This window comes from Duganella zoogloeoides, from assembly GCF_034479515.1.
In the GTDB taxonomy this organism is placed as follows: Bacteria; Pseudomonadota; Gammaproteobacteria; order Burkholderiales; family Burkholderiaceae_D; genus Rugamonas; species Rugamonas zoogloeoides.
In genome coordinates, this window is record NZ_CP140152.1 from 3,150,367 (window position 1) to 3,265,709 (window position 115,343).

General features: G+C 61.8%; 103 protein-coding genes and 2 pseudogenes (2 of these 105 only partly in view). 31 read left to right on the forward strand and 74 right to left on the reverse strand.

Annotation, left to right across the window (positions count from 1 at the left end):
• Positions 1–235, reverse strand: partial view of a TauD/TfdA family dioxygenase gene (locus tag SR858_RS13860; RefSeq protein ID WP_019924282.1) — the 5' portion only. The gene continues 752 nt to the left of window position 1, outside the view; 235 of the gene's 987 nt are visible here — the first part of the coding sequence; its start codon is at positions 233–235; the stop codon falls past the left edge of the window.
• Positions 236–597: 362 nt separating this feature from the next.
• Between SR858_RS13860 and SR858_RS13865 the strand changes: the two genes are divergently transcribed.
• Entirely contained in the window at positions 598–2,262 is a 1,665-nt protein-coding gene (locus SR858_RS13865; RefSeq protein WP_026637735.1) for a methyl-accepting chemotaxis protein, read from the forward strand.
• Positions 2,263–2,322: 60 nt separating this feature from the next.
• Here SR858_RS13865 and SR858_RS13870 read toward each other — a convergent pair whose 3' ends face one another.
• The gene (locus SR858_RS13870) at positions 2,323–2,505 is read right to left on the reverse strand and encodes a hypothetical protein (RefSeq protein WP_019924280.1); all 183 of its coding nucleotides are present in this window, start codon (positions 2,503–2,505) and stop codon (positions 2,323–2,325) included.
• Positions 2,502–2,693: a hypothetical protein gene (locus SR858_RS13875; RefSeq protein ID WP_154820117.1), complete on the reverse strand. Its 192-nt coding sequence runs from the start codon at positions 2,691–2,693 to the stop codon at positions 2,502–2,504. The genes SR858_RS13870 and SR858_RS13875 overlap by 4 nt, the downstream gene beginning before the upstream one ends.
• Positions 2,694–2,812: 119 nt before the next feature.
• Here SR858_RS13875 and SR858_RS13880 point away from each other — a divergent pair, with 119 nt between their 5' ends.
• On the forward strand, positions 2,813–4,129 hold the full coding sequence (locus SR858_RS13880) for a DUF1593 domain-containing protein (protein WP_019924278.1): 1,317 nt from the start codon (positions 2,813–2,815) through the stop codon (positions 4,127–4,129).
• A 109-nt stretch (positions 4,130–4,238) separates the two neighbouring features.
• Here SR858_RS13880 and SR858_RS13885 read toward each other — a convergent pair whose 3' ends face one another.
• The 4 genes from SR858_RS13885 to SR858_RS13900 are packed head-to-tail and all read right to left on the reverse strand — an operon-like array spanning position 4,239 to position 10,939.
• Entirely contained in the window at positions 4,239–4,976 is a 738-nt protein-coding gene (locus tag SR858_RS13885; protein ID WP_019924277.1) for an ABC transporter substrate-binding protein, read from the reverse strand.
• 23 nt (positions 4,977–4,999) lie between these two features.
• Entirely contained in the window at positions 5,000–5,905 is a 906-nt protein-coding gene (locus SR858_RS13890) for a GntR family transcriptional regulator (protein WP_019924276.1), read from the reverse strand.
• Between the two features lie 31 nt (positions 5,906–5,936).
• Positions 5,937–8,594 carry an aconitate hydratase AcnA gene (gene acnA, locus SR858_RS13895; protein WP_019924275.1) on the reverse strand — a complete coding sequence of 886 codons (2,658 nt, stop codon included), beginning with the start codon at positions 8,592–8,594 and terminating at the stop codon, positions 5,937–5,939.
• 50 nt (positions 8,595–8,644) lie between these two features.
• Positions 8,645–10,939, reverse strand: a complete 2,295-nt coding sequence (locus SR858_RS13900) for a TonB-dependent receptor (RefSeq protein WP_019924274.1) — start codon at positions 10,937–10,939, stop codon at positions 8,645–8,647.
• A 263-nt stretch (positions 10,940–11,202) separates the two neighbouring features.
• Here SR858_RS13900 and SR858_RS13905 point away from each other — a divergent pair, with 263 nt between their 5' ends.
• The 4 genes from SR858_RS13905 (at position 11,203) to SR858_RS13920 (ending at position 15,391) form a co-directional block, all read left to right on the forward strand.
• Entirely contained in the window at positions 11,203–11,592 is a 390-nt protein-coding gene (locus tag SR858_RS13905) for a hypothetical protein (protein WP_019924273.1), read from the forward strand.
• Complete coding sequence (locus SR858_RS13910) at positions 11,589–12,932, forward strand: sensor domain-containing diguanylate cyclase (RefSeq protein ID WP_019924272.1); 1,344 nt, start codon at positions 11,589–11,591, stop codon at positions 12,930–12,932. The genes SR858_RS13905 and SR858_RS13910 overlap by 4 nt, the downstream gene beginning before the upstream one ends.
• On the forward strand, positions 12,929–14,674 hold the full coding sequence (locus tag SR858_RS13915) for a putative bifunctional diguanylate cyclase/phosphodiesterase (protein WP_019924271.1): 1,746 nt from the start codon (positions 12,929–12,931) through the stop codon (positions 14,672–14,674). Before SR858_RS13910 ends, SR858_RS13915 begins: the two co-directional genes overlap by 4 nt.
• 72 nt (positions 14,675–14,746) lie before the next feature.
• Positions 14,747–15,391, forward strand: a complete 645-nt coding sequence (locus SR858_RS13920) for a hypothetical protein (RefSeq protein ID WP_019924270.1) — start codon at positions 14,747–14,749, stop codon at positions 15,389–15,391.
• Here the strand turns inward: SR858_RS13920 and SR858_RS13925 are convergent, their stop codons facing one another.
• The 3 genes from SR858_RS13925 to SR858_RS13935 form a co-directional block, all read right to left on the reverse strand.
• On the reverse strand, positions 15,392–16,411 hold the full coding sequence (locus SR858_RS13925) for an NADP-dependent oxidoreductase (RefSeq protein WP_019924269.1): 1,020 nt from the start codon (positions 16,409–16,411) through the stop codon (positions 15,392–15,394).
• A 180-nt stretch (positions 16,412–16,591) separates the two neighbouring features.
• Positions 16,592–18,583: a hypothetical protein gene (locus SR858_RS13930; protein WP_154820116.1), complete on the reverse strand. Its 1,992-nt coding sequence runs from the start codon at positions 18,581–18,583 to the stop codon at positions 16,592–16,594.
• 231 nt (positions 18,584–18,814) lie between these two features.
• The gene (locus SR858_RS13935) at positions 18,815–19,039 is read right to left on the reverse strand and encodes a hypothetical protein (RefSeq protein ID WP_154820114.1); all 225 of its coding nucleotides are present in this window, start codon (positions 19,037–19,039) and stop codon (positions 18,815–18,817) included.
• Between the two features lie 230 nt (positions 19,040–19,269).
• Here SR858_RS13935 and SR858_RS13940 point away from each other — a divergent pair, with 230 nt between their 5' ends.
• Complete coding sequence (locus SR858_RS13940; RefSeq protein WP_019924266.1) at positions 19,270–20,496, forward strand: alpha-hydroxy-acid oxidizing protein; 1,227 nt, start codon at positions 19,270–19,272, stop codon at positions 20,494–20,496.
• Positions 20,497–20,523: 27 nt separating this feature from the next.
• Here the strand turns inward: SR858_RS13940 and SR858_RS13945 are convergent, their stop codons facing one another.
• Complete coding sequence (locus SR858_RS13945; RefSeq protein ID WP_154820113.1) at positions 20,524–21,684, reverse strand: endo-1,4-beta-xylanase; 1,161 nt, start codon at positions 21,682–21,684, stop codon at positions 20,524–20,526.
• Between the two features lie 131 nt (positions 21,685–21,815).
• On the opposite strand from SR858_RS13945, the gene SR858_RS13950 reads away from it, so the two are divergent.
• From SR858_RS13950 to SR858_RS13960, 3 genes are all read left to right on the forward strand, one after another.
• Entirely contained in the window at positions 21,816–22,142 is a 327-nt protein-coding gene (locus SR858_RS13950) for an NIPSNAP family protein (protein WP_019924264.1), read from the forward strand.
• Positions 22,143–22,553: 411 nt separating this feature from the next.
• On the forward strand, positions 22,554–23,033 hold the full coding sequence (locus SR858_RS13955) for a response regulator (RefSeq protein ID WP_154820111.1): 480 nt from the start codon (positions 22,554–22,556) through the stop codon (positions 23,031–23,033).
• 80 nt (positions 23,034–23,113) lie between these two features.
• Positions 23,114–23,794 (forward strand): Fe2+-dependent dioxygenase, encoded by a 681-nt coding sequence (locus tag SR858_RS13960; RefSeq protein ID WP_019924262.1) that lies wholly within the window; start codon positions 23,114–23,116, stop codon positions 23,792–23,794.
• 108 nt (positions 23,795–23,902) lie between these two features.
• Here the strand turns inward: SR858_RS13960 and SR858_RS13965 are convergent, their stop codons facing one another.
• Positions 23,903–26,029 carry a TonB-dependent siderophore receptor gene (locus tag SR858_RS13965; protein ID WP_026637731.1) on the reverse strand — a complete coding sequence of 709 codons (2,127 nt, stop codon included), beginning with the start codon at positions 26,027–26,029 and terminating at the stop codon, positions 23,903–23,905.
• A 186-nt stretch (positions 26,030–26,215) separates the two neighbouring features.
• Here SR858_RS13965 and SR858_RS13970 point away from each other — a divergent pair, with 186 nt between their 5' ends.
• The gene (locus SR858_RS13970; protein ID WP_019924260.1) at positions 26,216–28,396 is read left to right on the forward strand and encodes a TonB-dependent receptor; all 2,181 of its coding nucleotides are present in this window, start codon (positions 26,216–26,218) and stop codon (positions 28,394–28,396) included.
• 98 nt (positions 28,397–28,494) lie between these two features.
• On the opposite strand, the gene SR858_RS13975 is transcribed toward SR858_RS13970, so the two are convergent.
• On the reverse strand, positions 28,495–30,177 hold the full coding sequence (locus tag SR858_RS13975; RefSeq protein WP_019924259.1) for an ATP-binding protein: 1,683 nt from the start codon (positions 30,175–30,177) through the stop codon (positions 28,495–28,497).
• A 289-nt stretch (positions 30,178–30,466) separates the two neighbouring features.
• Between SR858_RS13975 and SR858_RS13980 the strand changes: the two genes are divergently transcribed.
• The gene (locus tag SR858_RS13980) at positions 30,467–32,206 is read left to right on the forward strand and encodes an ABC transporter ATP-binding protein/permease (protein WP_157094844.1); all 1,740 of its coding nucleotides are present in this window, start codon (positions 30,467–30,469) and stop codon (positions 32,204–32,206) included.
• 47 nt (positions 32,207–32,253) lie between these two features.
• On the opposite strand, the gene SR858_RS13985 is transcribed toward SR858_RS13980, so the two are convergent.
• The 4 genes from SR858_RS13985 to SR858_RS14000 all read right to left on the reverse strand — a co-directional run bounded on the left by SR858_RS13985 (position 32,254) and on the right by SR858_RS14000 (position 38,573).
• The gene (locus tag SR858_RS13985) at positions 32,254–33,219 is read right to left on the reverse strand and encodes a glycoside hydrolase family 6 protein (protein ID WP_019924257.1); all 966 of its coding nucleotides are present in this window, start codon (positions 33,217–33,219) and stop codon (positions 32,254–32,256) included.
• Between the two features lie 47 nt (positions 33,220–33,266).
• Positions 33,267–34,523, reverse strand: coding sequence for a sugar MFS transporter (locus SR858_RS13990; RefSeq protein WP_019924256.1), 1,257 nt, complete (start codon positions 34,521–34,523; stop codon positions 33,267–33,269).
• Positions 34,524–34,546: 23 nt separating this feature from the next.
• A complete protein-coding gene (locus tag SR858_RS13995) occupies positions 34,547–35,470 on the reverse strand; it encodes a glycoside hydrolase family 6 protein (protein WP_026637729.1) in 924 nt (307 codons plus the stop codon).
• 70 nt (positions 35,471–35,540) lie between these two features.
• Positions 35,541–38,573, reverse strand: a complete 3,033-nt coding sequence (locus SR858_RS14000) for a TonB-dependent receptor (RefSeq protein WP_019924254.1) — start codon at positions 38,571–38,573, stop codon at positions 35,541–35,543.
• A gap of 447 nt (positions 38,574–39,020) precedes the next feature.
• Here SR858_RS14000 and SR858_RS14005 point away from each other — a divergent pair, with 447 nt between their 5' ends.
• On the forward strand, positions 39,021–41,198 hold the full coding sequence (locus SR858_RS14005; protein ID WP_019924253.1) for a beta-glucosidase: 2,178 nt from the start codon (positions 39,021–39,023) through the stop codon (positions 41,196–41,198).
• 312 nt (positions 41,199–41,510) lie between these two features.
• On the opposite strand, the gene SR858_RS14010 is transcribed toward SR858_RS14005, so the two are convergent.
• From SR858_RS14010 to SR858_RS14025, 4 genes are all read right to left on the reverse strand, one after another.
• Positions 41,511–43,142, reverse strand: a complete 1,632-nt coding sequence (locus tag SR858_RS14010; protein WP_322533633.1) for a hypothetical protein — start codon at positions 43,140–43,142, stop codon at positions 41,511–41,513.
• Positions 43,143–43,460: 318 nt separating this feature from the next.
• Complete coding sequence (locus SR858_RS14015) at positions 43,461–45,356, reverse strand: hypothetical protein (protein ID WP_322533634.1); 1,896 nt, start codon at positions 45,354–45,356, stop codon at positions 43,461–43,463.
• Positions 45,357–45,598: 242 nt separating this feature from the next.
• Complete coding sequence (locus SR858_RS14020) at positions 45,599–47,137, reverse strand: M28 family metallopeptidase (RefSeq protein ID WP_019924250.1); 1,539 nt, start codon at positions 47,135–47,137, stop codon at positions 45,599–45,601.
• Between the two features lie 143 nt (positions 47,138–47,280).
• Positions 47,281–47,841 (reverse strand): DUF4142 domain-containing protein, encoded by a 561-nt coding sequence (locus tag SR858_RS14025; RefSeq protein ID WP_019924249.1) that lies wholly within the window; start codon positions 47,839–47,841, stop codon positions 47,281–47,283.
• Positions 47,842–48,173: 332 nt separating this feature from the next.
• Between SR858_RS14025 and SR858_RS14030 the strand changes: the two genes are divergently transcribed.
• Positions 48,174–51,053, forward strand: a complete 2,880-nt coding sequence (locus SR858_RS14030) for a TonB-dependent receptor (RefSeq protein WP_019924247.1) — start codon at positions 48,174–48,176, stop codon at positions 51,051–51,053.
• A 137-nt stretch (positions 51,054–51,190) separates the two neighbouring features.
• Here SR858_RS14030 and SR858_RS14035 read toward each other — a convergent pair whose 3' ends face one another.
• Positions 51,191–52,276, reverse strand: coding sequence for a GGDEF domain-containing protein (locus SR858_RS14035; protein ID WP_019924246.1), 1,086 nt, complete (start codon positions 52,274–52,276; stop codon positions 51,191–51,193).
• A gap of 306 nt (positions 52,277–52,582) precedes the next feature.
• On the opposite strand from SR858_RS14035, the gene SR858_RS14040 reads away from it, so the two are divergent.
• Positions 52,583–53,683, forward strand: coding sequence for an acyl-CoA dehydrogenase family protein (locus SR858_RS14040; protein WP_019924245.1), 1,101 nt, complete (start codon positions 52,583–52,585; stop codon positions 53,681–53,683).
• 1,007 nt (positions 53,684–54,690) lie between these two features.
• Here the strand turns inward: SR858_RS14040 and SR858_RS14050 are convergent.
• Complete coding sequence (locus SR858_RS14050; RefSeq protein WP_154820108.1) at positions 54,691–55,098, reverse strand: hypothetical protein; 408 nt, start codon at positions 55,096–55,098, stop codon at positions 54,691–54,693.
• Between the two features lie 126 nt (positions 55,099–55,224).
• Here SR858_RS14050 and SR858_RS27825 point away from each other — a divergent pair.
• From SR858_RS27825 to SR858_RS14060, 3 genes and pseudogenes are all read left to right on the forward strand, one after another.
• A pseudogene (locus SR858_RS27825) lies at positions 55,225–55,305 on the forward strand (IS6 family transposase); the annotation flags it as partial.
• A 168-nt stretch (positions 55,306–55,473) separates the two neighbouring features.
• Positions 55,474–56,670 (forward strand): IS256 family transposase, encoded by a 1,197-nt coding sequence (locus SR858_RS14055; RefSeq protein WP_154820175.1) that lies wholly within the window; start codon positions 55,474–55,476, stop codon positions 56,668–56,670.
• Between the two features lie 58 nt (positions 56,671–56,728).
• A pseudogene (locus SR858_RS14060) lies at positions 56,729–56,833 on the forward strand (DDE-type integrase/transposase/recombinase); the annotation flags it as partial.
• A gap of 101 nt (positions 56,834–56,934) precedes the next feature.
• On the opposite strand, the gene SR858_RS14065 reads toward SR858_RS14060, so the two are convergent.
• The 3 genes from SR858_RS14065 to guaB all read right to left on the reverse strand — a co-directional run bounded on the left by SR858_RS14065 (position 56,935) and on the right by guaB (position 61,694).
• Positions 56,935–58,146, reverse strand: coding sequence for a tyrosine-type recombinase/integrase (locus tag SR858_RS14065; protein ID WP_019919633.1), 1,212 nt, complete (start codon positions 58,144–58,146; stop codon positions 56,935–56,937).
• A gap of 406 nt (positions 58,147–58,552) precedes the next feature.
• A complete protein-coding gene (gene guaA, locus SR858_RS14070; protein WP_019919634.1) occupies positions 58,553–60,163 on the reverse strand; it encodes a glutamine-hydrolyzing GMP synthase in 1,611 nt (536 codons plus the stop codon).
• Positions 60,164–60,230: 67 nt separating this feature from the next.
• Positions 60,231–61,694, reverse strand: coding sequence for an IMP dehydrogenase (gene guaB / locus SR858_RS14075; protein ID WP_019919635.1), 1,464 nt, complete (start codon positions 61,692–61,694; stop codon positions 60,231–60,233).
• 135 nt (positions 61,695–61,829) lie between these two features.
• On the opposite strand from guaB, the gene gntR reads away from it, so the two are divergent.
• On the forward strand, positions 61,830–62,858 hold the full coding sequence (gene gntR / locus SR858_RS14080) for an HTH-type transcriptional regulator GntR (RefSeq protein WP_019919636.1): 1,029 nt from the start codon (positions 61,830–61,832) through the stop codon (positions 62,856–62,858).
• A gap of 218 nt (positions 62,859–63,076) precedes the next feature.
• Here the strand turns inward: gntR and SR858_RS14085 are convergent, their stop codons facing one another.
• Both SR858_RS14085 and SR858_RS14090 read right to left on the reverse strand, forming a co-directional pair.
• On the reverse strand, positions 63,077–63,550 hold the full coding sequence (locus SR858_RS14085; RefSeq protein ID WP_019919637.1) for an RES family NAD+ phosphorylase: 474 nt from the start codon (positions 63,548–63,550) through the stop codon (positions 63,077–63,079).
• Complete coding sequence (locus SR858_RS14090; RefSeq protein WP_322533635.1) at positions 63,547–64,158, reverse strand: antitoxin Xre/MbcA/ParS toxin-binding domain-containing protein; 612 nt, start codon at positions 64,156–64,158, stop codon at positions 63,547–63,549. The genes SR858_RS14085 and SR858_RS14090 overlap by 4 nt, the downstream gene beginning before the upstream one ends.
• 258 nt (positions 64,159–64,416) lie before the next feature.
• On the opposite strand from SR858_RS14090, the gene SR858_RS14095 reads away from it, so the two are divergent.
• The 3 genes from SR858_RS14095 to SR858_RS14105 all read left to right on the forward strand — a co-directional run bounded on the left by SR858_RS14095 (position 64,417) and on the right by SR858_RS14105 (position 70,464).
• On the forward strand, positions 64,417–65,769 hold the full coding sequence (locus tag SR858_RS14095; protein WP_019919639.1) for an MFS transporter: 1,353 nt from the start codon (positions 64,417–64,419) through the stop codon (positions 65,767–65,769).
• A gap of 15 nt (positions 65,770–65,784) precedes the next feature.
• Positions 65,785–68,169, forward strand: coding sequence for a GH36-type glycosyl hydrolase domain-containing protein (locus tag SR858_RS14100; RefSeq protein WP_322533636.1), 2,385 nt, complete (start codon positions 65,785–65,787; stop codon positions 68,167–68,169).
• Positions 68,170–68,259: 90 nt separating this feature from the next.
• Complete coding sequence (locus SR858_RS14105) at positions 68,260–70,464, forward strand: glycoside hydrolase family 3 C-terminal domain-containing protein (protein WP_051120262.1); 2,205 nt, start codon at positions 68,260–68,262, stop codon at positions 70,462–70,464.
• 51 nt (positions 70,465–70,515) lie between these two features.
• Here the strand turns inward: SR858_RS14105 and SR858_RS14110 are convergent, their stop codons facing one another.
• Genes SR858_RS14110 through SR858_RS14125 form a run of 4 tightly spaced genes read right to left on the reverse strand, consistent with a single transcriptional unit; the run spans position 70,516 to position 72,807 of the window.
• The gene (locus tag SR858_RS14110; RefSeq protein WP_019919642.1) at positions 70,516–71,382 is read right to left on the reverse strand and encodes a hypothetical protein; all 867 of its coding nucleotides are present in this window, start codon (positions 71,380–71,382) and stop codon (positions 70,516–70,518) included.
• A 3-nt stretch (positions 71,383–71,385) separates the two neighbouring features.
• Positions 71,386–72,060 (reverse strand): hypothetical protein, encoded by a 675-nt coding sequence (locus SR858_RS14115; protein WP_019919643.1) that lies wholly within the window; start codon positions 72,058–72,060, stop codon positions 71,386–71,388.
• Positions 72,060–72,383, reverse strand: coding sequence for an RnfH family protein (locus SR858_RS14120; protein WP_051120244.1), 324 nt, complete (start codon positions 72,381–72,383; stop codon positions 72,060–72,062). Before SR858_RS14120 ends, SR858_RS14115 begins: the two co-directional genes overlap by 1 nt.
• Positions 72,358–72,807, reverse strand: a complete 450-nt coding sequence (locus SR858_RS14125; protein WP_019919645.1) for a type II toxin-antitoxin system RatA family toxin — start codon at positions 72,805–72,807, stop codon at positions 72,358–72,360. The genes SR858_RS14120 and SR858_RS14125 overlap by 26 nt, the downstream gene beginning before the upstream one ends.
• A 111-nt stretch (positions 72,808–72,918) precedes the next feature.
• Between SR858_RS14125 and smpB the strand changes: the two genes are divergently transcribed.
• Positions 72,919–73,368, forward strand: a complete 450-nt coding sequence (smpB, locus tag SR858_RS14130; protein ID WP_019919646.1) for an SsrA-binding protein SmpB — start codon at positions 72,919–72,921, stop codon at positions 73,366–73,368.
• Here smpB and SR858_RS14135 read toward each other — a convergent pair.
• Positions 73,365–73,502 carry a hypothetical protein gene (locus SR858_RS14135; protein ID WP_157094820.1) on the reverse strand — a complete coding sequence of 46 codons (138 nt, stop codon included), beginning with the start codon at positions 73,500–73,502 and terminating at the stop codon, positions 73,365–73,367. The two genes, smpB and SR858_RS14135, sit on opposite strands and share 4 nt — an antisense overlap.
• Positions 73,503–73,581: 79 nt before the next feature.
• Between SR858_RS14135 and SR858_RS14140 the strand changes: the two genes are divergently transcribed.
• Both SR858_RS14140 and SR858_RS14145 read left to right on the forward strand, forming a co-directional pair.
• A complete protein-coding gene (locus SR858_RS14140; RefSeq protein WP_154819739.1) occupies positions 73,582–74,235 on the forward strand; it encodes a hypothetical protein in 654 nt (217 codons plus the stop codon).
• Positions 74,236–74,790 (forward strand): FlgO family outer membrane protein, encoded by a 555-nt coding sequence (locus SR858_RS14145; RefSeq protein ID WP_019919648.1) that lies wholly within the window; start codon positions 74,236–74,238, stop codon positions 74,788–74,790. It begins immediately after the preceding gene.
• Positions 74,791–74,830: 40 nt separating this feature from the next.
• On the opposite strand, the gene SR858_RS14150 is transcribed toward SR858_RS14145, so the two are convergent.
• From SR858_RS14150 to SR858_RS14220, 15 genes are all read right to left on the reverse strand, one after another.
• Positions 74,831–75,685 (reverse strand): NAD-dependent protein deacetylase, encoded by an 855-nt coding sequence (locus tag SR858_RS14150; RefSeq protein ID WP_019919649.1) that lies wholly within the window; start codon positions 75,683–75,685, stop codon positions 74,831–74,833.
• A 184-nt stretch (positions 75,686–75,869) separates the two neighbouring features.
• Positions 75,870–76,313 (reverse strand): hypothetical protein, encoded by a 444-nt coding sequence (locus SR858_RS14155; protein ID WP_019919650.1) that lies wholly within the window; start codon positions 76,311–76,313, stop codon positions 75,870–75,872.
• 201 nt (positions 76,314–76,514) lie between these two features.
• Positions 76,515–77,027 carry a hypothetical protein gene (locus SR858_RS14160; RefSeq protein ID WP_154819687.1) on the reverse strand — a complete coding sequence of 171 codons (513 nt, stop codon included), beginning with the start codon at positions 77,025–77,027 and terminating at the stop codon, positions 76,515–76,517.
• A gap of 42 nt (positions 77,028–77,069) precedes the next feature.
• Positions 77,070–77,597: a hypothetical protein gene (locus tag SR858_RS14165; RefSeq protein ID WP_154819688.1), complete on the reverse strand. Its 528-nt coding sequence runs from the start codon at positions 77,595–77,597 to the stop codon at positions 77,070–77,072.
• Positions 77,598–77,746: 149 nt separating this feature from the next.
• Entirely contained in the window at positions 77,747–78,211 is a 465-nt protein-coding gene (locus SR858_RS14170) for a hypothetical protein (protein WP_019919652.1), read from the reverse strand.
• A gap of 118 nt (positions 78,212–78,329) precedes the next feature.
• On the reverse strand, positions 78,330–78,566 hold the full coding sequence (locus SR858_RS14175; protein ID WP_019919653.1) for a hypothetical protein: 237 nt from the start codon (positions 78,564–78,566) through the stop codon (positions 78,330–78,332).
• A gap of 137 nt (positions 78,567–78,703) precedes the next feature.
• Positions 78,704–79,126, reverse strand: a complete 423-nt coding sequence (locus SR858_RS14180) for a GNAT family N-acetyltransferase (protein ID WP_019919654.1) — start codon at positions 79,124–79,126, stop codon at positions 78,704–78,706.
• 464 nt (positions 79,127–79,590) lie between these two features.
• Positions 79,591–80,082: a D-Ala-D-Ala carboxypeptidase family metallohydrolase gene (locus SR858_RS14185; protein WP_154819689.1), complete on the reverse strand. Its 492-nt coding sequence runs from the start codon at positions 80,080–80,082 to the stop codon at positions 79,591–79,593.
• Positions 80,083–80,370: 288 nt separating this feature from the next.
• The gene (locus tag SR858_RS14190) at positions 80,371–80,769 is read right to left on the reverse strand and encodes a DUF7668 domain-containing protein (protein WP_084669809.1); all 399 of its coding nucleotides are present in this window, start codon (positions 80,767–80,769) and stop codon (positions 80,371–80,373) included.
• A 55-nt stretch (positions 80,770–80,824) separates the two neighbouring features.
• Positions 80,825–81,361 carry a DUF4304 domain-containing protein gene (locus SR858_RS14195; protein ID WP_084669767.1) on the reverse strand — a complete coding sequence of 179 codons (537 nt, stop codon included), beginning with the start codon at positions 81,359–81,361 and terminating at the stop codon, positions 80,825–80,827.
• 495 nt (positions 81,362–81,856) lie between these two features.
• On the reverse strand, positions 81,857–82,120 hold the full coding sequence (locus SR858_RS14200; protein WP_322533640.1) for a GNAT family N-acetyltransferase: 264 nt from the start codon (positions 82,118–82,120) through the stop codon (positions 81,857–81,859).
• On the reverse strand, positions 82,045–82,617 hold the full coding sequence (locus SR858_RS14205; RefSeq protein ID WP_322533641.1) for a hypothetical protein: 573 nt from the start codon (positions 82,615–82,617) through the stop codon (positions 82,045–82,047). The genes SR858_RS14200 and SR858_RS14205 overlap by 76 nt, the downstream gene beginning before the upstream one ends.
• Positions 82,614–83,135 carry a DUF695 domain-containing protein gene (locus SR858_RS14210; protein ID WP_084669768.1) on the reverse strand — a complete coding sequence of 174 codons (522 nt, stop codon included), beginning with the start codon at positions 83,133–83,135 and terminating at the stop codon, positions 82,614–82,616. The genes SR858_RS14205 and SR858_RS14210 overlap by 4 nt, the downstream gene beginning before the upstream one ends.
• Before the next feature lie 42 nt (positions 83,136–83,177).
• Complete coding sequence (locus tag SR858_RS14215; RefSeq protein WP_026636883.1) at positions 83,178–83,582, reverse strand: hypothetical protein; 405 nt, start codon at positions 83,580–83,582, stop codon at positions 83,178–83,180.
• A gap of 70 nt (positions 83,583–83,652) precedes the next feature.
• Positions 83,653–84,471: an alpha/beta fold hydrolase gene (locus SR858_RS14220; RefSeq protein WP_019919659.1), complete on the reverse strand. Its 819-nt coding sequence runs from the start codon at positions 84,469–84,471 to the stop codon at positions 83,653–83,655.
• Between the two features lie 129 nt (positions 84,472–84,600).
• On the opposite strand from SR858_RS14220, the gene SR858_RS14225 reads away from it, so the two are divergent.
• Genes SR858_RS14225 through SR858_RS14245 form a run of 5 tightly spaced genes read left to right on the forward strand, consistent with a single transcriptional unit; the run spans position 84,601 to position 88,472 of the window.
• Positions 84,601–85,185, forward strand: coding sequence for an RNA polymerase sigma factor (locus tag SR858_RS14225; RefSeq protein ID WP_019919660.1), 585 nt, complete (start codon positions 84,601–84,603; stop codon positions 85,183–85,185).
• On the forward strand, positions 85,158–85,916 hold the full coding sequence (locus tag SR858_RS14230; protein ID WP_322533642.1) for a zf-HC2 domain-containing protein: 759 nt from the start codon (positions 85,158–85,160) through the stop codon (positions 85,914–85,916). Before SR858_RS14225 ends, SR858_RS14230 begins: the two co-directional genes overlap by 28 nt.
• Positions 85,913–87,439 (forward strand): S8 family peptidase, encoded by a 1,527-nt coding sequence (locus SR858_RS14235; protein WP_322533643.1) that lies wholly within the window; start codon positions 85,913–85,915, stop codon positions 87,437–87,439. The genes SR858_RS14230 and SR858_RS14235 overlap by 4 nt, the downstream gene beginning before the upstream one ends.
• Positions 87,436–88,131, forward strand: coding sequence for a TorF family putative porin (locus SR858_RS14240; RefSeq protein WP_040377324.1), 696 nt, complete (start codon positions 87,436–87,438; stop codon positions 88,129–88,131). The genes SR858_RS14235 and SR858_RS14240 overlap by 4 nt, the downstream gene beginning before the upstream one ends.
• An 8-nt stretch (positions 88,132–88,139) precedes the next feature.
• Entirely contained in the window at positions 88,140–88,472 is a 333-nt protein-coding gene (locus SR858_RS14245; protein ID WP_019919664.1) for a hypothetical protein, read from the forward strand.
• 30 nt (positions 88,473–88,502) lie between these two features.
• Here SR858_RS14245 and SR858_RS14250 read toward each other — a convergent pair whose 3' ends face one another.
• The 8 genes from SR858_RS14250 to ppsA all read right to left on the reverse strand — a co-directional run bounded on the left by SR858_RS14250 (position 88,503) and on the right by ppsA (position 95,251).
• The gene (locus SR858_RS14250; RefSeq protein ID WP_019919665.1) at positions 88,503–88,709 is read right to left on the reverse strand and encodes a hypothetical protein; all 207 of its coding nucleotides are present in this window, start codon (positions 88,707–88,709) and stop codon (positions 88,503–88,505) included.
• Positions 88,696–89,637 (reverse strand): ExbD/TolR family protein, encoded by a 942-nt coding sequence (locus tag SR858_RS14255; RefSeq protein ID WP_322533644.1) that lies wholly within the window; start codon positions 89,635–89,637, stop codon positions 88,696–88,698. The genes SR858_RS14250 and SR858_RS14255 overlap by 14 nt, the downstream gene beginning before the upstream one ends.
• 94 nt (positions 89,638–89,731) lie before the next feature.
• Complete coding sequence (locus SR858_RS14260; protein WP_019919667.1) at positions 89,732–90,325, reverse strand: hypothetical protein; 594 nt, start codon at positions 90,323–90,325, stop codon at positions 89,732–89,734.
• Between the two features lie 18 nt (positions 90,326–90,343).
• Positions 90,344–90,790, reverse strand: coding sequence for a TFIIB-type zinc ribbon-containing protein (locus SR858_RS14265; protein ID WP_019919668.1), 447 nt, complete (start codon positions 90,788–90,790; stop codon positions 90,344–90,346).
• Positions 90,791–90,801: 11 nt separating this feature from the next.
• A complete protein-coding gene (locus tag SR858_RS14270; protein WP_019919669.1) occupies positions 90,802–91,233 on the reverse strand; it encodes a DUF4259 domain-containing protein in 432 nt (143 codons plus the stop codon).
• A gap of 17 nt (positions 91,234–91,250) precedes the next feature.
• Complete coding sequence (locus SR858_RS14275) at positions 91,251–92,201, reverse strand: SPFH domain-containing protein (protein WP_019919670.1); 951 nt, start codon at positions 92,199–92,201, stop codon at positions 91,251–91,253.
• Positions 92,202–92,226: 25 nt separating this feature from the next.
• Positions 92,227–92,661 carry an NfeD family protein gene (locus SR858_RS14280; protein WP_019919671.1) on the reverse strand — a complete coding sequence of 145 codons (435 nt, stop codon included), beginning with the start codon at positions 92,659–92,661 and terminating at the stop codon, positions 92,227–92,229.
• A 157-nt stretch (positions 92,662–92,818) separates the two neighbouring features.
• Positions 92,819–95,251 (reverse strand): phosphoenolpyruvate synthase, encoded by a 2,433-nt coding sequence (gene ppsA, locus SR858_RS14285; RefSeq protein WP_040377258.1) that lies wholly within the window; start codon positions 95,249–95,251, stop codon positions 92,819–92,821.
• A 167-nt stretch (positions 95,252–95,418) separates the two neighbouring features.
• On the opposite strand from ppsA, the gene ppsR reads away from it, so the two are divergent.
• Positions 95,419–96,267, forward strand: coding sequence for a posphoenolpyruvate synthetase regulatory kinase/phosphorylase PpsR (gene ppsR / locus SR858_RS14290; protein ID WP_026636884.1), 849 nt, complete (start codon positions 95,419–95,421; stop codon positions 96,265–96,267).
• A gap of 110 nt (positions 96,268–96,377) precedes the next feature.
• Here ppsR and SR858_RS14295 read toward each other — a convergent pair whose 3' ends face one another.
• The 18 genes from SR858_RS14295 to rpsB form a co-directional block, all read right to left on the reverse strand.
• Entirely contained in the window at positions 96,378–98,792 is a 2,415-nt protein-coding gene (locus tag SR858_RS14295; RefSeq protein WP_019919675.1) for a catalase, read from the reverse strand.
• Positions 98,793–98,914: 122 nt separating this feature from the next.
• On the reverse strand, positions 98,915–100,108 hold the full coding sequence (locus SR858_RS14300; RefSeq protein ID WP_019919676.1) for an EAL domain-containing response regulator: 1,194 nt from the start codon (positions 100,106–100,108) through the stop codon (positions 98,915–98,917).
• Positions 100,109–100,129: 21 nt separating this feature from the next.
• Positions 100,130–100,915: a TrmH family RNA methyltransferase gene (locus SR858_RS14305; RefSeq protein WP_019919677.1), complete on the reverse strand. Its 786-nt coding sequence runs from the start codon at positions 100,913–100,915 to the stop codon at positions 100,130–100,132.
• On the reverse strand, positions 100,912–101,601 hold the full coding sequence (gene rnhB / locus SR858_RS14310; protein ID WP_019919678.1) for a ribonuclease HII: 690 nt from the start codon (positions 101,599–101,601) through the stop codon (positions 100,912–100,914). Before rnhB ends, SR858_RS14305 begins: the two co-directional genes overlap by 4 nt.
• A gap of 28 nt (positions 101,602–101,629) precedes the next feature.
• Positions 101,630–102,790, reverse strand: a complete 1,161-nt coding sequence (gene lpxB, locus SR858_RS14315) for a lipid-A-disaccharide synthase (RefSeq protein WP_019919679.1) — start codon at positions 102,788–102,790, stop codon at positions 101,630–101,632.
• Positions 102,774–103,562, reverse strand: coding sequence for an acyl-ACP--UDP-N-acetylglucosamine O-acyltransferase (lpxA, locus tag SR858_RS14320; protein WP_019919680.1), 789 nt, complete (start codon positions 103,560–103,562; stop codon positions 102,774–102,776). The genes lpxB and lpxA overlap by 17 nt, the downstream gene beginning before the upstream one ends.
• Positions 103,563–103,564: 2 nt before the next feature.
• On the reverse strand, positions 103,565–104,059 hold the full coding sequence (gene fabZ, locus SR858_RS14325; protein WP_026636885.1) for a 3-hydroxyacyl-ACP dehydratase FabZ: 495 nt from the start codon (positions 104,057–104,059) through the stop codon (positions 103,565–103,567).
• Entirely contained in the window at positions 104,056–105,111 is a 1,056-nt protein-coding gene (gene lpxD / locus SR858_RS14330; protein ID WP_026636886.1) for a UDP-3-O-(3-hydroxymyristoyl)glucosamine N-acyltransferase, read from the reverse strand. Before lpxD ends, fabZ begins: the two co-directional genes overlap by 4 nt.
• A 12-nt stretch (positions 105,112–105,123) precedes the next feature.
• Entirely contained in the window at positions 105,124–105,651 is a 528-nt protein-coding gene (locus SR858_RS14335) for an OmpH family outer membrane protein (RefSeq protein WP_040377325.1), read from the reverse strand.
• 63 nt (positions 105,652–105,714) lie between these two features.
• On the reverse strand, positions 105,715–108,051 hold the full coding sequence (gene bamA, locus SR858_RS14340; protein ID WP_026636887.1) for an outer membrane protein assembly factor BamA: 2,337 nt from the start codon (positions 108,049–108,051) through the stop codon (positions 105,715–105,717).
• Between the two features lie 78 nt (positions 108,052–108,129).
• Positions 108,130–109,524: an RIP metalloprotease RseP gene (rseP, locus tag SR858_RS14345; protein ID WP_019919685.1), complete on the reverse strand. Its 1,395-nt coding sequence runs from the start codon at positions 109,522–109,524 to the stop codon at positions 108,130–108,132.
• Positions 109,521–110,714 carry a 1-deoxy-D-xylulose-5-phosphate reductoisomerase gene (ispC, locus tag SR858_RS14350; RefSeq protein WP_019919686.1) on the reverse strand — a complete coding sequence of 398 codons (1,194 nt, stop codon included), beginning with the start codon at positions 110,712–110,714 and terminating at the stop codon, positions 109,521–109,523. Before ispC ends, rseP begins: the two co-directional genes overlap by 4 nt.
• Before the next feature lie 11 nt (positions 110,715–110,725).
• On the reverse strand, positions 110,726–111,562 hold the full coding sequence (locus tag SR858_RS14355; protein WP_019919687.1) for a phosphatidate cytidylyltransferase: 837 nt from the start codon (positions 111,560–111,562) through the stop codon (positions 110,726–110,728).
• Positions 111,562–112,314 (reverse strand): polyprenyl diphosphate synthase, encoded by a 753-nt coding sequence (gene uppS, locus SR858_RS14360; protein ID WP_019919688.1) that lies wholly within the window; start codon positions 112,312–112,314, stop codon positions 111,562–111,564. Before uppS ends, SR858_RS14355 begins: the two co-directional genes overlap by 1 nt.
• 119 nt (positions 112,315–112,433) lie before the next feature.
• Entirely contained in the window at positions 112,434–112,994 is a 561-nt protein-coding gene (gene frr / locus SR858_RS14365) for a ribosome recycling factor (RefSeq protein ID WP_019919689.1), read from the reverse strand.
• 32 nt (positions 112,995–113,026) lie between these two features.
• Positions 113,027–113,743 (reverse strand): UMP kinase, encoded by a 717-nt coding sequence (gene pyrH / locus SR858_RS14370; protein WP_019919690.1) that lies wholly within the window; start codon positions 113,741–113,743, stop codon positions 113,027–113,029.
• Between the two features lie 156 nt (positions 113,744–113,899).
• On the reverse strand, positions 113,900–114,811 hold the full coding sequence (tsf, locus tag SR858_RS14375) for a translation elongation factor Ts (RefSeq protein WP_026636888.1): 912 nt from the start codon (positions 114,809–114,811) through the stop codon (positions 113,900–113,902).
• Between the two features lie 130 nt (positions 114,812–114,941).
• On the reverse strand, positions 114,942–115,343 hold the 3' portion of the coding sequence (gene rpsB / locus SR858_RS14380; RefSeq protein ID WP_019919692.1) for a 30S ribosomal protein S2. 348 nt of this gene lie beyond the right edge of the window; the window shows 402 of its 750 coding nt (coding positions 349–750); its start codon lies off the right edge, out of view — the gene reads right to left on this strand; it ends in the stop codon at positions 114,942–114,944.

Genomic DNA, 115,343 nt, shown 5'->3' on the forward strand with positions numbered 1-115,343 from the left:
TCGCCAGGCCACGCGCTTCGGCGCCCGCGATGTAGCGCTGCAAGCACCGCAGCGATGGCACGGCCAGCAGTTCGCGCTGCAAAGCCACTTCATCCGGGTGGGGATAGAAGCCATTACCGTTGAAGTCGCTGAAATAGCGGCCGACCAGCGCGATGATCGCGGCCTGGTCCTGGCCCCAGTCGAAGTTGCGCTGGTTGACGAAAACCTGCGGGGATTGCTGAAGTGCTATGCCCATCTGAACCTCCTGAAAGAAATGCCGTATGGAAATGTTCTGCAAATACTAAGACGCACGATTCCGCAATGCAACATATAAAGCTGACATCATTTTCAGGAGGTTTGTTGCTCCAGCACGGCAGAATGCGGCTGACGGGGCGATTGCCGGCATTTTTCAGCACTAAATAATCTATAAATGTTGTTTTCCAGCACAATTGTGTCTATAGGGAAACTACGTAGTGCGCACTGCAACAGATGGCAGATACGCAAACAATTCCGCTGTGATATTATAAGTTTCCCTTAAGAAATTCTCTCACTTTCTATCCCATCGTTCGTAATAACAAAACAGGGCGCGCTGGCGCCCACTGCCTGAAGGATACTTTTATGACTTCGTTACGTGATTTGAAGCTGGCAACCAAGCTGGGACTGGCCTTCGCGCTGGTGCTGCTGCTGGCCGCAGCGGTCGATATCTTTGCCATCGTCAAACTGGCGCAACTGAACCGCGCCTCGACCGAATTGTCCGAGCGCTGGATGCCGGCGATGCGCGTGGTGCAGGATCTCAAGGCACAAATCGCCCGGGTGCGTACCCGCGAATTCCAGTACATCATTTCCACCGACCCGGCCGAGATGGACAAGTACGACAAGGTCATCGCGAACGACCTGGTCGATCTGCGCAAGATGCAGGATACCTACGCCAAGCTGATCTCCACGGCCGAGGAAAAAGCGCTGTACGACGAGTTCCTGTCCCTGTGGGACCGCTACATGATTGAAGACGGCAAGATCCGCGCCGCCTCGCGCGCCGCCGAAAGCGATACCGCGAAACAGCTGCTGCGCGGCGAGTCGAACAAGCTGATCGTGGCGCTGCGCGGCCAGATCGACAAGCTGGTCAAGCTCTACGGCGACGGCGGCGATGCCGCTTCCGACCGCGCCGATGCGCTGTACGACTCCGCACGCGTCTGGATCATCACGCTGCTGATCGGCTCGATCGTGCTGGGCGCCCTGTGCGCCACCCTGATTACCCGCTGGCTGGTCAAGCGCCTCGGCGGCGAGCCCGATTACGCCGTTAAAATTGCCGGCAAGATTGCCGACGGTGACTTGACCGTTGCCATCCACACCCGCGACGGCGACCAGGACAGCCTGCTGTTTGCCATGAAATCGATGCGCGACAGCCTCGCCGGTCTGGTGGAACAGGTACGCAGTGGTACCGACACCATCGCCACCGCATCGCAGCAGATTGCTGCCGGCAATGTGGACCTGTCGGCACGCACCGAACAGCAGGCCGCATCGCTCGAAGAAACCGCCGCATCGATGGAAGAGCTGACCAGCACGGTCAAACAGAATTCGGCCAGCGCCAGCGAAGCCAATGAACTGGCGCTGAGCGCCTCGGCGGTCGCGCAAAAAGGCGGCGCCGTGGTGTCGCAGGTGGTGCAGACCATGGGCTCGATCAACCAGTCGTCGCGCAAGATCGTGGACATCATTGCCGTGATCGACGGCATCGCGTTCCAGACCAACATCCTGGCGCTGAATGCGGCGGTGGAAGCCGCGCGCGCCGGCGAACAGGGTCGCGGCTTTGCCGTGGTCGCCTCCGAAGTGCGCAACCTGGCACAGCGCTCGGCTGCGGCAGCCAAGGAAATCAAGGAATTGATCAGCGATTCGGTCAACCAGGTGGAAAGCGGCAGCAAGCTCGTGGAACAAGCTGGCGCCACCATGGACGACGTGGTGGTCAGCGTGCGCCGCGTGACCGACATCATGAGCGAGATCAGCGCCGCCGGTGCGGAACAGCGCGCCGGTATCGAACAGGTGAACACCGCCATCGCCGGCATGGATGCCGTCACCCAGCAAAACGCCGCACTGGTGGAAGAAGCGACGGCAGCCTCGCAAAGCATGCAGAACCAGGCCACCGCGCTGAGCGAGCTGGTCTCGGTATTCCAGCTGGCCAGGCAAGGTGCCGGCCGCGCCGCTGCCCGCCACGACCTGCGCGTGATCAGCAACGCGGCGCGCCAGCCGGTGCCGGCGATTGCGGCTGAGCCGGTTCGTCGCCGGGCTTGATATAGCGTTCGATGTAGCGTTTGATGTAGCGTTTCCTGGCGCCGGCATGGCGGACAGCGGTCAGATCGGCGCCGCCAACCATTGGCGGAAATCGGTCGCCATCGCCATGGTCAGCGCGTGGCCGGCGTGGTATCCGCGGTAATCGAGCGGTACCTGGCAGCTTCCCAGAACCTGGCTGGCATGGCGGCCGACATGGATGCCCAGCTTGTCGTCCAGCACGCCGTGGCTGACAAGCACCTTCACCTTTGCAGCGCCGGGCCAGGCTGCAACACCGCCAGCACCACGGTCAGGCGCGGGTCGATTTTCTGCGCCAGTTCGACGAAACCCAGGTCTTTGCCGCCCACGCCGTGCAGCAGCACCGGGCATTGCGCCGCGCCTTGTCCTTCCTGGCGGCGGCGCTGACCGGCTGACGCCAGCGGTTCACACCGCACACGCGCCCCGAGCGATAATTTTCGGCACGGGGTCGCATCCGGTTGCCGCACCGGCACCCGGATGCGATACTGGTGCGCGCGGCATGCGCCCGCCCCTGTTTCTTCCGACCATAGAGCTTATGAACCGACGACAACTGCTGATCAATCTTGCGCTGGGTTTGCCCTTGCTGGGCCTGGGCGCGTCTCCCTTCGCCGCTGCTGCCCCCTCGTCCCCGAGCGAACGACCGCGCGTGATCGTCTCCACCGACATCGGTGGCACCGATTTCGACGACTTCCAGTCGCTGGTGCACCTGCTGCTCTACAGCGACATGATCGACCTCGACGGCCTGATCGCCTCGCCGTGGGGTGAGGGCCGCGACCGCAAGCGCCACCTGCTCGACATCATCGCCGTCTATGAAAAAGACTATCCCAACCTGCGCACCTGGTCCGACCGCTATCCCACGCCGGACCGCTTGCGTGCCGTCGCCAAGCAGGGCGGCTCGGACCTGGCCGGCCCGCAGGGCTGGGGCCAGCCCACCGAGGGATCGCAGTGGATCATCGAGAACGCGCGCCGCGATGATCCGCGTCCGCTGTGGGTGCTGCTGTGGGGCGGCTTCGAGGACCTGGCGCAGGCGCTGCACGACGCCCCGTCCATCAAGGGCAAGCTGCGCGTCTACATGATCGGTGGCCCGAACAAAAAATGGTCCACCAACGCCTACGACTACCTGGCGCGCGCGCACCCGGACCTGTGGATCATCGAGAACAACGCCACGTATCGCGGCTGGTTCCTGGGCGGCGACCAGTCCGGCGATCTGGGCAATGCCAGCTTCATCAACCGCCACGTCAAGGGCGCGGGGGCGCTTGGCGATTATTTCGCCTCGATCGGGCCGGACATCAAGATGGGCGACACGCCCGCCCTCACCTACCTGTTCGGCGCCACGCCCGCCAACCCGGCCGCCGACGGCTGGGGCGGACACTTCGTGCGCGCCTGGGACCGGCCGCGCGTGACCTATACCACGCCACCTACCGCCGCCGACGTGGTAGAAACCTTTGCCATCATGGAGCTGGTGTACCGCCCCGCCGGCACCGCACCGGCGCAACCGCATGCGCACCTGGTGGTGGACAAGCAGGAGTTCGACGGTTACCTCGGCGTCGACGGTGCCTGGCATTTCCTGTTCTCGCCGAAGGAAGCCAAAACCTGGTCGTACCGGATCCGCAGCAACCACCCGGGCCTCGACGGCCAGGCCGGCGTCTTCACGTCGCGCATGCCCGCGCCCGAACTGGCGCGCCAGCCGTCGGCGCGTTATCCCAACTGGTGGACCGACGACCCGGCGCCGCAATTCAGCGAAGGGCCGCACCAGGGCGCCAAGACCGTGAGCCGCTGGCGCGCCGACTTCCTGCGCGACTTCGCCGCCCGCCTGCGCCGCGCCAAGGCGCCGGCCGACGCCAGATCCTGACGCCCCCACCGCTCAGAACTTGTGCAGTATGCCGATGCCGGCCCGCCGCCGGCGACATTGCCACATGGCGAAGCCGGCGTTCGCGCCCCACGAAGGCCGGCAGCATCGCTTACGCTGCGGGCGCCACCGAGGCGCCCTTGACGCCATGACGCGCCAGCGCCGCGTCGACAAAGCCGCTGGCCTTCATGCGCTCGACAAAATCGCGCAGCACTTGTGCCGCTTCCGCCCCGCGCACCTTGGGTAGCCCCATGGCCTGCTGGATCACCATGAAGCGCTGGTCGAGCAGGCGCAGGCCGCCGTGGCGCGCGGCATCGGCCTCCAGTTGCTGCTTGACGCCGGCCGCCACCTCGGCGCCCTGTTCCAGGAAGACTTCCACCACCGTGGGCGACGTGGGCGAGCGCACGATGGCGGCCTGCCTGAGTTCCCGGGTGAGGTACAGGTCGTAGGCGCTGCCCTTGCCCACCACCACCCGGTTGGCGGCATCGTCCACCTGGGCGTTGCCGGTGATGGGCGAGTCGTCCCTGACCAGGTAATAGCCTTCGATCAGCACGTACGGCGCGGTGAAAGCAATATCGGCGCCGCGCACGGGGTCGATGGCAAAGAAGCCGAAATCGGCCTGGCCGCCGGCCACCGCCTCCACCGATTTGCCAGCCGCGTCGAACACCACCAGTTCCAGGGGCAGATCGAGCAGCGAGGCCAGTTCGCGCGCCAGGTCCACCGAAACGCCGCCCGGTGCACCATCGGCGCCGGTGTTGGCCAGGATCGGATTACCGAGGTTGATGGAAGCGCGCAGCACGCCGGTAGGGGCGAAAGCGGCGCGGACGGCCGGAGAAATGTCGATGGTCATGGTGTGCCTCTCAAGTTAAAAATTCAGGGTGGCGGCTGCAGGATATCCTCGATGCCGGACAGCGCCGCGATCGTATGCTGCAAGTGCTGGCGCAGGAATTCGGACGCCTCGTCGTTGCGTTCGCGCTCGAGCAGGTCCAGCACGTGCAGGTGCTGCTTGCAGTGTTCGATGTAGCGCCCACGGCTCTGCATCGAACGGTAAGACAGCAAACGCCGCACGCGGTTCACGCGGCGGATGGTATCGATGAAAAACGTGTTGCCGGAAGCCGCCACCAGGCTTTCGTGGTAACGCACGCCGCGATCGTGCAGCTGGTCGGCCGTAGCGGTTTCGATGCCGCCGGCCAGCAGGTGGCGCTCGGCCGCGCGGCATTGCGCGATCACTTCCGGCGCCAGCCGGAACGCCGGCTCCAGCAACGCGGCCGGTTCCAGCGCCAGGCGCAGGCGATAGGACTGCAACAGGCTGTCCGGGGTGGTGAGCATGCTGGAGAATTCCCAGCCGTAGCCAGGCTTGCGCTCGGCCCAGCCTTCCTTGGCGATGCGGGCGAGCACCGCGTTCAGCTGCGCCGGCGTCAAACCGTAGCGGGTCTTGATCAGCTGCTCGGAAAACGCCAGCGGCAATTCGCGCCGCAGCAAATCGTCGGCGATACGGAAGTACACGCTGGTGACCACGTCGCTCTCTTCCAGGCCCAGGCCACGCACCACCTCGTGCAGCGGCTCGTTCAGCACCCGGGCGGTGAAAAAGCCGCGATTGCGCTCGCGCGTGAGCACGCCCTTTTCGTGCAGCAGCGCCAGCGCTTCGCCGACCGGCTGGCGCGACACGCGCAGCCGGTCGGCCAGCATCTGCGCCGGCAGGTGGGTGCCGGCCTCCCAGTGCTGCTCCTGGATCAGCGCCACGATCTGGCGCGCTATCGAATTGTCAGGGTTTTTCATGCTGCCAAATAGATGGTGACCAGCCTGCAGGCTAGCAGAATTCCTGGCCCCGTTGCTGCGCGATGGTTTTCTGCAGGATGAACGGGATCACGCCGCCATGCTTGAGCAGCGCGGTTTCCAGCCGGGTTTCCACGGCAGCCGTGGCCTGCAACCGTTCGATTGCGCCGCTGGCGCGCACGATGTTGACCGCCACCGGGCAGCGCGGCGCGATCAGCTCGGGCCGGGCGTCGATCTCGATGCGGTCGCCGGGTGCGAGCTTCAGCGTGGCCGGGTTGACGCCGGCAGGCAGCCGCAACGGCAGAATGCCCATGCCGATCAGGTTGGAGCGGTGGATGCGTTCGAAGCTCACCGCCAGCACGCTGCGGATGCCCAGCAGCCGCTGGCCCTTGGCCGCCCAGTCGCGCGACGAACCGGTGCCATAGCGCTCACCGGCCACCAGCACCACCGGGTCGCCCGCCTCGCGGTACTGCTGCGCCACCTCGAAGATGGGCGCCACCACGCCGCTGGGCACGTGCAAGGTGTTGGCGACGGGTGCATCGGGCGCCAGCAGGTTGCGCAGCGTCTTGCTGTAAAAGGCGGCGCGCAGCATCACTTCCCAGTTGCCGCGCCGCGAAGCAAAGACGTTCAGATTGTCGCGGTCGTCGCCGCGCGCCACCAGGAAGTCGGCGACAAAGCTGTCTTTCGGGATGCCGCTGGCCGGCGAGATGTGGTCGGTGGTGATGTCGTCGCCCACCACCAGCAGCGGATACGCGCTGTAGCGGCCCAACTGGCTGCCCTCGTCGATGGCGGCAAACGGCGGCCGTCGCAGCGCGGTGGATGCCGGGTCCCACGGAAAGCGCGCCGTGGTCGGCACGTGCAGCGCATGCCACAGCGGATTCTCGCTGGCCAGCGCGAACGCACGCGGATAATCGTCGGCCCGGGCGCCTGCGTGCAGCGCCTGCGCCACCTCGGCCGGCGTGGGCCACAGGTCACCCAGGTACACCGGCGTGCCGTCGGCGCGGTGCTGCACCGGATCGCAGCTCAAATCCGCCCCGGCGTTGCCGGCCAGCGCAAAGGCGACCACCAGCGGCGGCGACATCAGGAAGCCCAGGTCCAGGTCGGGATGGACGCGGCCGGGAAAGTTGCGGTTCCCCGACAACATCGCTACCGGGTGGATGGCGCCGGCACGCAGGGCCTGCTGGATCGGTTCCGTGAGCGGGCCGGAATTGCCGATGCAGGTGGTGCAGCCGAAGCCGACGATGTCGAACCCCACCGCCGCCAGGTCGTCGATCAGGCCGGCGCGGGCGAGGTAATCGGCGGCGGCGGGCGAGCCGGGACCAAGCGAAGTCTTGGTCCAGGATGGAACGGTCAATCCCAACGCGCGCGCGCGGCGCGCCACCAGGCCGGCGGCGACCAGCAGCGCCGGATCGGACGTGTTGGTGCAGCTGGTGATGGCGGCTATCGCGATCGGGTGGCGGGGCATGCCGGGGAACTGCGCGGCAGCCTCCGGCTTTGGAGCAAACGCCAGCTTCGCCAGTGCGGTGCCGGTCAGCGCGTACGACAGCAGGTCCTGTGGACGGCGCGGGCCGGCCACGTGCATCGAGATCGCGTCCAGCGCCACGTCGATCGTGCGCGTGTAGCGCGGCGCGCTGTCAGGCTGGTACCACAGGCCCACGCGTTTGGCATACGCCTCCACCAGCGCCACCGCAGCGGGCGCGCGGCCGGTGTCGCCCAAGTATGCCAGCGTGTGTTCGTCGATCGGGAAGTAACCGCTGGACGCGCCGTATTCGGGCGCCATATTGGCCACCACCGAGCGCTCGCCGGCGGTCAGCGCGCCCACGCCGGGCCCATAAAACTCCACGAACTCGCCCGAGACGCCGATCGCGCGCAGGCGCTGGGTAACGGCCAGGGCGAGGTCGGTGGCGGTCGCGCCGGCCGGCAGGCGCCCGGTCAGACGCACGCCGATCACGTCGGGCACGCGCAGCATGGTGGGCATGCCGAACATGACGGTCTGCGCTTCCAGTCCGCCCACGCCCCACCCCAGTACGCCGATGCCGTTGATCATCGGGGTGTGGCTGTCGGTGCCGATCAGGGTGTCGGGCACGGCCCACAGCGTGCCGTCGCGCACTTCGGCGCGGGCCACGGTGGCCAGCTGTTCGAGGTTCATCGTGTGCATGATGCCGGTGCCGGGCGGGTGGATGCGTACGCCGCGCATTACCGCCCCTGCCCAGCGCAGGAAGCTGTAGCGCTCCCGGTTGCGGTACAGTTCCAGCGCCAGGTTGCGCTGCACCGCGTCGCGCCGGGCGAAAAATTCCACCGCCAGCGAATGGTCCACCGACACATCGACCGGCAGCCCCGGATTGAGCACGGTGGGATCTAAGCCCGCTTCGGCCAGCGCATCGCGCATGGCGGCGATATCGACCAGCGCCGGCGTGCTGGTGGTGTCGTGCATCAGCACGCGGCCCGGCTGGAAGGCGATTTCCGCCGCGCTGGTGCCGTGTGCCAGCCAGTCGACGATGGCCGCCATCCCGGCATCGCGCTCGTCGCCGCCCGTGTGGCGCACCACGTTCTCCAGCAGCAGGCGCAGCACGACGGGCAACCGTGGCAGATCGTCGCCGAGCAATTGCGGCAGATCGACCACGCGATAGCGCTGGCCGGCGTGGTCCAGCCAGGCTGGCGGGAAGGCTGGGATGGCAGATGATTTTTCCATGCCGCCATCTTTGCATATTATTGACTTAATATGCAATAACTACGCAAGCGTCAGAACTCGTATTTGACCCGCAGGCCCGCGTACCGCTCCGAATTACGCGGCAGGTATTGCATCAGCACGTGGCTGCCGTTGTAGAAGTTGTAGTGGTCGCCGATGAAGCTGCTGTAGCTCTTGTCCAGCAGATTGTTGACGAACAGCGTGACCTTCCAGTTACGGTCAGGGCTCGATACACCGATGCTGCCGTTGAGGATGCCATAGCCTTGCTGTTCCGTCAGCGGATTGACGCCCAGGTCGAAGTTGACGGCCGACTGGTGCTGGTAATTCAGGTTGGCCACGCCGCTGTAGCCCGACTCGCCGAAACCGAAATTATAGGTGCCGCCCAGCGTGAATTTCAGCTTGGGCGCATTCGACAGGCGCTTGCCTGCCAGGTCCTGCACCGAGGCGGTCCCCACGCGCACACAGCCCTGCGCCACGGTCTGGCCCGGGTAACACAAGCCGTTGGGCATGGAGCGGATCCTGGCATCCACGTAAGCGAGCGAGCTTTCGATCATCAGGGTGTTGATCGGCTTGGCCGTCAGTTCCAGTTCCACGCCCTTGGTGCGCAGTTCGCCCACGTTGGTCACCGCGTTCTGGCGGATGTTGGTCAACGGATCGATGCGCGACGACTGCGCCTGGAAGTCGTCGTAGTCGGTCTGGAACGCGGTGGCATTCAACTGCACGCGGTTTTGCAGGAAGCGGCTTTTCAGGCCCAGTTCGATCGCCTTGGATTTTTCGGGCGCCACCGGCAGCCGTACGCGGGTGGCATCGAAGCCGGACGAGATATCGTAGCCGGCGCCCTTGTAGCCGGTCGCGTACGAGGCGTACACCATGATGGCCTTGTCCAGGTCGTGTTGCAGCGCCAGCTTGGCGGTGGTGGCCGTGTCGGTGTTCTCGCCAACGTAGCGCGGCTGCGCGGTCGGCACCAGGTTGGTGTAATCGACGTCGATTTTTTCGCGGTTGTACCGCACACCCGCATTGATGCGGGTGGCGTCGGTGAGCTTGTAGTCGGCCTGGCCGAACGCGGCCAGCGTGCGGTTGCCGTTGCTGGCGTCCCAGCGCGCGACCGACAGGACCGGGCCGCGATCGAACTTGCGGTTGGTGTCGGAGTTGGAATAGTACAAGCCGCCCAGGTAATTGAACACGCCGTCGCCGTTCGAGGTCAGGCGCAGCTCCTGGGTGAACATGCGCGACCTGGTGGGGCTGGTGAACGACACGCCGCCGTGGCGCACATTATTGGTCAGCGCGGCCAGCAGATCGACATTGCTGAAGTCGAAGTCGGCCAGCACGGTGTTGCGCCAGTCCTGGTACGTGGTGGTGGAGTTGAGCGTGTGGCGGTCGAGCTTCCAGCCGATGCTGGCGCTGAGGCTACCGGCTTCGTTGCGGTTGAAACCTGGCGTGTCCATGCGCACGCTGCGGTTTTCCGGGCCTACGTTGACGCCGACCAGGGCCGGCTCCAGCGGCGCCACGCCCTGCTGGCGCGAGCCGGGCGGCACCGAGCGCATGGTGGTCACCGGGCCTTCCACCTGGCGGATGCTGTAGTCGGCGATGATCCTGGCGGTGACACCGGCGGCCGGTTTCAGGTCCAGGCGCGCGCGCACGCCCTTGCCGCGATCGCCGTTCAGGTCGTGGTCAGTGGCGAGGTTGGTGATTTCGCCGTCGCGCTGGTTGCCGTACACGTTCAGGCGAAAGCCGGCAGCTTCGCTCAGCGGGCCCGAGATCGACGCTTCCACCCGGTGTTCGCCATCGCTGGTGAGCGTGACCTGGGCGCTGCCTTCGAGCGTCTCGGCCGACGCCCTGGTCACCACGTTGATCACGCCGGCCGACGAGTTCTTGCCGAACAGCGTGCCTTGCGGACCACGCAGCACTTCGATGCGCTCGACATCGGACAGGTTGGAAAACGCCTGCGCCTGCTGGATCACCGGCACGTCATCGACGATCACCGACACTGCCGACTCGATGCCGGTGCTGTAGGCAAAAGTGCCGATGCCGCGCAGCGAAATCGTGTTGTTGCCCGGGTTTTGATTGAGCGTCATCGACGGCGCCACGCGGGTCAGGTCGGAAAACTCCATGATCTGCTGGTTCTCGATCGCGCGGGAGTCCACCGTGTTGACGGCCACCGGCACGTTCTGCATCGACTGCAGGCGCTTTTGCGCGGAGACGACCACGGTTTGCAGTCCCTCCTCCGGCTTGGCGGCGGCCTCCTGGGCGTGCAGCGAACAATGGGCGGCCAGGCCGGTCAGGGCCAGTGCGGTGGCGCGGGCAAGAGTGTTCAGGCGCAGGGGCGCGCCGGGGGAAATGCGTGGCATACGGTCTCCGTTGGTTGGATGAGAAGCACTCTGCGGTGCTTAAACACTAATATATCAATACGTGGATGGTAGGGCAAAAGTTACCGCTAATCGCTTCCGCGTAACAAACACTCACGACCTTGAGCAAATCTGTGCACGATCGCATGCAGATGTGAGTTTCCTCACGCCAATGCTAGTTAGCGCACATAACGGATGGGACCACGGTGGTAAATTGCTCTAAGTAAATGTTATCCTTGCTTTTGCCCGTACCTTAGGAAACCGAAATGACCCTGCATGCCGCAATCCCTTTTGATCAGCCTGACCTGGCCGCCCTGCTCGCACACAGCGATGCCACGGCGCTGGATGACCTGGGTTTCGGTGTGATCGGTTTCGATGCCGCTGGCCTGGTTCAGCGCTATAACAGCTTCGAAGCACAGGCGGCCGGGCTGCGCGCCGGGCGGGTACTGGGCCAGGACCTGTTCCTGGCCGTGGCGCCCTGCATGAACAATTTCATGGTGGCCCAGCGCTTTGCCGACGCCCGCGCGGACAACGTCGCGCTCGACGACACCATCAACTATGTGCTGACCTTGCGCATGCGCCCCACCAAGGTCCAGCTGCGCCTGGCATACCAGCCCGGCGCCCCGCTGGCCTACGTGCTGGTACAGCGCTCGTGAGCACCGCCGGCGACGATATCGCGCACGAACAAGCGCAGGAATACGAAGCGCTGCTGCAGTTCCTGTACATGGCGCCGGTGGGCCTGGTGCAACTCGCCGCCGACGGCGCCATCCAGATGCTCAACCCGGTGTCGGCGCAGCTGCTGATGCCGCTCAGCCGCGACGGCGGGCTGACCAACCTGTTCGAGGCGCTGGCGCCGGTTGCGCCCGACCTGCGCCAGCAGTGCGCCACTTTCGCCGCGCCGCAAGGAACGATCTGCGATGCAGTGCGCCTGTATGTGCACGCGGACGACCGCAGCGGCGGGCCGCAGGTGATGTCGCTCAGCATGCTCAAGCTGAATGCCGACCGGTTGATGGCGGTGCTGGCCGACGTTACCGCGCAAGACCGGCGCGAGCGGCAGCTGCGCAAGACCGATGCCTGGCTCAACGCCATCATGACCAACATCACCGACTATGCGCTGGTGTGCCTCGACCGCCAGGGCCGGGTGGAGTCGTGGAACGAGAGCATCGAGCGCGTGACCGGCTATGCCTCGGCCGCCATCAAGGGCCAGCACTACGCCCGTTTTTATCCCGACGGCGCCACCACCGAAGCGCAGCAGCTGGACCGCCTGCGCGAGGCCGACGAAAACGGCTGGACTCTCGATGAAGGCCTGCGCCTGCGCGCCGACGGCACCGAGTTCTGGGGCAGCGCCATGATTTCGCCACTGCCCGTGCGCGACGGCGAGACAGTGCCCCCTGCCCCACAGGCCGACGACGAACCGGCCTACTGCATGATCATCCGCGATATCTCCGACCGCCGCGACGCCAGCGAAAGCCTGCGCAAGGCCGCCTACAGCGACCATTTGACCGGATTGTCGAACCGCCGCGCGTTTTTCGAGGCGGCCGACCTGGAACTGGCGCGCCGCAAAAAAGCGCTGCGTCCGGTGGCCCTGATCGTGATCGACGCGGACCACTTCAAGGCCATCAACGACCGCCATGGCCACCCCGCCGGCGACGCGGTCCTGTCCCACCTGGCCCGCACCATGCGCAGCGTGTGCCGCCAGGTGGACGTGCTGGCGCGCATCGGCGGCGAGGAATTCGCCATCATCCTGCCGTCGGTGGCGCTGGACGATGCGCTGGCCATTGCCGAGCGCCTGCGCGCCGAGGTGGAACGCACCCCCGCCAGCTACGAGCAGCAACCGATTACGTATTCGATCAGCATCGGTGTGGCGGTGATGGACGACACGCTCGACGGCTTCGACGGCCTGATCAAGCGCGCCGACGAGGCCCTGTACGCGGCCAAGCGGCGCGGCCGCAACCAGGTGGCATGCTGGGAACCACCGCCAGCGGAGCAAGCATGAGCGAAGGCGACCTGGCCTACGAGGCATTGATCCAGTTCCTGTACCGGGCGCCGGTGGCGCTGATCCAGCTGCAGAAAGACGGCGCCATCGAGATTCTCAACCCGATGGCGTCGCGCCTGTTGATGCCGCTGGCGCCGGACGGCGACATGGAGAATTTTTTCCACGTGCTGCGCCGCCATGCGCCCGATCTGCCGCAACTGTGCGCCGACTTTTCCGACCAGCAGGGCGTGGTGTGCGAAGGCCGCCGCATCAGCGTGGAAGCTACCCACGGCCACGCCGAGGGGCCGAACGTGCTGTCGCTCGGCCTGCTGAAACTCGATGACAACCGTCTGATGGCGGTACTGCTGGACGCCACCCACGAGGTGGTGCGCGAGCAGCGCATGCTGGCCAGCGCGGCACAGCTGGACACTCTCACTCAGCTACCGAACCGGGCCGGCACCCTGACGCTGCTGCGCAAGATGGCCACGCGCGAGCGCGCCGCCAGCGGTGACCATTGCGCGGTGCTGTTGCTTAACCTTGACCGCTTCAAGCAGGTCAACGATACGCTCGGCAACGCGGTAGGCAACCAGGTCATCGCGCTGGTGGCCGAGCGCCTGCGCACCACGCTGCGCGCGGGGGGGCGCCCCGGCAGCGGCCTGGCCGTGGAAACCGCCACCCGCGTGGGCGGCGACGAATTTGCTGTACTGCTCGACGGCTTGCCGGCGCCGGAAGTGGTCGAGCGCATCGCCGGCCGCCTGCTCCAGCGCCTGGGCCGGCCCTATCGCGTGGGCGAGCAGGACCTGTCGCTGACCTTCAGCCTGGGTCTGGTAGTGCTGAAAACCGGTGTGCAGGACGCCGACGACCTGCTGCGCGACGCCGCCATCGCGATGGCCGTGGCCAAATCGCAGGGCGGCAACCGCATGGTCGCGTTCGAGCAGGAAATGCGCGAACAGGCGCTGCTGCGCAGCAGCCTGGAAGCGGACTTGCGCCTGGCGATCGAGCGCGCCGAATTGTTCAATGTGTACCAGCCGGTGGTGGGCCTGCTGGCCGACGGCCGCATGGACCCGGGCGCCGGCGTGGAGGCCCTGGTACGCTGGCGCCACCCAATACGCGGCCTGGTCGGCCCGGTCGATTTCATCGGCATTGCCGAATCGACCGGCATGATCAATGCGATCGGCTCGCAGGTGCTGGCCACGGCGTGCCGCGATTTCGTCGCCTGGCAGCGCGCGCTGGGCGATCGCGCACCACGCCTGCTGGCGGTCAACCTGTCGCGTGCGCAGCTGACCCAGCCCGGCCTGTGCGACCAGGTGGCCGCGATCCTGGCCGCCAGCGGCATGCCGGCCGCGCAACTGCAACTGGAAATCACCGAGAGCCTGGCCGCGCAAGGGGCGGATATCCAGCAGCAACTGCTGGATCTGAAGCAACTCGGTGTAAAACTGGCGCTCGACGATTTCGGTACCGGCTATTCGTCGCTGTCGAGCCTGCACCTGCTGCCGGTGGACACGGTCAAGATCGACCGCTCGTTCGTGAGCCTGGCGGCCAGCAGCGCCCATCACAAGGTACTGATCGAGGCCACCGTGCTGGTCGCCCGCAGCCTGGGCATGACCACGGTGGCGGAAGGCATCGAAACCGTGGAGCAGGCCAATGTGGCGCATGCCCAGGGCTGCGACAAGGGGCAAGGCTACCTGTACAGCCGGCCGCTGGAGAGTGCAGTGTTGCTGGAGTGGCTCAATCAGCGCCAAGAAGTGTTAAATCCTGCATAATTATATTTATTACATGTATTATCCTCGTGCTATCGCCCCGGTCGCCATGTCACCAATGCCACGAGGATAAACATGAAATACCTACTGCCGAAACTGCTGTTCCCCGCCCTGATCGCCACCAGCGCAGGCGTTGCCACCGCAGGCACTGTCCCTGCAAGCCAGGCCCACACCATTACCTACGATTTTCCTTACAATGCATTGTATTTGCCCACGCCAGCCGGCGCGGGCATGTGGATCGACAAGCGCGTGTTTGAGCTGGAAGCGCCCACCAACTACGCCCTGACCGGCAAGATGAATGCCATCTTGAGCGCCACGTACGACCTGGGCAATGGGACGGGCAACGCCAACATCGCGCTGTCGTTCGACGTGCTGGTGCCGCGGTGCCAGCGCTGCGGCATGTTCGACTCCGACCTCGTGGGCACAGGCCACGACGGTGACCTCGCCGACAGCGGCACCACGCTGACGTACGCGACCAACACCTCGGTCGCCTCGGGACTGTATGGCCGCCTGCTGGTCTATGAAATCATGACCGGGCAGCTTCCTGCTTTCTCCGGCCAGATCCAATTCGACGCGATCCGCTTCGATATCGAGGTGGTGCCGCTCAGCGCTGTGCCGGAGCTGCCCCCCGCCGCACAGCTGGGCCTGGGCTTGGGTGTACTCGGCATGGTTGCCCGGACCAGGCGCCGCCCGGCGCAGCGTGCGCAGGCAATAAGCTAGCTACTCGCCGACGCGCACGATCAGCTTGCCGAAGTTGCGCCCTTCCAGCAGGCCGATAAAGGCCTGCGGTGCAGCCTCCAGGCCATCGACGATATCCTCGCGGTAGCGGACCTGGCCGCAAGCTATCCAGGCCGCCATCTCGCGCTCGAACGCCGGACGCTGGTCCACGAACTCGCGCTGGATGAATCCGCGTATCAGCAGGCTGCGGCTCAGGATTTCGCGCATCACGCCCGGCAGACGGTCCGGGCCGGGACGCGGCGCGGTGTCATTGTATTGCGCGATAAGACCGCATACCGGCACGCGTGCAAAGTCGTTCAGCAGCGGGAAGACGGCGTCCCAGACATGTCCGCCCACATTTTCGAAATAGACGTCGATCCCTTGCGGACATGCGGCCTCGAGCTGGGCCGCGAAATCCGGCGCGCGATGATCGACCACGGCATCGAAGCCGAGTTCGTCCCGCAGGAACGCACACTTGTCCGCACCGCCCGCGATACCGACCGCGCGCGCACCCTTGATCTTCGCAATTTGGCCGACGGCCGACCCCACGGCCCCGCTGGCCGCTGCGACCACCACGGTCTCGCCGCGTTGCGGCTGGCCGATGGTCAGCAGACCGGCGTAGGCGGTAAACCCGGGCATGCCGAGCACGCCAAGCGCGGTGCTGACCGGCGCGGCCGACGCATCGATCTTGCGCACGGTGGCGCCATCGGCCACGGCATAGCTTTGCCAGCCCGAATAGGACAGCACGACGTCGCCCTCGGCAAAATCAGGATGCCGTGACCGGACCACCCGGGCCACCGTGCCGCCTTCCATGACATCGCCCACCTCTATCGGCTTGGCGTACGACTTGCCGGCATTCATCCTGCCGCGCATATAGGGGTCCAGCGACAGGAAGAGAACTTTCAGCAGCACCTGGCCGTCGGCGGGCTCACCGACCGGTACCGAGTCGAACTTGAAATGCTCGGGGGCAGGCTTGCCGTCCGGGCGGCTGGCAAGCAGGATGCGTTGGTTATGTTCGCTCAAGGTATATCCTTTTGACGTGATGTTCGGGAAAAATGGCGACAGCGGCAAGGCTGGCCACGGTGTAGCAACGATTCTACCGGCCCCGGCATTGAGCGGTTGTCGCGTGGCCGCCCTTGGGCGTGCGCTGGCGCACTCTGCGCAGACGCCCGCCCAATATTGCTAATTACCAAATGGAATCGACTAGTTCTGCAGCGTCAGGCTGCCGTCGGCCACCGCGCTGAGGTCGCGCGCGGGGGTAGCCGCGCGCAGCTTGGCTGGCGCGGCGTTGTCGTAATCGACCACGTCGGTATCGGTGGTCGCATCCACGTGCGTGATGCGCACGCGCAGGCGATCGGTGGCGCCGTTCTGGCTGCCGCCGTCCTGTGCTTCGAGGATAAAGCGATAGCCGGCTCGGCCGTTGAAGCGGCCGGTGCCACTTACACGGGCCAGTGGGCCTTCACGGCTGACGCTGGTCACTTGCTCGCTGCGAAACTGGAATGGTCCGCTCAGCATCACTCCCGCTGCACCGGCACGCTGACTGGCGCCGTCCAGCGGCGCCCACAGCGAAAAACGCAGCGGCGCGGCGCTGGTGGTGCGCCCGGTGGCAGCGGTGCCGGCATGCAGCGTGCCGGCGCCGCTCAGCGATGCCTGCGCGGGATCTTCCACCGTGACGTCCTGCAGCAACTCGGTGGAACGTCCGCCCGAGTCCGTCACACGCAGGCGCACCGCGTGGAAGCCGGCCGCGCAGAAGCGATGGCGCAGGGTCACCTGCCCGGTGCCGGCCGCCTCGCGCACGGTGGGCGCCGGCGACGGGCAACCGTCGGTCCACACCACGCTGGCCTTGTGGGTTTGCGTGACGGAGTTGTCGGCAAAGCCGACCGTGAGCGTGAGGTCCTGGCCCAGTTCCACCGAGCGCGGCAAGGTGGCGAGCGGTCCCAGCACCGGCGCGTCGGTGCCGCGCGTGCCGGGCCGCAGCATCACCAGGCCCGCGTTCGAATTGGCCAGAATGACGCCAGCGTCGTTGATGGCATGGCCGGAATGCACGATCAGGCCGGCTGGCGCGCGGTACAGGCGCGCGTTCAGGTCGATCGGGGTGGTAACGCCGCCCCAGCGCACGGCCCGCGAGGCGGCATAGCCCTGCCCCACCGGTAATTGCGCCGATCCCACGATGTCGCCGCCGTTGTTGATAGCGCTGGCCACGGCGTCTCTGAACGACAGGCTGGGCAATTGCGTGAGGCCGCTGGTGGGCGTCCATTTGTAGGCAACCAGGCGCTCGTCGCTGCGCAAGGTGTAGCCGACCGCCTCGGTACGGTCGTTCAGGTCGGCCACATCGGTGAGCGGGCCGCCGCCGTCGATCGGCAGCATGCCACCGAGACGGCGCCAGAAAAAGCCAATTTCACGCGTGTTGCCGGTAATGTCGGACCGGCCAGCCACTTCGCTACGCGCATTGATATGGAAGCCGAACGCCCGGCTGCCGCCCAGCGTGCCCAGGTTGGTCGGCTTGCCGCTGGCGTCCCACAAGGTGGCGTTGATGGTTCCACTGGCGGAATCGGCAAAACCGGTAGCGACATTGAGCTGGTTGATCGCGCTCGCCTCGGATAGCGACGTGGGCCGGGGCCCCAGCGGCGTGATGGCCCCGCCGGGATTCCAGCGCACTGCCCGCGCCGAAATGCCGACTTCCGCATTCAGGCCGGCAATGTAGTTGAGGTCGTTGATGGCTTCCGCGCTGGCCACCGAAGTGCCGGGCAACGCGCGCATGCCGCCGGCCGCAGTCCAGGTAAAGCCGAGCACGTTGCTGCGTTCGGCGCCATCTTCCGAACTGCCCACCACCACGCCCTGGTTGTTGAGGGCGGTAATCTCGGTGTAGCTGCCCCCCAGCGTGCCGATCTCGCGTATGCGGTCGCCGTCGAAATAGCCGTTGGTACCACCGTGGTAGTTGAAGGAATTGAACGCGGCCTGGCCCCGTTCGTTGAGCAAGGCAGTGCCGCCGCTGTCCGGCCCCAGGTTGATGATGCTGTATACGGTGCCGGCCGGCGTGATGGCCGGGGCGGCGGATGCGGCCGGCCCGGTGGCGGCGGCCGTGGCCGGCGATGATGAAAACATTGCCGCCAGCGCGCCGGCAGCAGCGCCGGCAACAGCAACCGCCATGGCGCGTTGTTGCAGAAGGGGTTGGATGGTCCAGGTTTGATGCATCGTGAATCTCCCAGGCAGGTTGAACGCAAGCGGACGCTTGCGCTAACGCCGGGTGACCTGTTGCCACGCGAGGTGAACAGCACGACTCACCCAACGCCACGCACACTGTAGGCAGACAGAAATAGCCGGGAATTGACAACAATCAAACTTGCTAAAAACAAGCCAGGTGAAAACGCAAGCTCGGCAAGACAAAATCAGGGTACGCGGAGTGGGCTGTACCGCGCATACAGCCTACTGGCCGGCATCCGTGGGCATGCTCGGCGCATACTCGACCAGCTCCCCGCCATCGATGCGGGTGACAGCCAACCCGCTCAGCACACGCTGCACCACGTGCTCCGGGAAGTCATACCGGGCCATGTAGGCGGCAGCATCCTCCAGCCCGAGCATGTCGCGGAAAACAATTGCAACATCGACACGTTGCGCCATCAGGTGGTCGGTTCTTCGCAGCGGCTTCATAAACAATGGGGAATAAGATCGGCAAGGCCATGAGGCCGTCATTGTAATATGCCAAGATTAGTTATTCCATGTCTACAAAAAAAATCGCAGTAAAGCGGTACACACCGCAAATCAGCCGCCTCGGATGCATCATGCATGATATTCATATATCTCTATAATAAATAATTCCTTTTTGCATAATTGTGCACGCCCTACAATCGGCGGCATCACGCTCAAAAAGGATACCTTCCATGACCAACAGCACCCGCCGCGACCTGCTCAGGGCCGTCACGTCAACTGCGACGCTGGCCGCGCTGCCGGCGGTGGCGGCAACGTCGCTGCAAGCGGAGCCGGCCCTGGCCCGCCCCGGTCAGGCCCCGGCTGCCGCCACTTCGCCCGGCGAATTCATCGTCAGCCGGACCGAAGCGCCGCTCGACCTGATCAATCTGATCGACATCGAGACGCGGGCGTCCAGGGTACTGGCGCCTGGCGCGTTCAGTTACATCGCCGGCGGCGCGGGCGACGAATGGACGCTGCGTGAAAACCGCAACGCCTTCAATCGCCAGTTGATCGTCCCGCGCGTGCTGTCCGGCAAGACGGCGCCGGATCTGCGCACGCAGATACTCGGCACCGCGATCGTCTCGCCCATCATCATCACGCCGGTGGCCGCGCACGGGCTGGCCCACATCACCGCCGAAGCCGGGACCGCGCGCGGCGCGGCGGCGGCCGGCACCATTCTTGGCGTGAGCACGGTCTCGACGCTCGCGCTGGAGCAGGTGGCGGCGGCAGCGGCCGGTCCCAAGTGGTTCCACCTCTACATGCTGCAAGATGTCGCCTACAGCGCCAAACTGTTGCGGCGGGCCAGGGCTGCCGGCTATCGCGCCATCGTGCTCACGGCCGATACCACCGTGGTTGGCAATCGTGAAGACAGCTTGCGGCAACGGTTCCAGTTCCCGCTCCAGCCGGGCAACCTGCTGGGCGACGATCCGGCCGCCCCGATTCCGCTCGCGCGGAGGACATTCGAATCGCGCCTGGACCGCAAGACCATCGAATTTGCCATCCGCGAAAGCGGCCTGCCGGTGATCGTCAAGGGCATCAACCATCCGGACGATGCGCTGCTGGCAATCGACGCGGGCGCAGCGGCTATCCAGGTGAGCAATCATGGCGGACGCCAGCTTGACGGCGCACCCGGCGCCTTCAGCGTGTTGCCGGCGGTAGCCAAGGCGGTGAATCAACGTGTGCCGATCATTTTCGATAGTGGTGTGCGGCGCGGCCAGGATGTATTCAAGGCCCTCGCCAGCGGCGCCGACGTGGTGGCGATCGGCCGGCCCGTCATCTACGGACTGGCGCTGAGCGGCTGGCAGGGCGTGCGGTCGGTGCTGGAATTGCTCAACCGCGAATTGAGCATGACCATGCAACTGGCCGGCGTGCACACCGTGGCCGACATCCGCGCCACGGCATTGCAGCCGGCCGTCTGACTTGCTGCGCAGCGACCGTCGCCTCGATCAGGATGTGCCGTCCGGGCGATAGATCTGCCCCTGCCCCGAATTCAATCTGGGTGGCATGATCTTCAATGCATGGGCAATGGTCTCGCGCAGCGGTTTTGGACGCAGGTCACTGTCGTACGGCGTGCACCGCTGCGGCAAGCCGTCGGCGCGCCGTGCGTCATCCCACTGTTGCAGCCAGCTGACATGGTCCGCCATCCCCCACAGCAGAAAATCGCGGCAGCGCGGATAGCTGAGTGTCAGGTCCAGGTAATCGCGCGCGATCGCGGCCACGCCGGCGTCGCGCGCAGCGACATCGGCCGGCAACTGGCGGTCGTTGACGTCGAATTCCGTGATCAGCAGGTCGTATCCCATGTCGGACACCTGGTCGAGAAATTTGCGCCAGTCGCTGCCGGCGGCAGTGGCCGCTGCCGGCAGCGTATTGCCGATATGGCTTTGCAGCCCGAGCGCGTCGATCGGCGTGCCGCGTGCGCGCAGCGCGGCCAGCAGCGCCAGCACGCCGGCGCGGTGCTTTTCGCTGCCGGCGCCCGGTCCCATGTAATCGTTGTAGACCAGCTGGGCATTGGGCGCGTACTGGCGCGCCAGCACGAACGCCAGGTCGATCTGTTCCAGCGCGCCCATCTTCTGGTTCAGCACATTGCCGATCAGCTCACCGGTCTTGGGATCGACCGCCTCGTTGACAACGTCGTAACTGAAGATATTGCGGCCAAAGTGCGTACATACCGCCTTGATGTGCTCGGTCATCAGGCGTTCGGCCACGCGTGCGGGCGCGGCGCCAAAATCGTACTGGTTGACCCAGTCCGGCAGCCAGCGCCGCGCTTGCCACAACAAGGTATGGCCGCGCACCAGCAGGCGGCGCTCCCTGGCCCACGCGACCATCTGGTCGGCGGCCGCGAAACGGTGCGGCCCCGGTTGCGGCTGCAAGGCCGGCCACTTGGTGGCATTTTCGGCAACGATCATGCCGCATTCGCGCGCCAGCAGTTGCTCGTATGCGGAGTCGCCGCCCTCGCTGCGGCGGCCGACGGCGCAACCGAAGCGCATGCCCTTGCGGGCAGCGATATCTTTCAACGACTCGGACGTGGCGGCGAAGGCCGGGGCGGGCATCAGTACGGCGCCGGCGGCGCCGCCCAGCATGGTTAATACGGATCTGCGATTCGGCATGGCTCTCCCTGGACGAATCGCCATCTTAATGCAACCGGCGCGCGCTGGACAGGGGCACGCCAAATGGCTCACTGGACGCCAGATGGCGCCACGGGTATCCTTGGCCGCACACTATTTTGAAAGGACGGACAATGATCGTCGAATTACGGGTTTACCACTGCCTGCCGGGCCGCCTGCCCGCCCTGCACGAGCGCTTCCAGAACGTCACGCTGCCCTTGTGGGAAAAGCACGGCATCGAACCGGCTGGCTTTTTCACCACCCTCGTGGGCCCCAGCAACCAGACCCTGACCTACCTGCTCAAGTGGAACAGCCTGGCCGAGCGCGAAACCAGGTGGAACAGTTTCATGGCCGACCCCGAGTGGATCGCCAAGCGCGCGGCATCGGAAGCCGATGCACCGATCGTGGGCCATATCGACAACTCCTTCCTCTCCCCTACCCCTTACTCGCCAATGCGCTGAACTCACGCTCAGCGCGCCGGGCGGCCTCCCCGCCGCCGTCGCTTACTCATTGCAATAAACTCGCTTTTACCGGAAGCGCAAGCCGACAGTCGCGGTTGAAATTCGCGGCGACAAAAAATGAGGACGACCGCGCAATGGCCAGCTCGGCGGCCCGTGCCTTGCCTGCGCCGGTCATCGTGGCGGCTTGCGCATGCGCGGCTTTGCCCACACGCCGGGCCGGCGCGTCGCTGCGTGACGTCTTCTGATAGACCGAAAAGCGGCCCTGTGATTTTCCGAATGCAAGTATAATTACTTCCGGTAAGTATCATTCCTACCAAGTCTACGCGCGGTCCTGATCCCGACCGCGCGAGTCGTGTCGGCCAAACAATCGCCGAATATCTGTGTCCTTCGGCACTACAACGATTGTTTATCATGGCCTCATCCACACAACAACCTTTTGTTCTGGTTATCGACGACAACCCTGAATCGGCAGACCTGATGGTCGAACTGCTGCAGGCGTGCGGTTACAGCAGCGCGGCGGCATATGGCGGCGCCTCCGGGGTGGAGGCGATCAGGAACTTCAGTCCCGACGTGGTGTTGCTCGACTTGCTGATGCCGGAAGTTGACGGCTTCCAGGTCGCCAGCCAGATCAGGAAACCCGATTTTCCGCACAAAACCGTGCTGATCGCTTTCAGCGCGTTGAACGACGCGGCGACCATCAACCTGGCAATGCGCTCGGGATTCGATTACCACCTGCCCAAGCCGGCCACGATCAAACAGGTCATCACGGTGATCTCCAATGCCCGGTCGCGCAATCAAGATCCGACGCCGGCATTCGCCAACCGGGGCGAGGGGCCAACCCCGGCGGCCGGCGAGGTGGCGCCGGCATTCACCTACAAGTCGGGATTCTAGCCTCGGGCCATGGACGCCGTGCGCACATCGGATTATCCTGTCAGCTTTACGTAGCGCGTTTACCTGCAAGGAAATCCATCATGATGCTGCATGTCCCCGGCGTGCTCACGCCGGAGCAAGTCTCCCATATCCGCCAGCGCCTCGACCAGACCGACTGGATCGACGGCCGCGCCTCGGTCGGCGACCAGGGCGCCAAGGTCAAGCGCAACCGGCAACTACCCGAAGGCTCGCCGCTGGCGCTGGAACTGGGGCAGATCATCGTGGCGGCGCTGGCCAACAATCCGCTGTTCTTTTCGGCCGCGCTGCCGTACCGCATCCTGCCGCCGCTGTTCAACCGCTATGCCGGCGGCGAACACTACGGCGACCATATCGACGGCGCCATGCGCCGCGTCCCCGGCAGCGGCCAATGGCTGCGCACCGATGTCTCGTCCACGCTGTTCCTGAGCGATCCCGACGACTACGACGGCGGCGAACTGGTGGTGATTGACGCCTATGGCACCCACGAAGTGAAGTTGCCTGCGGGCGACCTGATCCTGTATCCATCCACCAGCGTGCACCACGTGGAGCCGGTCACGCGCGGCGAACGCGTGTGTTCGTTCTTCTGGAGCCAGAGCATGGTGCGCGACGATGCGCGGCGCGGCATGTTGCTCGAACTCGACCGCAACATCCAGGCGCTGCGCGCGCGGCTCGGCGACTGCCCGGAACTGGTCTCGCTCACCGGCCATTACCACAACCTGCTGCGCCAGTGGAGCGAAGTCTGAGTCCAAAAAAAACGCCACCCGAAGGTGGCGTTGCGCGCTAAAAGCTATCGCTCAATATTTGAAGCGTCGTCAGCGAAGCGCTGCGGGCGGCCTTGGCCGCCGCAAAATTTACCAGCGATACGTTGCCGACAGCACCGCGTTGCGCTTGGCGCCGAACCAGCAGTCACCACGGCTCAGGCAGGTGGCAACGTAGGTCTTGTTGCCCAGGTTGTTGACGTTGAGGGCCACGCGCCAGCTCGGGCTGTCCCAGGCGAACATGGCGTCCACCAGCGTGACATCAGGCGTGGTGGGCGCGGTGCCGTCGCGGAACGAATTCATGTGGCGCACACCGCCGCCTACCGACAACCCGGTCACGCCGGCGGCGGCAAAGCTGTACTTGGTCCACAGCGACGTCTGTTGCGACGGAACGCCGTTGAGCTGCTCGTCGAGATCGATGTAGTTGTAATTGGCGATGACCTCCAGCCCCTTGACGACCTGGCCGCGCGCTTCCAGTTCCACGCCGCGGGCGCTGGTGCTGTCGAGCTGGGCCGACAGTACCGGGGAGATCGCAACCAGCTGATTTTTTTCCTTCCAGCGATACGCGGCGGCGTTCAGCGACAGGTTGCGGCCGACCGGCTCATACTTGACGCCCGCCTCCCACTGCTCGCCGCGCAGCGGCTTGAATACCTGGCCCTGGGTGCTGTTGGCAACCGGGGTGAACGATTCACTGTAGCTGACATACGGCGAGACGCCGCTGTCGGACAGGTACATCAGTCCGGCGCGCTTGGTGGTGGCGCTCGACTTCTGGGTATCCGCACCCTCGGTCTCGTTGCGGGCCTTGTCGTGGCGCAGGCCAACCGTCAGCAACCATTTCGACGTCAGGCTCAGCTGGTCCTGCACATAGAGGCCGGTCTGCTTCTGGGTATTGGCGGCCAGCAGCGACAGGTCGTTGAACGTGAAGCCGGTATAGACCGGGTTGTAGACGTCGATCGGGGTAGCCGCCGGGTAACCCGCCGAGCCGGTCTGCTTGTAATGCAGGTAGTCCACGCCGAGCAGGAGCTTGTGCTTGATGGTGCCGGTGACGAGATTGCCTTCCACAGACTGGTCGAGACCGAACACCTTGGTCTGCGCCAGCGAGGCGCCCGCATAGCGGTCCACCACGCGCTGGTTGACCGGATCGGCGTTGAAGCCGCCCGGCAACGAGAACGAATCGGCGTACAACGTGCGATAGTCGTTCTTGTTGTACGAGTACCGCATGTTTTGACGCAATTTCCAGTCGGTGTTCAATGCCGTCTCGAAGGCCCAGCCGATGGTTTTGCGCTTGGTGTCGTAACGGTCGAAACCCGGCTCGCCGATGAAGCGGTTGGTCGGGATCTTGCCGTTCGGGTTGCTGGTCAACACGCCGGACCATGGGAAGAATTGCGAGGTGGAGCCGGTTTTATCGTCCTGCCACAGCGCTTGCAGCGTGAGCGTGGTGTCGGCGTTGGGCTTCCACGTCAGCGACGGCGCCACCAGCGCGTGGTCGTCGGGCACGTAATCGACCTGGGTATTGGCGTCGCGCTTGACCGCTACCAGGCGGTACAGCCACTTGCCGTCCGCGGTCAGCGGGCCGGTGAAGTCGGCCTGCACCTGCTTGCGCTGGTAGCTGCCGTACTGCACGCCGACTTCATTCTGCGCCACGGCCTGCGGGCGCTTGCTGACCATGTTGACCACGCCGCCGGTACCGCCCTGGCCGTACAGCATGGCGGCCGCGCCGCGCAGCACTTCGATACGCTCGAGGGTGTACGGATCGGTGCGGGCGGTACTGGTGTAGTAGCTCATCGACTTGCGCACGCCGTCCAGGTATTCGTCGGGCGAGACGCCGCGCACCAGCATGCCGTCGCTGCGCGAATCGATGCCGTAGGCATCCGAGCGCACGCCGGCCGCGTAGTTGAGCGCGTCCTGCAGGTTGCCGGCGCCCTGGTCGATGATCTGGTCGCGGGTAACGACGGTAACCGCCTGCGGCGTTTCCGACAGCTTGGTATCGGTCTTGGTGGCGGTGGCGCTGCGCTTGGCCAGGTAGCCGGCTACTGCACTGGTGGCGGTTTCACCCTGGCCCGTCACCAGCACCTGCGGCAGTACGGCGATGTCGCTATCGGCAGGCGCGGCGGCGCCGGTCTGCGCCAGCGCGGGCACGGCGACACCCACCGCCAGTTCGGCCAGCAATGCTGCGAGCACCAGACGGCGTGGTTGAAACGGGGTTACACGGTGCGACATGAGGGACGTCCTTTATTATTTGAATGATGTTGAGAATGATAACTGTTCTCATTCTACAAAAAGGGAGAGGAATCGGCAAGCGCACACCGTTGCCAGGATGGCGGCTATAATGATAATCATTCCTATTACCCAGCCTGAACACGTCGGCTCGTTTTCAGGTCACCGCCTTCAATCATTTGTCAAATCATGCACAACTCTACGTTCAAGATGTCGCCACTGGCTTTTGCCGCCGTTCTGATGACCACCGCTGCCGCGCAAGCCCAGAGCGGCGCGGCCCCGGCTGCCGCCGAGCCTGAAACACTGCAAACAGTCACCATTACCGCGTCGGCGGACGCCTCCAAGGATGGCCTGTCGAAACAATATGCTGGCGGCCAGGTTGCGCGCGGCGGCCGCATGGGGATATTGGGCAACGTGGACATGATGAGCGCCCCATTCAACTCCACCAATTACACGTCGCAATTTGTCGCCGACCAGCAAGCTTCCAGCATCGGCGACGTGCTGGCAGCCGATCCCGGCGTGCGGGTCAGCCGTGGCTTCGGCAACTTCCAGGAGTCGTACGTGATCCATGGCTTCGAGCTGGCCTCGGACGATGTCGGCTACAACGGCTTGTACGGCATCTTGCCGCGCCAGTATGTCTCGCCGGAATTGCTCGAGCGCGTCGAAGTATTCAAAGGCGCCAGCAGTTTCCTGAACGGCGCTGCGCCCGGCGGCAGCGGCCTGGGCGGCGCGATCAACCTGGTGCCCAAGCGCGCCGGCAACGCGCCGCTGACCCAGCTCACGGCGGGCATTGCGTCCGGCGGCAACGGCTACGGCGCGGTTGACATCGGCCGGCGCTTTGGCGAAAACCAGCAGTTCGGCGTGCGCGTGAATGCCGCCAAGCGCAAGGGCGAAACCAGCGTTGACAACCAGCGCAGCGAAGTGAGCCTATTTACGGTGGGCCTCGATTACCGCGCCGGCAACCTGCGCGTGTCCGCCGACCTCGGCTACCAGGACTTCGACCTGACCGCACCACGCCCCAGCGTCACCGTGGGTGGCACGGCGGTACCGGCCGCTCCCGATGCATCGAAGAATTTTGCCCAGCCATGGTCGTTCTCCAAGGAGCGCGACACCTTCGGCACCGTCCGCGCCGAATATGACCTCAACCAGAACATCACCGCCTGGGCAGCCTTCGGCGGCCGCGCCGGCGTCGAAAGCAATAGCCTGGCGAACCTGACATCGTCGTCGGCCGATGGGGCCGCCAGCTTCTACCGCTTCGACAATGCCGGCAAACGCACTACCCGTACCGGTGAAACGGGCGTACGGGGCAAGCTTGCCACCGGTGCGGTCACGCACACGCTGGTGGCTTCCGCTTCGGGCTTCTGGCTCGATTCGCGCAATGCCTACGGCTTCGGCGGCTTCGGCCTCGGCAATACCAACCTGAACGCGCCGACGACCACCTACATTCCCACTTCCGCCCTCGCCTACGGCAACGATATCGACGATCCGCGCACCACGCAGAAGTCGATTTTGTCGAGCTATGCGATTGCCGACACGCTGGGCTTCAACGGCGACACCGTCCTGGTGACGATCGGCGCGCGTCGCCAGACCATCAAGGACCAGGGCTACGCCTATAACACCGGCCTGGCCACCGACACCCACTACGACGAGAGCGCCACGACCCCGGTTGCTGCGGTGGTGTACAAGGTGCGCAGCGACCTGTCGCTGTATGCCAACTACAGCGAAGGCCTGGTGCAAGGCGGCATCGTCGGCAGCGATTATTCGAATCGCGGCGCCGTGCTGTCGCCCTATAAAACCAAGCAAAAGGAAATCGGCGTCAAGTACGATAGCGGCAAGCTGGGCATGACTGCGGCGCTGTACACCGCCGCCAAGCCGATCGGCACCGGCGAGCTGAACGGCGTGTACGCGCTCGGTGGCGAACAGCGCAACCGGGGCCTGGACCTCAGCGTGTTCGGCGTGCCGACCCAGGGCCTGCGCCTGCTGGGCGGCTTGTCGCTGCTCGATGCCGAACAGCGTGGCACCGCGTTCTCGGGCAAGGATGCCCTTGGCGCACCGAAGACGCAGCTGAACCTCGGCACCGAATGGGATGTGCCGGGCGCCCCCGGCCTGGCCCTGACCGCCCGCGCGGTGTACACCTCGAAGCAGTACATCAACCCGGCCAATACGCTGGAAATCGGTGCGTGGACCCGCTTCGACCTCGGTGCGCGCTACCTCACCCGTATTGCCGACCGCGACGTCACCTTCCGCGCCCGCGTCGACAACGTGGCAGACCGCAACTACTGGGCGTCGGCGGTCACGTCGTTCGACTCGGGCGCGCTGGTGCTGGCGGCGCCGCGCAGCTTCACGGTGTCGGCCACGGTGGACTTCTAGGCTGCGAAGATGCCACCGTGACCTGGCCGGATCGAGGGCCGTGATCGCATCGCGGCCCGTCCTGCCGCCCGCGTCGTTTCGCGGTTTACCCTGCGCAATCAGAGCAACTGCCTGATCTTTTGCTCGAGCATATCGAAACGGAACGGCTTGGGGATGATGTCCAGCGGTGCGCCAAGGTCCGCCTGCTCCGGCAGCTGGTCCATGTAACCGGTCGCTGCAAGAAGTTTCACATGCGGGTAATCGCGCGCGACCGCCTGCGCCAGGGCGATGCCATTCATCCCGCCCGGCATCACGATATCGGTAAACATCAGGTCGATCCGCTCGCCCCTGGCCAGGTACTCGAGCGCGGCGGTCGCGCTGTCGACCGCCGCCACCTCGTACCCCAACGCTTGCAGAAACTCGGTGGTCAGCATCAGGATATCGGCATTGTCGTCCACCACCAGCAGGCGCCTGGCGCGCCACCTGCTGTGATCAACCCCGGCCGGAACCGCGGCAGCCGGCTCCTCGAGGGGCGCCGCAGGCGGCGCTGCTTGCACCGCCGGAAACCTCAAGGTGACGGTGGTGCCCTTGCCCAGGGTGCTGGCAATGTGCAGCTTGCCTTGGGACTGCTCAGCAAATCCGTGCACCATCGCCAGGCCCAGGCCGGTACCAGGCCCCTTGGTGGTAAAAAACGGCTCCGTGGCCCGTTGCACCACTTCCTCGGCCATGCCCGGCCCGCTGTCCTGTATCGCCACCTCCACGCATGCATGGGCGCCACGCGGCAGCGACCTGGAAGGCGCCGTGGCAGTGGCCAGCCGGGTGGCAACCGTGATCGCGCCCCCGTCGGGCATCGCTTCGCGGGCGTTTTTAATCAGGTTGAGCAAGGCAGAATCAAGATGGTCGGCATCCACCTGGCACTGCGGCAGATTGGTGCCGAGATCGAGGCGCAGGGTAATGGACTTGGGCAAGGTTGGCGCCAGCATGTCGGCCAGGCCCAGCACCACCTGATTCAGGGACACCAGCTTCGGGTGGAGATTTTGCTTGCGGGCGAACGTCAGCAGCTTCTGGGTCAGGCGGGTCGCCTTGTCGAGCGCCCCCCGGCTGCGCTCGAGTGCATCGATGGCCGAGTTCGACCCCTGCAGCTGGCGGGTGGCCAGTTCCAGGTTGCCGGTGGCAACGTGCAGGAGATTGTTGAAGTCGTGCGCCAACCCCGCGGTGAGGGCACCGATGGCTTCCATCTTCTGGGCCTGGATCGACGACTGGTACTGGTTGAACTTGTCCGTAATGTCGAGCTGGGACGCAAAATAGTAGAGCAGTTCGCTGTTGCGATCGAACACCGGGCCCATGTACAGCCCGTTCCAGAACGGCGTGCCATCGGCCTTGTAGTTGAGGATATCGACCGCCACGGCGCGCTGCTCCTCGATACCGTGACGGATCTCGGCCACGGTGTCGCGGTTGGTGTCCGCGCCCTGCAAAAAGCGGCAATTGCGCCCCAGGATCTGGCTCTCGCTGTAGCCGGTCAAATCCATGAACGCACCGTTGGCAAACACGATCGGGTTATCGGGCTGACGCGGGTCGGTAATAATCATCGGCATGCGCGTCATCTCGACCGCAGCAAAGAACACATCGCCGCGATCCCCGAGCCCGTCCTTGCTGACATAGGTCGCTTGCCAGTGCTCCACGCCCGGATTGCCCAGCGGATTGTAACTACTGCCTTCCATCTGGCCGTCAGCCTTGATGCCGGTTGCTCCGTCCCCAGATGCGTCGCCACCCTGGTCGCGCACCGATTTTCCGATCGTCATATTCCCTCCTGTAGAGCACGCAAAATAACATCGCCGTGCAACCAACTGTGTGAGATCGCTAACTTGTCATCCGAGTAAAACTGGATTAATGCGCACTGTTGTACTGTTTCTTTGCAAACATTTTCATAATAACGTTATGATGCAGTGCAACAGTCGATATCCATGCACCCAGCTCACATTCATAGGCGCATCCCATGTCATGTTTATTCCTTTTTAATTCGCTCCACTTACTTGCGCGCCCTGCCGGTCACCGCCATGGGCTGGCACAGCCACTGAAACCGTGCATCACTTGTCAACCACTTCTGCCGTGAACGCCGCACCCGCACACTCTTCCCCCGATGCCGCCCACCGGCCCGGCATGCTGCACCTGTTTGCGCCGTACTGGGGTGCGCGCAAGCGCTGGCGCGCCTGGCTGCTGGTGGTGCTGTGGCTGGCGATCACGCTGGGCTCCGCCTGGCTGTACGTCCGGGCCAACGAGCTGACCGGCGAATTGACCGACGCCCTGCTGGCCCGCAACTGGGACCTGCTGAAAAAAGTGGTCTGGATGACGATCGGCGTCGGCTTGCTGGTCGGTGCGCTCGGCGTGGTGCGCACTGCCATCATCGACCTGATCGACCTCGACTGGCGCACCTGGCTCAGCAACCACTACCTGGAACAGTGGTTCAGCTCGCATGCTTATTACGCCATGGATCCCGATGGCGCCCTTTCCAATGCCGACCAGCACATCGCCGAAGACGTCCGGCTGTTTGCCAACAGCAGCGTAGTCAACATCTCCAACATGATCAACGTGCTGGTCAACATCGTGGCTTTCACTGCGGTCTTATGGGCGCTCTCGGGAACCCTCACCATCCCGATCGGTGACTGGAGCATTAAAATCCCCGGCTACATGGTCTATGTCGCCCTGCTGTACAACCTTGCCTATTTGCTGCTGGTCCACTGGGTGGGAAAGCGCCTGATCGTGCTGGGCATGAAACGCCAGACCGTCGAGGCCGACTACCGCTACGGCGCCATGCAGGTGCGCGAAAACGCCGTGCAGATCGCGTTTTATGGCGGCGCCGCCAACGAATTGCAGCGCCTGCGCCGCCGCTTTGCGAAAATCCGCGACAACGTGCTGGCCACGGTCGTGCGCAACGCCAAGCTCGAGATGACCAGGACGGTCTATGGCCACCTGTTTGCCGTGCTGCCCACGTTGACCGCCCTGCCGCGCTATTTTGCCGGCGAGATCACGATGGGCGGCGTTACCCAGGCCGTCGGCGCCTTCGGCCAGCTGAGCGCGTCGCTCGGTTATTTCCAGGAGTCGTACAAGAGCTTTGCGATGTGGCTGGCACTGGCCAACCGCTTGCGCGATTTTTCGTGGGCGATCAACAAGGCCCACGCCCGGCCGAACGGTTTTACCGTGGTGCGCGGCAACCAGTCCGACATCCACAGCAGTGTGCTCGCCCTGCGCACGCCGGAAGGTGAGCCGCTGGCCGATGTGGCGCCGCTGAAACTGGCGGCCGGCAGCCGCACGCTGGTGCGCGGGCCGTCCGGCACCGGCAAGAGCACGCTGCTGCGCACCCTGGCCGGCATCTGGATGCACGGCGCCGGCACCGTCACGCTGCCGGCCAAGGCGCGCATCATGTTTCTGCCGCAGCGCAGCTACCTGCCGAGCGGCACCTTCAAGGCCGCCATGTGCTACCCGCTGATGCCCGACCAGTTCGACGACGCCACCTGCCGGCGCGTGCTGGAAATCTGCGGCCTGGGCGGGCGCATCACGTCACTTAACACGCGCGACAACTGGCAGCAGTTGCTGTCCGGCGGCGAACAGCAGCGCGTCGCCTTTGCCCGGGTGCTGCTGCAACGGCCCGACTTCGTGTTTCTCGATGAAGCGACCAGCGCGCTGGACCCGGCCACCGAAGCGAGCCTGTACCAGGCCCTGCTGAAAGAACTGCCCGACAGCGCCATCATCAGCGTGGCGCACCGCACCGCCGTAGCCGACTACCACGACGACATCATCGAGCTGGTGCCGAGCGCGGCGCAGGCGGCATAGCCGCGCAAGCCGGGTGGCGCTGGCGGCCTAGCCGCGCAAGCCGGGTTTTAGTAACCGTAGATCATCTTGTAGGCCAAGTCCGGCGAGAACGTTCCAGCCGGCGCCGCGCAGCCGTCCGACTCTCCGGGCGACTTGATCCACAAGACCATTTCCGGCGTACTGCCGGCCGGATTGACGCGCGGCGAAACGCCCAGCTTGCGGCCAGCCGGATCGCACCACTGGGTGCCGTTCGGTCCATTACCATTGCGGCTGGTATCGACCACGAAGGTTTTTTCCAGGCCACGCTGGCGCAAGGCGTTGGCCACCGCCACGCCATACGGATTGCTCTCGGCATCGGTACGGTAGTTCGAGACGTTGAGCGCAAAGCCACGCGCACCGGCCACGCCCGCATTGACCAGCCGCGTGGCCGCTTCCGCCGGGGTCAGCCAGGCACTGTTGCCGATGTCGAGATACAGGTAAGCGCCGGGCGCCAGCGCGGCAAATTGCGCCACTGCGTAGCGCAGCAGTTCCAGCCGTGCGCTTTTGCCGGCTGCGTCCAGGCAGTCCAGTTGCGGCAAGGCGTCGGGCTCGAGCACGACGATGGCCGGCCGACTGCCGACGGCAGTGGCAAACGCGCGGATCCAGTCGCGGTAAGCCTGCAGCGAGCCGGCGCCACCTGCGCTGTACTGGCCGCAGTCGCGCGCCGGGATGTTGTACGCCACCAGCACCGGGGTGCGCCCGTAGTACCACGCGGTGCCGACGAAATGGCCGACGGCGGCACCGATCTCGCCGCTCCAGCCACCGAACCAGCGTGCGCCAGGCTGGTTGGCGATGCGATTGCGGATATCGGTTACGCGCCCGTCGCTGGGGTGGTTGCCGGCCCAGATGGCAGCGGTCGATTGCGGATCGACGTACAGTGGCGGCAGCGCAGCGGCAGCCCCCGTGCAAGCGAGCAGCGACAGCGACGGCAGCAGCCGTTTCGCCAGGGTGGCCAGGTGCGGCCGTTTTGCATGTTGCGGGTGTTTCATCGTCATGCTGGTCTCCTTTTTTGGATTTATCGATACAACGTCAGCCGCCAGGCTTATGCGGCAGCCTGGCGGTAAATGCCGGCATACTTGATGCCGAACCACAGGATCGGCAAATAGCACGCGGCGGGCAGCAGGAACGACGCTTGCACGCCCACCAGGTCGGCCAGCACGCCCTGCCCCACCGGCACCACGGCGCCGCCCACGATGGCCATGCACAGCAGGCCGGCGGCCTGGCCGGTGCCGGCGCCCAGCTGGTGCAAGCCCATGCTGAAGATGGTGGGGAACATGATGGCGTTGCACAGGCCCACGGCCAGGACGGCCCACATGGCGACGCTGCCGCTGCCGAACACGGCCACCAGGATCAGCACCACGGCCAGGGCCGCGCTGAACGCCAGCGCCTTGCCGGCGCTGACGCGGCGCATCACCAGCGCGCCGACAAAGCGCCCCACCATCGCCCCGCCCCAGTACAGGCTGACGTAATGGGCGGCGTTTGCCACGCTCAAGCCGGCGATATGGCGCTCGGTCAGGAAATTGACGATGAAGCTGCCGATTGCCACTTCGGCGCCCACGTACAGGAAGATCGCCAGCACCGCGAACACCAGGCGCGGATGCTGGCGCAGCACCAGCGGCGTGCGGTCGTCGGCAGTTGCCGCCACTTGCGGCAGCCTGGCCAGCGCAAAGCCCATGCTCAGGGCCAGCAGCGTGAACGCCAGCATCAGGTACGGTCCCTGCACGGCGTGCGCACCGTCGGCGGCGCCGTCCGACAGGATCAGCCAGGCGCCCACCAGCGGGCCGACCGTGGTACCCAGCGAGTTGAAACCCTGGGTCAGCGTGAGCCGACCGGAGGCAGTGGCCGCCGGCCCGAGGATGGTGACGTAAGGATTGGCCGCCACTTGCAGCATGGTGATGCCGCTGGCCAGCACGAACAGCGCGGCCAGGAACAGACCGAAGCCGGCTTGCGCGGCCGGATAAAACATCAGGCAGCCGACACCGGCCGTGGCCAGCCCGGCCACCACGCCGCGCTGGTAGCCGATGCGCCGCACCAGCGCGCCGGCCGGCAGCGAGACCAGGAAGTACGCGCCGAAAAAGCACGACTGCACCAGCATCGCCTGCACATAGCTCAAGGTGTACACCGCGCGCAAGTGCGGAATCAGCACGTCGTTCAGCGCCGTGATCAGGCCCCACATGAAAAACAGCATGGTGACCATGGTCAGTGCGCCGCCCTGGGTGGGCTGCGGCGGCAGGCCTTTGTGCGCGCCAGGCGGTTCGGATGGTTCGGGCCGGGTCTGGACCGGTTGAATGATTGCCACGTTATTCCTTTGTGTGAGATGGTTTAGCGGCCGTCGATCATCTTGTGCGCGAGGTCGGGCACGAAGGTGCCGGCGGCGGCGGCGCAACCGTCGGCTTCGCCCGGGGACTTGATCCACAATGTCATGGCCGGCTGGCTGCCGGCGGCATGGATGCGCGGCGCAGCGCCGAGGCGGCGGCCGGCCGGGTCGCACCATTCCTTGCCGAGCGGGCCGGCGCCGTTGCGGCTGGTATCGACCACGAAGCTTTTTGTCAGCCGGTACTTGTCGCGCAGCGCATCGGCCACGGCGATGCCGTACGGGTTGCTCTCGGCATCGGTGCGGTAGTTCGAGACGTTGAGCGCGAACCCTGCCGCCCCGGCCACGCCGGCGTCCACCAGCCGCCTGGCGGCTTCCGGCGGCGCCAGCCAGTCGCTGTTGCCGATGTCGATATACACCTGGGCGTTCGGCGCCAGCGTTGCCAGCTGGCCGGTGGCGTACTGGAACAGTTGCAAGCGGTTCGCCTTGCCCGCCGCATCGAGGCAGTCGAGCTGCGGCAAGGCATCCGGTTCCAGCACCACCACGGCGGCGCGGCTGCCGATGCCGCCGGCAAATGCGCGGATCCAGTCGCGGTAGCCATTCATGGAACCGGCGCCGCCGGCGCTGTGCTGGCCGCAATCGCGCGCGGGGATGTTATAGGCCACCAACACCGGCAGGCGGCTGGCAGCAGCCGCTGCCGCAACGTACTGGTCCACGGCGGGGCCGATGTCGCCGCTCCAGCCGCCGAACCAGCGCGCGCCGGGCTGGCTGGCGATGTGCGCGCCGATGGCGGCTGCGCGCGGGTCGTCCGGGTGGGCGCGCACCCAGGCGGCGGCGCTCGACTGTGGATCGGCATAGAGTTCGGTGGCGGTGGCAGTCGTGGCAACGGCCAGCAGGCAGGCCAGCGCCAGCCCAGGCAATGTGTGCGTCATATGGTCCTTGTCGGGTGGAGGGGTCACGGCCAGGACCGGCATTGCCGGCCCTGGCTGCTGGCGGAGATGCCTAGAACGTGTAGTGCAGCTGCGCCGTGTAGCGCGGACCGGTCTTGAACCAGGTGTGGTTCATATTGCCGATATGCTGGTCCATGGTCTGGCGGAACTGGACATCGTTGAGGTTTTGCGCCTCCAGGCCGATCGACAGCTTCTCGGTGATCTTGTAGAAGATCGACGCATCGACCTGGCCGTAGGCTTCCGCCCACAGCGGCAGGCCCCAGGCCAGGTTCTCGGCGCCGTAGGTCGGGCTGGCCGGGTTGGTGTCCTTGCCATCGGTGCCGCGCGCGCCATAGGTGTTGACGGCCTGCAGGCTGCGCGAACGCCAGTTGTAGGCCACCCGTGCAGAAACCGGGCCGCGGTCGTACATCAGCGCCAGGTTGCCGCTGCGGCGCGACAGCCCCTGCAACGGCAGGTCGCCGAACACGCGGCCGTCGGTATCGCAGCCGTTGATGTTGAGGTTCAGGTTGACCGCGCCGTCGGCGTTACCGCTGCAATACGCCGAATACACGGGGTTGTACAGGTCGCGCTTGCTGTCCACGAAGGTGAAGCTGGCCTGCACGCCGATGCCCTTGAGCCAGTCCGGCACACTGTCGTAATACTGCTGGTAAGCCAGTTCGAAGCCGCGCGCACGGCCCTTGGCGCCGTTGACCGGCGACGTGACGGCAAAGTTGTGCATGGTGCCGGCCGTGTCGGGCAGCTGCACGTTGACCAGCTGGTCCACCACGATATCTTTCAGGCGCTTGTTGAACAGCGCCAGCGTCAGCGAGCCGCCTGGCTTGAAGTACCACTCCGCCGTCAGGTCCAGCTGGGTGGACGTGGTGGGCCGCAGCATCGGATTGCCTGCCGCCTCGCCGGTGAGGCTGACGTTGCTGACGTTGACCGCACCGGTCACCGGATCGACGCTGCTGTTGACCACTTGCGACAGCGAGTTATAGGCCTGCAGCTTGTTGAAGTCCGGCCGCGAGATCGCCTTGGCCAGCGCCAGGCGGAACTGCCAGCCGTCGTTGCCTTTCAGGCGCAGGTTCAGGCTTGGCAGCACGTTGTTGTAGGTGTTCTGGAAGTCGCCGGGACTCGAGAACGCGCGGATATCGGGAATCGGCACGCCGACCACGGCCGCGCCGGGCGGAATCACCGTGGTGTTGGGCGACAGTACCGTGTAGCCGGCGGCCTTCATGTCAGTCCTCACATAACGCACGCCGATATTGCCGTCCACCGGGTACTTCAGGTCGTCGAAGCCGAAGCGCAGCTGGGTGTAGAACGCCTTGGTTTTTTCCGACACATTGTTGGTTTCAGCCGGATCGGTACCGAACGTGGCGCGCTTCCACGGTTCGCACTCGCCCCAGCCCTGGATGGCGGCCTGCTCCTGGCACAGCACCGTATGGTAGCTGTGCAGGGTTTCGTAGCTGGTGGGGTAGCCGCGCGCCACCGAGTCGGCCGGGAATACCGCTGCCGGCACCGACGCGCTGCCGTTGAAGAAGTTATTGAACTGGTGCACGCGCGCCTCGCTGGCAAAGCGTGGATCGCCCAGGTAAGCGAGCGTGGGGATGTTCCAGCCCAGCATCCACGGCTGCGTGATCGGCTGCCAGTTGTAGCTGGGGTTGGAGTTTTGCGTGTCCGACCGGCGGTCGGTAAAACGCACGCCGAACCGCACGTCGCGCAGCACGGCGTGGTCGAAGTTGCGCTGGAAGTCGGTCTTCCACACGTTGTTGCTGGCCGTGGAGCGGTCGAGGTGCTCCATGGTGTAGCCCCAATAGTAATTGTTGGGGTTGGCGATGTAGGCGCGGTCGGCGTCGTCGAAGGTCAGCGTCGGCAGGCCGCCGGTCAGGTCCAGGCCCTGCTTTTGCAGGCGCAAGCCGGTGGCCACGTCGGAATCGAGCGAACTGGTCTTGGCGCGGATGCGCTGGAAGTCGTTGCGGATGGTCCAGTCCTGGTTCACGCGCCATTGCACGTTCAGGGCGATGTCGGTGGTGGACGAATCGCGGGCCGACACGCGGCGGTCCGGGTTCAGGTTGATGCCGCCATTGTCGGGATCGGACAGGGTGCCGGACAGCAAGGCGCCGTTGGCGCCATACACGCCATTGGCCACCTGGATCGCGTACGGGGTGGCGTGCGACATCAGCATGGCCTGTTCGCTCCAGCTGTTCTGGTAGCTGGACTTGAAATACGTGAGCGAAGCGGTCAGGTCGCGGTTCGGGCGCCATTGGGCGGCGGCATACTGGCCCTTGCGCTCGCGTTCGAATTCCATGGTGCGCCAGGTCACGCCCTTCGGCACCCAAACGGTTTTGCCCGGCACCAAGTTGTCGCGCGGATAGTACGGTTCGATCTGGAAGTTGTCGGTGCGGGTGTCGCTTTGCGACTTGGCAAAGTCCACCAGCAGGCCGAATTCGCCGAACGGCGTCTGCCAGCGGTCCGACAGCAGCAGCGAGGTCGATGGCGTGGCCTTGCCCTCGCGCAGCGTCGAGTACGACATCTGGCCCGAGATCGCGCCGCGGAAGCCCTTGTAATCGAACGGCATGGCGGTGCGCAGGTTGACCAGGCCGCTGATGGCGCCTTCGATCTGCTCGGCGGACGGATTCTTGTACACGTCCACGCCGGCCATCAGTTCGGGCGGCACGTCCTCGAAGCTGAGCGAGCGCGAGCCGTTGGCGGAAAACGAATCGCGGCCGTTCAGTTCCGAGCGCACGTAGTTCAGGCCGCGAATCGCGACGCCGGAACCCTCGACCGCGTAGTGCTGCGGGTCGCCTGCCATGCTGCGGTCGATGGTCACGCCCACCACCCGTTGCAGCACCTCGGTCACGGAGCGGTCCGGCAGTTTGCCGATGTCGTCGGCATTGATGGAATCGACGATCTCGTCGGCGTTCTGCTTGATTTTTTGCGCGGACTGCAAGGCTGCGCGCTGGCCGGACACCACTACCACGCTGGTTTCGGCAGGTGCGGCCGGTTGCGGCTCGGCGGGCATGGTCTGGGCCCAGGCGCTGGCGCCGGACATCACGCCAATGTGCGCCACGGCAATCGCCATGGCCGTCTTGTTCAGGTGTTTCATTCTGTCTCCGATGCGGATTGTTGCATTATTTTGGTCGCTACCGTTGCTATGAAATCGTTGTCAAACGTGGTTAAAAAAACTTGAACAATGCAACCGAGAATCCGCCTAGCAAAAAATACCGGCAGTTGCATTGCGATTTTCACCAACCAAGATTATGAAATCGCTTTCAGGTGGCAAAGTTACCCGAATTACAAATCGAGCGTCAAGAATTTGTTTAGCTGTACTCACTAAACGTAGTAAAAATACCTAAAATTTTCTATTTTGAGTACCTGAACTACAAAGCGCTTGACTTCCGAAGCCGATCTGCCGAAGATGCCGTGAAATCGTTTTCAGTCAAAAGCAATGATGCTTCTCGACCTAAAAAGCATGAAATCATTGCCAAAATCCGTTAAGCCGCAGCTTTATCACTACAACCAGAGGTAATAGATGAGACAAATTTCCACCATCATGCGGCCCCTGCCGCTGCTGATGACATTGATGTTCGGAACGGGCCATGCCGCGGCGGCCACCCCCGCCCAGCTCGACACCCGCGCCCGCACCGCTGTGGCGGAAATGACACTCGCCGAGAAGATCCAGACCGTTTTCGGTTACTTCTCGACCGATTACAAGGGCACGGCCAAGCCCGAGAAAGGCGTGCCCTTCAGCGCCGGCTACCTGCCCGGCGTGCCGCGCCTGGGCATCCCGGACCAGCAACTGACCGACGCCGGCACCGGCGTGGCCTCGCAGCCGAACCCCGCCCCGCGCCAGCGTACGGCCCTGCCGGCGGGCATTGCCACCGCCGCCAGCTGGAACCCGGCGCTCAGTTACGCGGGCGGCGCCATGATCGGCAAGGAAGCGCGCCTGTCGGGCCACAACGTCATGCTGGCCGGGGGCGTCAACTTGCAGCGCGAACCCCGCGCGGGCCGCAATTTCGAGTACGCGGGTGAAGATCCGCTCCTGGCGGGCGTCATCGCCGGCGAACAGATCCGGGGCATCCAGTCCAACCACCTGGTGGCCACCGTCAAGCACTTCGCCTACAACGACCAGGAAACCGGCCGCTTCAAGGTCGATGTCAGGATCGACGACGCAGCCGGCCGCATGTCGGACCTGCTGGCATTCCAGATCGCCATCGAACGGGGCGACCCCGGCTCGGTCATGTGCAGCTACAACCGCGTCAACGGCGCCTACGCGTGCGAAAACGACTACCTGCTGAACCAGGTTCTCAAGCGCGACTGGGGCTACAAGGGCTATGTGATGTCCGACTGGGGCGCGGTGCATTCGACCATACCAGCCGCGCTGGCTGGCCTGGACCAGCAGTCGGGCTGGCCGTTCGACCAGTCGCCGTACTTCAACGGCGCGCTCAAGGAGGCGGTGGAAAACGGCCACGTGCCGCCGGCGCGTCTCGACGACATGGCCTACCGCATCGTGCGCGCCATGATGGCCAATGGCCTGACGGAACACCCGGTGCGGGTGGAGCCCGAAAACATCGACTACGCGCGGCATGCCGAGATTGCGCAGGCGGTGGCCGAAGAAGGCATCGTGCTGCTGAAGAATCGCAACGGCGTATTGCCGCTGACCGGCCGGCAGCAGACGATTGCCGTGATCGGCGGCCATGCGGACGTGGGCGTGCTGTCGGGCGGCGGCTCGTCCCAGGTCTATCCGGTCGGCGGCTCGCCGGTGCCCAACGAGGGGCCTGCCGCCTTCCCCGGACCGATCATCTACGCGCCCTCCTCGCCGCTGGCGGCGCTGGCCGCGCGCCTGCAGGCAAAACTGGTCTATCACGACGGCAAGGACGCGGCGGCGGCTGCCAGGCTGGCGGCAACGAGCGACCTGGCCATTGTCTTCGCCACCCAGTGGACCGCCGAGAGCATCGACCAGCCCGACCTGTCGCTGCCTGGCAGGCAGGACGTTCTGATCGCCGCCGTGGCGGCCGCCGGCAAGTCCACCGTGGTGGTGCTGGAGACCGGATCGCCGGTGACCATGCCGTGGCTGGCCAACGTGGATGCCGTGGTGCAGGCCTGGTACCCGGGCAGCCGCGGTGGCGATGCGATCGCCCGCGTGCTGACCGGCGAGGTGGACGCGTCCGGGCGCCTGCCCGCGACGTTCCCGCTGTCGGTGGCGCAGTTGCCGCGTCCCGTGGTCGATGGCGTGGGTCTGGCGGAAGATGCGCGCTTTGCCACCGACTACTACATCGAAGGCGCAGCGGTGGGCTACAAGTGGTTCGACAAGCACGGCCACAAACCGCTGTTCGCCTTCGGCCACGGCTTGTCGTACACGTCGTTCAGCTATTCGGCGGTGAAGGCGCAGGCGCAGGCCGGCGCGTTAATGGTCTCGTTCAAGGTAACCAACACCGGCCAGCGTGCCGGCAAGGCCGTGCCGCAGGTATACGTAAGCAAGAAAGGATCGGGCTGGGAAGCGCCGAAGCGCCTGGGCGGCTGGGACAAGCTCACCCTGGCGGCGGGCGCTGCCGGCGAAACCCGCATCGAGATCGACCCGCGCACGCTGGCCGTGTTCGACTCGGCCAGGGGCCGCTGGAAAATCGCTGCCGGCGAGTACGAGGTGATCCTTGCCGAAGCGGCGGATGCGCCGGTGGCGACAGTCAAGGTCCGGCTGCCGGCCCGGGAGTTTGCCGCCGGCGCGCGCTGAACGCCGGGTCTCCGACATCTCGGCCGCTGTCAGCGCGGAACTTTTCGATCAAGCATAGCCAGCGCGCCCAGCATCAGGCCGCGCATGCCTCACGCCATTTCAGCTTTTTCCACCGCGCGGTTGGCCGGCGACAGAGTACACCATGTCGGACACCGCGATGCAGTGGAACCCCGCGGTTGACAGCAGTCAGGGCAATCCCACCATGAAAACGCTGCTGGCAGTCCTCGAAGGAGTAGGTTTGAAGCTGGGCATATATCGAGCAATCTGATGTGGGCGATGATTGGATTAGAATCAGCCCTAATACGTTCGCTATTACTCGAACCGTTGCTCGCGCCGCTCATCCTCCTCCTGTTCACGCAACCTTTCGCGCTCGATCCTGTTCGCAATTTTTTCAGATATCGACTTTGCTGCAGCAGAGATTGCCGCGTTCTTATGTGTAACCAGCACGGCGATTGCAGCAGCTCTAGGCTGCATGGCGCTAGCCATGCTACCAGCCCAACTTGAAGGCGATACGCGCTCGGCATATGCATCCAGAACAGCTTCTGGATTTGTAGACGCCTCCAGCAGCCTGACTGCTGATTCGGATAGTGTCACTTCCGCCAGATCCTCCTCACTGGACCAGACACGGATCGCCGCAGCGACAAACGGCCAAACGCTGCTGTTGCTCCTGGCACCACACCAATCAATCAAAACTTGAATATCGACTTCCGCAAGAGGTGGGCTATCCATGCCACCATGGCTCATAAACATCAATCGTCGATTTCGTTGTTTTTCCGTACCCTCAAAAACGCGATCAAGAAACACTTTTGGCAACAACGCGACGGTCGTCTGGATGACTTTTTCAAAAGCGTGAACGTAGCCGTAGCTCTCATCAATTACATCGAAGATCGTGTCGAGCCACTCGAGCTTTTCGGCTTCGTTGCCAGCGAAGCGCAATGCTGCACCGACGACGGTATCCATCGCGTGGTCTCCCCGTCCACCACGATAAGTATCGTTCTTCCGGAGCCGTTGGATCGCTGCTCTCAGACCCACCAGTCGCAGTTCGGCGCCGAGAGTATCGACTGCGTCATCTTTGTTATGTAGCCGCATATCCAGTGCGTCCAGAACTACGTCATCACCGTTCGGCTTAGTCAGTAGCCGCTGAGCTAGAGCAAGCAAACGGTGCACTGGGAGATGTGCATAGTCGTCCCTCCATAGGATAGGCCCAAACGTTCCCAAGTAAGTGGCAGGATCATCCAGAAGGGTCTCACAGCGACTCAGGTCCGCCTCTGTAAAAATGCCCTGTGGGTGCAAGAGGACCAGCACATTTCGAAGTTCTGGCTGCTGCGCACACTGATCGAGCAACTCCTGCGCCAACACGATATCGACCGCGTTCGTCTCCTCGATGAAACCGCCGAAGACTATAAAGTTCGACTTGTCCCCCGTCTGCTGGACCATGTGTGCAACAAGTTTCCGCCATCCAGCATGCACATCATGCGCCCCTCTCGCCAGCCCTCTTCCAAACGCTGCACGATACGGCATCCAATCCCTGGAAAACAGCTTGGATCCCAAGTCATCAAGCTCATGGCCTGATGCAGCAAAGTTCTCTCCCAATTGGAGCGCCCTGGCTTGGAGTCGTTTTTCAGCGTCTCCATAATTATCGTGATCCTTGTGGAAGTCGGCGTCCAGCGCCCAGTAGTCACCACTGCTCAGCACATAAGTCATTATCGTCGGAACCAGGTCGCGGGGTTCCAACTCATTCGCAAGCATGGCAAGCGCTTCCGGTAGAGGCTGGAAATTTTCTTCATCCTGACGCTTGATATAGTCGAAATAAATTGTTGATCGAACGGCTTTCCAACCCTCACCAAACGGGTAGTACGCGTTTAGCTCGCGAAAAGCATCGACAAGTTTCTCCTTCATCGGTTCGTGATGCCAAATCCCTCTGAACGCGTTTGCCAAAGTCATCCTTGCGGGTCCCTCAAGTTCAGAGTCGCCCGAGGACGCCAATTTCACGGCAACGTCGATGAAGGCGCTACGCCACACAACCAATTCATTATGGTTTGGTTGAGATCCATAGTTTCTGGGGCGAGCGCCAAACTCGCTTATCTCAATTCCGGTCCACGACGGTCCCGACAAAGCGGATGAGAGCATCTTAAAACCTAGCGATTTCCGTCCTACATCGTCAGAAGAGAAGCACTCATTCATGACCGCAATTCGCTGCGCCAAAGAGGCATGCGTGCCGGATAAATAGGGTTGGAAAAACTTGGTGACCTTGGCTCGAACCTAGTTGGAATTATTGTTCTCTTCTTCATCATCCGTAGCGCGAATCAGGAGCCTGACGCAGCGGTCAAAAGCAATCGGTTCGTATGCTAGTGATCGCAATAAATTGAAAATGGTCGAGCGCTGAGAAGTGTAACGTGGATGCGTACCGTTAAATTCAGGTGAAGTGAGTTCTGCTTCGATCCTGTCAAGCAGTGCTTCAGGTGCGACCGGAGCGATATAGTCGAGAATTCGCAACGACATCTCGTCCAAGTCAGATAGCCGCCCCAATAGTCCGTCCGGATGAAGCCACACCTCAACGATCTCTCTTGCGACAGGGTGATCATGCAAAAGACCCAACCTATGCGCAAACGACATCAGTAGGCGTTGACGACCGGCACCTTCAAAGACCGCTCTCAGTTGATCGACCCGAATATTACTGAGTGCCGATGCTGCGAGCTTGTTAGCAATAGCATGAGGCAGAATAGCTCTCCAACGCCCGCGCATTTGTACAATATGGCGTTCAGCCAGCTTATTGACCGATTTAAACAGCTGCGCATGGGAATGCCCAGCGATCGAACCAAGTAATTCCAGCTCATGATCGCCAACTTCCGGGGTAGAAATCGAGAACGAATATACCAAGGACAGTATTTCAGCCTGCTCCCGCAAATCGTTGTCTGCCTGATTGCGCTGTTCGAACAAGCGGCTGAACAACTGGGCATCCGAAAGCTGTCCCAAGCTCTCGCCTACCTCTACCCTCTCCGCAATAGCCAAAGATACTCTCGCGTTGCCATCGGCAAACTCCGCAATGCGACGTGCGTTGCTCTGACCGATGCCCGGGAAGCGGCGTAGCAAAAGTCGCTCGGCAATCTCTGGCCCGACGGCTTCAATATGAACTACTTCTGTGGTCTGTGGTTTATCATCCCTGATGTCATACTCAACCGTGATAAGCCTTACATTACCATCTTCGGCAGATACCCTGCGAGCGAGTGAAGAGTGCAATTCCGACGGGCAGTTATCCAGTATGAGAACGGCGCGCCGCCGCTCTGCGATAAGCCTGTCCAGCATCGCAGTAGCCGAAAGCGTGGGATCTGCACCGGTATCAACATAGACCGCCAATGTTCGGTCCAGCGCATTCTGACCGAGTGTTTCGTCAAACAGTGCCTGAACAATCCTGGTTTTTCCTACACCTGATAACCCGGTGATTCGAACAGCTTTTCCAGTAGCCCGGATGAGCTCTCTCATCGGCTCAATAGCGTTTTCCAAACTAAGTTTTTGATGCTTTTGCGACGGCAAAGTGACTAATACGCCTGAGTCCAATATCAGCGTATCGTCAGCACCTCGAGGCGGATTACTCCAGGCTCCGTATGCCTGCCACCCCGAGTATCCCTGGCCCAGCTTTTGCTTCAACCACAGCATAACCGAAGGGTGCTGCCGTACCCACTGCACCAGCTTGGAGCGGTCGTAAAAGTCCAAGTGGATATTGGCTTTATTGGGGTCGTCCTCCATTGCACGGCACATCGCTGACAAGCGTTCATTTTTCATGAGGGGAGAGCAATCATCAGCCAAACTGACGATAATATAACTCCCACCGTTCGCAGCCTGCTCACTGATCGTTGGTGACAACGCTCCAGCTGCCACCATTTCCTTCATCACCTCACCCTTCGGCATTGAATACTTCTTAGACTGTAAGATCGTATCTGGCCTTTCAAGAAAACCGGTGCTGAATTCATCTTCAAGAACATGAACGCGAATATCAATTCCACCATCGGGAGCACTGATCGAACCTGACCAACTTACCCTGGCAGGACTATGCCCCTTCGCCGCCACTTCTGCCTCAGCAAGCCGGGCTATAAATTCTTCCAACAGCTCATCCGACAATCCCGTCAGTTGATCTTTTTCGATGTCGAAGATTGCCACAACTTCACCTCAGTAAAATGATTGGTATGAACAAATGGTGGCCCATGATTTCAGGAAATAGTACTGGAAAGCTGTAGCCCACGGGACAGTTATCGCAAAGCGCTGCGAGCAGCAGATATTTAAAATAAATTAAGCCCGCGATTGGCGGGCTTGGCATGGTTCTAGTTCTTAACAGTTGCGATCATGGCGGCAGAAAGGGGCAGTTCCAAAACCAGTTTTAACTCTTGCTGCGACGGCTCGTATTACTGGCTCGACTGCCGCTTCCACGCCTCGACATACGGCCTGGTCAACGGATTGGCCGTATTCCATTTAGGCGCGACGGGGTCATTTGCAATCATCAGCACGCCCAGCGCCACCATCCGGTTGACCTTGGCCATGTTGGCATAGTCGACCTTTTGCCAATGGTCGCCGGGCGCGTGGTAGTCGGGGTATTGAAAGGCCACGCACAGCGTATGCGCGGGCACGCCCTGGTCGGCCAGAGCCTGGTTGTCGCTCAGCCCGAAATACAAGTCGCTGTTGGCTTCATTCTTGTACACGTCGATGCCGGTGAGCTTGCCGGCCTTCCGGAATACCGTGCCGACATCGGAGAAATCGAAGCCCGTCATCGACGCGTTGTTCAGTTGCGGGCCCTCCGAGCTGTCGGTGCGCCCCACTTGCTCCAGGTTGACGTTGGCCACCGTCTGCCTGATCGGCAGGATCGGATGGCGGCCATAGTAGCGCGAACCGAACAGGCCAAGCTCTTCGCCGAACACCGTCATGAAAACGATGCTGCGCGCGGGCCGCTGCTTCATGCCAGACAGTGCGCTGGCAATTTCCATGACCGACACGGTGCCGCTGCCGTCGTCATTGGCGCCGTTGTGTATCACGCCGTCCTTGATGCCGAGGTGGTCGTAATGCGCCGTTACCATCACATAGGTATTTTTCAGTTCCGGATCCGAGCCGCGCAGCACGCCGATCACGTTGCGCAGTTTGACCGCACGTTCGACCGGCGCCGCCACGTTGACGCTGACGCGCGCGCGGCCGCCCGTGCGCGACGCATCGAGCGCCCGTATCGCCTGTACCGAATGAAGCGTGATGCGCGGGATGGGGGACACGGTCTCGCCGCTGTTCTCGGGATCGATCAGGCGGCCTTTGCCGCCGGCATTGCCTTTCGGGTGCGCGCGGTCGACCAGCAGCACCAGCGCCGGCCGCAGCTTCGCCAGTTGCGCGTTAAAGAACTGCCAGCCCCCGTAGGCAGTCCTGGCCTGCTCGGGCGGCATGGCTTCAAAGTCCGGCAGATTGATGACGACGACTTTGCCGGCCAGCGTGGCGGTGCTGTGTGCGTTGAGCGCAGCGGCGTCGCTGGCGTCGATGTTGACGATAGCGGACGGCGCCAGCGCCAGGGCCTGCGCGAGGCTGAAACTGAGCTCGCTGGCAGGGATATCGAGTTGCTCTTTACCGGAATCGATCCTGAACGAAAAATCCTTCAGGTTCGTTTCAGCGAAGGCCCAGTTCGCGGTCTGGAAATAACCGTCGTCGCCAACCGCTTCGAGTCCCGCGCGGCGGAACTGGGCGGCGATGTATTCGGCCGCCAGGTCCTGGCCGCGCGACGGCGTGCCGCGCCCCTCCAGCAGGTCGGAGGCAATGAACGACAGGTGGCCGCGCAGGGAATGCTCTGAAATGCGCTCGAGGGCGGCGCTGGTGTCGGGCGTCAGGTGCGGGTCGGCGGCGGCGCTGGCGCCTGCATGGATACCGGCGATGCCGATGACGGCAGCGAAGGCGTAAGCGAATAATCTCTGCATGTGTGATCCTGTGTAAAGCCGGAGGTGGATGTCGGCTTGTTTGTTGTGCAACGGATCATATCAGAGTTCACTGTACGCCAGCAGGGCTGGCCGGTGCGCATGCCGTAGGGCGACCATATTGCGCACCGGTGATACAGGCCGGATTATTTGACCGCAGAGGCCAGCTTCTTGGCCATTGCGAGGTGATGCGCCACGGTGGGTTCGAGCTTGGTGGCCAGCGCCTTGACATCAGGGTCTTCGACGGCCGAAATATCTTTTTTCAGCGATGCGTGAACGTTGGCATGGCCCGCCACGCCGGCCCGCTTGGCATAGGCTTCGTCAAACCTGGCACCGGACAGCGCATCGAGTTCGGCCGCCAGCTTTTGATGCGCGATATCAGGCTCGGTCGGCAAGGTCACCTGCTTGGCGGCAGCGACTTTTTTGGTCTCTTCCAGGCCCTTGGTATGATCGTCGATCATCAGCTGGGCAAAGGCCTTCACGTCCGCGTTACTGCTTTTTTTCAGCGCCATTTTGCCCGTCTCGATTTCTGCCATATTGGCCTGCGCGATACCGATCAGCCGTGCCGAGTCGTCCTTGCTGATGGTGGTTGCCGAGCCGGTTTTGGCGCTGACGCTGTTCTTGGCGGTGACGCTGGTTTGGGCGTGCGCAACAGCGGAGAGCGAGGCGGCAATCGATAAGGCGATAAACAGTTTTGCTGGTTTCATGATGATCTTCCGTAGTGCAGGTTAAGACTGGCTGTCTGGAACTTTAAGTTTGAAGCAAGAACTGCAATGTCTCTGTACGCAAGGTTACAGAGACCAGCTTGCCATGCAACGGTGCGCCAAGAAATTGCCGATGCTGCACACCGCGCCAGCGCCAACTTCGTGTCGATCTATTTATCCGCGCTCCCGCCTGGCGCCCGCGGCGTTGCGCAGCTGCGATACTGAAACCAATATCAGATGGCAAAAATAAACGATTGGATCGCAAGTTGCGGTCTCCATAAGATGATTTACGCAGTGCAAAAACTGCATTAAAAAAATTACATAAAGGAGACATCATGGACAACCAATGCGGACGCATCGGGGCTGTCATCGCACGCCCACTCTACTTGAAGCTGTCGGTCGCTACCCTGCTGGGCGCAGGCGTGCTGAGCAGCGCTTCGGTATGGGCACAAACAGTCACCGAGACGACCGAGACGCCTGAAAACACGGTGGTGGTCACCGGGGTCAAGGCATCGCTGATCAAGAGTTTGTCGATCAAACGCAACAGTGATCAGGTCGTCGAATCGGTCGTTGCCGAAGATATCGGCAAGCTGCCAGATAACAATGTTGTAGAAGCGCTACAGCGAGTGACGGGCATTCAGGTCACCAATCGCGCCGGCGGCGAAGTCGGCACCTTGTCGATTCGCGGCCTGCCCGATGTCCAGACCACCTGGAACGGCCGCAGTATTTTCACGGCGTCCGGTACCCAGGTCGCGCTGCAAGACATTCCCTCCACCCTGGTGCGCCAGATCGACGTCTACAAGACCCGCGACGCCAGCCAGCTCGACACCGGCATCGCCGGCCAGGTGGACGTCAAGTCGCTGCGGCCTTTCGATTTCAAGGAGGCCAAAGTGTCGGTCCTGGCGCGTGAGACCTATCTCGACCCCGCCAAAAAGGCGAACCCGCAGCTCAGCGCCATGTTGAGCAACCGCTGGGAAACCGGCATCGGTGAAGTCGGCGCTTTGGTCAACCTGTCGGCCAGCCGGACCAAGTACCGCAACGAAAGTGTGACGCCGGGCGCCATGGTGCCGTTTACCAGCCCCAATGCCGCCGAGGTCCCTCCCGGCTATACGCCCTTGCAGCGCATTACCGACACCAATATCTGGACGCCCGGCACCCATGCCGGCTTGCCGTCCGCAGCGGGTTCTACGCTCGATTTCAACGGCAAGGCGTATCCCTATTACCTGGCGCGCGACGCCGTGTTCCAAAGCGACGTTGAAGGCGAACGTGAGCGCCCTGCCGCCAATATCGCCTTGCAGTGGAAGCCGAACAGCGATTCGGTGTACACCTTCGAATCGATGTACAACGGTTACCGTGACAAGTCCTTCAACCGCTTGCTGTTCAGTTTTGTCGACTGGTGGGGCGATCTGGGCAGCAATCCTGCCTCGACCATTACCACGTTCCCCGGAACGAACATCATCAAGAGCCGCACTGTCAATAATGTCTATGGCTTCAACAGCGGCGACTACACCACGTCGGCCACCGACTCCCGTATTTATGCCCTGAACGGCAAGTGGAATGTTGGCGACCGCCTGCGGCTCGAAGGTGATGTGGCCTATCAGTCCAGCACCTATCATACGGAATTTACCGCCACCCGCATCGATCGCGTGGCGCCCTCCATCAACGTCGACTTCAATGCCGGCGGCGGCAACACGGCATTCGGCTTCAACGACAATGCCGACCTGACCAACGCGTCCAAGTGGAACGTCGCACAATTCTACGATAATGCCAACCGCAACAAGGGCAGCGCCGCGACCGCCAATCTGTCCGGTGTCTTCGACGCCGACTGGGGCGCGCTGGAGACGATCCACTTTGGCGCCCGCTTCGACGACCGCAAGGCGTCGGAGGCCAACCGCACCCAGTCGGGCACCTTGAACCGCAACCTGGCTTCGCTGGGACCCGAGTACTCCTCGACCAACTCGAACTTCGGCACGGACATCTCGAACGTGCCCCGCTCCTGGGTGGAGCCCAATGCGTACTACATCCGCGACCATATCGATGACTGGCGCAAGATGTTCAACGCGACCGATCCGAACTTCCTGACCACCGACAAACTCAGCCTGCAAAAGACGTTCGAGGTCGAAGAAAAGACCAGCAACCTGTTCTTGATGGGAAATACCCAAACCGAACTGTTCGGCAATCGCCTGCGCGGTAATTTCGGCGTGCGTTACGTCAAGGTCAAGACCGACATGACGTTCTACAAGGTCGATGCCACCACCAAGTCGGTGACCCCGTCCAGCGCCAGCAAGTCGACCAGCAAGTTCCTGCCCAGCCTGACCCTGATGTACGATCCGGCCAAGGACGTCGTGATGCGCGCGAACTACGGCGAAACCTTGCGCCGCCCGAACTTCGGTGATCTCAACCCGGTCCTGCAGCTCGGCGACGACGTCTCGAAGGTGGGCTATGGCTCGGGCAGCGGTGGCAACCCGGACCTGAAACCGACACGCTCCAAGAACCTCGACCTGACAGCCGAGTGGTATTTCCAGAAGGACAGCGCATTGTATGGCACAGTGTTCAAGCGCAAGATCGACGGCCTGGTCGTGGGCTTGCGCCGCAAGGTGCACGTCGATCCGGCGAACGACCCGTTCCGTAACTCGACCTCGGGTGGCGACCACACGAATGGTTACGACTACGTGATCAACTCGCCGGTCAACGCCTCGGACGGCACGATCAAGGGCGTCGAGCTGGGCTTGATCTACTTCCCGAAAGGATTGCCGAGCCTGCTCGATGGCCTGGGATTCCAGGGCAGCTTCACGCGACTGAGCTCGTCGCAGAACGTGCCGGATGCTAACGACGCCGGCGAGATCGTCGCCCAGCTCGAGACGCCGTTCTTCGGCGTGTCCAACCGGTCCTACAACGCCACCATGGCTTACGAAAAAGGCCCGGTCAGCGCGCGCCTGTCCTATGTATGGCGCTCCGGCTTCCTGGCCGCCAACGAAGCCGCCCTGTTCGCGAATCCGATCGGTATCTGGCGTCATCCGGAAAAGAGCGTGGATATGCAGGTGTCCTACAAAATCAACGACAACATGTCGGTCGATATCAGCGGCGTCAACCTGACCAACGAAATGCAGCAGCAGTACTATCACTTCGGTAATGCGGGTAACGCCCAGACCACCAACTTCGGTACGCTCCAGATCGGACGTTCGGTGTCGGTTGGTTTGCGCTGGAAGATGTAGTCCGGCGCCAGGCCCCTGCGCACCGGGCCTGTTGAATGCGTAGCAATAGCGGCGGCACGTCAACGTGCCGCTGTTTTTTTGCGCCGTATCGCCAGGTGGTCATTTCCCCCATTTTCTGGGGCGCCGGGCCTGCGTGTTCACGCCACCTCACTGCGGTCGCGGCCAGCCGCCTTGGCGCGGTAGAGCGCGGCGTCTGCACGCGCCAGCAGCGCTTCCAGGCTCTCGTCCGGCGCCAGCTGGCTGGCGACGCCAATGCTGACCGTGTAATCCGGCACGTTGCCGCCGCGCGCGGCGAACAGCGACGCCTGGATGCGATGCGCCATCGCTTTCGCGCGCTCGGCCGTGGTGCCCGATAGCAGCACGATGAATTCCTCTCCGCCAAAGCGCGCCACGTGATCGATCTCGCGCAAGGCCGAGACCGTGGTGCGCGCCGCATGCACCAGCACCTGGTCGCCGACTGCGTGGCCGTGCTGGTCGTTGATGGCCTTGAAGTAGTCGAGGTCGATGCTGAGCAGGGTCATCGGCTGGCCATGACGTTTCATCAACGCGACCTCGCGCCGGTAAGCGGCGGCGAAACCGCGCCGGTTCAACACCCCGGTCAGTGGGTCCGAGTTGGAGCTTTGCTCCATGACCACCTGCAGGCGCCGCGTGGCGACGGCCATGAAGCCGACCGCCATCATCAGCGTCATGAAATTGGCGGTCAACAGGAAAATGCCCTGTACCGCGCCGTTGCTGGCATTGCTGGTACCGACCGCGCCACTGAGCGCCGCGAACAAGCGCAACAGCAGCACCAACGACTGCACCAGCAACAGCGCGCCGAAGAACCAGCTCGAAAAATGGCGTTCGCCATGGCGTACCAGCAGCACCAGTTGCGCCACGTAGAACGACAGCGTCAACGATGAAAACACCGCCACCCGCAATGCGTAGTCCTGGGTGATCACATACCAGCCGACCAGACAGACCATGCCGGCCACCCACGCCAGCGCCAGCCACCACCAGCTCGGCTTGCGGCCGTAGAATAACTGGGTGCCGATCAGCATCAGCCCGGCGGCGCCGAGCATGGTGCTGTTGGCCACAAACAGCAATACCGCTTCCGGCATCAATGGCGCTGCGCAGAACAGCAAGCCGCTCGCGGTCAGTGACAACATGCCGAGCGACTGATGGCCCAACCCGCGCACTTCGGCAGGGAAGCTGCGGTAGGCGGAATACAATACGATGGACATTGCCGCCGCCATCAGGGTCGACGTCAGAACGATGGTGGTAGGATCGAGCAATATCACAATGGCAAGTCGGGGGATGTCGTAATCCTTAAGGATACCAGCAACTTCTACGATGCCGTGACGTTCAGCGATTTTGCGCTGGGGGCGGCTTCGGGGGCCGTACACCCCGTTACCAGAGGTACCAGAATGTGCGGCAACGTCGCAAGCGGGCGGTGTGCTTGAACATCGAACACCTGCCCCCTCACATTTCAGCATTCCACGCCGTGACGTGTGCGAAAATGCAGGCCCCGTTCCAACTTCCCGCACAAGATGAATGATGACACCACCGCGTCCGTGCAGGGCGAACACGCCACGCAAAGCATCGCCGAACACGCCGCCAGCGCCGAAGCGGCAGGCTTCCTGCACCCGGCCCAGCAGGCCTTGTTGCACGAGCGGGGCTGGCTGACGATGTTGGCGCCGCGCGCGTGCGGCGGCAGCGAACTGCCATTGCCGCAGGTGGTGCGCCTGGAAGAGGCAGTGGCGGCTGCCGATGGCAGCACGGGATGGGTACTGACGCTGTGCGCCGGCGCGGGCTGGTTTGCCGGCTTCCTGGCACCCGAGGTAGCGCGCGAGGTGCTCGCCACGCCGCGCGTGTGCATCGGCGGCAGCGGCGCCGCTACCGGCCACGCTGACCGGGAGGGCGCCGGTTTCCGCATCACCGGCAGCTGGGACTACGCCAGCGGTGCCCCCATGGCCACCCATTTCACGGTCAACGCGGTGCTGCGGGCTGACGGCAAACCGCTGCTGGACGCCGATGGCGCACCGCAGGTCCGCGCATTCCTGGTCCCCGCCTCGCAGGTCAGGACAGTGCAGTCGTGGCGCACCATCGGCCTGCGGGCCAGCGCATCGCACGGGTATCGCATCGATGACCAGTGGGTGCCGGAAACCTATGGATTCAGGATCAGCCCCGCAGCCGCGACGTCCGACGGCCCGCTCTACCGCTACCCGTTTTATTCACTGGCCTACGTGACGCTGGCGGCCAATATTGCGGGCATGGCGGGGCACTTCATCCGGCTCGCGCGCGCGTGCCTGGGTCACCGGCGACACGGCGGCTCCGGACTGCCGCTGCTCGATGTGCCGGACGTGATAGCGCTGCTGCGCCAACAGCAGCAGGCATTTGACGATACCCGCGCACGATTTTATGAAGTGCTGGACGACAGCTGGGCGCAGGTGGCCGGCGGCGCCGCGCTCGATGATTCCTCGATGCGCGCGGTGCAGACCGCATCGCTGGCCTTGGTGGCCACAGCGCGCAGGGCGGTGGACGAGCTCTACCCTTATTGCGGACTGTATGCAGCCCGCGAAGACAGCACCATCAACCGCGTGTGGCGCGACCTGCACACGGCCAGCCAGCATGCGCTGCTGATACCGTAGCGGCAACGCCGGCCGGCCACCGTTCATCGATTCTTGATGGATTCCAGACAGAGTCTGGGGCGCCAACATCGCCGTCTGCGTGGCGCTAAAGCATTCACATGGCTACAACGATCTTGAATTCTTTCTTACATCTGTTTTCGCTCCTCCCTGGCCTTCCCTATGACTCAAGAGCATCGACATAACTCTTGGCGGGCACGCCCGTATTCGTTGCATTCCAGATAGGCCGCGAAAGTTCTTAACTCCAACAACTCTCTGTCGGTCGGTTTGGCCGCTGGACGGTGTGTGGCCAGCACGATCCTAGCTCGATCGAGCGAGTCCCCCGTTGCGGAACCGTGTAATCAGTTCAATTTGGTCCTTACTTCATTCGCCCAATGCTATCGTGGTCATTTTCCGTCCTACGCTGCAATACGTTCAATGGCGGGTCTCTTGACCTTGCCAGCTTGGTGAAGATCGTATTGGAGCTGCATACCAGCCCAAAGCTCCGGGCTAGTACCAACAGCAGCGCCCAGGCGATAGGCCCATGTCAGGAGATACACCAGAGGCGCCCGTTACGACACGCTGGAGAGTGACCCGGCCTACTCCGAGCCGGGCGGCCGCATCGGTTACGGTATCGTTCCCCAGGTACTGGCGCAATTGGGCGGCAAGACGCTAAGCTCGATCGGTTTGGCGCGTGCAACGCTGCATCTGAACTGGAAAGCGGCAACTTACAATTTGCGCCGCTTTGTCTATCTGAAGGAGGCCGGGGTCGTGGCGTTCTGACGCCAGAGGTCCGTCTGGACTGTCGAAAACGGCAGATCCGGCCCGCAAAACATCACCAGTTCAACATGATTTGGCGGCGCCGCCGCTATTCGGACAGCTACATGCTCAGTGCATGGCCGAGATCAGTGGTAATTCGAGGTTCCCATAGGTCTCGGACGAACTAATTTATTAATTCAAAAAATGGGGGTGCCCAGTCACTTAAATTTAAGATAAGCAAGCAAGCGCCCCCAAGAAAACATCGACAAATGTTATTTATTCAATTTTAAAAAAAACTCTTTTATAGATTTTGAGGAACTGGCTGTTTCGCGAAGAAAATCAGGGTGCGCGCCCCAGTGTGATTTTTTAGCAGCCGTTTTCACCAAGTTAATAACTTCCTCAAAAGAAATTACATCGATTTTTGAGAATTGAAAGCTAACAAAAATCTGTCTTTTTCTCAACAATCGAAAGCCAAGAAATGGAGGAACATATCCGACCTTTCTCACAGAAATAGTCTTAAATTGAGTACCGCTTGAATCTATAAAAATAGCATCATTATAGATTCCGTTTTCTAGCACAGAAACGGAAGACTTAATTATCCGACTTGATTCCAAGAATATTGAGAAATAGTTTCGGCCAATCAGTATTGCCGGATACTCTAAATCACTTTGATTCAACATAATTTCCCTCGAAGTTCAATTGTTACCAACGGCATTTGCAGCCTTTCCAGCGAGGTTCTGTCGCATTATCATACCGTCGATGGCCGATCAGGTAAGCTACGGCGCCCGAACCTTGGATGAATCGCCATGCTCAACTTCAAAGGGACGCGCTTTCCGATCGATGTGATCCTAGTCTGCATTCGCTGGTACGTAGCATACCCGCTGAGCGCCCAGTCGGTGGCAGCTGGCGAATGGATGGATGGTGCCCCACGACGTGGTGTATGAAGACTTCGCCAGAGATGGCGTTTAGGAAGGCCGCGAGAAGGTGGTCATTGTGATTCTTGAGGTAATGTTGGGTTTACGAAGACCTTAACAAAACCACTTTGAGGAACCACAATGACCGACACCACTATCGCATTATCTGAGCTTGCCGAAAAGGGGGCAGATGCAGATTTCATCCGCCAGACGCTGCAGCACGCTCTGCAGCGACTCATGGAAATGGACGTCGAGGCGCTTTGCCAGGCAGCTTACGGCGAGCGCAGCGACGAACGTATCAACAGCCGCAACGGTTATCGGGACCGCGGCTACGAAACCCGGGCCGGCAAAGTCGACTTAAAGATTCCAAAGCTCCGTACAGGCAGCTATTTCCCCGGATTTCTCGAGCCGCGCAGGACGGCCGAGAAGGCTCTCACGGCAGTGATCCAGGAAGCCTATATTCAGGGAATCTCGACCCGCTCGGTCGATGACCTGGTCAAAGCCATGGGCATGACCGGGGTCTCGAAAAGTCAGGTATCACGGCTATGCGAGGAGATCGATGAGCGCGTGCAGACCTTCTTGAATCGACCGATCGAAGGCGATTGGCCTTATCTCTGGATCGACGCCACCTATGTGAAATCACGCCAGGCCGGCCGTGTGGTCTCGGTGGCCGTGATAATCGCTGTAGCAGTCAATACCGATGGCGTGCGCGAAATTCTCGGAGTAGCGACCGGCCCTTCGGAAGCGGAGCCGTTCTGGACCGACTTCCTGCGCGGTCTGACCCGCCGTGGTCTGCGTGGGGTGAAACTGGTGATCTCCGATGCGCATGAAGGCCTCAAAGCGGCAGCGAGCAAAGTGCTCAAAACGAGCTGGCAGCGCTGCCGGGTCCATTTCATCCGTAACGCGCTGGCCCATGCCGGTAAAGGTCAGCGGCAAGCCGTGCTCGCCATGATCAATACCATCTTCGTGCAGGACACTGCGGAGGCGGCCAGCGTGCAATGGCGCAGCGTCGCCGATCAGCTACGGCCAAAGTTCCCCAGGCTCGCTGCCATGATGGACGATGCTGAACATGAAGTGCTGACATTTATGACGTTCCCAAAAGCGCATCGGACGCAGATCCACAGTACCAATCCGCTTGAGCGGCTCAATGCCGAGGTCAAACGAAGGACCAACGTCATCGGCATTTTTCCCAACGATGGCGCCATCATCCGCCTAGTAGGCGCCATGATGCTCGAGCAAAACGACGAGTGGTCATTACAGCGCCGTTACATGCAGCTTGAAGGATTGCAGTCCTTGAGCGACAATCAGCCTGCACGGCTATCCGCTGTGATTAACTGATCGGGAACCCAGCCCCTCGAGAATTACTTCTCATACACCACTTCTGGGGACACCATCAATGGATGAGACGTACATCAAAGTCTAGGGCGTCTGGAAATACCTATACCGCGCCGTCGACAAGCAGGGCAAAACCGTCTACTTCCTGCTCACGGCCAAGCGCGAACCAGGGTGGCATGGGATCTGGCGGAAGTTGATGCATGGATCGAAATGCGGCAGGCCGGCCAGGGCCAATCAAGCGCTCCGACGCGCACAGTGGAACAATCTTCATAGCGACGCTCGGTTTTCATCCCCATTCGTCCAGCGATCAATCATATCTGCCCAGTCTTGCAGCATCGCGCGTCGCTGCTCTGCATACTCGACCCTGTTGTACACCGCCCTCACGTTTCTTTGCTCGTGCGCCAGACATTTCTCTATCCAGTCGGTGTTGTAACCGGCCTCATGCAGCAGCGTCGAGCCTGTACGCCGCAAGTCGTGTGGAGAAAAATGGTCCAGCGTGATGCCGGAACTTTTGGCATTCTCCACGACAGCCGACAGCACGCCATTCAAGCTGACACCGCTCATCGGCCTATCGATGTCGTACCTGTTTGGTAAGATAAAGCGCGAGCCACCTGCACACGTTTTGAACGCGATGAAGATGTCCATTGCTTGTCGGGATAAATATACGTTGTGTGGGTTGCGCCGCTTCATCCGCGTTCCCGGGATGGTCCAGAGCGCCTGTTCAAAATCAACCTCGTCCCACGTAGCGTCGGTCAGCTCGGACTTTCGCACCAGTGTCAGCAACAACACCTTGCAGGCCAGCTTGATGGTTGCAGCACTGTTGATACGCTCCAGGTGGCGATAGAACAGCGCGATCTCTTTCGGCGATAGAGCTCGGTCACGCGGCGTGAACGTGGCGATCGATGAAGGCCTAACCGATTCAGCCGGATTCGCGTGATGCTCCCCGTTCGCATCCGCGTACCTGAAGACCTGCAACACGATCTCGCGTACGTGAACTGCTACCGCTGGCGCATTACGCGCGACAATACGCTCGCACACCCGGCGAAGCGCTTCCTCCGTGATTTCGGCCAACAGCAAGGACCCGATTGTCTTTTGGAGATCCCGTTCGTAAGTAAAGCGGCGCATGGCGCGCGTTGATTCGGCCATGCGATAGCTGTCCAGCCAGCGCTCCGCCCAATAATTGAAATTATTGGCTGCTTTTTTTCTTAGCTGACGCTGTGTCTTGCTGCGGGCGGGCGACACTCCTTCCCTTAGCGCGCCACGTGCGTCAGCAAGCGCCTCACGCGCATGCGCCAGGGTCATCCCACCAGCGCCGTACCGCCCAAGCGTCAGCGTTTCCTGCCTGCCGTTGACACGATAGTTGTAGCGGAACGAGATTCCTCCAGAGGGACTGACCAGCACATATAGTCCGTCACGGTCCGCTACCTTGTACGGCACCTCTCTTCCCTTCAAATTTTTCAGCTTTGCGTCTGTCAGCATATAGCCTCCAAAATGTATACCATCAGGGTGACAAAATAGCTTTTATATTCAGACGCTTATAGCGATAAAAAATTCGGGGAAAACTGACTTTTATCATCAAAATCCGTGAAAAATACCATCACGGACTCATTAACGTTTTCTCATTTGAAAAATCAAGTTAAATCAGAGACTTAGGTGTAGGTATACCATCAAACATACCATCACGAGCTCAGCAGGACTGATGGAATACGCTGCCCTCAAGCAAATGAACCAAATACCAATACCATCATGAATGCCATCAAACCGCGCTGCTCACGCATGCCTGTGTTTGCCAGCCATCGCTGCCCAAAAATAAAAAAGCCCCTGAAAATCAGGGGCTTAAAAGGATCAGTTTGCCAGCGCTTGCCGGCCTGTGCCGACTAGCAAATCATTCCCACTCGATGGTCGCCGGCGGCTTGCCGCTGATGTCATACACCACGCGATTGATACCACGCACTTCGTTGATGATACGGTTCGACACCTTGCCCAGCAACGCATGCGGCAAATGCGCCCAGTGCGCCGTCATGAAGTCCTGCGTCTGCACCGCACGCAGTGCCACCACGTATTCATAGGTGCGGCCATCGCCCATCACTCCCACCGACTTGACCGGCAGGAACACCGCAAACGCCTGCGACGTCGCTTCGTACCAGTTCTTCGGCAGGTTATCGCTATCGACCGCCTGGCCGGCGATGAACTCGTATGGCGTGTTGCGCAATTCTTCGATGAAGATCGCGTCGGCGCGGCGCAGCAGGTCGGCAAACTCTTTCTTCACTTCGCCGAGGATGCGCACGCCGAGGCCCGGGCCGGGGAACGGGTGACGGTAGACCATGTCGTGCGGCAGGCCGAGGGCCACGCCCAGCTTGCGCACTTCGTCCTTGAACAGTTCGCGCAGCGGTTCGAGCAACGACAGCTTCATGTGTTCCGGCAGCCCGCCCACGTTGTGGTGGCTCTTGATGGTCTGGCCCTTCTTGCCCTTGCCGGCGGACTCGATCACGTCCGGGTAAATCGTGCCTTGCGCGAGCCACTTGGCGTTGACCAGCTTGCCCGATTCGGCATTGAACACTTCGACGAACTCGCGGCCGATGATCTTGCGCTTCTGCTCGGGGTCGGCCACGCCGGCCAGGTGGCCCATGAACTGGTCTTCGGCATCGATGCGGATGACTTTGACGCCCAGGTTCTTGGCGAACATGTCCATGACCATCTTGCCTTCGTCCAGGCGCAGCAGGCCGTGGTCGACGAAGACGCAGGTCAGCTGGTCGCCGATGGCGCGGTGAATCAGCGCGGCAGCGACGGACGAATCGACGCCGCCGGACAGGCCGAGAATGACTTCATCGCTGCCGACTTGGGCGCGGATTTTTTCGACCGCTTCGGTGATGTAGTCGGGCATGTTCCAGTCAGCCTTGCAGCCGCAGATCTCGTGCACGAAGCGGCCCAGCATGGCCTTGCCCTGCACCGTGTGCGTCACTTCCGGGTGCCATTGCACGCCGTAGAATTGCTTTTCTTCGTTGGCCATGGCGGCGATCGGGCAGCTTGGGGTGTTGCCCATCAGGACGAAGCCGGGCGGCATTTCCAGCACTTTGTCGCCGTGGCTCATCCAGACCTTGAGCATGCCGTGGCCTTCGTCGGTGACGAAGTCGTTGATGCCGTCGAGCAGCTTGGTGTGGCTGCGGGCGCGCACTTCGGCGTAGCCGAATTCACGCACCAGGCCGTTTTCGACCTTGCCGCCCAGTTGCGCGGCCATGGTTTGCATGCCGTAGCAGATGCCCAGTACCGGCACGCCCAGTTCGAACACGGCGGCAGGTGCCTGCGGGGCGTCGCCTTCCAGGGTGGAGCTGTGGCTGCCCGACAGGATCACGCCGGCGGCGCCGTAGTTGCGGACGAATTCGTCGCTGACGTCATACGGGAACACTTCCGAGAACACGCCGGAATCGCGCACGCGGCGCGCGATCAACTGGGTTACCTGGGAGCCGAAATCGAGAATGAGGATTTTTGAGTGCATAGGGTAGGTACTGAGCAGTATGAAGACTATAGAAAAACGCCGGCATCATGCCGGCGTTTGCAAGGACTTAGTCGCCCGAACGGTAGTTCGGCGCTTCCTTGGTGATTTGCACGTCGTGCACATGCGATTCGCGCATGCCGGCCGAGGTGATCTCGACAAACTCCGCCTTGTTGCGCAGTTCTTCGATGGTGGCGCAGCCGCAATAACCCATCGACTGGCGCACGCCGCCCACCAGCTGGAAGATAATCGCCAGCACCGAGCCCTTGTAAGCGACACGGCCTTCGATACCTTCAGGCACGAACTTGTCGGCCTTCATGGTGGCGTCCTGGAAGTAGCGGTCGGCCGAGCCGTCGGACATGGCGCCCAGCGAACCCATGCCGCGATACGACTTGTACGAACGGCCCTGGTACAGGATCACTTCGCCAGGTGCTTCCTCGGTACCGGCAAACATCGACCCCATCATGACGGTCGAGGCGCCAGCGGCCAGTGCTTTCGAGATGTCGCCCGAGAAGCGAATACCGCCGTCGGCGATACATGGCACGCCCGTGCCTTCCAGCGCTTCGGCCACGTTGGAGATCGCGGTAATTTGCGGGACGCCGACGCCAGCGACGATACGGGTGGTGCAGATCGAACCCGGGCCGATGCCGACCTTGACCGCATCGGCGCCGTATTCCACCAGCGCCTTGGCGGCCGCTGCCGTGGCGATGTTGCCGCCGATGACGTCCACGTGCGGGTACTTAGTCTTGATCCACTTGACGCGGTCGAGGATGCCTTGCGAGTGACCGTGGGCGGTATCGACCACCAGCACGTCAACACCGGCAGCGACCAGCAGGTCGATCCGTTCTTCATCCTTGGCACCGACGCCCACCGCAGCACCGACCAGCAGCTTGCCGTGCGAGTCTTTCGACGCATTCGGGTGCTCGGTCGATTTCTGGATATCTTTTACCGTGATCAGGCCGCGCAACTCGAAGCTGTCGTTGACGACCAGCACGCGCTCGAGGCGGTGCTTGTTCATCAGGCGCTTGGCTTCGTCGCGGTCTTCGTCGTCCTTGACGTACACGAGTTTTTCGCGCGGGGTCATCTTGGCGCGCACTTCAGCGTCCAGTTCCTGTTCGAAGCGCAGATCGCGGTTGGTGATGATGCCGACGACTTCCTTGCCTTCCACGACAGGGAAACCGGAAATACCATGCAACTCGGTCAGCTTGATGACGTCGCGGATTTTCATGTCCGGCGGGATCGTGATCGGATCGCGCAACACGCCAGCCTCAAAACGCTTGACCTTGGCGACCTCGCGGGCCTGGTCGGCCGGGCGCAGGTTCTTATGGATGATGCCGATACCGCCCTCTTGCGCCATGGCGATGGCCAGGCGCCCTTCGGTCACGGTGTCCATCGCGGCGGACAGCAGCGGGATGTTGATACTGATATTGCGGGTCAGGCGCGTCTTGAGGGACGTATCTGCAGGCAAGACGTTGGAATAGGCTGGAACGAGGAGCACGTCATCGAACGTGAGTGCTTTTTGGAGTAGACGCATAGTATTTCCTATAGGCGCAAAGCGGCATTGTACAGGAAAACGGCCTTGCTGTCAGGCATAGCTTGCGATCGGCCGCTGTCACTTTCACCATAGCTGCCGTATGATATCGCTATCAATGTTCATGAGCCATAGTCGATGACGAAATCACAAGCGGTCCGCAGCCGCGCCAGCGGGCGCATTACCCTGGCCATGGTGGCGCAACATGCCGGCGTGGCGACTATGACGGCGTCGCGCGCCATCACCCAGCCCGAGATGGTGTCGCAAGCGCTGCGCGACCGCGTGGACAAGGCCGTGCTGGAACTGGGCTATGTACCGAATCGCGCTGCGCGCGCGCTGGCTTCGTCGCAATCGAAGGTGATCGCGGTACTGGTGCCGTCGCTCTCGAACGCGGTATTTACGGAGGTGCTGGCCGGCATCCAGGATGCGCTCGATACCGACGGCTACCAGATCCTGATCGGCAACACGCGCTACTCGGACCGCGAAGAAGAAAAACTGATCAACACCTACCTGCAATCGAACCCGGACGGCATGCTGCTGTCGGGCCTGTCGCACAGCGACCGCGTGCAGCAAATCCTGACCACCTCGCGCGTGCCGGTGGTGTCGATGATGGACATGTCCACCGACCCGGACAAGCTCACCGTCGGCTTTTCCCAATTCCAGGCCGGCCACGCGATGACCCGGTACCTGCTCGACAAGGGTCACAAACGCATCGGCTTCATCGGCGCGCAGCTCGACGAGCGCACGCTGCGCCGCGCCGAAGGCTACCGCAAGGCCATGCAGGAAGCCGGCCTGCTTGACCCCCGGCTCGAAGTGATGGTGCCCGATCCGTCCACCCTGGCCCTGGGCGCCGAGCTGGTGGGCCGCATGCTGGCGCAGGCCCCCGACTGCGACGCCATCTTCTGCTGCAACGACGACCTGGCCCACGGCGCCATCTACCAGTGCCAGCGGCGCGGGATCGCGGTGCCGGCCCAGCTGGCCATCTGCGGCTTCAACGACCTGCCGGCGTCGGCCTGGATGAATCCGTCGCTGACGACGATCGGCACCCCGCGCTACCGCATCGGCTTCGAAGCTGCCACCTTGCTGCGGTCGGTAATCAAGGGGGATGCGCCGGCGGTGCGGCAGATCGATTTGGGATTTACGTTGATGGCGCGCGAAAGTGCCTGAGTGAGCGAAGAAATATGTTCTTGAATTTACGGATTTTAAATTCCACCAGACTGAAGTACTGCGTGCCGACAACTGGCGCATGTCAAGCCCATCCGGCATGGCATTCTCGACAGTGGCGTAGACCTGCGAAAGCTAGCGCAGGGCGGTGAAGATAGCGTGCCGGTGGAGACACTGGTTGGGCGATTGTCCTCCCCGATACCACCAGGCCACAGTGTGCGCTAGCCCCGATGATCGTAGACGAAATGCCGGACGCGGGCAGTCGTGATCGAGGCCGCGTCGGGATGGGCCGGGTTGATCAACACATTGTCTTCCTCGTTGATGATTACCGACGGCACCACCAGCAGTGCCGAGGCACCGCCCGCCAACCAGGCCGAGCCAACGGAACGAGAAACCATGCCTTCGGGTACGACATTCCAGCCGACGGGCAAAGGACTGGGTGTGACGATGCGCGCTGCCCACACCTCGTCCGGCACATCGATGCGCACCAGGATACGGTTCCATGGCAGCATTGTTCCTTTGGCGAAATGGGCGCGTGTTTCCCAAGCTGCCAGCGAAATCGACGTCGCAGCATAGGTCACATGCTCGCCGGCATTGTTCCATCGCGCCCCGCCGCTGGCGGCTCCTTTGCCAGCCATGTCGTCCGCCGTATAGCTGGGGGTGTCCGAGGCAATGCGCCACAAACGGACCGTCATGCCGCCAATCCGCCGCGCATACGCTCCAGCACTTGCTCGACCGCGCGCTGCCCCTCGGGATTGCGTAACATGTCGGCCGGGGTCTTGTCCCCCAGTTCAGGCAGCTTTTCATGGACCCAGCGCGCAAACCAACCTTCCAGGTCGAAGGTTTTCATCTGCTCCGGGTCGCCGCTCTCATCGAGCATCCTGCGCAAGGTGGCCAGCAGGCGCAAATAGGCCATGATGCGATGCCCGGCAACGTCAGGCAGCGGCTTGTTGGCAGCTTCGTTGCGCACAAACGTCGTCTGCGACACACCAGCCAGTCCCATGATGACGGACGCCGGTTCGCCCGTGGCCCTGGCAATCATCTTGACCACGTCGGTTGGCACCCCCGCTTCTACCGCGTCGTACAGCTGAACGCCTGGCGCCTCGCGCACTCGTTCCACCAGCGCCCTGAGTTGCAGCAGCGGGGTCTTCCCGGTACTGCCTGACTGCCCCAATTTTTTGCCCCACAGAACATGGATCTTGCGGACAGCAGGTTGCGGACGTTCCGCTACGCTCTTGGTTCCCAATTTCTCCGCGCCTCCCCCGCTGCGGTGCGCAACAATTATTTCGTCCGTTGCAGCCATACCGCCCTCCATTTGGTTAGATTATGACAGTCAAATGGTAATCCACAATCGTGCAACACTCAATGGCGCATATAAGTTCGCTGCGCCGCAACATGAAATTCTGTTTACAAATCTTGGCAAAGCCTTACACTGCGTAACATCACTGTTAGCGCTAACATGATTTTTGTTATTGGGCTCTCTCAGGGTAGCGTCCACCGGCGTGATCCCTGTTCCGGGCAGTGGGGCGAGCGCTCCGCTGCCTTCTTTTTGAAGGCGATTGTGATTCCAACCCAGACTGCGCCGCTTACCTGGCGCGAAAAATTCAGCTACGGCGTGGCCGACATGGGGTTCAATTTTTATTGGACCAATATCGCCACCTTCCTGCTGATCTTTTATACCGACGTGTTCGGCATCTCGGCTGCGGCAGCCGCGTCGATGATGTTTTCGGTGAAGATCATCAATGCCTTCACCGACCCCATGATCGGCGCTGCCGCCGACCGCACCACCACCCGCTTCGGCAAGTTCCGCCCGTACTTGCTGTGGGTGCCGATTCCGCTCGGCTGCGCCGCCATCCTCACCTACACCACGCCCGACCTGTCGTACGACGGCAAACTGGTCTGGGCCTACGGCACCTACCTGCTGATGATGGTCTGCTACACCTGCATCAATATTCCGTACAACGCGCTGTCCGGCGTGCTGTCGGCCGATCCGCAGGAGCGCTCCACCGTCAATGGCCTGCGCTTCATCTTTGCGTTTGCCGGCGGCACCCTGGTCACCGCCGCCACGCCGGCCATGGTGGGCTGGTTCGGCCATGGCAACGACAAGCTGGGCTGGCAACTGACCATGCTGGTCTGGAGCATTTTCGCTTCGCTGCTGTTCGTGCTCACCTTCTTCAACACGCGTGAACGGATCGCCCCGCCCCTGTCGCAAAAGTCGAACGTGATGCAGGATATCCGCGACCTGTCGCAGAACCGGCCGTGGGTGGTGCTGTTCTTCCTGGCCTTGATCATCATGATCACCATCACCCTGCGCACCACCAGCGCCGCCTACTACTTCAAGTACGTGGTGGGCCGCCCGGAACTGATGCAGGGCTTCGTGCCGGCGTACATGATCTCGGCCGCCATCGGCGCCTCGCTCACGCCGTTGATGACGCGCTTCGTGGACAAGAAAAAGCTCATGATTATCCTGATGAGCATTACCGCCGTGCTGTCGTCGGCATTCTTCTTCGTGCCCAGCGACCAGGTCACATTGATGTTCGCGCTGCAGATCGGCATGGGCCTCGCGCTCGGCCCCAAGTCGCCGCTGGCGTTCTCGATGTATGCCGACACTGCCGACTACAACGAATGGCGCACCGGCCGCCGCGCCACCGCCATGACGTTTGCCGCCGCCACCTTCTCGCAAAAGCTCGGTACCGCCATCGCGGTGGCGGTGATCGGCTGGCTGTTCACGGTGCTCGGCTACGTGGCCAATTCGGCCCAGAACAGCGGCTCGCAGGCCGGCATCGTGTGGCTGATGTCGTTCATCCCCGCAGTGTTTGCGGTGCTGGCCGTGGCCATCATGTTTTTCTATAACCTCGACAACCGCAAGCTGGTGCAGATCCAGGCCGACCTGCAAGCGCGCAAAATTCAATAAATGGAGACCCGTTTCATGTCACGCCCGATGTTAAGCCCAGCCGATGATGGCAACCGCTACGAACTGACCAGCCCCACGGCCATGCCGCGCGCGGGCGGCTTCCTGTGGAACCAGAAGATGATGATCCAGGTGACCTGCCGCGGTTACGCGGTGGCCCAGTTCATGCAGCCGGAACCGGCCAAGTATGCGCACGCGCCCAACCTCGAGGCCAAGACCTTCATGCAGCCGGAGCAGAATTACTACGCGCACCATCCGGGCCGCTTCTTCTACATCAAGGACGAGGAAACCGGCGAACTGTTTTCCGCGCCGTACGAGCCGGTGCGCGCGCCGGTCGACCGTTTCGCTTTCTCGGTCGGCAAGAACGACCTGGCCTGGACTGTCGAACACCTGGGCGTGCGGGTGGAACTCACCCTCTCCATTCCAACGGCGGACGTGGTGGAACTGTGGTCGCTGCGCGTGTCCGACCTGTCGGGCCGCGCACGCAAGCTCAGTGTGTACCCGTACTTCCCGATCGGCTACATGTCGTGGATGAACCAGTCGGGCGAGTACCGACCCGACCTCGGCGGCGTGGTGGCCAGCAGCGTGGCGCCGTACCAGAAGGTGGCCGACTACTTCAAGCAAAAAGACTTCAAGGACAAGACCTACTTCCTGTGCGAAGAAGCGCCCGACGCCTGGGAAGTACAGCAGCAGGCGTTCGAAGGCGAAGGCGGCCTGCATCGCCCCACCGCCATCGAGCTTGATCTGCTGGCCAACGGCGACGCCCGTTACGAAACCCCGGCCGCCGTGGTCCAGTACCGCCTGGCGCTGGACGCGAACGCCTCGCACGATTACCGCTTCGTCTTCGGCCCTGCCTTCGATGACGCCGAAATCGCCGCCGTGCGTGCGCGCTACCTGCACGCCGAAGGTTTCGACCGGGCCCGCGCCGACTACGCCGCCTACATCGCCAGCGGCACCGGCTGCCTGCGCATCGACACACCTGACAAGGAACTCGACAACTTCGTCAACCACTGGCTGCCGCGCCAGGTGTTCTACCACGGCGACGTCAATCGCCTGTCCACCGACCCGCAAACCCGCAACTACCTGCAAGACAATATGGGCATGAGCTTCATCAAGCCCGCCGTGATGCGGGCGGCGCTGCTGCATGCGCTGGCGCAGCAGGAAGCCAGCGGCGCGATGCCGGACGGGATCTTGCTGGTCGATGGGGCGGAACTCAAATACATCAACCAGGTGCCGCACACCGACCACTGCGTGTGGCTGCCGATCGCACTCAAGGTCTATCTCGACGAGACGGGCGACTACGACGTGCTGGCCGCCGCAGTGACCGGCAAGGACAGCGGCGTCACGCTGACCGTGGCCGAACGCATGCACGCCGCCATGGACTGGCTGCTGCAGGCGCGCGATGCACGCGGCCTCAGTTACATCGCCCAGGGCGACTGGTGCGACCCGATGAACATGGTGGGCTACAAGGGCAAAGGCGTGTCCGGCTGGCTGACGGTGGCCACCGCCTACGCACTCAACCTGTGGGCCGGGATGTGCGAGCAAGGCACTCACATCGACGGTGCATTGGCCGACAGGTCCAGGCACTTCCGCAGCGGCGCGCAAGCGGTCAATCGCGCCGCCAATGAGCACCTGTGGGACGGCGACTGGTACGCGCGCGGCATCACCGATGACAACGTGGTCTTCGGCGTCTCGAAAGATGTCGAAGGCCGCATCTACCTGAACCCGCAGGCCTGGGCCATGCTGGGCGGCGCGGCCAATGCGGGCCAGCGCGCATCGATCTTCGAGCAGGTGAAGCAGCAGTTGCACACGCCCTATGGGGTGGCCATGTTCGCGCCGCCGTACAGCGCCATGCGCGACGACGTGGGCCGCGTCACGCAAAAGCACCCGGGTTCGGCGGAGAATGGCGCGGTGTACAACCACGCGTCGATCTTCTACATCTACAGCCTGTACTCGGTGGGCGAAGGCGACCGCGCTTACGAACTGCTGCGCCAGATGATCCCCGGCCCCACCGAGGCAGACTACCTCCAGCGCGGCCAGCTGCCGGTGTTCATCCCCAACTACTATCGCGGCGCTTACCACCAGTACCCGCGCACGGCAGGCCGCTCGAGCCAGTTGTTCAATACCGGCACCGTGTCCTGGGTGTACCGCTGTTTCATCGAAGGCTTGTGCGGCTTGCAGGGCGAAATCGACGGCTTGCGCGTGGCGCCCCAACTGCCGAAACACTGGGATGGCATACGCGTCGTGCGCCAATTCCGGGATGCGACATTCCATGTAGTTATACAACGCGACGATATTCATGAAATCGTTGTCAAACTCGACGGAAAACGATTGCCTGATACGAAAGTGACAGGTATCGTTGCGGGTGGAGTACACGCGCTGGAAGTGACGATTCCGCGTTAAGGACAGCGCGTTTAAGACTGAAACTACACTACAAGGATAAACAAATTGAAGAAGCGTCTCTGGTTGTCGCTGGCCCTGGCCTACCCCCTCATGATGACTGGCGCGGCCCATGCCGCCCCCGAAACCAACCGCCCCTGGCTCGACGCCGCGCAGTCGCCGGACGCGCGTGCCGACCAGCTGGTCAAGGCGATGACGCTGGATGAAAAAATCCAGACCGTGTTCGGGTACTTCTCCACCGATTTCGAATCCAAGCAGTACCTGGCCCCGAAAGACGGCCGCAAGGACTCGGCCGGCTTCGTGCCCGGCATCGAGCGCCTCGGTTTGCCATCGCAATGGCAGGCCGATGCCGGCATGGGCGTGGCCACGCAAGCCGCTTCCAAGAACCCGGTCGAACGCACTTCCCTGCCCTCGGGCCTGTCCACCACCGCCACCTGGGATCGCAAGCTGGCGTTTGCCGGCGGCCACATGATCGGCAGCGAAGCGCGCATGAGCGGCTTTAACATCATGCTGGCCGGGAGCGTGAACCTGATGCGCGAACCGCGCAACGGCCGCAATTTCGAATACGGCGGCGAAGACCCGCTGCTGGCCGGCGTGATGGTCGGCGAGCAGATCCGCGGCATCCAGTCGAACCACATGGTCTCCACGCTCAAGCACTTCGCGTTCAACGACCAGGAAACCAACCGCAATCACATCAACGTCAAGATCGAAGACGCGGCCGGCCGCATGTCCGACCTGCTGGCCTTGCAGATCGCGATGGAAGTGGGCGATCCCGGCTCCGTCATGTGCGCGTACAACCGCGTGAACGGCCCGTACGCTTGCGAGAGCGATTACCTGCTCAATGAAGTACTGAAGAAAGACTGGGGCTTCAAGGGCTATGTGATGTCCGACTGGGGCGCCACCCATTCCACCATTCCGGCTGCCATGGCGGGCCTGGACCAGCAGTCGGGCCATCCGTTCGACAAGTCGGCGTACTTCAACGAGGCGCTCAAGGAGGCGGTGGTCAACGGCCACGTGCCGCAGTCGCGCCTTGACGACATGGTCAAGCGCATCACGCGCACCATGTTCGCCCACGGCCTGACCGAGCATCCGGTGAAAGCTGCCACCACCAAGGACGCCGGCATCGACTTTGCCGCCAACGGCAAGATCTCGCAGACCGGCGCCGAAGAAGGCATGGTCCTGCTCAAGAACAGCCGTGACATCCTGCCGCTGGCGGCCACCGTGCGTACCATCGCCATCATCGGCGGCCATGCCAACGTGGGCGTAATGTCTGGCGGCGGTTCGGCCCAGGTGTATCCGATCGGCCTGTCGCCGGTTCCGAACGAAGGTCCGCAATTCTTCCCGGGCCCGATGGTCTATCACCGCTCGTCGCCGATGCAGGAACTGGCGTCGCGCACCAAGGCCAAGATCAGCTACGCCGACGGCAAGGACCTCAAGGCGGCCGCCAAGCTGGCAGCAGCGTCCGACCTGGTGATCGTGTTCGGCAACCAGTGGACCGCCGAGAGCATCGACGCGCCGGACCTGAACCTTCCCAACAAGCAGGACGACCTGATCGCCGCCGTGGCCAAGGCCAACAGCAAGACCGTGGTGGTGCTGCAAACCGGTGGTCCAGTGGTGATGCCGTGGCTGAACAACGTGGCGGCCGTGCTGGAAGCCTGGTACCCGGGCACCAATGGCGGCGCCGCGATCGCGCGCGTGCTGACCGGCGAAGTCAATCCGAGCGGCCGCCTGCCGGCGACCTTCCCTGCCTCGGTGGCGCAGCTGCCGCGTCCCGTGATCGACGGCGACGCCGTGACCAAGGACGAGGACATCCTCAACAAGACCACCACCAACTACAACATCGAAGGCGCGGCGGTCGGCTACAAGTGGTTCGACCTGAAGGGGCACAAGCCGCTGTTCCCGTTCGGTTACGGCCTGTCGTACACCACGTTCGCCCTGTCCGACCTGGCGGCGAACAAGGCCGGCAAGGGCATCGAAGTGACCTTCAGCGTGAAAAACACCGGCAAGCGTGACGGCAAGGCGGTGGGACAGGTGTATATCGCGCCGGCAAAGGGCGGCTGGGAAGCGCCGAAGCGCCTGGGCGGCTGGGACAAGGTGGAAGTCAAAGCCGGTGAAACCGGCAAGGCCACCGTCAAGGTCGATCCGCGCCTGCTGGCCATGTACGACAGCGCCAGCAAGACCTGGAAGATCGCCCCGGGCGAGTACGTGGTAACGCTGGCCGACTCGGCAGGCGCCAAGCCGGCCGCCACGGTCAAGGTCAGCCTCGACGCGCAGACCGTGGATATCCACGGCAAGTAGGGACACTGGCTAGCAGCGCCAGACCGTTCGTCCACGACGGTCTGGCTGGCCCTACTCCTTGGGTGCCTGCCAGTTCACCGTGGTGTAGCCGACGCCATCGCGGTTCCAGACCTGGACCGTTGCATGGTACCTGGTGCCGGAAGGGCCGCTCATGAAATTAAGCTGGACCACACGATAGTTGTAGTCGCCCGCCACCTGCGCAGCTGCCAGTTGCTCGGCATATTGCGCGTCCGGCCCGTTGAGGGCCTTGAACAACCATACCTGTATCAGGATCGATCCCACCACGCCGACCGCGAGCGGAATGCGCATGTCCCAAGCGCGCCGGCCTTCGAACGCGCGCGCCGCTGCGATCCTCGGACTCCCCAGCTGGCACACCACCCATGCCGCGACAGCAATGGGAAACACCGTGATCAGCACCCCGCCGGCAAACTGCCACGGCGCCAACCGCAATTCCACCTCCAGCAAGTCGGGCGGTATAGCATACGCAGCCAACGCCGCAGCAACCATGCCGGGCAACGTCAGCCAGCCCAGCCAGCGCATCACCACCGCCACCCGCAGACTGCCGGTCAACAGCAGCAGGCCGAGAACGATGGTGGCGCCGAAATTGAACGAGAATGCGCCCGCCTGCGCCGGTACCTGCCAGATTCCGTAGGCTAGTTGGAGCAGCCCGGCGGCCACCAGTACCAGTGCAACACGCCGCATGACTGGCACATGGCCTGCAGGATCGGCCTTCGGCGCCCTCGCGGCGGCAGCGTTATCCGCATTGATTGCGCCAGCGCGCTCACGCTCCACCAGCAGGGCCTCGACCGCAGCGGCGCGTTCGGGAAAACGTTCGCGGTCGAGGCGCCCCAGCACCTGGCGCAACTGCGCCGCATCATACTTCGAGAAATCCGGCTCCTGCGCAAACTCGGTGCTCATCACTTACTTCTCTTTCCAGAAAACGTCCACGGTGTCGATCCGGTCCGCACGCCAGGCCTGCACCTTCGCTTCGACAAACGTGCCTTCCATATCGTCGCGCGGGGTGATCTTGGTGGCGTAGTAGTGGTATTCCTCGCCGTGCTTTTCTTTGGCCAGGAATTCGGCCTTGCGTACCAGGTCGGCATCGCGGCCCAGCTGGTGGCCGCCCAGCGCCAGCAATGCCAGCACCACGCCCACGCCCAGCGCCAGGTGGGCCGACGGCTCGCGCCGGCCGCTCGACAGGATGGCCGTGCGCACCGGCTGGCGCAGCAGTTCGGTGCGCAGCCAGTGCAGCACGGCGCAAAACAGCAGCAGCGGCAGCAGCACCGCCAGTTGCGCGCCGGGGTCGAGCTGCCATTGCGTGAGGGTCAGGTCGAACGGCTGCAGCAGCGTGAGCACAATCATCGCCAGCGCCAGCGGCAACAGCACGCTGGCGATCCAGACCAGGAAGAAGGCGGCGCGCAGGCTGCCGCGCACCAGGTAGATGCCGCCGACCAGGGCCGGGATGATCATGCTGTACGAGTAGTCGGCGCCGGTGGCGATGCGCCAGGCCATCCAGGCCAGTTCGAACGCGCACAGCGCAAGGAGGACCACGCCGGCGCGGCGCAGGATGGCAGGAGCAGGTTGTGTATCGGGCATCAGGAAGCGTTAGTGACGGGGGGATTCTTGCGGCGGCGCCGCGCGTTCTTGGGATCGGCGATCAGGGGCCGGTAGAGTTCCACCCGGTCGTGGGGCCGTAAAGGTGTATCGGGCGGCTTTTTCTTGCCGTAAATGCCGGTCTGCAGGGTCGCCAAGTCGATGCCGGGTACCTCGACGGCCACGCCGGACAGGGCCAGCGCCTGCTCGATGGTGGTACCGGGCGCCACCTGCAACGCGCGCAGGAACTGCACGGTGTCGCTGGCATAGCAGACTTCGACGGTAAAGGTGGCAGCCGTATCAACCACCGATGGGAGCGTTGCCATAAACCGTCTCCGCGCGCTTGCAGAAGGAATCGACCATGCTGTTGGCGATCATGCCAAATACCGGGCCCACCAGCTTGTCGAGGATGGTGCTGGAAAATTCGTAGCGCAGGTCGAGCTCGATCTTGCAGGCGTCTTCGCGCAGGGCCTTGAACGTCCACACGCCGTCGAGGCATTTGAATGGACCATCGACGAGCTTCATGCGGATCGACTCGAACGGCACGTTGTCGTTGGCGGTGGTAAAACTCTGCTTGACGCCGTGGTAGTTGATGCCGACGCTGGCTACCGTGCGGTTTTCAGTGCGCTCGCGGATATCGACGCCACCGCACCACGGCAGGAATTTGGGATAGTCTTCGATGCGTGCCACCAGTTCGAACATCTGCTGGGCGCTATAACCGAGGAAAACTGATTTGTGCACTACTGCCATTGTCTAACCATTTGCTATGATGTGGAAATAAGATGCTTCAAGCCGTAATTTTATACGCGAAACCGAAATTTAACCGACCCGGTACGGGTTTATCGTTGATTTACCGAATTCATGACCATAGCAGATAATAAAAAAGCATTTTTTGACTACTTCATCGAGGACCGTTTCGAAGCCGGCATCGTGCTCGAAGGTTGGGAAGTCAAAGCCATCCGCGACGCCCGCGTGCAGATCAAGGAAGCTTACGTCACCATCCGAGGAGACGAGCTGTTCCTGTTCGGCGCCCACATCAGCGCCCTGCCCACCGCCTCCACCCACATCAGCCCCGAAGCCGTGCGCACCCGCAAGCTGCTGCTGCACCGCGCCCAGATCGACAAGCTGATCGGCAAAGTGGAGCGCTCCGGCTACACGCTGGTGCCGCTCAACCTGCACTACAAGGAAGGCCGCGTGAAATGCGAAATCGGCCTGGCCAAGGGCAAGAAGCAGCACGACAAGCGCGCCACCGAGAAAGATCGCGATGGCAAACGCGAAGTGGCGGCCGCCATGAAGACCCACAATCGTTAAACAGTTGCAATGTTGACGCGCCATTGTTGCGCGCCCATGACAGAACCCGGCCACGCGCCGGGTTTTTTATAGCCCTGGTAATTTCCAACAAGAAACATCCATGTTACACTTGGCGCAGATGATTTGTCATTCATGGCCTGCGCTCGTGCGGCGTGGAGACGTGACAAAAGCTACTTTTTGACAATGAGGCAACAAATGGCGCTGAAACTCGCAATGGCTGTCGCAGCCGGTTTGATCCTGTCGGGATGCGCGACCCGCTACACGCCCGCGCCGCTGGCGGCCAACTTCCCGTCCACCAAGCAGGCCAAGCTGCAAGCAACCTACCATTGGGGCATCGTCGCCAACGCGGTCGAACGGCAACTGGCGGTGGAACTGAAAAAAACGCCTACGCGCCCGGTGTTCATCAATATCCCCGCCGAACCTAACCCGTTCCAGCGCGCGCTGGCTACCCAGCTGATCACGGCGCTGGTGAACGACGGCTTCACGGTGGCGCGCGCGCCGGCCGGCGCCCTCAAGATCGACCTCGACGTGCAAGCACTGACCTTTGCCGCCAACCGTCCACAGTACCGGCGCAACTTCGGCCAGCGCTTCCCGCTGGCGGGCGGCGTCTGGATGGCGCAGGAGCTGACCGCGCCGCATGTGGAAAACGAACCGATCGATCCGCTCGATTCCGAATTTGCGCCCGGCGCCACGCCGCGCACCGAGATCATCGTCACCATTTCGGTGTCGGACCAGTACCGCTACCTGGCGCGCAGCACGTCAGCCTATTACGTGGCCGATGCCGACTACGCGCTGTACGGCGTGACCGAGCCGGAACCTGAAAACACCAAACTGACGCGCGTATTCAAAGTACGCGGCGACCTGTAAATGCCGATGACCAAACTGGCTAGCGCCCTCCTGCTCACCCTGCCGCTGCTGCTGTCGGCATGCGCCACCAACAAGGACAAGCAACAGCGCGATTACACCACCGTCTCGTCCAACCAGTTCATCGAGGCCAACTATAAGGCGGCCGATTCGCTGATGCGCCAGCTGACCGGCAAGCTGGCCAGCGACAAGCCGCTGATCATGGCCACCCTGGTCAATATCGACGAGCTGGAACAGACCACCACGCTGGGCCGGCTGGTATCGGAACAGCTGTCCACGCGCCTGGCGCAGGGCGGCCTGTCGATGGTGGAAATGAAATTGCGCAGCAATGTCTATCTGAAGCGCAACCAGGGCGAACTGATGCTCACCCGCGAAATCGGCGAAGTGGCCACGGCCCACAATGCGCAAGCGATCGTGGTGGGCTCGTATGCCGAGACCAGCGACATGGTGTTCATCAACGTCAAGGTGATTCAGCCGAATACCAATTTCGTGCTGGCCGGGCAGGACTATGTGCTGGCCAAGGAAGCGGTCGTCCGCTCCATGCTTCAGCGTAATTAAAGTCAACCCGGATTCCCGCCTGCGCGGCGGTCCAATATTATTACAGCAGCAACGGCAATACCTCGACTGCGGACGCTTCCACCTTCAGGCCGATCAGCTCATCGGCCCGCGTCTTGCCCAGGTTGATGGCCGCGATCGGCTTGCCGGCAGCAGCCGCCAGCTTGCAGAACCGGTAGCCCGAAAACACCATCAGCGACGATCCCACCACCAGCAAGGCATCGGCCTGGTCGGCCAGCGCCAGCGCGCGCGCCGTGCGCTCTGCGGGAATATTGTCTCCAAAGAAAATAACATCGGGTTGCAGTGCGCCGCCGCACTGCGCGCAGACCGGCATGTGAAAATCCTGGCCGTTCAGTTCCAGCTCGGCGTCGCCGTCGGGCCGTGCTTCCGGCACCACGCCATCGACCGGTCCGGTGTGGACCATGTGCGGATTCTCGCGCGCCAGCCAGGCCTGGATTGCATCGCGCGGATGGACCGTGCGGCAATCGAGGCACACCACGCCGTGGATATTGCCATGCAGTTCGATAACCTTCTGGCTGCCGGCGCGGTAATGCAGGCCATCGACGTTCTGGGTGATGACGGCGTCGATGCGCCCCGCCGCTTCCAGTTCGGCCAGCGCGTAGTGGCCGATATTGGGCGCCGCCTTCGACATCACCGGCCAGCCGGCCATGCTGCGCGCCCAGTAGCGGCGCTGCACGGCCACGTCGCGGCGGAAGTCTGGCCCCTGGATCGGCGCCCGGCCACGCCGCACGCCGTCCTTGTCGCGATAATCGGGTATGCCGGACGCTGTGGACAGGCCGGCGCCGGTCAGCACCAGCACGCGGCGGTGCTGGTGTAAAAAGGTCTGGATCTGGTCGATTTGAGCAGTGAGATCGGGATGGAGGTTCATGGCCGTCATGTTAGCACCATGGCGGTCCGACCGTGGCTGGCGGCCGCCGCCGGGCCACCATCCCTCCGATGATCAGCGGGTCAACTGCGGCGCATGAAGAAGACCGCGTTTCACCCGCTGTGGGTGCAAACTGACAGGTTACTGACGCTCGTCGAGGCACGGGAGACGCGCACCTTGCCGGACTACCTGAATTTTACGACTGGGCGCTGTCGCCCCAAAGCAGTCGTTGGCCATCGTGTGTCAATGCATAAACCTTGGCGGGCCAGATTGCGTCACGAATCTCGGGTTCATGCTTCGAAAAAACGCTGACGCATGCACCAGCGGTCACGATGATCCACTCACGTTGCTTCTCGGTGTAGCCCAAGCGCACTTCTTCTTCCTTCGCCCAGCCACCATCGAAGACCTCAAGGACGGGATAACCTGAAGGAAAGTCCCCAGACATCCAATACTCCGCTAGCGGGACTTCGTCCAAAAGCCTAAAGCCATCAACCTGGGAAAATGTAACCTCGACGCCGTCATCCCTGTTGCGGTTTCGAAGGACGCGTATCGACAAGCGGCCGTCGTAGGAAACCGAGTGGATGTCTGCGCCCCAGTCAAATTGCTCTTGGCATCCAAATGGCCGCGCTTTGATTGGCATATATGTCGTCTCTATAAGGCTTGATGTGCGTGGTACAACGATTATGGAGATACGGCCGGGCAGTCGATGGGCAACGACCGCTCCTGGCCGTTCTCGGCCGGTCAGACCAGCATAGCATGTTACCGTTGCGAAAACATCAATGTCTACCCCGACACGCCGTTGTCGTCCCAAAGCTGACATCCTCAACAAAAGGCAGTGATCTTATGAAACCCATGTCAACCTTTCTTCGATGACTAGCCATTTGCCGCCGCGCTTTTCTAGCTGGTATACGTGGCCCGATCCATTTTCCGCGCCACGGAAATATCTGCCTGTAATGGCCATACTTGTATCGGTTTTCCAAGTCACTCCCTCTACCGACAGCACTAACCCAGGGCTATTCGAACCCTTCACAACAACACCGTACCCTCTGTTGTAATCACAGTCGGACCCCTTTCGTACTTTATGACGCCCATCGTTAAGACGTTGGATCAATTCCTGCGGCGGGTCTGATTTGGTTTCTGCGGAAGTGTCAATAAATTCGACACAGAAGGTATCGACACCATCTGCAGATGCAAACTCACTACTCGTCAGCTGATAACGAACAACCGCTTCCCTAGCGGCGAGCACGTCCTCGGGCGTACCAGCTTTTCCAGCAATAAGCAAAAGCGGTGGAAGTGCAAGAAAAAGCGCAAGTGTAATTACAAAGTAGCTGCGCAGCGTTAAAATCGAAAACATATGCCCTGTCTGGAAAAGTGAGCTAGCGTCCGCTCCTGGCCGTTATAGGACGGTGCCTGAATCCGCCAACACTGAAAATTTCCGCCATCCACCAGGAGGGTCCCACTCGCCCTCGCCGTCGAATTGTCTGGAGTTTGCGGCATGCAATAGCACTCCGTCAATGCCGAGATTTTTCCGCACCCAAAGCAATTCACCCGTCCTCGAGAACGCTAGCGCTTCTGAGGCGGATGTAACGAGTACGGAAAATTTTGTGGGTAGATTTTCAAAATCGCCACCATCGTACATATGGCCAAAATAGCCATCGAGTTGATGGCTAACTACCGCACCGGCCTTCACGTCTAAAATAAATACATATTGACCAAAGCCGATAAATATGAGGTTGCCTACATATCGAACATCTTGGAAGCATGAGTATCCGGCGCTGGATAGCACGTTCACTCGGGTTCGTAAACCGTCACTATCGAAAATGGCAACGCTTGCAGCAACGGCAGTATCAAACTTATCACCGCCAACAGCAAAGACGCGGTCGTATTGCCCTTCGTCGAATTTGTCTTTGAAATGAATTTCCATATTTTAATTTTATAGGTCACGGTCCGCTGCTGGCCGTTCTCGGCCGGTCGCGCCAACTTACCATGTTGCCGTTGCGAAAACATCATGATCTGCCCCGACATGCCGTTGTCGCCCCTTAGCGGAAGTTCGTCAAAAGAGACTTTTTTTAATTATTTAAGCGAGTTATTTGTCCCGTGGCTTACCTTTTGCTGGCGCATTATTGACTGAATTTTTTCTGTCAATTCATCCATCTGAAAATCTTCAATCACATGCGTGCCACTTGGGTCACCAATACCAGTATCTTTGCGCCCTTTAAATATGATGTAGTTCCACGAGACCGTCATACCTATCCCGCAGTCGCTACGCCCCAAGCCCGTTGTGAGTGTGATTTCCTTAGATTGCACTCCGCCTTTAATAATCTTTTTTACTTCAAACCGTCCCTGTATCCATGGCCATTTACGATGGTTATCGACAGGCATGACTTTCGCCTCACGAAGATTCGCGATGAATATTTCCTCCGCTTTTTCAACCTGCTGCTCAAGTGAAAACACCGGAACCTTGCAAGCTGATGCATTTAATGTCGCTAACATGAACAGGACAGCCAAAAGGTAATTCTTCATACTTTCTTGCTTCATTTAAAGGGCTCCTGCTGGCCGATGGCGGCCGTCACAATGCTAGGATAGCAGCTTGCCCAGTTGCAAAACTCACCAATTCTCACATTAGACCGAAGTCGCCCCAAAGCGGCCGTACATATCATTCTTGATCCGACTTTTTCTGGAAACGATCGCCATCCGGATCCAGATCTCTGTGTTCGCGAACAACTGGAAGTTGAAGTTTGAACCAGAGGTGTCCCATCATCTCGGCAAGGCCACGCAAGTGCGCAGTCCGCTCGTCTTCCGGCATTGTGCGAATGACGCTATCGGCTCCATTGAGAGCCTCTCCAATGCCTCTGTAGGCATCCATAAGCTTCTGCGCGGTTGAATGGTCCATTTTTACCCTAACAATTTTTCTAGTTAATTACTCGACCTGATCCGAAAATCTAACGGCCGCTCTTGGCCGGTTGCCGTCGATGCGAAATTCCGTCCTTAGCCGCCGGTTCCTTCTATGTTGGAATCGCGGTCAGCCCGTTAAAGGCTCTTGGTCATGAATACGCGACTGATACCCGGCCGGGTGGCAATTTCGCCAAAACTCACCCACCCGTTTTTTTCATAAAAACCAGGGGCCTGAAAACTGATCGTGTAAAGTACCGCAGCGCTGCATCCACGATCTCTAGCCTCGTCTTCGAATGCCCTAAGGATTTTTGTCCCGAGTCCAGAACCGCGCAGCGAACTCGGCAGATAGAAAAGGTCGAGAAAAGCCAGTCCCAAGGAGGTTCTTCCAATAGCGCCTCCCAGCACTTCGTTGCTCGTGGAGTCTCTCACGATTACATTGAGTGTGCGTCGGTCACTCAGGCCAGCGGCGTGCTCATTAAATTCGTTCAAACCTTTGCCGAGAATTACTTCAAATTCCGAGTCTGCATTCTCGGTGACCACGATTATCTTATCCTCCAAAGGATACCTTTCTTATTCCATTGTCTTTATTATCAACATCATTTGTCTGACTGCTCTTGGTCGACATAAGACATATCAGTAAGTACCAAGAAGCGTATATTTAATTTTTCTTACTAAACCAATAGATCTCAGCTACGACATAGAAGACAATGACAAGAAAAATTCCGAACATGATTTCGACACAGCTTGCCAGGGATATTTGCCCATCGCGCCAATACATAATTCCAACGTTGATTATGAACACCAAAAAAATCATCCAGAATTGACGTTTCAGAACATCTATTAAAGCGAATTTCATTTTATTCATTTAATTTGACTTTCGATAATTTTTACGTCCGCTACTGGCCGATTTCAGACACCCGCGCGGTCCATCTTTCAAAACCTCAAATATTCGCTACTTTTCTTTCGTTCAGAAATTCAGCATAGAACTCCTCGTGGGAACCGGCGAAATTTGGCATCCCTGGTCATGTTAAAATTCCCTTTGGCGCAACATAGCTTGATATCGTCTTCTCCGGGTGCTCATTCCATGAAACATTGAAGGCAGCGAGCTTGGGAAAAAATTCCATAGATGAATAGCTGGAAATGTTGTCATGCACCCACCAAGCAAGCGCGCTCCAATTATCTGTCCGTTCGTAGTAAGGAATAAAAGAATTAACTACAATACACGCAGTTGCCCCTATGTTTCCACTTTTTACATCTCTCCTATCCCATATATGTCTCGCATAATTTGCTTCGTTCCGGGCGCAATTATATTGATTACTATTTTCTGCGCCTTTGGCGTTTACCGCACTTGACCTATAACCGGAACGAATACTAATGCGCCCAAACGCTTCTTGAATTGGCTCAAGTACATTTTCACAAAGCTGCTTTCCAGCCAGCACCGCAAGCTCTGGGTCATCTGGTATGTTAGGTATATTTTCAATCTGTGATATTTCCGAATATAGAAAGTCACGCATAAAAATGAATTCGACAACCGTATACGACCAAAATCTTCCAGGCTTTTTACGGATTTTAGTTTATTCGATTTATTTTCCGTCCCAATAATATTTCCAGTTTTTTAGGCATCACATCAAGGTTCAGTTGGCCGGTGAAGGTCCTAACGAACGGCGGCTTCTGGCCGAACGCGGCCGATGGTGCCAGGATACATCCTGCTCATCCGAGAAGTGCCCGCACTATGACGCCGCAGACAGAAAAATTCCGACGCGGATATTGCTCTATTGAAATAAGTAAACTTACTCCGGAGATTATGGTACATACACCATGTGAATCTCAATCTTAAATCCGTGACTTGTTTCATTGACACGAGCGCTCAATAATAAATCACTCGAGCCTTCTTCGTTGGTATACAAATCTACTAGCACATCCCAATGGTTTCCTGTCCATATGCAGACGGAAGAATTCCAGGTCTCGTCAGGTAGCGATTTCAAAGTTGCGCCATAGTCGCTCAGATAGGATTGAATCTGACTAGCGGCTTCTTCCGAAACAGTATCTACACCGGCCACACCACCATGTAAGAGGTAGTCACCCCTAACAAATGCATCTACTATTTGGCAGAAAGCCAGTCTCCATACTGTAGGAATTGGGCGCTCTGACGTCTCATTCTTAATTGCAGCAACCTCAACATTTAATTTGTTTTCGTTCATTTTGCACCAAAATCTGAATGGCTGCTCCTGGCCGAAGTCAGCCAGCACATGTAAGCTAGACAGCGGCGCTTTTTACCGCCTTCAAATCATAAATCAAACCAGTAGCGCGGTCTCCGGCAATACTTAGACCATACTCTACTAGCGCAGCCGCAGAGTCGCGACGTCCTAAAGCCAATGCTGCTCTGGACAAGTGCAGCGCAGCTCGCGCATTTGTGGTCCCCGCGCTGAATTTCTGAATCAGCTGTTCAACACTATCTTCAAAAATTGCTGTCCGCAACGTACGCACCCGCCCAAAGAATTCCGACTGCGCCGCATCAATTGCACAGGTCAAATCAAAAACCGATTCGCCTGATAGGCTCCAATGCCATTCGCTACCAACCCGCATCCTCATGATGCACTCGTGTTCCTTTATCGTAGGCAGAGCAGCATCGCCCTCTGCCGGGACAAATGCAGGTTGTGCCCCCAGATTCACGAAAAAAACATCTCCATTACGGCTACCTTGGATATTTATAACGAAAACATAGTCGTTTTCAATTTTCCTGAAATTTTGGCCTGAGCCTTTAAATCCACGCGCTCTGATGAAGGAACCCAGCTCTTTCTAAACGTCTTTCAATTTTGCTCCTACAGAGATATGGAATTAACCAAACTATGACCGCAATTGGCCGAGAACGGTATCTATTAAGATTTCATTGCTCGGCCCAAGTAATATCGGAAGTCCTTGTTTGTTCCGGCAACCAATAAGCGAGGACGTCGAGCGCTTGCTCTAGTGATATGCCATCAGAAATAAACCCTCGATGCTCATGGACAGTTATTGTAGCTTGACCTTTCGAGTCAACTTCGCAATTGAAGTTTCCGAAGTCAATGCCTTCGCCAAGACACGCGACAAAAAGTTCGGAACACGGTTTCAAGTTGACTTTTGCAAACTCAAGCACTTGATCGATTTCTCCCAGCCGCTGCGTTAGGCGGATAGGAGGATTCCCGAAACTCTCGTACTCAATTCTGTAATGGGTGCCAGATCTCATTTGCTCAATCTACATTACCAATGTCTGTTCATGGCCGGTAGCCGCCTCTAAGATGGGAAATGACGTCACAAGACATCGCTGGAATTGACCATAACCCTCTTCGCCATACTGGTATATGAAAAAAGATGCCCATCTATCTCGAACATTTCAGGCACTTCGCCGGTCTTTGTGAAGCCCGACCGCTGGTAAAGGCGAATTGCAGGTTCGTTGACAGACAAGACTTGCAAGTCAATCCACTTCAGTGTGCCGCTCTTCAATGCCCATTTTTCCGCATATTCAATGAGGCGCTGTCCCAATCCGAATTTTCGAAAGCTGCGGTCAACTCCCATTCCAAGTAAGCAACGATGAGCTGCGAATCGGTCCGAATTTGCCGCAGGTCGATATGACCTAATAGCTTTCGACCATGAGTGAATGCTCCCCATAATCGACGCCAGCCTGGCTCTCCCAGCGGGATATCTAACGCATCCGGAAAAGCTTTCGCCCTTTCTGCCGAAAATACCGATTCAGCATAGGGCAAAGGCTGAAAGTAAACATTTTCGGGTTTTCCGTTGTCGGCCAGATGGTCATTTAAATACTCAAAAAAAACTTCAAATGCAGAAGATGTAATGGGTTCGATAGCTAAGTCAAGATGATTTATTTGAGTGGGCGTAGGAATCGAATTTGACGAAGAATTTTGCATAGTGTATGGAAAGGTCCGCTTGTGGCCGTTCTCGGCCGGTCGCGCGAGCATAGCATGTTGCTGCTGCGAAAGCATCTCTATCTGCCCCGACACGCCGTTGTTGCCGCAAAGGGTCCCTGTATCGTAACGGGTCGGAATATTGTTCAATCAAGTTGCAACCCATAATGCTTGATTGTCGCTTCGTTGGGAAACAAAAATTCTCGGTACGCGGACCAAGATGCATCATCCTTTAAATTCGTGTACGTCTTACATTCTGGGCATCGTTGACTATAGACATTTTTAACAACCTCCGCGATTCCCTTTACGTTGGACACATAAATGTAGTTCAGCTGTTCAAAGTCATGTGTAAAAGTGCCTGCATGGATGCTGGGAGTTTCCGCTGCGATGGCGGCAACCACGGCGCTCGATATCTGATTGAGCCGGTCTAAATCTCCAGCCTCCGGCAAACCCTTTCTTTGAGTAGATGTGTACGTTACGCCGGTGACTATGAGGTGCGAGAATCCTTCAACGGGCGCGGTTTTCCGCAGACTCATGTCAAGGCGAATGGAACCCGGTCCCGCGTCGTATGCACCGAGATAACTCCACCACTCGGCGCTTGCATTTGCCTGCGCGCTTGCGACGACATTGGTGAGAAGCAACGATATTCCAATCAGTATTTTTTTCATAAATTTCTTAATAATGCCTGGCTTGGTAGATTGACGGTCGAATTAATACTCGTGGACGCTGGCACTGCTCACTATCCATCGATTCCGTGCTTTGAGCAGCAGCACCGTTCCCGCCATTCCTTCTGGGCGATAGGATATTTCGGCTTTAGCGCCGTTGGAAGTCCGGCCAATCTCGAAGTTTACGGCGTCGGCTCCCGCTACGACGACTACCACAGGCCGGTTATAAAGCACCAGGTCTGGCTGGGTAACCGAGTAAGGTGCGGCGATGGTAATCTTGACCGGAAGGCGTCCAGGCATCTCTGGATGCAGATACTGCGCGACCTTCACGTGGGTCAGTACGGCACCGACGATTTGATGGATGTCTGTCGTCGTGAGCGGCGTCGGGGGAGGTGGCGGCAGACTTGAGACACCTGTCGAAGCCGCTAGCAACAAGGCCACTATTCTCATCGCGCCTCGCTCATGGATTGTTCCGGCCGTCCGGATGGCCTGCTTTCACAAATTATCAGCTTTTTAAAATTCATTTCAAAGGCGACTGCTGGTCGAGCACCTGCATGACGGCCGCGACGATGGCGGCCGCATCGCCCTGCTCCACTGTGACCACCGGCAGTGCGCCGAACGGCTTGCGCGCGGTGCGCACCTGAGTGGCGCTCACCTCCAGGCTGTCGAGTTCGGAAGCGCGGGCGCGCCAGTAAGTCGGCTTGCGCAATTGCGCCACCTGGGCCGCTGCCAATGATGGGCCAGTCTCGCCGTTGAAGGCAGCCGCAGGATAAGCGCAGCCTGGTCCGATGCTGCCCTGCTCGGCCGCCGCCAGGCATCCCAGCGCTGCTTGTAACTGAACGTCGCGTCCGGCCGGCAACGCATCCTCGTGCAGCGCATCGACCAGCACCAGCCCGGTGACGGCGCCGCGCGAGCGCCAGGCGTACTGCTGCGCCACCAGCGCGCCGAAGCCTACGCCAACGAGCACCAGCGGCGCCTCGATCCTGGCGTTCTTGAGCAGGAAACCGAGGTCGCGGCTGGCATTGCCGACCGAGGCGGCTCGGATAATGGGATCGCTCGCGCCCATGCCGGCACGGTCGTACACGCAGGCGCGGGTGCGGGCCGCTACCTGCGGCATTACCGCCGACCAGTCCCAGCCGGCGCGGCCGGCATCCGCTTCGAACAGCACGGTGGGCGAACCCTTGCCGAGGCAATACATATTGAGCTTGCGCCCACCGACATCGATGCGCACCTGGGCGCCGGCAAAGGCATCCTGACCGGCCGGCGGCGCGGCGTGGGCCGGCGCGGCGGCGAACAGGACGGAAGTGGCCATGACGGCCGGCAGCAGGATTTTTCTCATGTTGTCATCTTAATAGTTATGCCTGCCGGGAACAAGGACAGTGCTACCATCGGCCCGTAAAAATAATTTCCTGTTTTGTAGAACCATTTGTAGGCGGCAAGGTATCAACGGTAACAAGGAGGATCGCTGATGCAGCATCAACTGGGCCTGTCGACGGGCTCTCACAGTGACAACGACGAGAAGTGCTTGCTGGCCAGGGTGGCGGGCGGGGACCGTGCTGCGTTTGAAAAACTATATAAACTGTATTTCTCCCGGCTGACGCGGTTCGTGGGACGCATGACGCGCAGCAGCCCGCTGATCGAGGAAGTGATCAACGACACCATGCTGGTGGTGTGGCAAAAAGCTGCCACCTTCGATGGCACGTGCAAGCCCTCGACCTGGGTGTTTGCGATCGCCTACCGCAAGACCCTGAAAGGCCTGCGCGCCAGCGATGAACCATTGGAGTCCGACGCCACGCTGTACGAAGATGACAGCGGCCTGCAGCCCGAGCAGCATATGCACCGCCAGCAGTTGCAGCAAACCGTGGCGGACGCGCTCGACGCACTGCCGGCGGCGCAGCGCGCGGTCATGGTGCTGACGTATTATCACGAACTGGCCTACAGCGACATCGCCGACATCGTCGCCTGTCCGGTCAACACGGTCAAAACGCGCATGTTCAACGCGCGGCAGAAACTGAAGGAAGTGTTGTGGAACGAAAGAGAGAACAACCGATGAACGCGGGCGTCTTCAACATCGATGGATCGGGTCCGGAGCACCATGCGGTGCAAGAACTGTTGCCCTGGTATGCGGCAGACAAGCTGTCGTCCGACGAAAGCGGTCGCGTGGCGCGCCACCTGCAACACTGCATCGCCTGCCGGCGAGATCTGGCGCGCGAACGCGCGCTGCTGGCCGCCGCCAATGACGACGACGTACTGCCACCGGGGCTGGACATGGATGCCGCGCTGGCGCGCCTGATGCCGCAACTGGGCGCGCAGGATTGCGCCAGCGATACCGACGATGGCAGCCCACCTGCACCGCCAGTCGCCAGCCCTGCCGTCGTGCCGCTGCGTGCCGCGCAGCCGTGGTGGCGCCGCGCCGCCGCTAACGAGCCGTCGTGGCTGCGCTGGGCGGCCGCAGCCCAGTGCGTGGTGATCGTCGGCATGGCCGCGCTGCTGGCGCGCCCCGACGCGGCGGACACCGCCAGCCTGCCCGCGTATCACGCTTTGGGCAATGGCGCCGCGCCGTCCGGCGGCAACCTGGTCGTGATATTCGAGCCGGCGACCACCGAGCGCGAATTGCGCCGCATCCTGCAACGCCATGGCGCGCGCGTGGTGGATGGCCCGACCGTCACCGATGCCTACCTGCTGCGGGTAGCCGACACCGAGCGCCAGCGCGCGCTCGAGGCGCTGCGCCACGATCCGGCAGTGCGCCTGGCCGAAGCGCTGGACGAAAACGGTACGCCATGACTGCTCGCCGGTTCTTCGGCCCGGCCGCGCCGGCAGCGGTGTCCCGGCCGCCAACGACAAGTGTGCGCCGGCCGCGCCTCCTGGCAGCGCTGGCGTTGGCCGTCCGGCGAGCGACAACCAGCGCCCGTTGGCCCCACAGCTTTGCCGCACTGGCAGCAGCCACGCTGTTGCTGACCGCGACAGTCCTGACAGCGCCGGCGCACGCCTGGCGCAGCGTCGCACAGGACAGCGCCATCGGTGCACCGGGCGGCGACGATACGGAGGTGGTCCCCGCCGGCAGCGCCGACCACGCCGAAGCCGATAGTGCCGGCGATCCGAACCAGCGCCAGTTGCTGGTCATGCTGCGCCTGCCCGCCACCCACTATCGCCCCGACGCCACCTACGGCGGGCGCTACATGGACGACAACGGCAACGGCGCGCGCCGCCGCCGCGCCGAAGCGCTGGCGCGCCAGCACGGTCTGACGGTGGTTGAAGGCTGGGCCATGTCGCTGCTCGGCATCGACTGCTACGTGATGCAGTACGGCGACCATGCCGATCCGCACCTGCTGATCGAACAGCTGAGCCGCGATCCGCAGGTGGAGTGGGCGCAAAGCGTGGCCCGCTTCGACGGCATGGCGCAGGTACCCGATGCGGCCGCCGCCGATGCCGCCGACGCCCTGTACCAGGTGCAACCAGCCGCCCGCTACTGGCACGTGGCCGACCTGCACCGCCATGCCACCGGCCGCGAAGTGCGGGTAGCCGTGGTCGATAGCGGCATCGATGGCGAACACCCCGACCTGGCAGGCCAGCTCGCGGTCAACACCAATTTTGTCGATGCCGGTCCGCCGCCGCCAGAGCTGCACGGCACGGCGGTTGCCGGCATCATTGCCGCGCGCAGCGGCCACGGCGGCATTGTGGGCGTGGCGCCGCGCGCGAAGTTGATGGGACTGCGTGCCTGCTGGCAGACCAATCTCCAGCGCACCCGCTGCAACAGTTTTACGCTGTCCAAGGCGCTCAACTACGCCATTCTCAACAACGCCAAAATCATCAACCTGAGCCTGTCCGGCCCGCCCGACAAGCTGCTTGACCGTTTGCTCGACGTGGCGCTCGAACGCGGCATCAGCGTGGTGGGGGCGATCGATCCGCAAGACAGCGGACCGGCGTTTCCCGCCAGCCATCGCGGCGTGATGGCCGTCGCTGCGCAGCCGCGCCCCGGCGTGGCGCCGACCGTAATTGCCGCCACCAGGAGCGGCGCGGAGTCAGGCCTGCTGGCGCCCGGCAATGACATCCCGACCACCTCGCCCGGCGCGCGCTGGTCGTTCGTCAATGGCAGCTCGTACGCGGCGGCGCACGTTTCCGGCATGCTGGCCTTGCTCGAGGAGCTGCGGCCCGACGCCTCGCCCACACAATTGCGCACCATGTTGCAACCCGCCGACATGGTCAAGACTGCTAATATCGACGCATGCGCCACCATTTCACGCCTGATCCGTCAATGCAGTTGCACCTGCCCTGTTCCCGCCATCCCGCGCGCACCCGTGCCGTGACCTGGCGCAGACTGGCACTGTTACCTTTCATTGCGGTGCTGGCGCCGTGCGCTTCCGCCCAGCTCGACATTACCGGCAGCGTTGCCGTGCAATCGGAATACCGTTACCGCGGCCAGAATCCCGGCCAGGGCGGCGCCGTGCCGCAGGCCACCGTCAACATCGATACCGACCGGGGCTGGTACGGCGGCGCCTTTGCCAGCGCCATGACCATCGGCGATCTCGACGGCTACAAGCTGCAAGGCTACGCCGGCTACGCGCAGCGCCTGCGTGGGGGCGGCAGCTGGGAACTCGGCTGCAGCCGCATCACCTACACCCAGGCGCACGACAACGACTTCAGCGAATGCTACGGCGGCCTCAGTTTCGAGCGCGGCAGCACCCGGCTCTACTACTCGCCCAAGTACCTCGGCTACGACGCGCGCGTGCTGTACGGCGAGCTCAACGCCTTTTACCCGGTCCACCCGCGCTTCAACCTGGTGGGCCATATCGGCCTGCTGCGCAACCTCAGCGGTGGCTACTTCCCCGGCATTCCTGCCTCCTCGCGCTACGACGTCCGGATCGGCATCGGCATCCCGTTCGGCCGCTACACGCTGCAGGTGGCCCGCGAACACGTGCAGGACGACGGCCGCCGCTACACCATGTACCCGGTGCATCCGCCACGGCAGTGGAGCCTGGGCTTGAGTTATGCGTTCTAGGAGCGGCCATGGCCGGCGCTGACCCGCATCCGCATACGCCGGACGGACGCTACTTCGTGGTCAAGGGCAGGCTGTGGAGGCTGAGCAATCCCGACCTGGCGCCGGAACGCCGCGAGGCGCTGGTCAAGCAGCTGATGGCGGCGCGGCGCGAAGTCGGCGCCGCGCGCAAGACTGGCGACAAGCAGCGCGAACGCGCAGCGCGTGCGGCGGTGGATGAAGCCAAGCATGGACTTGGAGAACGGGGCCCCGTGTGGTGGACCGACGGTACGCCGGATTTGAACCGGCACATGGTCAAGAATACTCCCTATGCGCACTGGTACGCGGAACTTCCGCCCCCGTGAGCACGGCAACAATAACAGCACTTTAAAAAATTATTTACCTCGCGCTACATCCTCGCGCAACCGCTTTTCCTGGCGCGTCCGATACCAGAAGACACCGGCGCCAGCACAGAGAACCAGGCCGACCTGGGTAAACTCGTCGATCGGCAGCACCCCCTCCTTGCCCCAGGAACCGTAGCACATCAGCAGTCCCATGATGACCAGGGAAATAGCTTCCACCCACTTGTTAAGACGCTTCATTATCTCCACCATTTAATAAAGGCTTTCCGCCTACCGTTACACGTAAACGTTCACCGCTGAATCCGGCCCGGGTACTGCCGTAGATCGCCATGCCGATCGCCTCGTAATGCGCGGATTTGTCCGCCTCGATGGACACGACCGCATCCGGCCTGTCACGGACAATTTTTCCCAGCGCCTGCGCCACCTCTGCTGTGGACGCCATTTTCTGCCCGTCCAGCTCGACACGGGAATTATTGGAAATTTTCAGTACCAGTGTGTCGCTCATAGTGGCTACCTTGTCATAAAAATTGGAACCGCCGGGAATGTCACGCTCGGCTTGCTGCTTAATAAGCGAGCGAACAAACTTCTTTACTGCGCGATTGATCGTCACGAAATCGTTCCCCAGCGGCTTGGCAATATGGTACCGAATCTCCATGTCGAGATCGATTTTGGTCCATGCGACATAGTTCACGCTCCAGCTTCCAAGATCGTTCACTCCTACTAAATGACCATCTTCGTCTCGAAAGACGTATAGCGCCGATTCGGGCTTCAAGGTTTTTTCGTTCAGCATGTCACGGTAGATTTCAAAACCTTCCGACGTGCCATCTCGATAAAGACGGCCTGGCTTGGTGGTATCGATTTTACTTGCAGCGTTCGCAACCAGCCATTCGGTACGGCCTTGCCCGCGTCCAAGCATTATCTGGCCCCTTATCTCGTCCGCACGAGGAGCATCGCGCCAATTGCGTGTCGCCATGCCGGGATATTGGAATGAAAAATTCAGCATTGAAGGCACTGAAGTTTCCGACTTGAACGTTGATGGGCTCAGAAATCTTCGGGTAAGTGCACCGTCAACCAACTCAATTTCTTCGATGGTATTTGACGGCTCACTTTTCGAACAGGCCAACAATAGAAGGAGCAATATGCCGCAGCACCTGGATGCGAAGCTCATGATATTTACTTTGACAGATGAAATAAAAACCGCTCCGGCAGCATCGTCCAATGCTCCTTACGCCTATCGATTTTTGGTATCCAGATGGTCGGCACTATCCCGCTCCAGAATTTCCTGCGCAACGAAGACGCACTGCGTATTGAATTGCGAGCAGGAACGGCAAGGCGACCATCAGCACCCCGGGCAACAGTCCAGTCAACACACTGGTGAACCATTCGAGCGGATGGGTCTTTGACCAGTTGTTTGGCGGCGTCGACCACACCAGGTACGTCATCGCTGACGACACAATCGCCACGACGGCAAGTACCGTCCGGAAGTTGAACCAATGGCGGCGTATCAGCACCGCTGCCACGGGAACGCCGACCAGTGCAAGCAAAGGCAGGACAAACAGCAGCGACAGTACCATCATGTAAATGCCCCGACCAGGCACGAAGGTCCACCACCTGGTTTGCGCGAATACACCGTCCGCTGGCAAGCCGGTGAAGTCATGATAGGCATAGCCGAAGCTGACGACCAACAGCCCGGCGAGTGCCGCCAGGTACCCTGCCGCGTACGGCATAACGCCGATGCGGTCATATTCAGGACCGAGCAACCAGCGCCAGAGCCACCAGGGCAGCGCTACCGCGATACCGAAGAAGATCAGCCCGAATGGCAGTGTCGTCCAGTAGAAAAGCCAGTCAGTTGCCATGATGACCTTGGGAGATGTTTATTTCCAAAATTTAAACAACACGCCAGCAAGCTCACCAAGCAACCAGATCCCTTCCATCTTCTCGACCAGGTTGAGCGTTGACCGTTCACGCCGTATTTCCGTGCCGTCTGCCAGGCGGCCCAGGTTCACCGGCTGGGCGACCTGGGCCAGGTCCAGCAAGCGGGGCAACTTCCCGGCTTCGAGCCACAGGCCGCGGCATTCGGGACAGACGTCCATCGAGACACCCTTGAAGCGCAGCGTTTTCATCATCTTGCCGTCGCGGGGACAGGGCCGTACGTGCGCTGGCTGGTCCGGTTGCTTGTGCAGTTCCAGCGCCGCGTGGGCGCGCACTGCGGGCAGCACATTGCCCGCAACCGCCACGCCCAGGCATTGCGGGCAGCGATGCACTTCGTAGCCGCTGGAGGCGCTGGCCGCCAGCGGCGTATCGTCTGCCGGACAAAGCATGGCCACGCTCCTTACCCCAGGCGCGCCGCCAGGTCGTCCACCGCGGCGCGCCATTCGGCGTAATGCTCGCTCTCTTCCCACAACTGGCGCAGCTCCGACTGTCCGGACACGATGCGCGCCAGCGCCTGCTGCGCCTTGGCGGCGAGGTCGGTGCGCGGCTTGACCGCACCTTTCGCTTTTTCCTTGCGCGCATCCACCCATTCGTCGATCGCCGAGCTATCCTCGGTACGTGCGCCGCCCTTGCCTTGCAGCCGCGCCAGCACTTCGATCGCCGCCAGCGCTTCGGCTGCCAGCGGCGCTTCGAGTTCGCCGCCGGCGTCGGCGCCTGCCAATGCCGTATCGAGCGTGTTCTCGATGGCGTCCATATTGGTCGTCTCGTGCAGGTCTTCGGCCCAGTCCTGGGCGAAGTCATTGCCGAAAGCGTCTACCGCCCATGTACCCATGTCCTGCTCCTGCTAAATTATGGCCGCACCGGTTTGACCAGCGGCACGTCTTTTTGTGATTTGACGACCTGCATCGCGGTAGCGATCAAGCCACTGATGTCGCCCAGGTTGGCCGGCACGATGATGGAATTGTTGGTCTTGGCCAGCTTGCCGAACGCCTCCACGTACTGCTCGGCCACTTTCAGATTGACCGCGTCTTCGCCGCCCGGATCGCGGATCGCCGAACCCACCTGGCGCAGCGCATTGGCGTTGGCCTCGGCCAGCGCGACGATGGCTGCCGCCTCGCCCTCGGCGCGGTTGATGGCGGCCTGCTTGTCGCCTTCGGAGCGGGCGATCTGCGCTTCGCGTTCGCCGTTGGCGATGTTGATCTGCTCCTGCTTGCGCCCTTCCGAGGCGGCGATCAGCGCGCGCTTTTCGCGTTCGGCGGTGATCTGCGCCTGCATGGCGTGCAGGATTTCCGCCGGCGGCGTCAGGTCCTTGATCTCGTAGCGCAGCACTTTGACGCCCCAGTTGGCAGCCGATTCGTCGATGGCGTTGACGATGGTGGTGTTGATATGGTCACGTTCCTCGAAGGTCTTATCGAGCTCCATGCGGCCGATCACCGAGCGCAGCGTGGTTTGCGCCAGCTGCGTGATGGCGGCGATATAGTTGGACGAACCGTACGAGGCGCGCATGGCGTCGGTGACCTGGAAGTACAGGATGCCGTCCACCTGCAACTGCGTGTTGTCCTTGGTGATGCAGACCTGCGGCGGCACGTCGAGCGGAATCTCCTTCAGCACGTGCTTGTAGGCGATGCGATCGACAAACGGGATCACGATATTGAGGCCGGGGCCCAGCGTCGCGTGGTATTTGCCGAGCCGCTCCACCACCCACGCATGCTGCTGCGGCACCACGTTGATGGTCTTGAACACAAACACCAACGCCAGCACAAACAGCACCAGGGTCACATTGCCGAAACTGATATCCATCCAGGTCTCCTTCGTTTGAAATTGATTAGGCCGCGACAATCAGGCGGCTGCCGCGCACTTCGCGGATGATGTACTGTCCCGGCGCCGGGACCGAAGCACCCGTCGCAGTGCGGTCGAGCTCCACGTCCCACAGCGCACCGCGATACATCACGCGCGCCACGCCGTCCTGCCAGGCCGGCACGGTAACGGTCTGGCCGATGTCCAGGTTCACATTGGGATCGCGCTCGGCTTCCACCCGGGTGCCCATCCTGCCGTAGCGGCTGCGGCGCAAGCCGATGGTCGCGGCCACGCCGACGATGGCGGCCACCATGGTCTGGATCGGCAGCGCCAGCCCGATGGCGGCAGCGAGCGCGCCGAACACCAGGCCGATGGCGATCATCAGCAAATAGAACGTGCCGATGAACAGTTCAACGGTTACCGCAACGCCGGCGGCGATCAACCAGAAACTCCAGTCAGCCATGATGTCTCCTCCTCTCGTGAGCTATTTTCAAATACAAAGACCCCCGGAGCCCAATATGGGCCACGAGGGTCTTGGATGCAAGAACGTTTTTTGTGGAGTAAAAGGCTACTAAATTCATTAACTCCAGTCTAAACGATTTTTGTCTTGCGCCAACTTTTTATTTGGGTTGCAGGCTTGCCAGTTTCTGCCACGTATCGATCACCGAGTCCGGGTTCAGCGACATCGATTCGATGCCCTGCTCCATCAGCCACACCGCGAAGTCCGGGTGGTCGGAAGGACCCTGGCCGCAAATGCCGATGTACTTGCCTTTTTCGCGGCAGGCCTTGATGGCCAGCGACAGCAAGGCTTTGACGGCCGGATCGCGTTCGTCGAAGTCGGCAGCGAGCAGCGCCATGCCGGAATCGCGGTCCAGGCCCAGGGTCAGCTGGGTCAGGTCGTTGGAACCGATCGAGAAGCCGTCGAAGAACTCGAGGAACTGGTCGGCCAAAATCGCGTTCGATGGCACTTCGCACATCATGATCAGGCGCAGGTCGTTTTCGCCGCGTACCAGGCCGTTCTTGGCCAGCAGGTTCACGACTTTTTCAGCCTGGCCCAGGGTGCGCACGAACGGCACCATGATCTCGACGTTGGTCAGGCCCATGTCGTTACGCACGCGCTTCATGGCCAGGCATTCCATTTCGAAGGCGCCCGCGAAGTCTTCGGCCAGGTAGCGCGCAGCGCCACGGAAGCCCAGCATCGGGTTTTCTTCGTCCGGTTCGTAGCGCGAACCGCCGATCAGCTTCTTGTACTCGTTGGACTTGAAGTCCGACATGCGCACGATGACTTTTTTCGGCCAGAACGCGGCAGCGATGGTGGCGATGCCTTCGGCCAGCTTGTCGACGTAGAAGGCTTTCGGCGACGCGTGGCCGCGGGCGACCGACTCCACTGCCTTTTTCAGGTCGGCGTCGATGTTCGGGTATTCCAGGATCGCTTTCGGGTGCACACCAATATTGTTATTGATGATGAACTCGAGGCGGGCCAGGCCCACGCCGGCATTCGGCACGGACTGGAAATCGAACGCCAGTTGCGGGTTGCCGACGTTGAGCATGATCTTGGTTGGCAGTTTCGGCAGTTCGCCGCGCTGCACTTCCGAAATTTCGGTTTCCAGCAGGCCGTCGTAGATCTTGCCTTCGTCGCCTTCGGCGCACGACACGGTCACGAACGTGCCGTCCTTGAGCACTTCGGTCGCATCACCGCAACCGACAACTGCCGGCACGCCCAGTTCACGGGCGATGATCGCCGCGTGGCAGGTACGGCCGCCGCGGTTGGTGACGATGGCCGAGGCGCGCTTCATGACCGGTTCCCAGTTCGGGTCGGTCATGTCGGCCACCAGCACGTCGCCGGGCTGCACGCGTTCCATTTCCGACGGGTCGGTAATCACGCGCACCGGGCCGGCGCCGATCTTCTGGCCGATGGCGCGGCCGGACGTCAGCACGGTGCCGGTCGATTTCAGTTTGAAGCGCTGCTGCACGTCGGTCGCTTTCTGTTGCGATTTGACGGTTTCAGGACGCGCTTGCAGGATGTACAGTTTGCCGTCGCGGCCATCCTTGCCCCACTCGATGTCCATCGGACGGCCGTAGTGGTTTTCGATGATGACGGCGTACTTGGCCAGCTCCACCACTTCGGTGTCGTTGAGCGAGTAGCGGTTGCGCAGTTCCACCGGCACGTCCACGGTTTTCACCGAGCGGCCGGCCTTGGCTTCGTTGGTGAACTCCATCTTGATCAGCTTGGAGCCGATGTTGCGGCGGATGACAGGCGATTTGCCTTTTTCCAGCATTGGCTTGTGGACGTAGAATTCGTCCGGGTTGACGGCGCCCTGCACCACGGTCTCGCCCAGGCCATAGCTCGAGGTAACGAACACCACGTCCTTGAAGCCCGATTCGGTATCGATGGTAAACATCACACCGGCGGCGCCCAGGTCGGAACGGACCATGCGCTGCACGCCGGCCGACAACGCCACTTCGGCGTGGGTAAAGCCTTTATGCACGCGGTACGAGATGGCGCGGTCGTTGTACAGCGACGCGAACACGTGCTTCATTGCTTCGAGCACGTTGTCGATGCCGACCACGTTCAGGAACGACTCCTGTTGACCGGCGAACGAGGCGTCCGGCAAGTCTTCGGCGGTGGCCGACGAACGCACGGCAAACGACATTTCGGTGGTGGAGTCGGCAACCAGGCGCTCGTAGAAGGCCGTGATTTCGGCCTGCAGGCGTGGCTGGAACGGGGTTTCGACGATCCAGCCGCGAATCTCGGCGCCCGCTTGCGCCAGGGCGCGCACGTCGTCGATATTCAGGTCGGCCAAGCGGTTGGCAATGCGTTCGGCCAGCGGCTTGCCGCCGTCGACGCTGTGTTCGAGGAAGTCGCGGAATGCCTGCGCCGTGGTGGCAAAGCCACCAGGCACACGCACGCCGGCGCCAGCCAGCTGGCTGATCATTTCGCCCAGGGACGCGTTCTTGCCGCCGACCGATTCGACATCGGTCATGCGTAAATTTTCGAACGATGCGACGTAAACCGCTTCCCCTGCCTGCTCCTTCAATGCTGCGTTAGACATAAAAAACACCTTTTTGATGATAGAAATCTTTCAGCCGGGTGCAGACGTCTCCGTTTTGCTTGTTCTTGTTATTCTGGTCGTCGTGCACCACAATCATGCTATTGGCAACCATTCTACAGCCTGTAACGACAATTGACGATTCCTGAACACCACCGGCAGAAAAATACATGACACAAGAACAACGAACCTCCTTTCCCACCGCATCACGCACGGTGTTCTTCGTCTCCGACGGCACCGGCATCACGGCTGAAACCTTCGGTCACTCGGTGCTGACCCAGTTCGAACTGCGCTTCCGCCAGATCCGCCTGCCGTTCATCGATACGCTCGACAAGGCGCACGACGCCGCGCGCAAGATCAACGAGGCGTTCGTGACCGACGGTCAGCGCCCGATCATTTTTTCCACGCTGGTGCAGACCGAACTGTCGGACGTGATCCGCCGCTGCAAGGGCATGTACATGGACCTGTTCCAGACCTTCGTGGCGCCGCTGGAACAGGAATTGAACGTCAAATCGACGCACACCATCGGCCGGTCGCACAATATCGTCGATAGCGAAGAGTATAAAAACCGCATCGAGGCGATCAACTTCTCGCTGGCCCACGACGACGGCCAGTCGCACAAGAACCTCTCTTCGGCCGACATCATCCTGGTCGGCGTATCGCGCTCGGGCAAGACGCCAACGAGCTTGTACCTGGCCATGCAGTACGGGATCAAGGCGGCCAACTACCCGCTCATTCCCGACGACTTCGAGCGCGGCCGCCTGCCGTCGTCGCTGTACGAGTTCAAGTCGAAGATTTTCGGCCTGACGATCACGCCCGAGCGCTTGTCCGAGATCCGCAACGAGCGCCGCGCGGGCAGCAAGTACGCGTCGATCGAGAATTGCCGGTACGAGGTGAACGAGGCCGAAACCATGATGAAGCGCGAGGGGATACGCTGGCTGTCGTCCACCACCAAGTCGATCGAGGAAATTTCGACCACCATCCTGCAAGAAATCAAACCGGACCGCCGCGAATACTAGGAGCGCCGGAAAGCCGTCATAGCGGCGTTGCCGCTCCTTGCCGCATAGTCGTACTGTTCGTCCTGCCTTCGTCGCGGCGCCTTGCTCCGGCGGCTATGCCAGGCGCTCCGCTAGACGCGTGGCGGGTCGGTATCGCGCGCATACACGCGGTGCCGCGCCAGCACCGCCACGAACCGCGCCAGCGCATCGGCCAGGTCGCAGCTGTCGGCCACGATTACACCGGGATCCGGCTGGCCGTCTGGCAGCTTGTCCGGGACGTGCGCCGCCCGCAGCAGCACGGCGCCGCTGCCCACGGCCAGCATCGGCTTCAGGTGCCGGAACTGCAGTTTCAAAAATTCCAGCGCGCGCGCATCGCGCGACAGCGCGCACTCTCCCTCGGGATAATCGGGCACGATCACCGCATCGAACAGCGCCGACGGTCCCGCCTCGATACTGATTTCCACGTCCAGCGGCGCGTCGTCGCTGGCGGCGATTTTACCGATTTGGTCGCCCACCAGGCGCGGCGCCGCGCCCAGGTCCAGCAAGGCCGCATACAGCTTGCGCGTTTGCGGACCATCGACGCCCGGCGCCACCAGCAGCGCTACCCGGCGCGTGGCCACGCCCACGTTGCCGGGGCGGTGGAACAGCGACAGCGGCGGCGATGGCGGATACTGGTATGGCGGGCGGCTGGTGGCCGGCGGCAGCGGGTCCGGCACGTCCATCCCCAGGCTGGCGGCCACGCGCGCGGCCAGCCCATTATCGACATTGACCAGCGCCGCCAGCACCCGCTTGCGCACCGCCGGCGTCTGCACCCGCGTCAGCTCGAACCGGAACGCCTGCACGATGTGGTCCTGCTCGACGGTTGTCTGGCTGATCCAGAACAGGCGCGCCTGCGAATAATGGTCGGCGAACAGCTCCGGCTTGCCGCGCACCTCGTTGCCGTGCGACGCTTCCGGCACGCTGACAAAACCGCGCACGCCGGCCTGGAACGGGCAGCCGCCGGCCAGCGAATTCGGTTCGTAATTGACTCGGCCCCGGTTGATCTGCTGGCGGTGCATGCCGTCGCGCTGGTTGTTATGGATCGGCGCCACCGGGCTGTTGATCGGAATCTCATGGAAGTTGGCCCCACCGAGGCGCGAGATCTGGGTATCGACGTAAGAGTGCAAGCGGCCTTGCAGCAGTGGATCGTTGGTGAAGTCGATGCCGGGCACCACGTGGGCGGCGCAAAACGCCACCTGCTCGGTCTCGGCAAAGAAATTGTCGGGGTTGCGATTGAGGACCAGCTTGCCCACGGTGCGCAGCGGCACCAGCGCTTCCGGCACCAGCTTGGTGGGATCGAGAATGTCGAACGGGAAGCGCGCGGCCTGCGCCTCACTGAATACTTGCAGGCCCAGTTCCCATTGCGGGAACTGGCCGCTGTCGATGGCTTCCCACAAATCGCGCCGGTGGTAATCGGGATCGGCCGCCACCAGGCGCACTGCCTCGTCCCACACCAGCGCATGGGTGCCGGCCATGGGCGACCAGTGGAACTTGCAGAAGACCGACGTACCATGCGCGTTCACCAGCCGGAACGTGTGCACGCCGAAGCCCTGCATCATGCGGTAGCTGCGCGGGATCGCCCGGTCCGACGTGTGCCAAAGCAGCATGTGAACGATTTCGGGACTGAGCGAGGCGAAATCCCAGAACGTGTCGTGCGCGCTCGATGCCTGCGGCATGCCGTGGTGCGGTTCGGGTTTCACCGCGTGGATCAGGTCCGGGAATTTCATCGCCTCCTGGATGAAGAACACCGGGATGTTGTTGCCTACCAGGTCCCAGTTGCCGTCTTCCGTATAAAACTTGACGGCGAAGCCGCGCACGTCGCGCACCGTGTCGGCCGAACCGCGCTCGCCGGCCACGGTGGAAAACCGTACGAATACCGGTGTGCGTTTGCCAGTCGCGCTAAACAGTGCGGCGCGGGTAATGGCGCTCTGGTCGCCGTAACTCTCGAAATAGCCGTGGGCGGCCGAGCCGCGCGCGTGCACCACGCGCTCCGGTATGCGCTCATGGTCGAAGTGCGTGATTTTTTCGCGCAGAATAAAATCTTCCATCAGGGTGGGACCGCGCAGGCCGGCCTTGAGGCTGTTCTGGTTGTCGGCCACGCGCACCGCCTGGTTGGTGGTCAGCATGCGGCCGGTATCGTCCACCCGCACCCGGTCGAGCGGGCCGTCGAGCGGGTTGTCGCCCAGGTCCGGCTGGCCGGCGCCCACCTTGGGCGAGGCCACGGTCTCGGTGCTAGTGCTGGCCGTGGCCAGCGGCGACGTGGGCGTCTCCGTATCGCCCTCGTGCGGCACCCAGGCGGCGTCGCCGTATTCGAGCGCCTTGGTGGGGTTGTAGGGCATGTCGGCGGCCAGTTGGGCGTCGCTGACGACCTTCTCGAGCAACTGGCTGGCGATGGGGTTGGGCGGGCCAAGGCGCGACGGGCGCGGCGCCTTCGAGGGACCGCCCAGGGTGCTCAGGATGGAACCGGCGCCGTCCACGTCGCCGCCATTGCTTTTGCGTTTGGCCATGTCTCGACTCCTGTTCAATACCCGCTCCGAACGGCGGGCTGAAGTCGAGTTTGAGAGTCTTGGGATGACGCCGCTTGATGTCGCTCAAGCGCGGGGAGAACAGGAATGCCGCTGAAAAATCCCTAGAAAAAATGCCGCCAGTCCGACAACCAGTCGGGAAATTCTTCCACCGGCATGGGCTTGGCGATGTAATAGCCCTGGGCATAAGTGCAACCCAGGCCCTGCAGGAAATCCCAATCCTGCTTGGTTTCCACGCCCACCGCCACCGAGCGCCGTTCCAGGCTGCGCGACAGGCCCAGGCACGAGCGCAACACGGTGGCAATCGCCGGCTTGCGGAACGCGCCATCGACGAAACTCCGGTCGATTTTCAGTTCGGAGAACGGCACCCGCGCCAGCAGTTGCAGGTTGATCAGGCCCGTGCCGTAATCGTCGATGGCGAGGCCGAACCCTTTCATGCGCAGCCGCAGCAGCCGTTCAAGGAAGTGCGGCGTGGTGGTGAGCACCGCCTTTTCCGTCATCTCGAAGGTGAGATAGTCGGGCATGATGCGGTGACGTTCGAGGCAGGCGTCGATCTGCTCCATGAATTGCGGGTGCGCCAGCGTGCTGGGATCGACGTTGACCGAGAACGAAATCGGAATACCGTCGTCGTGCAGGCGGCGACAGGCCTGCACCGATTTTTCGATCAGCGCCCAGTCGAGGAAGTCGATGCGGTGGTTTTCCACCAGCGCCGGCATGAACGAGGCGGGACCGAGCAGGCCATACCGCGGATGGCGCCAGCGCGCGAACATCTCCAGGCCTTTTACCCGGCCGGTTTCCAGCTCGATCTTGGGCTGGAAGTGCGGCGCGAATTCGTTGTTATTGAGCCCATTGCCCACCTCCGCGAACGACAGCGTGGGCACGCGCTCGCGCCGAGGTTCGGGCGGCTTCAGGTGGGCGGCGATCACCGCTTCCAGCCGTCCGGCAATCAGCGGCTTGGTCATCACGCCCAGCACGTCGAGGCCGAACGCGTCGGCCATCGATTCGATCGAGAACAGCACGGAATTGGTTTGCGAGCCGAAGATGATCAGTCCCGCGCGGCTTTGCAGGTCGCCCATGCGGCGGATGACTTCCAGCGCGTCGATGCCGGGAATCTGCAAGTCGAGAATGATGATGTTGACGGCCGGCTGGTAGCGCAGGCCCAGGCAGCGCAGCGCGGTGTCGCCGTCTGGCGCCTCGGTAATCTGGCGCGCCCCCGTGCGTTGCAGGATATCGACCAGCACGCGGCGCTGCGCGTCGTCTCCTTCTGCGACCAGAAAGTGCAACTGCCCGATATCCATAACCGCTCCGGTGGAAACTGCCTAGCCCTGATTCTGCCTGAGTTGTTCGAAAAAGCATACTGCTGCGCAAGCGGCCACGTTGAGCGACTCTACCTGGCCCGCGTGGGGAATCACCACCTGGTGGGAAGCGAGCGCCAATAAATCGTGCGCCACGCCCTGCCCTTCGTGGCCGAACAGCCACGCCACCGGCTGGCGCAGGTTCACATCATACAGGCGCTGGGTGGCATAGCCGCTGGTGGCCAGCGACACCACCTGCGAGTTCGAAACCAGCGCCGGCAAATCGACATTCTCGAAGATATCAAGCACGAAGTGGGCGCCCATGGCCGCGCGCAGCACCTTGGGCGACCAGCAGAACGCGGTGCCGGCGCTGCAATACACTTGCGTGATGCCAGCCGCTGCCGCGCTGCGCAGGATGGAGCCGACGTTGCCCGGGTCCTGCACGCCGTCGAGCAGCACTGCCGACACCTGCAACGGTCCGGTCACCGCGCGCTCCGGCGTGGGAATCAAAAACATCACGCCCACGCCGTGTTCGACCTGGCTGATCGCATTGTAGAGCGCATCGGGCAGGGCCAGCACATGCGCGTGTTGCGCTTCGAGGCCGCCGACGATGTCCATCACTTCCGGGTTGTGCAGCGCGGTTTCGCTGACCACGCACTGCTCGGGCGCGCCGCGCAATTGCAGGTACGACTGGCACAGGTGCACGCCGTCGAGCAGCGTGCGGCCCGACTTGCGGCGCGCCTGGGCGCTGCCGGCCAGTTTGACCAGGTCCTTGTATTGGGCGTTGTCGCGCGAGGTGATCGTCTTCATGCGCTCACCTCGATTTTCATCACGGTTTGCACGCTCTGCGCGACCTGGCCGGTTTGCACGGTGTGGGCGGTATGCAGTTCCAGCACGGCGCGCACAGGTGCGAACGAACGGCGGTGCACCGGCGAGGCGCCATGCTCGCGCAAGCGCGCCAGGTGCAGCGCGGTGCCGTAGCCCTTGTGCTGGTCGAAGCAGTAATGCGGGTACTGCGCGTGCAGTTCGACCAGTGCGGCATCGCGCGCAGTCTTGGCCAGGATCGATGCGGCCGAGATGGCATCGACCTTGTCGTCGCCGCCGATGACCGCGATCGACTGGATCTGCATCACCGGGCAGCGGTTGCCGTCGATCAGTGCCAGGGTGGGCACGGTGGACAGCGCTTCCACCGCGCGGCGCATGGCCAGCATCGACGCTTGCAGGATGTTCAACTGGTCGATCTCGTCTTCCGACGCCTGGGCAATCGCCCAGGCCAGCGCCTGCGACTTGATCACCGGGGCCAGCAAGTCACGCTTGGCTTCCGTGAGCTTTTTCGAGTCGCGCAAGCCGAGGATCGGGCGATTGGGATCGAGGATGACGGCAGCGGCAAACACCGGTCCGGCCAGCGGGCCACGGCCGGCTTCATCCACCCCGCAAATGATTTCGTCGGGGGAGTTGGGGAGGTCGTCGAACAGGCCGGGGTTTGGGTTTTTCACGTTTTACTTCACTTATTCATCTAATTGGCTAACCACGGCCGATCACCTTCAAAACCGCCGCCGCACTCTCCACCGCGCTGTTGCGCAGCAGGCTGTGATGCATGTCGGTGAAGCGCTGGGCCAGGCGCAGCCGGTGCGGCGCGTCGGACAGTTGCTGCCACATGGCGTCGGCCAGCGCCTGCGGGTTGGCGGCGTCCTGCAGCATCTCGGGCACCAAAAATTCGCGCGCCAGGATGTTGGGCAGGCCCACCCACGGCTGGTAGCCGAAGTGGCGCAAGATCTGCCATTCGAGCGCCATCATTTTATAGGCGATCACCATCGGCTTCTTGAACAGCGCCACTTCCAGCGATGCGGTGCCCGAAGCGACCAGCACTGCGTCGCCGGCGGCAATCGCCGTGTGCGACTGGCCGTCGAGCAGGTCGATTTCCACGTCCTGCAGGCCCGCCTGCGCCACCAGTTCCAGGAAATACTGGCGCTGGCGTTCGCCCGCCATCGGCGCCACGAAGCGCAGCGAGCGGTCGCGCTGCTTGAGCAGTTTGGCCGCCTGCACAAAGGCCACGGTATTGTATTTAAGCTCGGACATGCGGCTGCCGGGCATGATGGTGACCACGTTGGCGTCCTGCGGCAAACCGAGTTTGGCGCGCGCGCCCGCTTCGTCCGGCACCATCGGGATCACTTCCGCCAGCGGATGGCCGACGTAGCTGACCGGCACGCCCGCCTGGCGATAAATCTCTTCCTCGAACGGGAACACCACCAGCATGTGCGAGACCGCGCGCACGATCTTCTTGATGCGGCCACCACGCCAGGCCCAGATCTGCGGCCCGATGTAGTGGATGGTGGGGATGCCCGCCGCCTTGAGCTGCTCTTCCAGCCCCAGGTTGAAGCCCGGGTAGTCGGCGCCGATGAAGGCAGCCGGCCGGTCGGCCAGCAACTGGTCGCGCAGCTGGTTCTGGATGCCCTTGATTTCGCGGTAGCGCGGAATCACGGCCAGCAGTCCGCGCACGGTCAGCTTGTCCATCGGCACGTGCGATTCGAACCCCTGGGCGATCATGTGCTCGCCGCCGATGCCGTGCAGCCGCGCACCGGGCAAGTGCGGCTTGAGGCCGGAAAGCAAACGGGCGGCCAACAGGTCGCCCGATGGTTCCCCGGCGACCATCGCCAGCGACAGCTTGTCAGCGGACGATGCCACGCGACGCCGTATCGAGGAATTCGCGCATGGCGCGGATATGGACCGCCGCACCGGGCGCGGCTTCTTCTTCGGCGCGCAACGCGGCCTTGGCTTCTTCCAGCGTGAGGCCCGAGCGGTACAGCAGCTTGTAGGCGGTGCGGATACCGTTGATCTCTTCGCGCGTAAAACCACGGCGCTTGAGGCCTTCGATATTGACGCCGTGCGCCTGCGCCGGGTTACCGTTCAACAGCACGAACGGCGGCACATCCTGCGTCAGGCTGGTGCTCATGCCCACGAACGCATGCGCGCCGATCTTGCAGAACTGGTGGACGTTGGCGAAACCGCTCATGATCACCCAGTCGCCGATTTCCACGTGGCCGGCGATCTGCGCGTTGTTCGAGAAGATGGTGTTGCTGCCCACCTGGCAGTCGTGCGCCAGGTGCACATAGGCCGAAATCCAGTTGTCGTTGCCGAGCGAGGTCACGCCCTTGTCCTGCACCGTGCCGGTGTTGAACGTGCAGAACTCGCGGATCGTGTTGCGGTCGCCGATGGTCAAGCGGGTCGGTTCGCCGGCCCATTTTTTATCCTGCGGCGCAGCGCCGATCGACGAGAACTGGAACAGTTTGTTATCACGGCCGATGGTGGTATGGCCTTCGATTACCACGTGCGGGCCGACCACGGTGCCAGCGCCGATTTGCACGTGCGGTCCGATGACCGTGTACGGGCCGACGTCGACGCTGCTATCGAGCTGCGCTTTCGGATCGATGACTGCGGTAGCGTGGATGGTACCCATGATTACTGCCCCGCAGGCTGGCTGGCGTCCGCAACGCTGCGGATGGTGCACATCAATTCCGCTTCCACCGCTACCTGGCCATCGACGGTGCCCACGGCCTTGTATTTCCAGATGCCGCGCGCATTGCGCAGGATTTCGACGTCCATTTTCAGCTGGTCGCCAGGACCGACCGGGCGCTTGAAGCGCGCGCCGTCGATACCGACGAAGTACACCACCGAGCTTTCGTCAGGCTTGATGCCCATGGTCTTGAACGACAGCAGCGCCGCGGTTTGCGCCATCGCTTCGATCATCAGCACGCCCGGCATCACCGGCTTGTGCGGGAAGTGGCCGTTGAAGAATTCTTCGTTGACGGTGACGTTCTTGATCGCGGTGATCGACTTGCCCTCTTCGTACGCGAGCACGCGGTCCACCAGCAGCAGCGGGTAGCGGTGCGGCAGGTAGGACTTGATTTCGCAGATGTCCATGGTCTTGGAGGTGTCGGGCTGAGTAGTGGTCATGATGTTTCGTTTTCTTTATTGGTCTTGATAATTTTTTCGAGCGCGCGGATTTTTTCGCGCATGCCGGGCAGGTTGCGCACGATGGCGGCCGACTTTTCCCACTCGGCGTTTTTCGCCAGCGGATAAAAGCCCGTGTACTGGCCCGGTTCCAGGATCGAGCGCGACACCATGGAGGCAGAACCCACGTGCACGCGATCGACGATGGTCAGGTGGCCCAGCACCATCGACGCGCCGCCGAAGGTGCAGTACTTGCCGATCTTGGCGCTGCCGGCCACGCCGGTGCACCCGGCCATGGCCGTGTGGGCGCCGATGTGGCAGTTGTGGCCGATCTGGATCTGGTTGTCCAGCTTGACGCCGTCTTCGATGATGGTGTCGGCCAGCGCACCGCGGTCGATGGTGGTGTTGGCGCCGATGTCCACATCGTCGCCGATCACCACGCGCCCGGTTTGCGGGATCTTGATGTACACGCCGCCCTCGTTGGCGAAGCCGAAACCGTCGGTACCGATCACGGCGCCCGAGTGGATGATGCCGCGCGCGCCGATAATGCAGTGGGCGTGGAACGTGACATTGGCAAAGAAGTGCGTACCCTCGCCCACTTCCGCTTCGCGGCCGATGTAGCAGCCGGCGTCGATCACCGCGTGTTCGCCGATCACGGCGCCCGATTCGATCACCACGCGCGCGCCGATATGGGCGCTGGCGGCGACGTGGGCATCGTCGGCCACTACGGCGCTGGGATGGATGCCGGGCGCCGGCACGAAGGCCGTCAGCGATTCGAAATACTGCGCCGCGCGGGCGAAATACACGTAGGGGTTGGCGACGACGATGCGCGCACCGGTGTAGCCGGCGGCGATGAACTCGTCATCTTTTTCGGCGACGATCAACGCCGCCGCGTGGCTGTCGCGCGCCTGGGCGCGCAGTTTGCTATTGCTGAGAAAGCTGATGTGCGAAACGCCGGCGTCTGCCAATGGGGCGATCCCGGTCACTTCCAGGTTCGCATCTCCCATCAACCGGCCACCGAAGCGTTCGACCAATGTGCCCAGTCGAGTGCCCATCATGGTCCTTTTTTACTTGTCTTTATCGAGCGCTGCCAACACCTTGTCGGTGATGTCGATACGCTTGCTGGCCCACACTGCATCCTGCAGCACGATATCGAAACCTTCGGTATCGGCCATCTGGCGGATGATCTTGGTGGCGCGGTCGGAAATGGCCTGGCGCTCTTCGTTGGTGCGCTGGCTCAGGTCTTCGCGGAACTCGCGCTGGCGGCGCTGGAATTCCTTGTCGAGGTCAAACACGTCGCGCTGGCGGCGTACCCGTTCCGCTTCGGCCAGGGCCGGTGCGTCTTTTTCCAGCTTGGCGGAAGCCGCTTTCAGGCGGCCTTCCATCTCCTGCATGGCTTTTTCGCGCGACTTGAACTCTTCCTGCAGCTTTTCGCTGGCCAGCTTGGCCAGCTTGGACTCGTTGTAGATGCGCTCCGGGCTGAGCCAGGCGATGCGCGACAGCGAGGTCTGCGCCTGCGCCGGCGCCATGGCGCACCAGCCCAACGCTGCCAGGGCAAGCGTAGCGGCAAGCGAGGCGCCGTAGGTCTTGGTCATCTTGGCGGATGCAGTATTCAACTTGATTCTCCGATTAAATATAGATAGCCGAGTCGGGGCGGGTTAGAAACCAGTACCCATCTGGAACTGGAAGCGTTCCAGGCGGTCGCCCGGCTTGGCATTAAGAGGCTTAGCATAACTCAACTTGAGCGGGCCCACCGGCGAAATCCAGCTGATACCAAGACCGGCCGAGTAGCGCAGCTGCGAGTAGCGCATCTTCTCGCCTTCCTGGTACACCTGGCCCGCATCGAGGAAGCCGAACCAGCGCAGGCTGCGATCCTGGCCGGAGCCCGGGAATGGCAGTTGCAGCTCGGCGTTACCGATCAGGCGCGAGGCGCCGCCCAGGGCATCGCCGTAGCGGGCATCGACCGCGCCCAGCGACGAGCTTTCGTAACCGCGCACCGAACCGATACCGCCGCCGTAGAAGTTCTTGAACACCGGGTATGGCGTGTCGCCGAGGCCGCGGCCGTAGTCGATCTCGCCCTTGAGCGCGAGCACGGAGCGCCAGATCAGCGGCTTGTAGTACTGCTGCTCGTAGATGGCGCGGTAGTATTTCTGCTTGCCGATCACGTCGAGCTCGAGGTTCAGGCGCTGGTAGCGGCCGGCCGATGGCGTCAGGCCGGAATCGCGGCTGTCGCGCGACCATGCCAGCGTGAGCGGCACGGCGTTGGTCTCGGCCTTGCCGATGCCGCTGGCGTTGCCGGTGACGTCGGACACGTATTGCAGGAACCGGGTTGGCGACGTCGAATCGGTTTCGATCGACGAGCGCTCGAGGCCGATACCGAGGAACACGGTGTCGGTTTCCGAGAACGGCACGCCGTAGCTGATGCGGCCGCCCTTCTGCTTGATGGTGTAGCTGCCGATGTTCAGGGCCGGCGGACGCTGCGTACGCAGGTACACCTCGTACGAACGCGAGATGCCGTCGTCGGTGTAGTACGGGTCGAACTGCGAGAACGAAATCGTGCGGCTGTACTTGGACGTGTTCAGTTCCATGCCCACGGTGGTACCGGAGCCGGCAAAGTTGGCCTGCTGGATCGCCGCCTGGAACGTGAATTTTTCCGACTGCGAGAACGCGCCGCCGATGGTGAAGTTACCGGTCGGTTTTTCCACCACGGTGAGGTTGACGTCCACCTGGTCGGACGTGCCCTGCGCTTCCGGCGTGTCGATGGTGACATCCTTGAAGTAGCCGAGGCGGTCGACGCGGTCGCGCGAAAGCTTGATCTTGTTGGCGTCGTACCAGGACGATTCGAACTGGCGGAACTCGCGGCGGATCACTTCGTCGCGCGACGTGGTGTTGCCGGCGATGTTCATGTGGCGCACGTAGGCGCGCTTGCCCGGATCGATCATGAAGGTAAAACTCACTTCACGCTTTTCCTGGTTGATGTCCGGGTTGGCGTTGACGTTGGCGAACGCGTAGCCGAAGGTGCCCAGGCGGTCGGAAATGAGCTTGTTGGTGGCGGTGAGCAGTTCGCCCGAATACACGGCGCCCTTGCGCAGCAATACCAGCGAACGCAGCTCGTCCTCGCGGCCGAAGGTCTCGCCCTCGAACTTGATGTCGGAGACGTTGTACTTTTCACCTTCGGTGATGTTGATGGTGATGTAGATGTCTTTTTTATCGGGCGTGATCGAGACCTGGGTGGAATCGATGTTCATCTCGATGTAGCCGCGATTGAGGTAGAACGATTTGAGCGACTCGATATCGCCGGTCAGCTTGGTCTTGGAATACTGGTCGGCCTTGGTGTACCAGCTGAACCAGCCGCCGGTATTGAGCGCCAGTTGGTCGCGCAGTTCCTTGTCCGAGAACACCTTGTTGCCGATGATGTTGATCTGCTTGATCTTGGCGATTTCGCCCTCGTCCACCGCGAACGTGATATTGACGCGATTACGCTCGAGCGGGGTGACCGTGGTGACCAGCTTGACGCCGTACAGGCCGCGCGACAGGTACTGGCGCTTGAGTTCCTGCTCGGCGCGATCCACCGATGCCTTGTCGAAGATTTTCGCTTCGCCCACGCCGATGTCTTTCAGCGCCTTGACCAGCACGTCCTTTTCGAATTCCTTGGTACCGGTGAATTCCACCTTGGAGATGGCCGGGCGCTCCTCGACCAGCACCACCAGTACCTGGCCGTCGGCTTCCAGGCGCACGTCCTTGAAGAAACCGGTGGCATACAGCGCCTTGATGGCGGTAATACTTTTGTCGTCGTTGAAGGTCTCGCCCACGCGCACCGGCAGGTAGCTGAAGACCGTACCGGCTTCCGTCCGCTGGATGCCTTCGACGCGGATGTCCTTGATCACGAAGGGTTCGATCGCCATGGCGTTGCCGGCACACAGTACCAGGACGGCGGTGCCAATCAGACTGCGGCGCATGGAAGATGGAGTAATACGGTCAGAATATAATTTCATCGGGGTTATTCAATGTCTCATTCAACGAACTACTATGTAACTATGTAACTGTGAGTACGAACCGGGTAACTCATCGAGTTACATGAGTCTGGTGATGTCGTTAAATACCGCCAGCACCATCAGGGTCATCAATAAACCGATACCGATGCGTTGGGCGAATTCCGCTACGCGCTCGGACACGGGACGCCCGGTTAAAACTTCCAGCGAATAATACAGCAAATGCCCCCCGTCTAGAACGGGAATCGGTAGCAAATTCATTACGCCCAGACTGATACTGATGAACGCAATGAAGCTCAAATAACTGGCCACGCCCATGCGTGCGGTCTGGCCGGCATAGTCGGCAATTGTAATCGGACCGGTGACATTCTTGAGTGACGCTTCGCCGGTCACCATCTTGGCTATCATCTTGAGCGTCATGGTGCAGGTATCCCATACCCGCTCGACCGCCTTGCCCAATGCGCTCAGCGGCCCCGAGGGCACGTTGATCATATCCGGGCGCAAGGCGACGTAAGCGCTGATCTTACCGACTGTTACAGCTTGCTTACCTGACTTTTCCCCATCCGCGCCCTTGAGCATCTCGGCCTGCGGCGTCACCGCCAGCGTACGTGGCAGGCCCGCCCGGATGACCTCGACCTGCACGGTCTTGCCGGGCGCGGCGCGGATCAGTTCGATGAAGGCAACGCCGTCCTGCACCGCCACGCCATCGACGCTTTTCAGCAGATCGCCCACTTGCAGGCCGCCGCGCTCGGCAGCGCCGCCCGGCAGCACCTGCTGCACCACCGGCGACGGCAACGCCACGCCGATACCGAGATTACCGACGATGTCGCCTTCCAGGTCGAGCGCGGTCATGGTGGCTGCCGGCACGATGGCGTTGACGCGGCCGTAGCCGGAACGCTCGACCGTGAGGCTGGCTTCCTTCTTGTCCACGGCTGCCTGCATCAGGTTCCAGCGCAGCTCGGACCACGCTGCCACCGGCTCGCCGTTGACGGCGGTGATGCGGTCGCCGGTGCGCAGGCCGGCCAGGGCGGCGGGTGTGCGGTCGGCATCCTGGCCGGCGGCAGCGCGCACGCTGATCTTGCTGGTCGGCTCTTCCACGCCATGCATGTACAGGCCGGCAAACAGCACGATGGCAACCAGGAAATTGGCCAGCGGACCGGCAGCCACGATGGCGATGCGCTTCCAGACGCTCTGGCGCGTAAATTCGCGCGCCAGGTCCTCTTTCGGAATGCTGGCCAGGTCGCCCTCGCGGGCGTCGAGCATCTTGACGTAGCCGCCCAGCGGCAAGGCGGACACGGCCCACTCGGTCTGGTCGCGGCCGAAGCGGCGCGACCAGACAACTTTACCCATGCCCACCGAGAAGCGCAGCACCTTGACACCGCACCAGCGCGCCACCAGGTAGTGGCCCAGCTCATGGATCGTGATCAGCGAGCCGAGGCAGACGGCAAACGCCAGGATGGTGGTGAGAAAATTCATCGCGCGAGCTGGCCGATGCAGCGTTCGGCGGCGGCCCGGGCAGCGGCGTCCTGCGCCATGACCGCCTCGATGCTGTCGGCGGCGCCGTGCGGCAATTGCTCCACCACTTGCGCGATCACGCGGTCGATCTGGCGGAAGCCGATCTGGCGGTCGAGGAAGGCCTGCACCGCCACTTCGTTGGCCGCGTTGAGCAAGGCCGGCGCGGTGCCGCCGGCGCGCAAGGCGTCGAACGCCAGCGCCAGGCACGGGAAGCGCGCATAGTCGGGACGGTGGAATTGCAGGGTGGCGATCTCGGTGATGTCGAGCTGGGCCACGCCGGAGGCGATCCGTTCCGGGTACGCCAGCGCATGCGCGATCGGCGTGCGCATGTCCGGGTTGCCCAGCTGGGCCAGCACCGAACCATCGACATACGACACCATCGAGTGGATCACCGACTGCGGGTGGATCACGACCTCGATGCGGTCGGCCGGGGCGCCGAACAGCCAGTGCGCCTCAATCACTTCCAGGCCCTTGTTCATCATGGTGGCCGAATCGACCGAAATCTTGCGGCCCATCGACCAGTTCGGGTGCTTGCAGGCCTGCTCGGGCGTCACGTCTTCCAGTGTCGCTACGTCACGCGTGAGGAACGGTCCGCCTGAGGCAGTCAGCAGGATCTTGGCCACGCCGGCACTGGCGTCGCGCACGGCCGGCGTGCGGCCACCGAATTGCGGCATGGCCTGGAAAATGGCGTTGTGCTCACTGTCGATCGGCAGCAGGATGGCGCCGGACTCGGCCACCGCATCCATGAACAGCTGGCCGGACATGACCAGCGCTTCCTTGTTGGCCAGCAGAATTTTCTTGCCGGCGCGGGCGGCAGCCAGCGTGGGCGCCAGGCCGGCGGCGCCGACAATCGCGGCCATCACGCTATCGACTTCCGGCGCGGACGAGATCGCGCACAGCGCGGCTTCGCCGTATTCGACTTCGGTACCGACGTTGGCGGCACGCAGCAGCGCGGCGAGGCGCCCTGCTGCCTCGGCGGTGCCGACGACCGCGCGTTGCGGGCGGTGGGCAATACACTGCGCCGCCAGTTCATCGACGCGGCTGTGCGCGGACAAGGCATAAACAGAATAGCGCTCGGGGTGACGGGCGAGCACGTCCAGCGTGGACACGCCGATCGAACCGGTGGCGCCAAGGATGGTGATGCGTTGCATAGGAATTTCTTTCAGAGCCAGGTCGAGAGCAGCGCTGCGATCGGCAGCACGGGAATCAATGCATCGACACGGTCGAGCACGCCGCCATGGCCGGGCAGCAGGTTGCTGCTGTCCTTGATGGCCGCACGGCGCTTGAGTTGGGATTCGAACAGGTCGCCAATTACTGACGCGGCCACGATCACCAGCAGCGCCAGCATGGTCACGCCCCAACCGAAGCGCGCCTGCAGGCGCACGGCGAAGGTGTCTTGCAGCCACGGCACGCCGGCGGCGGCCAGGATCGAGATGGTGGCGATGACCAGCACGGCAATGCCGCCGCCGATCGCGCCTTCCCACGATTTACCGGGAGAAATGGTGGGCGCCAGCTTGCGCTTGCCGAATGCCTTGCCGGAGAAGTAGGCGCCGATATCGGCAATCCACACCAGCACCAGCACCGACAGCAGGTACACGGGCGAGCGCAGGTACAAACCGACGATGGCAAAGAAGCAGACGAACACGGCAAAACCGAAGGTCAGCGCCATCGACCAGTTGGCGGCGGTGCCCAGCTGCGGCAGGCCCAGGCCCAGCGACGGTGCATAGCGGATCAGCCACAGCAGCGAGGCAATCGCGTACAGCGCGGTGGCGGAACCCGGCTGCGCCTTGTACATCAAGCCCACGAACAGCAGCGCGCCGACGATGCCGGCAATCCTGGCCGGGCCGTCTTTCAGGCCGAACATGCGTGCACCTTCCCACACGGCGGCGCCGAGGAACAGCGTGACGATCACGGCAAAGGCCGGGAAATACTGGAAGAACAGGACTGGCAGCAACACCGCCAGCAAGACCAGAGCGGTAATAATCCGTGTTTTCAGCATCAGTTTTTCTTTTCTGCCAGTTGCGCGCCGGTGCGGCCGAAACGGCGTTCGCGGTGCTGGTAGGAGGCGATGGCCTCGTCGAGGCGCTCGATCGAAAAATCGGGCCAGTAGGTGTCGGTGAAGAACAGCTCGGTGTACGCGAGCTGCCACAACAGGAAATTGGAAATGCGCTGCTCGCCGCCGGTGCGGATGAACAGGTCCGGCTCGGGCGCGTACGCCATGGCCAGGTGTGGCGCCAGTTGTTCCTCGGAGAAGTCGGTGGCGCCGGGATGGGCCGCGACCATCTTGCCGACAGCCTGCATGATATCCCAGCGCCCGCCGTAATTGGCGCAGATGGTGACGGTCAGGCTGGTGTTGTTGGCGGTCTTGCGCTCGGCGTTGGCGATCATGGTGCGCAGCTTCTCGTCGAAGCGGGACAGATCGCCGACCACGCGCAGGCGGATGTTATTGGCGTGCATCTTGGACACTTCGCGCTCGAGCGCGGTCATGAACAAGCGCATCAGGAGGGACACTTCCTCTTCCGGGCGGCGCCAGTTCTCGGAACTGAAGGCAAACAGGGTCAGGTATTCAATGCCGCGGTTGATGCAGGCCTCGACCACGGTGCGTACCGCTTCGACGCCCTTGACGTGACCGGCTACGCGCGGCAAAAAGCGCTTGGTGGCCCAGCGGCCGTTACCGTCCATGATCATGGCGACATGGCGCGGCACCTGTGGCGCGTCCGGAACCTCGGTAGTCGAACTCGTATATTTCATGAAAGCTTTGCTGCCAAAGGATAAAGTATTGCAGGTGGAACGGAAAAAGACAAGACGCCAGCACCAACTTGCCATGCGCGCGCATGACAAGCTGGTTGCTGGCGCCTCGGCCCGAGGGCTTAAACCGTCAGAACTTCTTTTTCCTTCTCCGCCACCATCTTGTCGATGTCGGCGATGAACTTGTCGGTCAGTTTCTGGACTTCATCGACGGCACGACGCTCGTCATCTTCCGAGATGGTTTTGTCCTTGACCAGCTTTTTCAGCGATTCGTTACCGTCGCGGCGGATATTGCGCACGGCAATTTTCGCGTCTTCGGCTTCACTCTTGCACAGCTTGACCATTTCCTTGCGGCGTTCTTCGGTCAAGGCCGGGGTCGGCACACGGATGATGTCGCCCTGCGCCGACGGGTTCAGGCCCAGGTCGGCATCGCGGATGGCTTTTTCAATCGTCGATGCCATGCGCTTTTCGAACGGCTGCACGCCGATGGTGCGGGCATCGATCAGGTTGATGCCAGCGACCTGCGACAGCGCGGTCGGTGCACCATAGTACTCGACCATGACATGGTCGAGAATGCCGGTGTGGGCGCGGCCGGTGCGGACCTTGGCCAGGTCGGCGCGCAGGGTTTCCAGCGATTTGGTCATGCGCTCTTGCGCATTCTTTTTAACGTCAGCTACGGACATTGCTGCTCTCCTGTATACGGATGATGTAAATCTTAAACGTGAACCAGTGTACCCTCATCCTCGCCCATGATCACGCGCATCAGCGCGCCGGGCTTGGTGATCGAGAACACCTTGATCGGCAGCTTCTGGTCGCGGCACAGCGCAAAGGCGGTGGCGTCCATCACTTGCAGATTGCTGGCAATCGCTTCGTCAAAGCTGATCTTGTGGTACAGCGTGGCGTTCGGGTCTTTCTTCGGATCGGCAGTGTACACGCCATCGACCTTGGTTGCCTTGAGCACGATTTCAGCGCTCATTTCCGCACCGCGCAGTGCTGCGGCAGTGTCGGTGGTGAAGAACGGGTTACCGGTGCCGGCGGCGAACACGACCACTTTACCTTCTTCCAGGTATTGCAGCGCTTTCGGGCGCACATACGGCTCGACCACTTGCTCGATGCCGATGGCCGACATCACGCGGGCGGTGATGCCGACATGGCGCATGGCGTCAGCCAGGGCCAGGGCGTTCATGACGGTGGCCAGCATGCCCATGTAGTCGGCAGTGGCGCGGTCCATGCCCTGGGCGCCAGGCGCGACGCCACGGAAGATGTTGCCGCCGCCAATGACGATCGCCAGTTCCACGCCCAGTTTCGCGACCTCGGCCACGTCAGCCACCATCCGCTCGATGGTGCTGCGGTTGATGCCGTACGGGTCGTCGCCCATCAGCGCTTCGCCGGACAGTTTGAGGAGGACACGCTTGTAGGCTGGTTTGGACATGAGACGGGGCTCCTAAATATGGTGGGTTGAAGGGCTGCCGGCGCCTATCATACCTTGAGACGACGGCGGCAGCGCGACTGTTACAGTAAAAACAATATTACGTGATCAGGCTAAAAAAACGGGCCTCGCGGCCCGTTTTCTAGTCTTGCCCGGAGATTAACCCTGGCTGGCGGCCATTTGAGCGGCCACTTCTGCTGCGAAGTCGTCAACCTTCTTCTCGATGCCCTCGCCCACCACGTACATGGTGAACGATTTGACCGTGGTTGCTTTTTCTTTCAGCATCTGCTCGATCGATTGCTTGTCGTTTTTCACGAAAGCCTGGTTCAGCAGCGATACTTCTTTCAGGTACTTCTGTACCGAGCCTTCCAGGCGCTTGGCGACGATGTCGGCAGGCTGCACTGGCTTGCCGGCAGCAACTGCTGCGGCTGCATCTTCGTCGGCTTTCAGTTTTGCAACCGAACGCTCTTTTTCGATCAGCTCAGCTGGAACGTTGTCCGACGACAGCGCCACTGGCTTCATCGCGGCGATGTGCATGGCAACGTCTTTACCGACTTGTTCGTCGGCGCCGTCGAACTCGACGATCACGCCGATGCGTGCGCCGTGCAGGTACGAAGCCAGCTTGGCGGTGGTTTCAAAACGCTGGAAGCGGCGGATCGACATGTTTTCGCCGATTTTACCGATCAGGGCAGCGCGCACTTCGTCCAGGGTCTGGCCGTTGCCAGCTGGCAGAGCCAGCAGGGCAGCGACGTCGGCCGGGTTGTGTTCGGCAACCAGCTTGGCAGCGTTGGCAGCCAGGGCCAGGAAGTCGTCGTTTTTCGCAACGAAGTCGGTTTCCGAGTTCACTTCGACCAGGGCGCCTACGCCGCCGTCGATGAAGCTCGCTACCACGCCTTCGGCGGTCACGCGCGACGATGCTTTCGATGCCTTGCCGCCCAGCTTGACGCGCAGGATTTCTTCAGCACGACCCATGTCGCCTTCGGCTTCGGTCAGTGCTTTTTTGCATTCCATCATTGGCGCGTCGGTTTTCGCGCGCAGTTCGCCTACCATTGCTGCAGTAATCGCTGCCATGTGTTTTCTCCTGTTGTTCGGTATTCGGGGGGGGATGGGGAACCAATCTGGCTCTAACCCATTGATGTTAAAAAAAAGGGGGAGCTGGTGGCCACCCCTTTTTTCCTTAGCAGACCGTTAGGCCGACTAATTAAGCTTGCTCGACTTCGACGAATTCGTCGCCGGCGGCGGCTTTAACCATTTCAACTACTTCGTTACCGGCAGCAGCACGGCCTTCCAGGATGGCATCGGCTACACCACGTGCGTACAGGGTGATTGCTTTCGACGAGTCATCGTTACCTGGAATGACGAACTTCACGCCTTCTGGCGAGTGGTTGGTATCGACCACGCCGATCACTGGAATGCCCAGTTTTGCGGCTTCGGTGATGGCGCCTTTATGGTAGCCGACGTCAACGACGAAGATTGCGTCAGGAACGCCGCCCATGTCCTTGATGCCACCGATTGCTTTTTGCAGCTTGACGATTTCGCGTTGGAACATCAGCGCTTCTTTTTTCGACAGCTTCTCAACCGAACCGTCTTCAACCTGGGCTTC

What these genes read in the sequence shown, in the direction of transcription:
- rseP (WP_019919685.1), bottom strand. Translation starts at nt 109,524, where the DNA reads ATGAATTTTCTCACCACCATCCTGGCGTTTGCCGTCTGCCTCGGCTCG.
- SR858_RS14140 (WP_154819739.1), top strand. Translation starts at nt 73,582, where the DNA reads ATGGCTGTCGCAGCCGGTTTGATCCTGTCGGGATGCGCGACCCGCTAC.
- SR858_RS14280 (WP_019919671.1), bottom strand. Translation starts at nt 92,661, where the DNA reads ATGGCTGACTGGAGTTTCTGGTTGATCGCCGCCGGCGTTGCGGTAACC.
- SR858_RS14260 (WP_019919667.1), bottom strand. Translation starts at nt 90,325, where the DNA reads ATGGCAACTGACTGGCTTTTCTACTGGACGACACTGCCATTCGGGCTG.
- SR858_RS14300 (WP_019919676.1), bottom strand. Translation starts at nt 100,108, where the DNA reads ATGGATATCGGGCAGTTGCACTTTCTGGTCGCAGAAGGAGACGACGCG.
- SR858_RS13920 (WP_019924270.1), top strand. Translation starts at nt 14,747, where the DNA reads ATGAAATACCTACTGCCGAAACTGCTGTTCCCCGCCCTGATCGCCACC.
- SR858_RS13865 (WP_026637735.1), top strand. Translation starts at nt 598, where the DNA reads ATGACTTCGTTACGTGATTTGAAGCTGGCAACCAAGCTGGGACTGGCC.
- SR858_RS14215 (WP_026636883.1), bottom strand. Translation starts at nt 83,582, where the DNA reads ATGAGAATAGTGGCCTTGTTGCTAGCGGCTTCGACAGGTGTCTCAAGT.
- SR858_RS14275 (WP_019919670.1), bottom strand. Translation starts at nt 92,201, where the DNA reads ATGGATATCAGTTTCGGCAATGTGACCCTGGTGCTGTTTGTGCTGGCG.
- SR858_RS14160 (WP_154819687.1), bottom strand. Translation starts at nt 77,027, where the DNA reads ATGTTTTCGATTTTAACGCTGCGCAGCTACTTTGTAATTACACTTGCG.
- pyrH (WP_019919690.1), bottom strand. Translation starts at nt 113,743, where the DNA reads ATGTCCAAACCAGCCTACAAGCGTGTCCTCCTCAAACTGTCCGGCGAA.
- acnA (WP_019924275.1), bottom strand. Translation starts at nt 8,594, where the DNA reads ATGGAAAAATCATCTGCCATCCCAGCCTTCCCGCCAGCCTGGCTGGAC.
- SR858_RS14120 (WP_051120244.1), bottom strand. Translation starts at nt 72,383, where the DNA reads ATGGCAACGCTCCCATCGGTGGTTGATACGGCTGCCACCTTTACCGTC.
- SR858_RS14255 (WP_322533644.1), bottom strand. Translation starts at nt 89,637, where the DNA reads ATGAGCTTCGCATCCAGGTGCTGCGGCATATTGCTCCTTCTATTGTTG.
- SR858_RS14115 (WP_019919643.1), bottom strand. Translation starts at nt 72,060, where the DNA reads ATGCCCGATACACAACCTGCTCCTGCCATCCTGCGCCGCGCCGGCGTG.
- SR858_RS14210 (WP_084669768.1), bottom strand. Translation starts at nt 83,135, where the DNA reads ATGAAAAAAATACTGATTGGAATATCGTTGCTTCTCACCAATGTCGTC.
- SR858_RS13940 (WP_019924266.1), top strand. Translation starts at nt 19,270, where the DNA reads ATGACCAACAGCACCCGCCGCGACCTGCTCAGGGCCGTCACGTCAACT.
- ispC (WP_019919686.1), bottom strand. Translation starts at nt 110,714, where the DNA reads ATGCAACGCATCACCATCCTTGGCGCCACCGGTTCGATCGGCGTGTCC.
- SR858_RS14355 (WP_019919687.1), bottom strand. Translation starts at nt 111,562, where the DNA reads ATGCTGAAAACACGGATTATTACCGCTCTGGTCTTGCTGGCGGTGTTG.
- SR858_RS14250 (WP_019919665.1), bottom strand. Translation starts at nt 88,709, where the DNA reads ATGAAGCGTCTTAACAAGTGGGTGGAAGCTATTTCCCTGGTCATCATG.
- ppsR (WP_026636884.1), top strand. Translation starts at nt 95,419, where the DNA reads ATGACACAAGAACAACGAACCTCCTTTCCCACCGCATCACGCACGGTG.
- SR858_RS14155 (WP_019919650.1), bottom strand. Translation starts at nt 76,313, where the DNA reads ATGCCAATCAAAGCGCGGCCATTTGGATGCCAAGAGCAATTTGACTGG.
- SR858_RS14150 (WP_019919649.1), bottom strand. Translation starts at nt 75,685, where the DNA reads ATGACGGCCATGAACCTCCATCCCGATCTCACTGCTCAAATCGACCAG.
- uppS (WP_019919688.1), bottom strand. Translation starts at nt 112,314, where the DNA reads ATGAAATATACGAGTTCGACTACCGAGGTTCCGGACGCGCCACAGGTG.
- SR858_RS13890 (WP_019924276.1), bottom strand. Translation starts at nt 5,905, where the DNA reads ATGAAAAACCCTGACAATTCGATAGCGCGCCAGATCGTGGCGCTGATC.
- SR858_RS14050 (WP_154820108.1), bottom strand. Translation starts at nt 55,098, where the DNA reads ATGTTGAATCAAAGTGATTTAGAGTATCCGGCAATACTGATTGGCCGA.
- SR858_RS14270 (WP_019919669.1), bottom strand. Translation starts at nt 91,233, where the DNA reads ATGGGTACATGGGCGGTAGACGCTTTCGGCAATGACTTCGCCCAGGAC.
- SR858_RS14005 (WP_019924253.1), top strand. Translation starts at nt 39,021, where the DNA reads ATGCGGCCCCTGCCGCTGCTGATGACATTGATGTTCGGAACGGGCCAT.
- SR858_RS13900 (WP_019924274.1), bottom strand. Translation starts at nt 10,939, where the DNA reads ATGCCACGCATTTCCCCCGGCGCGCCCCTGCGCCTGAACACTCTTGCC.
- SR858_RS14110 (WP_019919642.1), bottom strand. Translation starts at nt 71,382, where the DNA reads ATGAGCACCGAGTTTGCGCAGGAGCCGGATTTCTCGAAGTATGATGCG.
- SR858_RS13950 (WP_019924264.1), top strand. Translation starts at nt 21,816, where the DNA reads ATGATCGTCGAATTACGGGTTTACCACTGCCTGCCGGGCCGCCTGCCC.
- SR858_RS14145 (WP_019919648.1), top strand. Translation starts at nt 74,236, where the DNA reads ATGCCGATGACCAAACTGGCTAGCGCCCTCCTGCTCACCCTGCCGCTG.
- SR858_RS13880 (WP_019924278.1), top strand. Translation starts at nt 2,813, where the DNA reads ATGAACCGACGACAACTGCTGATCAATCTTGCGCTGGGTTTGCCCTTG.
- guaA (WP_019919634.1), bottom strand. Translation starts at nt 60,163, where the DNA reads ATGCACTCAAAAATCCTCATTCTCGATTTCGGCTCCCAGGTAACCCAG.
- SR858_RS13915 (WP_019924271.1), top strand. Translation starts at nt 12,929, where the DNA reads ATGAGCGAAGGCGACCTGGCCTACGAGGCATTGATCCAGTTCCTGTAC.
- lpxD (WP_026636886.1), bottom strand. Translation starts at nt 105,111, where the DNA reads ATGGGCACTCGACTGGGCACATTGGTCGAACGCTTCGGTGGCCGGTTG.
- SR858_RS13970 (WP_019924260.1), top strand. Translation starts at nt 26,216, where the DNA reads ATGCACAACTCTACGTTCAAGATGTCGCCACTGGCTTTTGCCGCCGTT.
- fabZ (WP_026636885.1), bottom strand. Translation starts at nt 104,059, where the DNA reads ATGACCACTACTCAGCCCGACACCTCCAAGACCATGGACATCTGCGAA.
- gntR (WP_019919636.1), top strand. Translation starts at nt 61,830, where the DNA reads ATGACGAAATCACAAGCGGTCCGCAGCCGCGCCAGCGGGCGCATTACC.
- SR858_RS14090 (WP_322533635.1), bottom strand. Translation starts at nt 64,158, where the DNA reads ATGGCTGCAACGGACGAAATAATTGTTGCGCACCGCAGCGGGGGAGGC.
- SR858_RS14305 (WP_019919677.1), bottom strand. Translation starts at nt 100,915, where the DNA reads ATGAAGACGATCACCTCGCGCGACAACGCCCAATACAAGGACCTGGTC.
- SR858_RS14040 (WP_019924245.1), top strand. Translation starts at nt 52,583, where the DNA reads ATGAATGATGACACCACCGCGTCCGTGCAGGGCGAACACGCCACGCAA.
- SR858_RS13955 (WP_154820111.1), top strand. Translation starts at nt 22,554, where the DNA reads ATGGCCTCATCCACACAACAACCTTTTGTTCTGGTTATCGACGACAAC.
- lpxA (WP_019919680.1), bottom strand. Translation starts at nt 103,562, where the DNA reads ATGGGTACCATCCACGCTACCGCAGTCATCGATCCGAAAGCGCAGCTC.
- smpB (WP_019919646.1), top strand. Translation starts at nt 72,919, where the DNA reads ATGACCATAGCAGATAATAAAAAAGCATTTTTTGACTACTTCATCGAG.
- SR858_RS14185 (WP_154819689.1), bottom strand. Translation starts at nt 80,082, where the DNA reads ATGCGTGACTTTCTATATTCGGAAATATCACAGATTGAAAATATACCT.
- tsf (WP_026636888.1), bottom strand. Translation starts at nt 114,811, where the DNA reads ATGGCAGCGATTACTGCAGCAATGGTAGGCGAACTGCGCGCGAAAACC.
- bamA (WP_026636887.1), bottom strand. Translation starts at nt 108,051, where the DNA reads ATGAAATTATATTCTGACCGTATTACTCCATCTTCCATGCGCCGCAGT.
- SR858_RS14135 (WP_157094820.1), bottom strand. Translation starts at nt 73,502, where the DNA reads ATGAATGACAAATCATCTGCGCCAAGTGTAACATGGATGTTTCTTGTT.
- SR858_RS14025 (WP_019924249.1), bottom strand. Translation starts at nt 47,841, where the DNA reads ATGAAACCAGCAAAACTGTTTATCGCCTTATCGATTGCCGCCTCGCTC.
- SR858_RS14065 (WP_019919633.1), bottom strand. Translation starts at nt 58,146, where the DNA reads ATGCTGACAGACGCAAAGCTGAAAAATTTGAAGGGAAGAGAGGTGCCG.
- SR858_RS13975 (WP_019924259.1), bottom strand. Translation starts at nt 30,177, where the DNA reads ATGACGATCGGAAAATCGGTGCGCGACCAGGGTGGCGACGCATCTGGG.
- SR858_RS14200 (WP_322533640.1), bottom strand. Translation starts at nt 82,120, where the DNA reads ATGGGAGTTGACCGCAGCTTTCGAAAATTCGGATTGGGACAGCGCCTC.
- SR858_RS14245 (WP_019919664.1), top strand. Translation starts at nt 88,140, where the DNA reads ATGGCCGGCGCTGACCCGCATCCGCATACGCCGGACGGACGCTACTTC.
- SR858_RS14175 (WP_019919653.1), bottom strand. Translation starts at nt 78,566, where the DNA reads ATGGACCATTCAACCGCGCAGAAGCTTATGGATGCCTACAGAGGCATT.
- SR858_RS14295 (WP_019919675.1), bottom strand. Translation starts at nt 98,792, where the DNA reads ATGGCCAAACGCAAAAGCAATGGCGGCGACGTGGACGGCGCCGGTTCC.
- SR858_RS14190 (WP_084669809.1), bottom strand. Translation starts at nt 80,769, where the DNA reads ATGAACGAAAACAAATTAAATGTTGAGGTTGCTGCAATTAAGAATGAG.
- SR858_RS14100 (WP_322533636.1), top strand. Translation starts at nt 65,785, where the DNA reads ATGTCACGCCCGATGTTAAGCCCAGCCGATGATGGCAACCGCTACGAA.
- SR858_RS14000 (WP_019924254.1), bottom strand. Translation starts at nt 38,573, where the DNA reads ATGAAACACCTGAACAAGACGGCCATGGCGATTGCCGTGGCGCACATT.
- SR858_RS14055 (WP_154820175.1), top strand. Translation starts at nt 55,474, where the DNA reads ATGACCGACACCACTATCGCATTATCTGAGCTTGCCGAAAAGGGGGCA.
- SR858_RS14035 (WP_019924246.1), bottom strand. Translation starts at nt 52,276, where the DNA reads ATGTCCATCGTATTGTATTCCGCCTACCGCAGCTTCCCTGCCGAAGTG.
- SR858_RS13960 (WP_019924262.1), top strand. Translation starts at nt 23,114, where the DNA reads ATGATGCTGCATGTCCCCGGCGTGCTCACGCCGGAGCAAGTCTCCCAT.
- SR858_RS14235 (WP_322533643.1), top strand. Translation starts at nt 85,913, where the DNA reads ATGACTGCTCGCCGGTTCTTCGGCCCGGCCGCGCCGGCAGCGGTGTCC.
- SR858_RS14020 (WP_019924250.1), bottom strand. Translation starts at nt 47,137, where the DNA reads ATGCAGAGATTATTCGCTTACGCCTTCGCTGCCGTCATCGGCATCGCC.
- SR858_RS13985 (WP_019924257.1), bottom strand. Translation starts at nt 33,219, where the DNA reads ATGACGATGAAACACCCGCAACATGCAAAACGGCCGCACCTGGCCACC.
- SR858_RS13995 (WP_026637729.1), bottom strand. Translation starts at nt 35,470, where the DNA reads ATGACGCACACATTGCCTGGGCTGGCGCTGGCCTGCCTGCTGGCCGTT.
- SR858_RS14105 (WP_051120262.1), top strand. Translation starts at nt 68,260, where the DNA reads ATGATGACTGGCGCGGCCCATGCCGCCCCCGAAACCAACCGCCCCTGG.
- SR858_RS13945 (WP_154820113.1), bottom strand. Translation starts at nt 21,684, where the DNA reads ATGCCGAATCGCAGATCCGTATTAACCATGCTGGGCGGCGCCGCCGGC.
- guaB (WP_019919635.1), bottom strand. Translation starts at nt 61,694, where the DNA reads ATGCGTCTACTCCAAAAAGCACTCACGTTCGATGACGTGCTCCTCGTT.
- SR858_RS13930 (WP_154820116.1), bottom strand. Translation starts at nt 18,583, where the DNA reads ATGCATCAAACCTGGACCATCCAACCCCTTCTGCAACAACGCGCCATG.
- SR858_RS13885 (WP_019924277.1), bottom strand. Translation starts at nt 4,976, where the DNA reads ATGACCATCGACATTTCTCCGGCCGTCCGCGCCGCTTTCGCCCCTACC.
- frr (WP_019919689.1), bottom strand. Translation starts at nt 112,994, where the DNA reads ATGTCCGTAGCTGACGTTAAAAAGAATGCGCAAGAGCGCATGACCAAA.
- SR858_RS14220 (WP_019919659.1), bottom strand. Translation starts at nt 84,471, where the DNA reads ATGAGAAAAATCCTGCTGCCGGCCGTCATGGCCACTTCCGTCCTGTTC.
- SR858_RS14265 (WP_019919668.1), bottom strand. Translation starts at nt 90,790, where the DNA reads ATGCTTTGTCCGGCAGACGATACGCCGCTGGCGGCCAGCGCCTCCAGC.
- SR858_RS14125 (WP_019919645.1), bottom strand. Translation starts at nt 72,807, where the DNA reads ATGGCAGTAGTGCACAAATCAGTTTTCCTCGGTTATAGCGCCCAGCAG.
- SR858_RS14335 (WP_040377325.1), bottom strand. Translation starts at nt 105,651, where the DNA reads ATGACCAAGACCTACGGCGCCTCGCTTGCCGCTACGCTTGCCCTGGCA.
- SR858_RS14030 (WP_019924247.1), top strand. Translation starts at nt 48,174, where the DNA reads ATGGACAACCAATGCGGACGCATCGGGGCTGTCATCGCACGCCCACTC.
- SR858_RS13935 (WP_154820114.1), bottom strand. Translation starts at nt 19,039, where the DNA reads ATGAAGCCGCTGCGAAGAACCGACCACCTGATGGCGCAACGTGTCGAT.
- SR858_RS14085 (WP_019919637.1), bottom strand. Translation starts at nt 63,550, where the DNA reads ATGACGGTCCGTTTGTGGCGCATTGCCTCGGACACCCCCAGCTATACG.
- SR858_RS14225 (WP_019919660.1), top strand. Translation starts at nt 84,601, where the DNA reads ATGCAGCATCAACTGGGCCTGTCGACGGGCTCTCACAGTGACAACGAC.
- SR858_RS13905 (WP_019924273.1), top strand. Translation starts at nt 11,203, where the DNA reads ATGACCCTGCATGCCGCAATCCCTTTTGATCAGCCTGACCTGGCCGCC.
- SR858_RS13965 (WP_026637731.1), bottom strand. Translation starts at nt 26,029, where the DNA reads ATGTCGCACCGTGTAACCCCGTTTCAACCACGCCGTCTGGTGCTCGCA.
- ppsA (WP_040377258.1), bottom strand. Translation starts at nt 95,251, where the DNA reads ATGTCTAACGCAGCATTGAAGGAGCAGGCAGGGGAAGCGGTTTACGTC.
- SR858_RS14165 (WP_154819688.1), bottom strand. Translation starts at nt 77,597, where the DNA reads ATGGAAATTCATTTCAAAGACAAATTCGACGAAGGGCAATACGACCGC.
- SR858_RS14010 (WP_322533633.1), bottom strand. Translation starts at nt 43,142, where the DNA reads ATGACTTTGGCAAACGCGTTCAGAGGGATTTGGCATCACGAACCGATG.
- SR858_RS14170 (WP_019919652.1), bottom strand. Translation starts at nt 78,211, where the DNA reads ATGAAGCAAGAAAGTATGAAGAATTACCTTTTGGCTGTCCTGTTCATG.